Raw genomic sequence first — 114,403 nt, forward strand, 5'->3', positions numbered from 1 at the left:
TCCTGGGTGGTATTTACTCAGGAATGTTCACCCCGACCGAGGCGGCGGCAGTGGCGGCGGTCTATTCCGCATTCATTGCACTGTTCGTCTACAAGGACATGACGTTCCGTGAGACGCCGAAAGTGCTGCTGGAATCTGCCAAGCTGAGCATCATGCTGATGTTCATCATCGCCAATGCCATGCTGTTCGCTCATGTGTTGACCACCGAGCAAATTCCGCAACAGATCACCGCCTGGGTCATCGGCGCGGGGCTGACGCCGGTGACTTTCCTGCTGGTGGTGAACATCGTGTTACTGGTGGCGGGAGCGTTCATGGAGCCCTCGGCAATCATCCTGATCCTGGCGCCGATCCTGTTTCCGATTGCCGTGCAGTTGGGGATCGACCCGATCCACCTGGGCATCATCATGGTGGTGAACCTGGAGATCGGGCTGATTACCCCGCCCGTGGGGCTGAACCTGTTCGTCACGTCGGCGGTGACAGGTATGTCGCTGGGTGCCACCATCCGTGCCGCGATGCCTTGGCTGATTATCCTGTTACTGTTCCTGATCTTGATAACCTATGTACCGTGGATTTCGCTGGCCCTGCCAAACTGGCTGGGGATGACGTAACCGGGAAGAGTTGTTCCTGGCCACTACTTCGATCACATTTGAACGCTAAGCTTGGCCTATGGATGACTCAGATTACTTACGCCTGCTGACCATCGCGGCCGAGCAGGCCAACGCATTCCTGTCCAATGCCCGCAAATGGGAGCGTGAGCGTTGGGTCTGCCAGCGCCTGCTGCAAGGCCTGAACATTCCTTATCGCGCCGACGAGTTCGCGCCTGCCGGCGAGCCGCCGGACGTGCTGTTTCGCGACGCCAACTTCGAAGTATTCTTCGTCCTCGACGAGGGGCGCAGGCTTAACGACGAATGGCGCGATGAACTGCAACGTCGGCGCAGCGCATTTTCCCTCAGTCAACTGGTGCGCCGCGAAGCCAAGCCGAAGCGGATTCCGGCCAATGAATTCCTCTTGCGCCTCGCCCCGACGCTGCGCAAAAAAGCCCACAACTACAAGGAACGCGGCATGGATCTGGGCGAACTGGACATCATCGCGTTCGCCAGCCTCAAGCGCGAAGTGCTGGACCTCAACAGCCACTTTCCACCGCCAACCGAATATCTGCGTCAGGGCTGGCGCTCGCTATCCCTCGTCGGCCCGACGTTCGCCCGCGTGCTGTTTGCGCACCCCGATGCACCGGACTTTCTGCGCAGTAACCTGGGGCGCAGCATCGTCTTCGATGTAGGGATCAGCCTGTGACGCCGCTGCAGCAATTGATCGCCGATGTCCCGCAAACCGGCACGGTGCGCTGGATCGGCGTGCGCCCCGAATCCCGTGGACCGATGCTCGAACTTGATGCCGTTGAGGCACGCCTTGAAGCCGGACTGACCGGCGACCACGCCCGCCCCGGGGTGCGCAATGCGCGGCAAGTGACGCTGATTCAGTGGGAACATCTGGCGGTGATCAGCGCATTGATGGGGCGACCACACGATCAACCGGTAAAACCTGAAGATCTGCGGCGCAATCTCGTTATAAGCGGGATCAACCTGTTCAGCCTCAAGGGCCGGCGCTTTCGTATCGGTCAGGCGATTTTTGAAACAACCGGCTGGTGCCAACCCTGCGCACGCCTGCAGAACAACCTCGGCCCCGGCACCTTTCAAGCGGTGCGCGGGCATGGCGGAATCACCGCGCGGGTGTTACAAAGCGGGATCATTCGCCTCGACGATAGCCTGTCTGTCGAACCGGTACCGGACAGCGGCTATGCTGCGTTCAACCCCGGTTGAAAACCGCTGTAGCTTCTGCACATTCAGCAACGTCTACCTGACGAGGCCTTTATGACCAGCCGCCTGAAACCCGAAGACCAAAAGCATGTCGAAGAGTACCTGCAACTGTCCCAACACCGTGTCGAGCGCCGGCCTTTCAGGCCGTGGATGCTCCTGGTGCTGGTGCTGGCAGTGACCATTGGTCTTGGCCTGTTGAGCCGATTTATCAGTTACCTGACGCTATGAGCAGCATCGCGCTCGCTCGGGTAACCGCACCGATTTCCTTTAAAAACCTTGCGAGTTATCCCCATGTCCCATCGTATTGTTATTGTCGGCGGCGGCGCCGGCGGTCTGGAGTTGGCTACCCGTCTGGGTAAGACTCTGGGCAAGCGCGGCACGGCCAGCGTGATGCTGGTCGACGCGAACCTGACGCACATCTGGAAACCGCTGTTGCACGAAGTGGCGGCTGGATCGCTGAACTCTTCCGAAGACGAACTCAACTATGTTGCCCAGGCCAAATGGAACCACTTCGAGTTCCAGCTGGGGCGCATGAGCGGGCTTGATCGCGCCGCGAAGAAAATCCAGCTGGCCGCCACCTACGACGAAAACGGCGTCGAACTGGTGCCCGCCCGCGAAGTGGCGTATGACTCGCTGGTGATCGCAGTCGGCAGTACCACCAACGATTTCGGCACTCAGGGCGCGGCGCAGCACTGCCTGTTCCTCGACACCCGCAAACAGGCCGAGCGTTTCCACCAGCAACTGCTCAACCACTACCTGCGCGCGCATGCCGGGCAAACCGATGTGGTCCAGCAGATCAGCGTGGCCATCGTCGGCGCTGGCGCTACCGGCGTCGAACTGGCGGCAGAATTGCACAACGCGGCGCATGAACTGGCGGCTTACGGCCTCGACCGCATCAAACCGGAAAACATGCACATAACCCTGATCGAAGCCGGGCCACGGGTGCTGCCTGCCCTGCCGGAGCGCATCAGCGGGCCGGTGCACAAGACTCTGGAGAAACTAGGGGTCAACGTGATGACCAATGCGTCGGTCAGCGAAGTGACGGCCGACAGCCTGATTACCGCCGATGGCAATGAGATCAAGGCCAGCCTGAAAGTCTGGGCGGCGGGCATTCGTGCACCGGGTTTCCTCAAGGATATCGATGGCCTGGAAACCAACCGCATCAATCAACTGCAAGTGCTGCCAACTTTGCAGACCACCCGCGACGAAAACATCTTCGCGTTCGGCGATTGCGCCGCATGCCCGCAGCCTGGCTCCGACCGCAACGTGCCGCCGCGTGCGCAAGCCGCGCACCAACAGGCGTCGCTGCTGGCCAAGTCGCTGAAGCTGCGTATCGAAGGCAAGACCCTGCCGGAATACAAATACACCGACTACGGCTCGCTGATTTCGCTGTCGCGTTTTTCGGCTGTGGGTAACTTGATGGGTAACCTGACTGGCAGCGTGATGCTTGAAGGCTGGCTGGCGCGGATGTTTTACGTGTCGCTGTATCGCATGCACCAGGTGGCGCTGTACGGGCCGTTTCGCACGGCAATGCTGATGCTGGGCAGCAAGATTGGTCGCGGGACCGAGCCGCGCCTGAAGCTGCATTGATGCAGTACCTGTAGGAGCTGCGGCACGCTGCGATCTTTTGATCTGGCTTTTAAAGATCAGGATCAAAAGATCGCAGCCTCGTTTTACTCGAATGCTCCTACAGGGTTTGAGGGTGATCTGGAGAGATGTGTCTGACTGTATCCTCCCCCGCCATCCCCACCTTCGCTTACAAACTCCCCGCTCCACGACACAGACGCGATACACCGCCACCGCCTAATGGCCCCACCCGAGCATACCTGCTCCGGCGGATCGTCCTTAACGTGTGGTTGCGCTGTGCAACCGTAGGAGAATGCAATGTCCCATCACTCGACTCTCGGCAAAAAATCCATTGGCCTGTTCGGCGCAGCGCTGGCAGGAGGTCTGATGCTGTCCGGCTCGGTATTCGCCGCGCAGCCACTGGCTCAGGGCTACATGGTCGCTTCAGCAGAAACCTCGGTAAAAACCCCGGAAGGCAAATGCGGTGAAGGCAAATGCGGCGATGCCTCGATGGCCAAGACTGACAGCGATGGCGACGGCAAAGTCTCACGCGCTGAATTCATCAAAGTCGCGCCGAAGTCAGATTTCGACAAGATCGACACCAACCATGACGGCTTCATCGATGAGCAAGAGGCCTACAACAACGTGAAAGCCAACTTCGAAGCCAACGGCAAGAAAATGCCCAAGGGCCTGTTCGAACACCTGAAAGATCAAGACGGCGCCTGAGTCGGCCTTGGACAAAGCCGCGAATTCCTTTGGAAACGCGGCTTTTTTACGCCTCAAACAACCACTGTTGCTGTTGCGCTTATAAATTGCGGACAAAAAAAATCCCCGTATCTTTCGATACGAGGATTTTTAATATGGTCGGGGTAAGGGGATTCGAACTCCTGACATCCTGCTCCCAAAGCAGGCGCGCTACCGGACTGCGCTATACCCCGGTAAAAAAAAGGCGACCTTTCAGTCGCCTTCTTCGATCAGCGCTTTTGGCCTCTGATCTTAAGATTCGATTCCAGCGTTAACTGGTTTCAAAAATGGTGGGTCGTGTGGGATTCGAACCTACGACCAATTGGTTAAAAGCCAACTGCTCTACCAACTGAGCTAACGACCCAAAAATGGTCGGGGTAAGGGGATTCGAACTCCTGACATCCTGCTCCCAAAGCAGGCGCGCTACCGGACTGCGCTATACCCCGGTTTGAAATTGGCTCCGTGACCAGGACTCGAACCTGGGACCCAATGATTAACAGTCATTTGCTCTACCGACTGAGCTATCACGGAACTACATATTTCAATTTACAACGGTGAAACTTGAAGCTTTCAGACTCCGTTCGCATCGCTGCGTTCGTGTGTCTGAGGCGCGCTATTCTACAACCTAGAACACCTCTGTCAACCCCCTAAATCGCTTTCAAGTTAATGATTTGCAACTTATTTCAGATTTCCGCTCAGTGAGCTGAAACCCTTGTGGGTGACTGACTGCGGGGCGCACTTTACAAGCCTTTTCCTTTCAGTTCAACAGCCTGGCGAAAAAAAGGCCTCGCAATGCGAGGCCTTCCTTATTTCATTGGCGCTGCGGATCAGTTGAAAACGATTTCATCGTTCTCCACTGCGCCTGTTGCTGTCGCGCCAGGCAGGAAATGCCCCGACAGGATCAGTTGCGCCAACGGGTTTTCGATCCAGCGCTGGATCGCCCGCTTCAGAGGACGTGCGCCATAGACCGGGTCGTAGCCGACGGCTATCAGCTTGTCCATCGCTTCCGGGCTCAGCTCCAGCTTCAGCTCGCGCTCGGCCAGACGGCTGCGCAGGCGGCCCAACTGGATCTCGGTAATACCCGCGATCTGATCCCGCGCCAAAGGCTCGAAGATCACCACCTCGTCGACCCGGTTGATGAACTCCGGACGGAAGTGGGAAGTCAGCGCATCCATGACTGCCGCACGTTGTGCCTCACGATCACCGACCAGCTCCTGGATCTGCGACGAGCCGAGGTTAGAGGTCATGACAATCACGGTATTGCGGAAATCGACCGTACGGCCATGACTGTCGGTCAGGCGCCCATCCTCAAGCACTTGCAGCAGAATGTTGAACACATCCGGATGCGCCTTCTCGACTTCGTCCAAGAGGATCACCGAGTAAGGCTTGCGCCGCACCGCTTCGGTCAGGTAACCGCCCTCTTCGTAACCCACGTATCCCGGTGGCGCACCGATCAGCCGTGCCACGGAATGTTTCTCCATGAACTCGGACATGTCGATCCGCACCATCGCCTCTTCAGTATCAAAGAGGAACTCGGCGAGTGCCTTGCACAGCTCGGTTTTACCGACACCGGTCGGGCCGAGGAACATGAACGAGCCGCTCGGACGATTCGGGTCGGACAACCCGGCGCGCGAACGGCGCACCGCATTGGAAACCGCCACGACCGCTTCTTCCTGACCGATCACGCGCTTGTGCAACAGGCTTTCCATCTTCATCAGCTTGTCGCGCTCGCCTTCGAGCATTTTCGAGACAGGGATGCCGGTCCACTTCGACACGACTTCCGCGATCTCTTCCTCAGTCACCTTGCTGCGCAGCAACTGGTTTTCGCTCTTGCCGTGCTGGTCGACCATTTGCAGGCTGCGTTCCAGATCCGGGATGACCCCGTACTGCAATTCCGCCATGCGGTTCAGATCGCCTTTGCGGCGCGCGGCTTCCAGTTCCTGACGGGACTGTTCGATCTTCTGCTGAATCTGTGCAGAACCCTGCACCTCGGCTTTTTCCGAGTTCCAGATTTCTTCCAGGTCCGAGTATTCGCGCTCGAGACGAACGATTTCTTCCTGAAGTTTTTCCAGGCGCTTCATCGCCGCTTCATCGCTTTCTTTCTTCAGTGCCTGAGATTCAACTTTCAGCTGAATCAAACGGCGCTCCAGACGATCCAGCACTTCAGGCTTGGAATCGATCTCCATGCGGATGCGGCTGGCGGCCTCGTCGATCAGGTCGATGGCCTTGTCCGGCAACTGCCGATCCGTGATGTAACGGTGGCTAAGCTTGGCCGCCGCAATGATCGCGCCGTCGGTGATCGCGACTTTGTGGTGAACCTCGTAACGCTCTTTGAGGCCACGCAGGATCGCGATGGTGTCTTCTTCGCTCGGCTCTTCCACCAGCACTTTCTGGAAGCGTCGTTCGAGGGCCGCGTCCTTCTCTATATATTGGCGGTACTCGTTGAGCGTGGTTGCGCCAACACAATGCAACTCGCCGCGAGCCAGCGCTGGCTTGAGCATGTTGCCCGCGTCCATGGAACCTTCGCCCTTACCGGCACCGACCATGGTGTGCAGTTCGTCAATGAACAGAATGATCTGCCCTTCCTGCTTCGACAGCTCATTGAGCAGCGATTTCAGGCGCTCTTCGAACTCACCGCGATACTTGGCACCGGCAATCAGCGCGCCCATATCGAGGGACAGCAGACGCTTGCCCTTGAGGCCATCCGGCACTTCGCCATTGATGATGCGCTGGGCCAGACCTTCGGCAATCGCGGTTTTACCCACGCCAGGCTCACCGATCAGCACGGGGTTGTTCTTGGTGCGACGCTGCAGAACCTGAATGGTGCGACGGATTTCGTCGTCACGGCCGATCACCGGATCGAGCTTGCCGTCTTCGGCGCGCTTGGTGAGGTCGACGGTGTATTTATCCAGCGCCTGACGCGACTCTTCGTGGTTGGCGTCGTTAACGGCTTCGCCACCGCGCAGGTTGTTGATCGCGTTTTCCAGGGCTTTCTTGCTCACGCCCTGGCCGAGCAACAGCTTGCCGAGCTTGCTGTTTTCGTCCATCGCAGCGAGCAACACCAGTTCGCTGGAAATGAACTGATCGCCCTTCTGCTGGGCCAGACGATCAGCCTGATTGAGCAGGCGCGCCAGATCCTGCGACATATTCACGTCGCCAGTCGGGTTCTGGATTTTTGGTAATTGATCGAGCTCTTTGGTCAGCTCTTTTCGCAGGCTGTTGACGTCGAAGCCTACTTGCATCAGCAGAGGTTTGATCGAACCACCCTGCTGTTCAAGCATGGCCTGCATCAAGTGCGCCGGCTCGATGGCCGGATGATCGTGGCCGACAGCCAACGACTGGGCGTCGGACAATGCCAACTGTAATTTGCTGGTTAAACGGTCTATACGCATGGGTCACCTTCCTTTTGAGCAGGCCGGACCTAAAAACCATCCTGAATAAAGAAACCTGCCAGATACCACTGTAGATGCGGTCGATTCTGCGAGATTCAAGCGGCGGAGAGTTGATGCAGGTCAGGCAAGTCTAGCGGGTGAGCCAGATAAGGGAGGCGAACCGACCAGTGCGAGATGCACGGCGGTAAGAAAAGAAGCGCGGGTCGGTCACGGTGCAGAAACCTCCACCATAAACAGCAGTGACACCACGGGCTGCCAGACGCAGGCGCGCCAGCATGTAGATGTCAGCCACGAACTTGCCTGCATTGTCGCTCGGTACGAACGCTTCTGCTGCTTCAGGCAGTTGATTGATGAAGACTTCCCGAACTTCCGGGCCGACTTCAAAGGCTTTCGGGCCAATGGCTGGACCGAGCCAGACCAGCACCTCTGCAGCCGGAACATCGAGGCTGTCGAGAGTTGCCTCAAGCACGCCCGCCACCAGACCACGCCAACCGGCATGAGCGGCCGCGACACGCGTGCCGGCACGATCGCAGAACAATGCCGGCAAACAATCTGCGGTCATTGCGGTGCAGGCAATACCGGGCGTTGCAGTCCAGCAGGCATCGGCAGTCGCAACAATGCCTGGGTCAGCCTGTGCCACGGCAATCCCGTGAACTTGCTGCAACCAGGCAGGCTTTATAGAGAAGTGATCGGTCAGACGCCGACGATTCTCGGCAACCGCCTCGGGACGATCATCAACATGATCGCCCAGATTGAGGCTGTCGAACGGCGCCTCGCTGACACCTCCCTCGCGGGTGGTGACACAGGCCCTGACGCTGGCCGGCGCAGGCCAGTCCGGCGTCAGCCAGTTCATCCGATGAAGGCCTCGCGATCCTGTTTGAGCAGGGTCAGCAGCCAGACGAAATCTTCCGGCAACGGCGATTCCCAGCTCATGCGCTGACCGGTCGTCGGATGATCCAGCTCAAGGAAACGCGCGTGCAGTGCCTGACGCGGGAATTGCTTGAGGGTTTCGACCATGTTCACGTTTGCAGCTGGCGGAATGCGGAAGCGACCGCCGTACGCCGGATCGCCGACCAACGGGAAGTTGATGTGCGCCATGTGCACGCGAATCTGGTGAGTACGACCGGTTTCCAGTTTTACCCGCACGTGAGTGTGGGAACGGAAACGCTCCAGCACGCGATAGTGGCTGACGGCAGGCTTGCCGCCCTCCATCACCGCCATGCGCTGGCGCTGCTGGCCGTGACGACCGATCGGGGCGTTGATCTTGCCCCCGGCGGTGACCACACCAATCACGATGCACTCGTAGATCCGGCTGACGCTGCGACTCTGCAATTGAGTAACAAGCTTTGTCTGCGCCTGAATGGTCTTGGCCACCACCATCAAACCGGTGGTGTCCTTGTCCAGACGATGCACGATACCGGCGCGCGGGACATTGATGATGTCCGGCACGTGGTGCAGCAAGGCGTTGAGCAGCGTGCCATCGGCGTGACCGGCGGCCGGGTGCACCACCAGGCCCGCAGGCTTGTTGATCACCAGGATGTCGTCATCTTCGTAGACGATATCGAGTTCGATGTCCTGGGCGATCCACTCACCCTGAGCTTCCTGCTCGGCAGTCAGTTCAAGGATGGCACCGCCATGAACGATGTCGCGCGGGCGGATGACCGCCCCGTCCACAGTCAGGCGACCTTCTTTGATCCAGGCGGAAAGGCGCGAGCGAGAGTGCTCAGCGAAGAGTTGGGCAGCGACTTGATCGAGGCGTTGGCCGCCCAATTCGGACGGCACCTCTGCGCGAAGTTCAATTTTATCGGACATGCTCTGACTGTGCGTCGGCACAGCTTTTGGTTTCGGCTGCGCGCTTGTGGTTAAATACGGCGTCTTTTGCCCCGAGGCTTTTCAACGGGGCGCTCATCATAACAGGACGGCCCCGCCCAAGACAGCGGCCGTCATAGGGACGCAAGCCGCCATGCAAGTGAAACACCTGCTGCTGATCGCCATCCTCGCATTGACCGCTGCTTGCTCATCGAAGGAAGTCGTAGACGAAAACCTGAGTGAAGCCGAGCTGTATCAGCAGGCTCAGCAGGACCTGGACAACAATAGCTACACCAGCGCCACAGCCAAGCTGAAGGCTCTGGAGTCGCGTTATCCATTCGGTCGCTACGCCGATCAGGCACAACTCGAACTGATCTATGCGAACTACAAGAACGCCGAGCCGGAAGCTGCAAAGTCTGCCGCCGAGCGTTTCATTCGTTTGCACCCGCAGCACCCGAACGTGGATTACGCGTATTACCTCAAGGGTCTGACTTCCTTTGACCAGGACGTCGGCCTGCTGGCGCGCTTCCTGCCGCTGGACATGACCAAGCGTGACCCGGGCGCTGCCCGCGACTCCTACAACGAGTTCGCCCAGCTGACCAGCCGCTACCCGAACAGCCGCTACGCGCCGGACGCCAAGCAGCGCATGATCTACCTGCGCAACCTGCTGGCCGCCTACGAAATCCACGTAGCCGACTATTACCTGACCCGTCAGGCCTACGTCGCCGCCGCCAACCGTGGCCGTTATGTAGTGGAAAACTTCCAGGAAACCCCATCGGTCGGCGACGGCCTGGCGGTGATGACCGAGGCTTATCAGCGTCTGCACCTGGACGAACTGGCCAACACCAGCCTGGAAACCCTGAAGCTCAACTACCCGGATCACCCGACCCTGCAAGACGGCCAGTTCGTGCCAAGGGTTGCAGAAGCCGACAACCGTTCGTTCCTGAGCAAGGCGACCCTCGGTCTGATCGAGTCGCGTCCGCCGCTGCCGCCGGGAGAGACCCGCGCCAACCAGGACGTGCAGAAGCAGTATCAGGACGCGAAAGATTCGATCCCGAACGAGCTCAAGCCTAAAGACGAGAACGGCGACGTGATCGAAGAGCCGGAGCCGGAATCTACCGACACCGACCGCTCGTGGTTCAGCTACATGACTTTCGGCGTGTTCGACTGATCACACCGGATGTACAGAAAAGGGAGATCTTCGGATCTCCCTTTTTCATTACCGCGCTTTAATAGCGCTGTGCGCTTGTCAGGACCTTGGCTAAACTGCCGAATCATCCGTCGAAAAGCCGCTCATCATGCTTCGTTTATTGTTCTGGATTGCCCTGATATTTGCCGCGATATGGCTGTGGCGCAAGTTCAAGGCCCCTGCTTCGTCCGCCCAATCCCCTCGCGAGCAAGATGCTGCGCCGATGGTGCGCTGCGCCCATTGCGGCGTGCATCTGCCCCGCGACCGCGCGCTGAGCCTTCAACAACAGTGGTATTGCAGCCAGGCTCACCTCGAGCAAGGCCCAGGCTCCAGTGATCGCTGAGGCCGCCCACGCCGACAGCAAACAGGCTCAGCGACTGCTGCGCCTTTATCATCTTTACCGTTTAAGTGTCGGCATCACCTTGGTGCTGCTGATCTCCAGCAATATGGACAACCGCCTGCTGACGTCGGCCAACGACGATCTGCTGCGCAACGGCAGTTGGCTGTATCTGGTGCTCAACATTTTGCTGGTGGTGTTCCTGGAGAACATCCGACGCCCGGCGCAATTATTCAGCCTGGCGCTGGTCGACGTACTGCTGCTGTGCGGCTTGTTCTACGCGGCTGGCGGCGTGGCCAGTGCGCTCGGCAACTTGCTGATCGTTTCAGTGGCGATCAGCAACACCTTGCTACGCCGACGCATTGGTCTGCTGATCGCTGCCATCGGCGCCCTCGGCATTGTCGGTTTAAGCTTTCTGCTGAGTTTCAGCCATCCTCTGAGCGCCAACGAATACCTGCAGGCCGGCACCCTCGGCGCGCTGTGTTTTGCCGCATCGTTGCTGGTGCAAGGGCTGGTCCGGCGGCTGGAGGTCAGCGAAACCCTGGCCGAGCAAACCGCCAGCAAAGTGGTCGGCCTGGAGGCTCTCAATGCGCTGATCCTGCAACGCATGCGCACCGGGATCCTGGTGCTCGACGAACAACGCCGGGTACAACTGGCCAATCACAGCGCGCAGACCCTGCTAGCGCAATCGCACCTTCAGGGCCATTTGATCGACGATTACTCGACCGCGCTGGTCGAACGCCTGCAACTGTGGCTGAACAACCCGACACTGCGTCCACAGAGCCTGAAAATCCCCGGCAACGGTCTGGAATTGCAGCCAAGCTTCATCGCCCTCGAACAAAGCCCCAATCAACAAACCCTGGTGTTCCTCGAAGACCTCGCGCAGATCGCTCAACAAGCCCAGCAACTGAAACTTGCCGCGCTCGGGCGTTTGACCGCCGGCATTTCCCACGAGATTCGCAATCCGTTGGGTGCCATCAGTCATGCGGCGCAGTTGTTGGGCGAGTCCGAGGAACTCGATAGCGCGGATCGGCGTCTGACGCAGATTATTCAAGACCACTCCCAGCGCATGAACCGAGTTATCGAAAACGTCCTGCAACTGTCCCGCCGTCAACAGAGCGCTCCACAACGGCTGGACCTCAAGCCGTGGCTGGAAAACTTCGTCACTGAGAGCCGCATGCAGGCTACCGAGCGGCAGAAGATTCATCTGCGGATCAACTCGGGCGACTTTGCGACCCTGATGGATCCCGACCAGCTCACACAAATTCTCGACAATCTTTTACGCAACGGCTGGCGTCACAGCGCCTTGCTGCATGATCAGGCCGAGGTCTGGCTGGCCCTGTTCATCGACCCCGACAGCCAACTGGCGGTGCTCGAAGTGCAAGACAACGGCCCCGGCGTGCCGCTTGATCAGCAGCCGCATCTGTTCGAACCGTTCTTCACCACCAGCAGCCAAGGCACTGGCCTGGGGCTTTATCTGTCCCGTGAGCTGTGCGAAAGCAACCAAGCGCGCCTAGACTTCAATCCACGCCAAGGCGGCGGCTGCTTTCGCATCACCTTTGCTCACGGACGGAAACAAAGTTGAACACGAGCCCACGGCAAAAAATCCTCATCGTCGACGACGAACCGGATATCCGCGAACTCCTGGAAATCACCCTGGGACGGATGAAACTCAACAGCTACAGCGCACGCAATCTGGCTGAGGCCCAGGCGCTGTTACAGCGCGAGACCTTCGACCTGTGCCTGACCGACATGCGCCTGCCCGATGGCACGGGGCTGGAACTGGTGCAGCACATTCAGCAACGTTATCCACAACTGCCGGTGGCGATGATTACCGCGTACGGCAGCCTGGAAACGGCAATCAATGCGTTGAAGGCCGGGGCTTTCGACTTTCTGACCAAACCGGTAGATCTCACCCGACTGCGGGAATTGGTCGCCACAGCACTGCGCATGCCCGCCGTTGGCGACGCTAGCACCTCAATTGATCGACGCTTGCTGGGTGATTCGCCGCCGATGCGCAACCTGCGCAAACAAATCGACAAACTCGCTCGCAGCCAGGCACCGGTGTACATCAGCGGTGAATCCGGCAGCGGCAAAGAGCTGGTCGCACGACTGATCCACGAACAAGGGCCCCGCGCCGGCAAGCCGTTCGTGCCGGTGAACTGCGGGGCAATACCCTCGGAACTGATGGAGAGCGAGTTTTTCGGCCATCGCAAAGGCAGTTTTACCGGCGCAGTCGAGGACAAACCGGGCCTGTTCCAGGCTGCACAGGGCGGGACATTGTTTCTCGATGAAGTGGCGGACTTGCCACTGTCGATGCAGGTAAAGCTGTTGCGGGCGATTCAGGAAAAAGCCGTACGCAGTGTCGGCGGTCAGCAGGAAACCGTGGTCGATGTGCGCATTCTCTGCGCGACGCACAAGGACCTCGACGCAGAAGTCGCCGCCGAGCGCTTTCGTCAGGATCTTTATTACCGGCTAAACGTGATCGAATTGCGTGTGCCGCCCCTGCGCGAGCGACGGGATGACATTGAGGTGTTAGCGGCGCACATGCTCGCGCGCTTGGCCAAGGACACTTTGCAACCGGCGGCGGCCCTGCATCCGCAGGCCTTGGAAGCGCTGAAGAACTACCGGTTTCCGGGGAATGTGCGGGAACTGGAGAACGTGCTCGAACGCGCGCATACCTTGTGCGAGAACCGTACGATTGAGGCTGAAGATTTGCGCTTGAGCGAGGGCAACTGTGCGGCGGATAGCGGGATTGCCGATCTGACGCAGATCGACAATCTGGAAGATTATCTGGAGAACGTCGAACGTAAACTGATTTTGCAGGCGCTGGAGGAGACCCGCTGGAACAGGACTGCGGCGGCGCAGCGGTTGAGTCTCTCATTCAGGTCGATGCGTTATCGCCTGAAGAAACTCGGTCTGGACTGATCCTTTACAAGATCGCAGCCTTCGGCAGCTCCTACATTGGAATGCGTTTCCTGTAGGAGCTGCCGAAGGCTGCGATCTTTTGACCCTGGTTTTAAATCCGCCCGGCCGGTGCATACGGCGCTGGATCAATAATCGGCGCTCGCCCCAGCATCACATCGGCAAACAACTGACACGACGCCGGCGCCAACACCAACCCGTTGCGGTAATGCCCGCAATTGAGCCACAAACCTTCAAACCCTGGCACCCGGCCAATGTAGGGAATCCCCTCCGGCGAACCCGGACGCAACCCTGCCCAATGCCCCACCACTTCGGCATCGGCCAGTGCCGGCAACAATTCAACTGCCGAGGCCTTGAGGCTTTGCAGCGCCACATCGGTCGGGGTCTTGTCGAAGCCTTCATGTTCCAGCGTGCTGCCAATCAGTGTGTGCCCGTCGCGACGCGGAATCGCATAGCGCCCCTTCGCGAGCACCATGCTCGGCAGAAAGTCAGCCGCACACTTGTAGAGGATCATCTGGCCTTTGACCGGCTCTACGGGCAGCGTCAGATCCAGCGTCTTGAGCAGATCACCGCTCCACGCGCCAGCCGTTAGCACGACCTGATCGCCAGTGATCACGCCAGTGGAAGTCTGCACGCCAACAACCCGCTCGCCCTCGCGAACAAAACCGCTGACTTCGCACTGCTCGTGAATCGTCACGTTCGGCAGCGCCAGCAAGGCTGCTTTCAGGGATTTCACCAGGCGAGGATTTCTTACGTTGGCCACATCGGCCATGTAGATAGCCCGCGAGAATCCAGCACCGAGCACCGGCACTGCATCGTGCGCAGCCGAGATATCCACGGCCCGCAACGGACGGTTTTCCCGTTCCGCCCACGCCAGCGCGTCGGCTTCGTCGTCCAGATCCAGCCAGTACAAACCCGTGGTATGGACTTCAGGATCAACGCCGGTGTCGGCAAACAAACGCTCGCCGAGCTGTGGATAAAAATCCTGCGACCAATGCGCCAGGGCGGTGACTGCCGGGCTATAGCGCCACGGATACAGCGGAGAAACGATACCGCCGCCCGCCCAGGACGATTCCTGGCCGACATTCGAGCGGTCCAGCAGCACCACGCTGCGCACTTCGGAGGCGAGATTGTAGGCCGTCAGCAGGCCAATCACCCCGCCACCGACAATCACCACTTGCTGTTGCCTGGTCATGTTTGATCCAACCGTAAAAAAGACAGTGGGCGCAAAAGGCGCCCGAAGATAAGCGCCTCAGCGGCCCCAGCAATCCTTGGTGGTCAGCCCGGTGGTCGCGTTGTTCATGCTTCTGACGCCGGTGTTGGTCAGGGTGAAATCCCCGCACTTGTCGGTGGCCATGGCCGTGCCCGTTTTACGGGCGGCAGTCAGCAGGAAGGTCTGATCAGTGATCGTCGGCGTGAGGGTGTAGAAATCATTACCCGCGCTCAGGCCGGTGATGCCGGTATAGACATTGTTCTTGGTGTAGAAGCGTTCGAGGCTCTGTGCCTGTTCCGAGAGCAGCGACACCACTTCGGCGCGGCGGCCTTTCTTCACGTATTCGTTGTAACTTGGAATGCTGATGGTGAGCACAATCCCGATGATCGCAATCACGATCATGATTTCGATCAGGGTGAAACCTCGGTTGGATCTGCGCATGCCTCAAACTCTCACTTACTGTATTTGTCGCCACATGATACGACGACTACCGCCGCCGCCCTTTTCTACAATGATGGTGATAGTGCCGCTGGTGTCGGTCATGCCTTTGCGTTTGCCGTCACTGGAGATGAAGTTCAGCGTCGGAATGCCGCCAGTGAATATCACGCCACTGGAGATCGTGTCATTGCTGTCGACCAGGCTGTCGGAATTGGTGTCGAGCACGGCATAGTTGAGCATCTTACCGCTGAACGCATCGAGTTCGACCAGTTTGCCGGTACCGAAACTCGCACAGGGATCGGTGGTGTCGACGCTGGCCGTGGTGAAGACGATGCGGCCCAGCACGATACTCGCTTGATTGATCACCCGCTCGCCGGTCAGCACGTTGTTATACACCAGCGGCAAGTACCAGCCCTTCTCCCCCGGATACGTCGTGTCATTTTGCGATGTGGTCAGGAATTGCCCGGTGCTACCGGAGAATGAGCCAGTAATTGCCTGCGGCTGCAAACTGCTGACGGTCAACTGCCCGGCCCCGCCATCGGCATCCCACACTGAATAGAACGCCTGCAAATCCTTGTTGGTCTTGTCGGCGGTTTCGTTGAATTTACCGGTACCGACGAAGATCTGTTTGCCGCCCGCTGCGTTGTCCGCCAGCAAAGGTTGCGCCGTGATCGGCTGCGTCGCCCCGCCCGCCGTGGTGAACAGCGGCTTGCCGGAAAACGCCACGCCCCAGCTGTCGGGTGCTGTGGCGCTGAGGTCGAATTTCCACAACCGCCCCTTCAAGTCACCGCCATAGGCAGCCTGCACCACGTTTTGCGAGTTGACCTTGAGCTTCACCGAGGACAAACCGTTGCTGGTGTCCGTACTGTCGACAACTATCTTTTTGATCAGCGAACCGTCGCGTACATCCAGCACATACAGCGCTGCCAGCCCCGAATTGCTGCCATAACCGTTAGAGATAAACGCCGCCCAGCGACCATCGGCCAAGCGTGCCACTTCCGGTCGCGCATAGGCATAACCCAGATCATTAAAAACGTTGCCGGTGTTGGCGATGGCCGGTGCGCTGACTTCCCACAACGCACGCATGACGTTGCCTGCGGAGGCATCGAACAGTTGCAGCGCATAGAAGGTTTTGCCACCCGCACCGGTGCCGCCAATGGCCAGGGTTTTCCAGGCGTTGTTGAGTTGCGCGTCATACACGCCGACCTGGCCGTCGACCAGAAACTTGTGGCTGACGCCATTGATGTAATTCGGGTCGGCGATCAAGCGTAACGACGGCAACACACTGGACGGCATGTAGGCGTAACGCCGGGTACCATTGGCCGAGTTGATGACGTTGACGAAACCATCGTTGGCATTCACCACCAGGCTGGCGCTCATGTTCGCCGCTTTGGTCGTCAGGTAAGTGCTGTAAGTGGTGTCGTTCGACAGGTCGGAGGCGGTTTTGTCCGTGGGCGCGGCCAGCACCAGTGGCGAATTGATGATGTCGCCGAGCAATACACTGCGAGCCCTGAGTCCGCTCTTGTTGGTGCCCTTGCTCCACTCCACCAGATCAATACCGGTAATGCCGGTAGGCAGACCTCCACTTAGCGTCGTCTGTTGCGCCGCGGAAAAATTACCGTAGGCCAGGGTGACGGCAGCGTTGCTTGAGGTGTTCCAGGATTGGTAGGTCGGCGCGGTGGCCCCCGGGACAATTGTGGTGTCGGTGTTCCAGAGTGCCGTCGATGTATTAACGGTTCCGGCCGATGTGAAGCCGAATGCCTTGATCGTGCCGCGCCAGTCCTTGGGGTCATAGGTGGTCTGATAGAAACTGCTGCTACTGCTGAGGGTGGTCCCGCTGACAACACCGGCACCACCGGAACCGGCCTTGGAGGTGATGTCGCTCAGCGCCGATGACAACGCCGCATTGAGGCCAGCGCTGTCGGTCGCCTGATAGTAACGACCCTGCCCGTAACTCGCCGCGTCGGAGAGCATGTCGTTGTCAGCGGCGAAGCCCACGGTGTAGGTGTTCATGTTCTGCTTGGGGAAATCCACTGCGTTCCAGCTCTTGCCTGCTGCGTCGGTGCCGGTGGAGCGCATGTCGATGTCGTAGGCAAATTTGGCGATGTCATCCAGATACAACGTGTCACCCTCACCGTCGCCGTTAAGGTTGTCGCCGTCATTGTTGACGCCGTCCCAGTTCGGCAAACGGTTCGTGCCCAACGGATCATTGGTCGGGAAGGTACGGTCGAACGTCGGCAAGCCGTCAGTGATCACCACGCCGTAATTTTTCTGGCAGCGGTACTGGATCGGGCTGGTGTAGGTGCTCGGTGTACTGTTGTAGAACGGCGCCATGCCGCGCATGTAGCGAGTGACTTCGTAATAGGTTTCCGCCAATGGCGTGTTGGCCACGGCGCTCAAGTTGTTGATCGAGGAGATCAGCACGTTGTAATTGGAGTCAGCCTGGGCCTGGGTCACGCTGCCGGCGACCGCTGACAGATCAGCAATTGAGCGGGCAATGTAGCCACCATTGCCAGAGTTGGTGCTGGTCGCCGGGTTGAACGTCGACAGCCCCATGCGCAAAGTCCGGTTGCTGCTGACCAGTGCCGTGGAAACGTTGCGTGCGACGTTGATTCGGTAATCGTTGGGGATCGCCCCGGTGGTGAAGTCGCGGGTGCCATTGTTGATCGCAAGACTGACCACGTAAGAAATGTAATCCCCTGAATAGCGTGTATTACCGCCACCCACCGGGTCCGGCAGCTTCAGGCAAAGCGGCGCAAGGCTGTTGTTGTAAAACGCATAGGCACCGCCAGAGCAACCTGAGGTCGGCAGACTCGACAAGAACACGGTATCGCCCGTAATCGCTGGCGCATTCAGGCCTGAGCACAACCCCAGGAACGCATTGCACTCCCGGGCGGGCGTGCGGTTGAGCGTCGGATCGAATCCCGCCGCATAGATGATGCTGTTCATGCTCCCCGAATCGTCGATCAGCAACATAACGTTCGGTGGCACCGCCGCCGCACTCAGCAATGGCGAGTCAGACGGCGTGAACGCATAAGCCGGTGCGGCCAGATAGAAAGTCAGCAGCATGCCGGTCAGCAGAGATGCGCAGCGTTCAAAACTTCGCATAGACACTCTCCACAACGCTACGCGAAGTACCGGCGATGCCGACAGCGGTCACCCGATAAAGGGTCGCCGACGTGTTGCTCGGTACATTCACGGCGGTCAGCGTCGTACCGATGTTCTGTACGCCATAGAAGCCGTTGCCTGCGGCGATCCAGAGTACCCCCGAGGTCGAATTGAGCCCCGCCGCACTCACCACCGACGACTCGGCTGGCGGCGCACATTGCGTGGTGCCGCTGCACACTGCCAAAGCAAAACTGTCCAGTTGCACCGCGCTCTCGCCCACACGCAACGCCGCTTCGGCGGTCTGAAATGATTGATTGCGCAGGCCTACGCTGCCGGCCATTTTTTCCTGCAGGTTGGCACTCTGCATCGATGAAAGGCCGATCATCGTCATCAGCAACAGAAACACCAGGCTGACCAGCAGCACCATGCCCTTCTGTGCCTGACGCTGATGGAGAGAAATCCTCATCACCCTGCCCCTCACTGCAAGCGGTTGCGCAAAGCGGCAACCACGTTGAAGGTTTGATTGCGCACCCGGTTGTTGGGGTCGGCGAGGGTCAGGCTCAGGCGCACGCTGCGAATACGTGCCGGATCGCCCGGATTGGTGCTGTAGGTCGAGGCTGCGACATCCGTCGCGGAACTCGCCAGACCGAATGTCACGTTGAAAGCACTGACGTTGTTCACCAGCACCTGTTGCGCCGGGTTGCCGCTGCCAGTACCCATCAGTATCTGGTTGTTGCTGAAGCTGTAGATCAGACGTCGTATCGGGAAGGCGATCTGCCCGGTTGCCGGGCTTCGCAACCCGGTGTAAGCCGTCGCGCTGTTGCGGCAATCAGACAGCACTGTCCAGGTGGGTGTGCCGCCGCTACCACCAATATCCGCCGTGACCAGCGTCAGCTTGAGATTGGCGTTATCCCAATTGATCGGCGTGATCTGCGCCGCATTGAAGTCCCCGGCATTGCTTGAATCGGTGATGACGCCAAGGCAGCCGAACATTCCGACCATGCGGATTTCCTGGATCATTTTGCTCAATACGAAGCGCGCGTCTTCCTGCATGGCAGCAGCGCTGTTCTGGCTGACGTAGGTGTTTTTTGCGGCAATGAAAATCTGCACCACGCCCAACACTACGATCAGCCCCAGCGCCAAAGCGATCAGTAATTCGATAAGACCGAAACCGTGGTTTTGGCGCTTCATGGCGTGACCACCGGATCAACGGCGGCTCGACTGCTCAGGACAAAACTGCGTTGAGCATTGGCCGTGTTGGCCGCGCGCGCGTCACTCCAGGTGATGGTGATGGTGTAAACCCGCTGGTTGAGGGTGATGCTGCCAGTCGCAGTCGGCCCGCCGAAGTTGACGATACTGGTGGTGAAATCGTAGAGATCCTGATCGCGGGCGTTGCCCAGGTTGGCCGAGATCGGTGGCGTAATGGTGTAATTCGCGCCGGAGTTGGCGCGGATGCGGTCCATCATGTCGTAGGCGATGAAACTGGCCTGACTGGTCATGCGTGAACTGTCGGTGTATTTCAGTGCATTCAGTTGCACCGCCGCCGCACCGAGCAGCCCGACCGTCAGAATCAGCAACGCAACCAGCACTTCGATCAGCGTCATACCCTGCTGTACGCCTTTGCTCCCTGCCCTCATCCGCAACTTCCACCCAGTTGAATTCGTCCGTTCAAACACACGTTAAGCGTCCTGCTCTGCGTTCCCAGCGTGTAACTGATGACCACTGCCGTTGAGGGTGCGGCCAGACCGCCGAGGTTGTTGAAATCCAGCGCGGTCACTCCTGAGGTTAGCGTCAGAGTGGCGCCGCTGCTCATCGCCGGAACAACCCGCAACACATTGGCCGCAGTGCCAGTACTGTCGTAGACAGCCAATTCACCGGTCCAGACGCTGCCCCCGGCGGTCGGACGCAGGCGCAGCGTCGTGCCGCGGTCAATCGCTTCGAGCCTGGCGAAATTGATCGCCCGCTGCAGATCGCCCATTTCGGTATCGGCCTTGCTGCTTTGTATCGATCGGGTGAAAGCGGGCACCGCCAGTGTGATCAGGACCAAAAAAATCGCGATGGCGACCAGCAACTCGATCAGCGTGAAACCTTTTGTACGATGATCCATCGATGCCCTCCGTTGCCGTCGGCTATACCTGCTTCTACACGCTAGAACATTCAATCAATACATGTCGGTTGATTTACTCGCAGCGGCGCACGGAACGCGTCGCTGATCACACTCCAAGGAGGGCGTTTTCATGTCGCAACAAGGCTTCAGCCTGATCGAACTGCTTATGGGACTGGCGATTGGCGCAATTGTTCTGCTGCTGGTCAGTCCGGCGTTTGCCACGCTCACCGAATCGAACCAGCGCGACCAGGCTGCACAGTCATTGATCGAGGGCATCCGTAACGCTCGCACAACGGCCATCACGCGTAATCAGACTACGATGATTCACGGCATCAACGGCGATTGGAGTCAGGGTTGGCGGATCATTCTGGATATCAGCGGCAAGGGGCCGGAGGACAGCAGCAACCCGCTGCTGCTGGAGCATGCGAGTGACGCGAAGGTACCGATCGTCGGCAATTGGCTGGTGAATCGTTATGTGCGGTTCAGCAGTCTGGGGCAACCGCTGATGCCCGGGCGCAAGTTTCAGGCGGGGACGTTACATATCTGCTCGACTCGCGAGCCGGTCAGCCAGCGCCAGATAGTGCTGGCGGCGACCGGTCGCGTGCGCCTGAGCAGCGAAAAGACTGAACAGGCGCTGTGTCAAAAAGCAAAAAGCGTTAGATCGAACGGACGCGCAGCTCTTTCGGCATCGAAAACGTGATGTTCTCTTCGCGCCCGGCCAGCTCATCGGCACCCGTAGCGCCCCACGCGTGCAACTGCTGAATAACGCCGCGCACCAGCACTTCCGGCGCCGAAGCACCGGCAGTGATGCCGATACGCTCGACGCCATCGAACCAGCTCTGTTGCAGGTCTTCGGCGCCGTCGATCAGGTAGGCCGGCGTGGCCATGCGTTCGGCCAGTTCACGCAAGCGGTTGGAGTTAGAGCTGTTCGGGCTACCGACCACCAACACCACGTCGCACTCGTCGGCCAGTTGCTTGACGGCGTCCTGGCGGTTTTGTGTGGCGTAGCAGATGTCGTCCTTGCGCGGGCCACCAATGGCCGGGAAACGCGTACGCAGCGCATCGATGACACGGCTGGTGTCGTCCATCGACAGCGTGGTCTGGGTGACGAAGGCCAGTTTCTCCGGGTTGTGCACCTGCAGTTCGGCGACGTCTTTCTCGTCTTCGACGAGGTAGATCGCGCCGCCATTACTGGCGTCGTACTGACCCATGGTGCCTTCGACTTCAGGGTGACCGGAATGGCCGATCAGGATGCATTCACGACCGTCGCGGCTGTATTTCGCGACTTCGATGTGCACCTTGGTGACCAGCGGGCAAGTAGCGTCGAACACCTTCAGGCCACGACCAGCGGCTTCGGTACGCACGGCTTGCGATACGCCGTGAGCACTGAAGATCACGATGACGTCGTCCGGCACCTGATCCAGTTCTTCGACGAAAATCGCCCCGCGACTGCGCAGGTCTTCGACGACGAACTTGTTGTGCACCACTTCATGACGCACGTAGATCGGTGGCCCGAAGACTTCCAGGGCGCGGTTGACGATTTCGATCGCCCGGTCCACACCGGCGCAGAAGCCACGGGGATTGGCGAGTTTGATTTGCATGCTGTGCCTCGTGTCTTGCGCGCGAAAACAGTTAAAAACACTGTGGGAACTTGCTATCTGTGGTGAGGGGATTTATCCCCGATCGATTGCGCAGCAATCGCAAAACAGTCGGTGCTTTCTCATTCGAAATCGCAGTGACCAGACTTGGGGGCGCTTCGCACCCCATCGGGGATAAATCCCCTCGCCACAGAGGCTCCTTGTACTTTTTACAACGCTTTGACGGAGAAAATTTCCACGTCAAAGGTCAGCGTCTTGCCAGCCAGCGGGTGGTTGAAGTCGATGGTCACTTGCGCATCATCGAACTCTTTTACCACGCCCGGCAGCTCAGTATTGGCCGCGTCGTTGAAGATCACCAGCAAACCGGGTGACAGTTCCATGTCGGCAAACTGCGAGCGCGGGATGATCTGCACGTTCTGCGGGTTCGGTTGACCGAAAGCGTTTTCCGGCTCGACGGTCAGCGTGCGCTTGTCGCCGGCCTTGAAGCCGAACAGCGCCGCTTCAAAACCCGGCAGCAGGTTGCCGTCGCCGACCTTGAAGGTCGCCGGGGCCTTGTCGAACGTGCTGTCGACGGTGTCGCCGTTCTCCAGGCGCAATGCAAAGTGCAAAGTGACTTCCGTGTTCTGGCCAATGCGTTGCTCAGCCAATACTTGTTCAGTCATGAGCGGCCTCTTCGGTTTTCTTGGATTTGAACATATCCAGTGCCAGCATTACCGCGCCAACGCTGATAGCGCTGTCGGCGATGTTGAACGCCGGGAAGTACCAGCGATTCTGCCAGTGCACCAGAATGAAATCGATCACATGGCCCAGGGCCACGCGGTCATACAGATTGCCCAACGCACCACCCAGCACCAGCGCCAAGGCGATGGCCAGCCAGGTTTCGTTGCGACCCAGACGCTTGAGCCAGACCACCAGCACCGCGCTGACCACAATCGCGATCAGGGCGAATAGCCAGCGCTGCCAGCCGGAACTGTCAGCCAGAAAGCTGAAAGCAGCGCCGGTGTTGTAAGCCAGGGTCCAGCTGAACAAATCGGGGATCACCACGATCTGCTGGAACATTTCGAGCTTGTTTTCAAAGTAGAACTTGCTGGCCTGGTCGATGACCAGCACCAGCAAGCTCAACCAGAGCCAGCCCAACCGTCCGAAACGGCCAATGGCGTTAGGCATAGTGACGAACCTCGCCAGCGCCGCTGATGTTGTCGACGCAACGACCGCAGATTTCCGGATGCTCCGGGTTCACGCCGACGTCTTCGCGGCAGTGCCAGCAGCGAGCGCATTTCGGGAAAGCCGATTTGACGATCTTCAGCTTCAGGCCGCTGACTTCGGTAGCCACCGCGTCGGCCGGAGCCTGCACGAATGGCGCAACGCTGGCGGTCGAAGTGATCAATACAAAGCGCAGTTCGTTGCTCAGCTTGGCCAGGTCGGCAGTCAGAGCCTCTTCGGCAAACAGCGTCACTTCGGCTTGCAGGTTGCCACCGACAGCCTTGGCTGCGCGCTGGATTTCCATCTCTTTGTTGACCGCGACTTTCACTTCCATGATGCGATCCCAGTACTCACGGCCCAGCTCGAAGCCTTCCGGCAGTTCGGTCAGACCTTCGTACCAGGTGTTGAGCATGACGGATTCGTTACGCTCGCCCGGCAGGTATTGCCACAGTTCGTCGGCAGTGAAGGCGAGGATCGGCGCGATCCAGCGCACCAGCGCTTCAGAGATGTGGAACAGCGCAGTCTGGCACGAGCGACGTGCCTTGCTGTCGGCGCCGGTGGTGTACTGGCGATCCTTGATGATGTCGAGGTAGAAACCACCCAGCTCCTGCACGCAGAAGTTGTGGATCTTGGAGTAGACGTTCCAGAAACGGTATTCACCGTAGTTCTCTTGCAGCTCGCGTTGCAGCAGCAAGGTGCGATCCACCGCCCAACGATCCAGCGCGAGCATTTCTTCAGCCGGCAGGATGTCGGTAGCCGGGTTGAAACCGGTCAGGTTGGAAAGCAGGAAGCGCGCGGTATTACGGATCCGGCGGTAGGCATCGGCACTGCGAGCCAGGATCTGCTCGGACACGGCGATTTCGCCGGAGTAGTCGGTCGAAGCCACCCACAGACGCATGATGTCGGCGCCCAGGGTGTCGTTGACTTTCTGCGGCGCGATCACGTTGCCCAGGGATTTGGACATCTTGCGGCCGGACTCATCGACGGTGAAGCCGTGGGTCAGCAGTTCGCGGTACGGCGCGTGGTTGTCGATGGCGCAACCGGTCAGCAAGGAGGAGTGGAACCAGCCACGGTGTTGGTCGGAACCTTCCAGGTACAGATCGGCACGCGGACCGGTCTCGTGGCCCATCGGGTGCGAACCGCGCAGGACGTGCCAGTGCGTGGTGCCCGAATCGAACCAGACGTCGAGGGTGTCGCTGATCTTGTCGTACTGCGGCGCTTCATCGCCCAGCAGTTCGGCGGCGTCCATCTTGAACCAGGCTTCGATGCCTTCGACTTCAACGCGCTTGGCGACTTCTTCCATCAGCTCAACGGTGCGTGGGTGCAGCTCGCCGCTTTCCTTGTTGAGGAAGAACGGGATCGGCACGCCCCAGTTGCGCTGACGCGAGATGCACCAGTCGGGACGGTTAGCGATCATCGAATGCAGGCGCGCCTGGCCCCAGGCCGGAACGAACTTGGTTTCTTCGATGGCTTTGAGCGAGCGTATACGCAGGGTGTCGCCGCTGACCGGCTCTTTGTCCATGCCAATGAACCACTGCGCGGTGGCGCGGTAGATCAGCGGAGTCTTGTGACGCCAGCAGTGCATGTAGCTGTGTTCGATGACGGTGGTGTGCATCAGCGCACCCACTTCGGTCAGTTTTTCAACGATGGCCGGGTTGGCCTTCCAGATGAACTGGCCGCCGAAGAATTCCAGCGTCGGCACGTAAACACCGTTGCTCTGAACTGGATTGAGGATGTCATCGTTGACCATGCCGTACTTCTTGCAGGTCACGAAGTCGTCTACGCCATAAGCCGGGGCGGAGTGAACCACACCGGTGCCGGCGCCCAGTTCGACGTAGTCGGCCAGGTACACCGGCGACAGACGGTCATAGAACGGGTGACGGAAGTTGATCAGCTCCAGTTCTTTACCAGTGGTGGTCGCAACCACCGAGCCTTCCAGGCTGTAGCGAGCCAGACAGGCTTCGACCAGCTCTTCAGCCAGCACCAGCAACTTGTCGCCGACATCAACCAGCGCGTAGTTGAATTCCGGGTGAACGTTCAGCGCCTGGTTGGCCGGGATGGTCCACGGGGTGGTGGTCCAGATCACGATCGAGGCAGGCTTGGCCAGCGACGGCAAGCCGAACGCGGCAGCCAGTTTGGCTTCGTCAGCGATCGGGAATGCCACGTCGATGGTCGACGACTTCTTGTTTTCGTACTCGACTTCCGCCTCGGCCAAAGCCGAACCGCAATCAAAGCACCAGTTCACAGGCTTGAGGCCCTTGAACACGAAACCGCCCTTGACGATTTCAGCGAGAGCGCGGATTTCACCGGCCTCGTTCTGGAAATTCATGGTCTTGTACGGGTTGGCGAAGTCGCCCAGCACGCCGAGGCGGATGAATTCGGACTTCTGCCCTTCGATCTGCTCGGTGGCGTAGGCGCGGCACAGTTCGCGGGTCTTGTCCGCGCCCAGGTTCTTGCCGTGGGTCACTTCAACCTTGTGCTCAATCGGCAGGCCGTGGCAGTCCCAGCCGGGCACGTACGGCGCGTCGAAACCCGAAAGGGTTTTCGAGCGGATGATCATGTCCTTGAGAATCTTGTTCAGAGCGTGACCGATGTGGATCGTGCCGTTGGCGTACGGAGGGCCGTCGTGCAGGACGAACTTCGGACGATCCTTGCCAATCTCGCGCAACTTTCCGTACAGGCCAATACTGTCCCAGCGCTGCAGAATCTGCGGTTCGCGCTGTGGCAGGCCGGCCTTCATTGGGAAGGCGGTGTCCGGAAGGTTTAGCGTGGCTTTATAGTCGGTCATTTAAGGCTCTTCATTAGCGATGGGCGCTAGGTGCGGCTAGTGCACGGGCGGTGGCGACATCCGCATTGATCGCCGTTTTCAGCGCCTCCAGAGAGGCAAATCGCTGCTCTTCACGCAGCTTCTGGTGGAAAACCACCGTCAAACGCCGGTCATACAGATCGCCGGCAAAATCTAAAAGATGGACTTCAAGGTGGGCCTTGCCATCACCTTGCACCGTGGGCCGTACGCCAATATTGGCGACGCCGGGCCAGGTCTTGCCGTCGATGTCGACATCCACCAGATACACCCCGGTGAACGGCACACGACGACGCTTGAGTTGAATATTGGCAGTGGGCGTACCCAATTGCCGGGCCAGCTTCTGGCCATGCAGCACACGACCGGCGATGCGGTATGGGCGACCGAGCAAACGTTCGGCCAAGGCAAAATCGGCCGCGGCCAAGGCGTTACGCACTTGGGTGCTGCTGACACGAATGCCATCCAGCTCGACGGTTTGCGCGGCTTCGACGGTAAAACCGTGAACCTGCCCGGCCTGCAACAGGAAATCAAAATCGCCGAGGCGGTCGCAGCCAAAACGGAAATCGTCACCGACCTCCAGATGCTGCACGCCGAGCCCGTCCACCAGAATGGTGTCGACGAACTCACTGGCGCTGAGTTTGCTCAGACGCTGGTTGAAGGCCAGGCACAAGACCCGGTCGACACCTTCGGCGGCCAGCAGCTGCAGCTTGTCGCGTAACCGGGCCAAACGCGCCGGGGCGGAGTCGGGGGCGAAAAACTCCCGCGGCTGCGGCTCGAAAATCACCACGCAGCTGGGTACGCCCAACTCGAGCGCACGCTCACGCAGTCGGGCCAGGATAGCCTGGTGACCACGGTGAACACCGTCAAAGTTGCCAATAGTGGCGACGCAGCCCCGATGCTGGGGGCGCAAGTTGTGGAGGCCTCGAACCAGCTGCATAACGCGCTTCTTGCTCATAAAGTGGTCGATTATAACCACACCCGACGGTCGACGACAGGCAACACCGTAACGCAAAGTGATCGAGCCGACAAAACTGTCGGCCCGCGCCCATTCATAAAGGGTAAAACCTCAGCTCAAGGCCTTGCGATTGAAGTCGCGCAGACGGAAACCGAGCAGCAGCAACATACCGAAATACGCAACCACGCCCGCCGCCACCAATGCGCCCAGACGCAGGAAGCGCTCAAGCATGTGGCCTTGATCCCACGCCGGCATGAAATGCATGCCGATCAGCAACACAACCGACATCACCGCCACTGCCACGATCAGTTTGAAACCGAACTTAGCCCAACCCGGTTGCGGCTGGTACATCTGCTGTTTGCGCAACTGATAGAACAGCAGCCCGGCGTTGAGGCACGCACCGGCACTGATCGCCAAGGCCAGCCCGGCGTGGGCCAGCGGCCCAATCAATACCAGGTTGAACAACTGAGTGCAGACCAGCGTGAAGATTGCGATTTTTACCGGCGTACGGATGTTCTGTTGCGCATAAAAGCCCGGCGCGAGCACTTTGATCACGATAATCCCGAGCAGACCGACAGAATAGGCAACCAATGCGCGCTGAGTCATTTCAGCATCAAAGCCACTGAATTGACCGTACTGGAACAGCGAGACGGTCAACGGTTCGGCGAGGATCCCTAGCGCCAGCGAGCACGGCAGCACCAGCACAAAACACAGACGCAGGCCCCAGTCGAGAATCCGCGAGTATTCGTGACGATCCTTGCTGGCGTAGGTTTTGGCCAACGTCGGCAGCAGAATCGTGCCCAATGCCACACCCAGCACACCGGATGGCAACTCCATCAAACGGTCGGCGTAATACATCCAGGACACTGAGCCGGCGACCAGAAACGAGGCGAATATGGTGTTGATGATCAGCGAAATCTGGCTGACCGATACGCCAAGGATCGCCGGCAGCATCTGTTTCATCACCCGCCACACGCCGGTATCACGCAGATTCAGGCGCGGCAGCACCAGCATGCCAATCTTTTTCAGGTGCGGCAGTTGAAACAGCAACTGCGCCAGACCACCGACCAATACCGCCCAGCCGAGCGCCATGACCGGCGGATCGAAGTAGGGCGTGAGGAACAGCGAAAACACGATCATGCTGACGTTGAGCAAGGTCGGCACGAACGCAGGCACCGAGAAGCGGTTCCAGGTATTGAGGATCGCACCGGCCAGCGAGGACAGCGAGATCAGCAATATATAGGGGAACGTCACCCGCAAGAGGTCAGAGGTGAGCTGGAATTTTTCCGGGGTATCGGTGAACCCCGGGGCGGTGGCCCAGATGACCCAAGGCGCGGCGATCATGCCCAGCGCCGTAACCAGCGCCAGCACCAGCGTCAGCAAACCCGACACATAGGCGATAAAGGTGCGGGTCGCTTCTTCGCCCTGCTGGCTTTTATATTCCGCAAGAATGGGCACGAACGCTTGGGAAAAAGCCCCTTCGGCGAAGATCCGCCGCAGCAGATTGGGCAATTTGAAGGCGATAAAGAAGGCATCTGTCGCCATTCCGGCGCCGAATATTCGAGCAATCAGCGTATCGCGAACAAACCCGAGAACCCGGGAAATCATCGTGATAGAGCTGACGGCGGCCAACGATTTGAGCAGATTCATTGAAGGAGTTTGTGCCTGTCGATAAACAGCAGGCGAATAAAGCGCCCACTTGTGCGATACTCCGCGCCGCAGCAGCACAGAGCCAAAGCTCGCGAGTTTACAGGTCAAGCGCCGGAAATAAATATCCCGCCTCTTTATACCTACCACTTAGCGGAACGATTCAAGTGCCCTTGACAAGACTTCTCTTCATCGGCATGATTCGCGGCCTATTTTGTTTGCTATTTCCTAAAAAGTCTTTCGAGGAGCTCGACGGTGGCCAACTCACCTTCCGCCAAAAAACGTGCAAAACAGGCTGAGAAGCGTCGCAGCCACAACGCCAGCCTGCGTTCCATGGTTCGTACCTACATCAAGAATGTAGTTAAGGCCATCGACGCAAAAGACGCTGAAAAAGCTCAAGCTGCATACGTTCTGGCTGTGCCAGTTATCGACCGTATGGCCGATAAAGGCATCATCCACAAGAACAAGGCTGCTCGTCATAAGAGCCGTCTGAATGGCCACGTCAAGGCACTGAAAGAAGCTGCCTAAGCGACGTAGTCATTAAAAAACCGACCCTCGGGTCGGTTTTTTATTGCCTGCGATTTAGCGCTCCTTCCATCACAACCCCAAACAGGCACGCACCCGGTCAAGGGTACGCACCCGACTCACCGGGCTTACTCACCAAAATTGAACATGACCGGCTTCGGTGGAGGACACCCCTCTGGCGGCGGAAAGTTCTGCACGCCCGACTCATCGTACCCGGTGTAACAGCCTACCAGCTCGCCGCCCTTGAAGTTGAAGCGACGCTCAACGACGCCAGTCGAGTAGTAGCAGACCATTTCACCTTCACGCTTCGCATACGAATAGTCTTTGTATTCCCGACCTTCAACGGTGATCAGACGATACCCCTGCATGGGCTCGGAGCACTTCAATTGCCCATTGGGGTAGTAATCGTTGTGCACCACACGATCATCCGCACCCAGTAGCACTTCCTCGACCTTTCGCCCCTCGTAAGACTCGTGACGCACACTTTGCCTGACTCCGAACAGGTAATCGGCCTCGAAGTAGGCAACCCCATCGCCGCGAAAGCTACGCTGCAGGCCACACGGCTTGATTCTTGTGTACTTGCCATCGACCACATGGCAGTAATTTCTTTCTGAAACCAACGCCCCAGCCTCATTAAATGACTGATCGTTGCCGATGGGCTCATCCGCCTCATAAATGGCCACTCGGTCTAACCGACCATTTGAGTGATAGGTACGAAAGGGTCCCTCTCTATTTCCATGAAGCCAGGTGATGTCAGACAGCAGTACCGAACCATCATCGGTATAGGTCAGCGCACGCCCCTTGATCTGCCCCGCCACGTAGGTCGCCGAATAGGTCAGCTTGCCGTTCGCAGCGTAAGTTTCTCTCAAGCCATCAAGCGCACCGGCCCGGTAGTGCTCAAGCAATCGCAACACCCCCGCCCCATCAACCTCGCGCAACTCTCCTTCCTTTTTACCCGCGACAAATGACAAGGTTTGAACACGGTCGCCGTCCAGCCTCAGAGTCCAGGCGCCCTCCCTGACACCTGAGACATAAGCACCCTCTCCTTCGCCACTGACCCAACGACCATTCTGCCGACCATTCAGATACTCGCCACGAGAGATAATCTCACTCCCCCTGACTCGCTCTGCCGGGCCATCCAGAACATCTTGCTTGTACGTGTCGAAACCAGAAATATCTTCATCTTTACCGTACGCAGTGATCGTCCAGCGCCCCTCACGCAAACCGTCGACGAACAAACCTTCTGAAACACTATGGCGCTCATCGATCACCCAGGCGCCCTGCCTCAAACCATTCGCATAAGCTCCCGAGGCCTCGGAGACCGCTGCATCAAACTCGATCCAGTCACCCGTCTTCCTGCCCTGAACCATCACGCCTCGCTCCAGCACACGATCACCCCACAACTTAACGAGAGGTCCGTCCTCCGAGCCCACATAACGTTTCGGGTCAGACTCCCACGCCATTTGCGTTACACGAAAGGCCGGAGCGAGCTCACCCTCCGCCATCGGCGTGCGTTCGTAGGTCAGCGTCAACCAACGCCCTTCACGCTGCAGAAAGGTTTTCTTGTAGGCGTCATAGACACCATCTTCTGATGGCTCGCCGCCCTCCGAGGCCGGAACGCCACCAACACCGAATTCGCCCACCAGCGTGCCAGCCGTGGGATCGAGCGCATCGAATTCAGGGATGCCGGTTGTCGCCACCTCATAACCGTAGTCATAGGGCAGCAACTTGTTCAGCTCGCTCACTACCCGTGCGGCATTGAGCTTCTTCTGATTGCTCGCAATGCGATCAAGAACCGGCTGCAGACTGTTCAGCTTGCGATATTTGCCAGATCGCTCACTGAATCGATAGCCATGGAGCCCATTTCGCCCACCCGCTCGGGACAGGACAATCAAGGTCTGCATATCGCTATCGAGACTGGCGTAGAACACTGACTCAATGCTCGAATCACCGAAATTGTCGAGCATCTGCGGCACGGCTGTCGGCGCATCACACATGCACGCATACCCCACAACACCCGCCGGCTCGCGAATAAACGCCAACGTCGCGCCACTCTCCTGAGACTGAATCACCGGGTGCGCCAATGACTTGCCGGCATAAAACGGTTCGGCCTGCACTTGCATGGACAGCGAGCAACACACCATCAGCGACATAAAAAAAAACGCATACGAATCCCTTCGCGCCTGAAGCACATCAATTCAACAATGAGAAACAAAAAGGCGAGCCGAACGGCTCGCCCTCAATCACACAACCCATGGGCCTGGAAAAACAACTCGACCCTGTAATGGTTTTCAGCCTTATGGCTGAACCGGCACCCACGGCAAAATCGGAATGGCCGTCACCGCATTCTGTGGACTGCCCTCGATCACGCGATCGCTATAGACCAGATACACCAGCGTATTGCGTTTCTTGTCGAGGAAACGCACCACCTGCATGGTCTTGAACACCAACGATGTGCGCTCCTTGAACACCTCATCGCCATCCTTCAGCTCGCCCTTGAACTTGATCGGACCGACCTGACGGCAGGCAATCGAGGCTTCGGCGCGATCTTCCGCCAGACCCAGACTGCCCTTTACGCCGCCCGTTTTGGCGCGCGACAGGTAGCAGGTCACACCTTCGACTTTGGGGTCGTCGAACGCCTCGACCACGATCCGGTCGTTTGGACCGACAAATTTGAACACCGTCGACACCTGACCGATTTCCTCGGCCGAGGCCAGCAATGGCAGCGCCATCAACAGACCCAACAATCCTTTTGCTACGCGCATCTAATTTTCCTTAAACCAGAATCAGGTTGTCACGGTGAACCAGTTCCGGTTCAGCCATGTAACCCAGCAAACCGACAATCGCATCCGACGACTGACCGATGATTTTTTGAGCTTCCAGCGCACTGTAGTTGGCCAGGCCACGAGCGATCTCACGACCATCCGGCGCAACGCAAACCACCATTTCACCGCGACGAAAACTGCCCTGCACCAGCTTGACGCCCACCGGCAGCAGGCTCTTGTTACCTTGAGACAGCGCCGACACGGCACCATCATCCAGCACCAAGGTGCCGCGAGTCTGCAGATGCCCGGCCAGCCATTGCTTGCGCGCCGCCAGCATGCCGCGCTCAGGCGACAGCAAGGTGCCGATGCGCTCGCCCGCTTTCAGGCGATCCAGCACACGCTCAAGCCGACCACCCACAATGATGGTGTGCGCACCGGAACGCGCCGCCAACCGTGCTGCGCGCAGTTTGGTCTGCATGCCGCCGCGCCCCAGCGCCCCACCGGTGCCACCCGCCACCGCATCCAGGCTCGGATCATCGGCGCGCGCTTCATAGATCAGCTGGGCTTCTGGATTGTTGCGCGGATCAGCATCGAACATGCCGTCGCGATCCGTCAGGATCACCAGCAGATCAGCCTCAACCAGATTGGCCACCAACGCCGCCAGCGTGTCGTTGTCGCCGAAACGGATTTCGTCGGTCACCACCGTGTCGTTTTCGTTGATCACCGGGATGACTTTCAGCTCGACCAGCGCACGCAGGGTGCTGCGGGCGTTCAGGTAGCGTTTGCGATCGGACAGGTCATCGTGAGTCAGAAGAATCTGCGCGGTGTGCCGGCCATGCTCGGCGAAGCTTGATTCCCAAGCTTGCACCAGACCCATCTGACCAATTGCAGCGGCCGCCTGGAGCTCGTGCATCGCACTGGGTCGTGCGGTCCAGCCCAAGCGGCTCATGCCGGCCGCTACCGCCCCGGAGGACACCAGCACCAACTCGACGCCAGCCTCATGCAAGGCCACCATCTGCTCGACCCAGACACTCATTGCCGCGCGATCCAGCCCTTTGCCATCAGCTGTCAGCAAAGCGCTGCCGATCTTCACGACCCAACGCTGCGCACCTGTCACCTTGCTCCGCATCATCTTCAACCTTAGCTTGAGGGCAGCGCGACCCAGCGCCGCCCATGACGTTATTTGTGACTTGCGATTTCCAGATACTAAAACGCCGCTCGATTGAGCGGCGTTCAAGTTTATCGCAACGGATCAGTCACGCACGTAAATGATTTCCGGACCGTCTTCGTCATCCACATCTTCTTCGTCCCAATCATCGTCGCCGATGTCGTGGACCGACTTCACGCCACTGCGACGCAGGGCACGCTTGTCATCCAGCGCCTGCAGTTGCGCGCGCGCTTCGTCTTCGATGCGCTGATCGAGATCAGCCAGCTCTTCCTTGTAGACAGGGTCATTGGCCAGGCGATCGGCACGATCTTCCATGTAACGCATGATGTCGTGGCACAGACGCTCGGTACCCAGCTTGGAAATGGCCGAGATCACGTAGACCGGACCAGTCCATTCCAGGCGATCAACGATCTCCTTGACGCGCTCTTCATGATCTTCTTCAAGGATCTGGTCGCACTTGTTCAGCACCAGCCAACGATCACGCTCAGCCAGGGACGGGCTGAACTTGATGAGTTCATTGGTGATCACTTCTGCAGCATCCGGAGCGCTGGCATCATCCAGCGGCGCCATGTCGACGAGGTGCAGCAGCAGACGCGTACGCGCCAAGTGCTTGAGGAAGCGGATACCCAGGCCGGCGCCATCGGAAGCACCTTCGATCAGGCCTGGAATATCGGCAACGACGAAGCTCTTCCAGCGATCGACGCTGACCACCCCCAGGTTTGGCACCAGCGTGGTGAACGGGTAATCGGCAACTTTCGGCTTGGCTGCCGAGACCGAACGGATAAAGGTACTTTTACCGGCGTTCGGCAAGCCCAGCAGACCTACGTCGGCGAGCACTTTCATTTCCAGTTTCAGGTCACGCTGCTCACCCGGTTTACCTGGAGTGGTCTGGCGCGGCGCACGGTTGGTACTGGATTTGAAACGAGTGTTACCCAGACCGTGCCAGCCGCCCTGCACCACCATCAGTTTCTGACCAGCCTTGGTCAGGTCACCGATGACTTCCTGAGTAGCGGAGTCGATCACGGTGGTGCCGACCGGAACGCGCAGGATCAGGTCTTCACCTTTTTTACCGGTGCAGTCGGTGCTGCCGCCGTTGGAACCACGCTCGGCATCGAAGTGCCGGGTGTAACGGTAATCAACCAGGGTGTTGAGGTTTTCGTCGGCCATCATGTAGATGGAACCGCCGTCACCGCCATCACCACCGTTCGGGCCACCGTTCTCGATGAATTTTTCCCGACGGAAACTCATGGCGCCATTGCCGCCATCACCAGCCTTTACTCGAATCGATACTTCATCAACAAACTTCATAACCAACGCCTCTCGCCATACGGACGAGCCGAAAAACAATCAAGACATAAGACTCTTGCAAAAATGAGCGCAGCGACCCCAAAACACGACCTGTATCGCACGCCGACAGCCCATACAAACAGTTTTGCAAGAGACTCACCCCACAAACGAAAAAGCCCCGTCGCAAGACAGGGCTCTTCCAGCGATCTCGCGATTAAGCCGCGACAACGCTCACGTAACGGCGGTTGAACGCGCCTTTTACTTCAAACTTGATCACGCCTTCGATTTTCGCGAAGAGGGTGTGATCTTTACCCATGCCAACGCCGTAACCAGCGTGGAATTGGGTGCCGCGCTGACGCACGATGATGTTGCCCGGAATGATCTTCTGGCCGCCATACATCTTCACGCCAAGGCGTTTGGCTTCTGAGTCGCGACCGTTACGGGTACTACCACCAGCTTTTTTGTGTGCCATGAGTTCAATTCTCCTAGTGAGGAATTAGGCTGAAATTAAGCCTGAATACCGGTGATTTTGATCTCGGTGTACCACTGGCGGTGGCCCATACGCTTCATGTGGTGCTTACGACGACGGAACTTGATGATGCGGATTTTATCGTGACGACCTTGGGAGATCACTTCAGCCACAACAGTAGCGCCAGCAACAACTGGGGCGCCGATGTTTACGTCGTCGCCATTGGCAACCAACAGAACGCGATCAAAGGTAACGGATTCGCCGGTAGCGATTTCCAGTTTTTCGATCTTCAGGTATTCACCTGGGGCGACTTTGTACTGCTTGCCGCCAGTAACGATTACTGCATAAGACATGGTGTTTCTCCGATAATCCTGCTCACCCAGCTCTTTATAAGAAGAGGTATTGGCTGGCATGGCTGCATGGGGCTGGAAGGCCCGCTAGCAATTGCGTAAGGCAGGTGCTGCCCAGGAAGTTCAGGGTGCGCGATTGTACGCAAGCTATCGCAGGCTTGCAAGTAGCCGTCCATCGCGCCTTGACAGGTCTGGACGGGGGTCCTAGCATGCCGCGCAACCCTTCTGGAGCGACTCTCGCTGATGCAACCCCAAGCTTTCTACCGCGCGGTGGCGGACGATTTTAGCGCCGTCGACGGCATCATCAAGAAGCAGCTGACTTCCCGAGTGCCGCTGGTATCGAAAATCGGCGATTACATCACCTCGGCCGGCGGCAAACGCCTGCGTCCTTTATTAGTGTTGCTGTGTGGCAAGGCCTTGGGTCGCGAAGGTGATGACATGCGCCTGCTCGCTGCCACCATCGAATTCCTGCACACCGCGACTTTGCTGCATGACGACGTAGTCGACATGTCCGGCATGCGCCGTGGTCGTTCGACCGCCAACGCCATGTGGGGCAACGCGCCAAGTGTGCTGGTGGGCGATTTCCTGTACTCGCGCTCGTTCGAAATGATGGTCGAACTGGGCTCGATGCCGGTGATGAAGATCCTCTCGCAGGCCACGCGCATCATCGCTGAAGGCGAAGTGCTGCAACTGTCCAAGGTCCGCGACGCCAGCACCACCGAAGAAACCTACATGGAAGTCATCCGCGGCAAGACCGCGATGCTTTTCGAAGCCTCGACCCACAGCGCCGCCGCGCTGGCCGGTGCGACCGCCGAGCAGAGCGAAGCCCTGCGCACCTTTGGCGATCACCTGGGCGTGGCATTCCAGTTGGTCGACGATCTGCTCGACTACAAGGGCGACGCAGAAACCCTGGGCAAGAACGTCGGTGACGATCTGGCCGAAGGCAAGCCGACCCTGCCGCTGATCTACACCATGCGCGAAGGCACGCCTGAACAGGCTGCACTGGTGCGCCAGGCGATCCAGAAAGGCGGGATCGAAGACCTTGAAAGCATCCGCATCGCCGTGGAAGCTTCCGGTTCGCTTGAGTACACCGCGCAACTGGCCCGCGATTACGTGGCCCGCGCGATCAAGTGCCTCGAAGCGCTGCCGGCCAGCGAATACCGTGATGCACTGGTTGAATTGAGTGAGTTTGCGGTCGCCCGTACACACTGAAATCGCTGAAAACAGATCGAAAGATCGCAGCCTTCGGCAGCTCCTACAGAGCTGTTGAGGCTGCGATTTTTTGCTTTTGGCGCCAGCAGCCGAGAAACCCTATACAATGTGCGACTTTTAGCGATCCCCTCTCAAGGAGCCCTAGTGAGCACGTTGCCACCCTGCCCGAAATGCAATTCCGAATACAGCTACGAAGACGGCACTCAACTGGTGTGCCCGGAGTGCGCCCACGAGTGGTCTGCCAATGGCGAAGCCGAAGCAGCCTCCGATGACGCCGTGAAGAAAGATTCGGTCGGCAACGTCCTGCAGGACGGCGACACCATCACCGTGATCAAGGACCTCAAGGTCAAAGGCACGTCGCTGGTAGTCAAGGTCGGCACCAAGGTCAAGAACATCCGCTTGTGCGATGGCGACCACGACATCGACTGCAAGATCGACGGCATCGGCCCGATGAAGCTCAAATCCGAGTTCGTCAGAAAAGTCTGATTCTGCTGTCATCCATCCCGCGCCCGCCGTGGGATGGAGCTCCGCCCTCCCCTGTTTCCCTCAGCACATCCACGCGATAGCCAAGCGCCAGCCGTTTTGACCTTACGCAATCTTTACCCTGAAAAATCTGCAATCCGCCAATAGGCGCTTGCTATTTGATGAATAAGAATTATTCTCATTGAAACCCTTTCAATGGAGATGAGAACCATGACTTATTTGATCGACGCCTGGCTGGATCGCCCACACCCGTACCTCAGAATCCTGCATCGGGAAACCGGGGAAGTCTGTGCGGTGCTTGAAGAAGAAGCCTTGCATGAGCTGCAGGATCAGGGTGATCTGGATGTCAGCAGCCTGAATTCCAGCGAGCCGCTGGTGCTCAAGGAGCTGGTGCGCAATCTGTTCCTGTTCTGCTACGCCCGGGCCTTGCGCCCGACCAATGAACTGCATCACAAGATAGAACTATGAGAGTCACGGAAAAAACTGTGGGAGCCAGTCTGCTGGCGATGGCATCAACGCGGTCTTGAACAAAAACCGGTGTCGACCCTATCGCCAGCAGGCTGGCTCCCACATTAGCCTGTCATGCAGACAGGCCAGGTCTTACAGAACGTCCAGCAGCTCGACGTCGAATACCAGAACGCTGTGCGGCGGGATGCTGCCAACGCCTTGAGCGCCGTAAGCCAGTTCGCTCGGCACGTACAAACGCCATTTGCTGCCGGCATTCATCAGTTGCAGGGCTTCGGTCCAGCCGGCGATGACGCCGCCAACCGGGAATTCTGCTGGCTGGCCACGCTCGTAGGAGCTGTCGAACACAGTGCCGTCGATCAGGGTGCCGTGGTAGTGAGTACGCACTTGATCTTCACGGCTTGGCTTGGCGCCTTCGCCCTGAGTCAGCACTTCGAATTGCAGGCCGGAAGCCAGAGTGGTGATGCCGTCACGCTTGGCGTTTTCAGCCAGGAATGCCAGGCCTTCGCCTGCTGCAGCTTCAGCCTTCGCAGCCGCTTCGGCTTGCATGATCTCGCGGATCACTTTGAAGCTGGCGGACATTTCTTCCTGACCTACACGGCTTTCCTTACCGGCGAAAGCGTCGGTCAGACCGGCCAGAATAGCGTCAAGGCTGACACCCGGTGGCGGGTTGTCGCGCAGCTGGTCACCCAGCTGACGGCCGATACCGTAGCTGACGCGAGTTTCGTCGGTGGACAGATTTACTTCGGACATGACACTGCTCCGCTGTGCGGACGGCCAACAGACGTGCCGTGCGTACACAGCGCGTCCCGGCGCGCCCGGAACCAAAAGGGCGAGCAGACTAGCACAGATGCCCTGCCGTTTGGGGCGACGGGGCTACAGCGCGGAACGCCAGGCGAGCGGCACTTTCAGACTTTCCTCGCCACTGGCGCCGAGGCCACACATTTCATCATGTACCGAGGTGTGTACGAGGTTGAACGGCAATACCGGAAAGGTATGCAACACATCACGGGCATGTTCGACCGAGCGTAGCGTCAACATCTGCCCTTGAGGGTTGCTGAGCGGATAGGCCGCCCCACGCATACGCGCTTCGAGCAGGTAAATGCCGCCTTCCATGGAGATCAGGTTCAGCTCATCGACCTTGCCGGCGATGGCGTACGCGTTCAACTCTTGCAGGTTCATGAACACACCTCACGCAGTGGCGAGCCAGTAGGTCTACAGGGATATGCCTGCGGGCAAAAAAGCACAAGCCAAAAACGACACCGCCCGTCTGTTTCGCAACAGACGGGCGGGTTTGCAGCGATCAAAGAATGATCAGTGCTTGGTGAGCTTATCCAGGTAACCCATGGCAAATGCCGAAATCACAAACGTCATGTGGATGATCACGTACCACATCAGGTGCTCGGGATCGACGTTCTTGGCGTCCATGAAAATGCGCAGCAAGTGGATCGAGGAAATCGCCACGATCGAAGCCGCCACTTTCATCTTCAGCGACGAGGAGTCCATGGTGCCCAGCCAGCTGAGCTTCTCTTTGCCCTCGTCGATGTCCAGCTGCGAGACGAAATTCTCGTAACCGGAAATCATCACCATCACCAGCAGGCCGCCGACCAGCGCCATGTCGATCAGCGACAGCAGGACCAGAATCAGGTCCGACTCGGCCATCGAGAAGACGTTGGGGAGGATGTGGAAAACTTCCTGGAAAAATTTCAGTGCCAACGCCAGGAGCCCGAGGGACAGCCCGATGTAGATCGGCGCCAGCAGCCAGCGCGTGGCATACATTGCATTTTCGATAAAGCGTTCCATTGAATCTCACACAAGGGGGGTTGTAATGGGGGGCGAGTATACCAGCCCGCTGTGACAGCCAGAAACCGCCTGAAAATCCGCTACCGGCGCACGTGTGCGGCATTTTTTTCTGCTAGTGTCCAAACCATTGACGGCCCAGCGAAAGCGGACAGGAAAAGTGGAAATGGATGTGCGATTGCCGATAACGATTGCCGGAATTTGCTTCACCCTGCTCCTTGGCGGTTGCTCGCAAGGTGACGAAAAGCACACGGTCAGCCTTGAAGAAAAAACCGCAAAATTCGAACAGTCACTGGACGCCATCACCGATCCGAAGCTCAAGGACGCCGTCACCGAACTCGGCGGTTCGCTGCTGTTACTCGAACGCGCGCAGCTCAAGCTCGACAGCAATCCGGCAAAAACCGAATATGGCGAAGACGCCCTTGGCGTGCTCAAGCACTACCCTACCCCGCAGGCGCTGGTCGATACCTTCATCAATGGTCTGTTTGTGCTGCACAAAGATTCCAGCTCCGATTACCTCATCGACTTGCAACCGGTTTTCCCGTTTAACCTGAACATTCCCGGCGGCTTCCTGTTCCCGCATGGCGTGGAGTGGCAATCGGTGACGCTAAGTAACAAGCGCGTCATTGCTTATCAGCCGGAATGGTCGGAAACCGATCCGGGCATTCAGCTCAGCCCATCCAGCTCCAACGTCACCAACCCCGATGACCTGACCGTGACCTACCCGTTCATCGATGGCCTGGACGTCGACAAGAAAAACCTGCCGCAACCGGTGAGCCTGCAAGGCCAGGTCGAAGTCATCGCGCCGCGCCGCCTATACAGTTTCGACCTGACGCAGAAAGATGTCGGCCAGACCCGTACCAACGACAATCTCAGCGTCAAACTGCTCAAGCTTGAAAAGAACTACGCCGAAGTCGAATTCAGCAACAACCTGCCGCTGGCCCCGGAAGTCGCTGACGCCCAGCTCAATCCGCTGATTGTTCAGGCGCGCGACGGCAGTGGTCAATACCTGGTGCGTGCCGGTTCGATCAACGAAAGTCCGGAGCAGGTTACTTTCTACGAAAAACAACTGACGCATCTGCAACAGCAGAAAACCTGGAGCGACGCGCTGGAAAAGCAGCTCAGTGACGACCAACTGGCGTTCGAGCAACAACACCCGCGCCGCTACAACAAGGTCTACTTCAACGGCCCGATCGAGACACTGGAAGTCAGCCTGCTGGATTTTTCCTCGGCAACCGTGACACGCAAGGCACTGGATCTGCCGATTCGCACCTTCAACCCGCACACCGTGGAAAAAACTGTCCAGCCATTGGACTTGCCGATTGTGGTGTATGACGATCTGGCCGCGAACTGGCTCAAAGGCGCGAGCCTGACCGAGGATCAGTTGAAGGCCGGTATCCGTATTCAACAATCGGTGGAGGACTCGAGCGCTGCGCGCATCGAGTTTTCTCACCGCCGCACCTTCAACGACGAACTGCTCGGTGACGACTTCAACCCCGGGGTCAGCCCGGTGACGTTCTTCACCGAAAAGCGCAGCGGCAAACTCGATGAACCGATCGAGCTACCGCCCGAGGCTTATCAGGTCGATCCACTGAACGCGACGATCACCTACGATTTGAACCTGTTTCCGGATACGCCGGCGATTGCCGTCGGCTCAATGCCGCTGTTTCTCGCATCGGTCGAGAAAAAAACCTATGACGCCAAGTCTTTGCCCAAAGGTCTGGAGATCAGGAACAACACGCTGGTGGTCGACTTGAAGCTGTTCCGAGCCGATGAATGGCGATTCTTCGTCAAGGACGACAGCGGCAAATACCTCAAGCAGATTCTCTCGGTCAGCCACGATGCGAGCGCAGAAGGCCCGGCGCTGTCTGGCGTGCACTACTTCTATGGCCGTCCAACCCACGTGGAAACCTATCAGCGAACCAACCTCGCCACCGTGCAATATGGTTTTGAGGTCAAACTCGACAAGGCGCAAGTAGCTGAGACTGCTCCTTGAAAAGCAAAGTCAAAAGATCGCAGCCTGCGGCAGCTCCTACAGGGGCGCGTGTCAGTTGAGGCTGCGGCCACGCCCGCCGTTGATCTGCCGAAGCTGGGCTTGCAGGTGCAGGCTCCAGATCTGCGGGTCGTCGGCCAGCTCATAGCCGTGCAACGTCAGACTTTCAACGATGGTGTCGAGAATCGACTCAGCGGCAATCGGGCCGTGGAACGGACCCTGGGCTTTGATGGCGGAAGGTTGTTCGCCGGCCATGCCGGCAGCGAAGAGCAGTGTCCACATGCCGTTATCGCCGGCCAACGGTTTGATGGCGCATTCGATACGGGTCACGAGACCCAGACATTGACGGGTGAGGCAGAGGTTGCGCGACATGGCGGCGACCCTCGGTAAAGCCGGTATTCAGCCCTCTCGGGAGGACTGGCTCGATCCAGTGATACTGTCGATATCCTTGAGCTGAGAATAGAAGAAAAGTCCGCCGGGCAAGCTTTATGAAACCAGAATGCGCCGAATGGTCATTGTGTGAATATTGGCGTCAGAGTTGTGGCGATTTCCCTGAAGATCGACACAAAACAAATGTAGGAGTGAGCCTGCTCGCGATGGCGGTGTGTCAGGCAACATTTTTGTCGACTGACACACCGCTATCGCGAGCAGGCTCACTCCTACAGTTTGACCGCGTTGGGCGTTAAGCCGGTTTGGCTTCTACCAACGCCTCCTGCGCCAACTCCTTCTCGGCTTCTTTCAGATCTTCTTCGCTGATCATCTCGGCAATATCGCGCAGGCGTTCAACCACTCGCGCATTGATGCTGCCCTCCGGGAATTCACCATCGGCATTCGGCTCACCGGCCGGCTCACCGGCCAGCAGGCTCAGCGCTTCGTCGGCCTGACGCACCGCGTACACGTGGAATTGCCCCGCGCGCACTGCCGCCAGCACTTTCTCATCAAGCATCAACGTCGCGACGTTGGCCTGCGGGATGATCGCGCCTTGCTCGCCGGTCAGGCCGCGTGCTTCGCAGAGGCGGAAGAAGCCTTCGATCTTCTCGTTGACCCCGCCCACCGCCTGCACTTCACCGAACTGGTTGATCGAACCGGTGATCGCGAAGCATTGCTTGAGCGGGGTTTTCGACAACGCCGAAATCAGCGTGCACGCCTCGCCCAGCGACGCACTGTCGCCGTCGACGTAACCGTAGGATTGCTCCAGTGCGATGCTCGCGGAAATCGCCAGCGGGAATTCCTGGGCGTAACGGCTGCCCAGATACCCGGTGAGGATCATCACGCCTTTGGAGTGGATCGGCTGGCCAAGATTGACCTCACGCTCGATGTCGACGATACCGCTGCCGCCCGGGTACACCGTGGCGGAAATCCGCGCCGGCACACCGAACGCCGAGTCACCGACTTCAAGCACGGTCAGCCCGTTGCACTTGCCGACCGCCGCGCCATCGGTGTCGATCAGGATGATCCCGGCGAGCATGTCATCGAGAATCCGCGCCGACACACGTCCGGTGCGAGTGGCCTTGGCTTTCAGGGCACGCTCGATGTGACCGGCATCGGTCATCTCATCACCGGCCAGATGCCGGATGAAATCCGCCTCGCTGACCAGTTGGAACAGATCACCGATGCGCGCCGACAAACGTCCTTGGTGTTCGGCCAGACGTGCGCTGTAAGTCGCCAGACGCGCGACCGCATCGGCCGTCAGCGGTGCCATGCCCTCTTCCGAAGTCCGGGTTTTCAGGAGCTGGGCGAATTGCTCCAGGCTCTCGTCGACCATCGGGATGTCTTCATCGAAGTCGACCAGAACGCGGAACATCTCCTGGAAGTCCGGATCGAGGTCCTGCAACGTGTAATACAACGACCGCGCGCCGATGATGATGACTTTGACCTGCAACGGAATGTGCTGCGGGTTGAGGGTCACGGTGGCGAAGCGGCCCATCTCGCCCAGCGGCGATTCCATTTTCAGCTTGCGCGATTGCAGGGCACGCTTGAGCGCATCCCACACGAACGGCTCGCTGAGCATTTTTTCCGCTTCAAGAATCAGGAAACCACCGTTGGCGCGGTGCAAGGCACCCGGACGCAACTGGCGATAGGTGGTGTACAGCGCGCCTTGATCAGTGGTGTATTCGATGCGGCCGAACAGGTTTTCATACGTCGGGTGCGGCTCGAAAACCACGGGCGCGCCACCGCTGGACGGATGACCGACCACCAGACTCGGCGCGTATTGTTCTTCCAGCAGCTTGCGGGCGACGGCGTCGGTCTTGCTGTCGTCGACCAGTTGCTCGACCACGGTTTTCAGCAGGTACACCTGCATCGCTTGCAGGTAACCGCAGACCGCTGCGTTCTCCGCGTACTTCTCGGACAACGGCGACAGCAATGGCTGCAAGGCCAGGGTGATGGTTTCTTCATTGAGCGAACGCAACTGATTGTTCGACTCGCGCTTCCACTGCGGCAGGCTGGCGAGTTCTTCGTTCAGGCGTTCTTCGAGACCGGAAATGTCTTCGTGAAAACGCTCGCGATCGGCTTCCGGCAACTGGGCGAATTCAGCTTCATCCAGCGCCTTGCCGTCGAGCATCGGCGTGAACGCGATGTTGCTGCTGTCGCGATACAGGGCAACGTCTTTTTCCAGGGCCAGACGCTCGATGATGTCGAGGGCCTTGTCGTAGCGCTGGTTGAAGGCGCGGTCGATGGCGCTTTTCTTTTGCTGGTAGGACGGGTGTTCGAAGACCGCCGGAAAAGTCGCCAGCAGGTTGTCGATCAAGCCGTTGATGTCACCGATGAACGCGCCGGCCGTGCCCGATGGCAGTTCCAGTGCGCGCGGTTCGCGCGGCTCATCGAAATTATTCACGTAGACCCAGTCTGCCGGGGTCTGCAGGCGTTTGCCTTCGGCTTTCAGGTAGCGTTTGACGAACGAGAAGCGACCGGTGCCGGGCTCGCCCATGACAAAAACGTTGTAACCGGGGCGTGGCATGGCCACACCGAACTGCAAGGCTTCGACCGCACGTTCCTGGCCGAGCACACCGCGAAAGGGCTCCAGATCATTGGTGGTAGTGAAGCTGAACTGTTCAGCGGAAAACGGACGGGTCAGCGCTTCGGGCGCTAGACGCAAGCTGGCAGCAACAGGATCAGGCATCGGGCTTCCTTAACAATCAGGCGGGGCAGATAGCGGCATTCTGGCGCTGCCCGTACCCCACTGGCAAGGCGCGCCATGTGACAAAGCATAGACAAACGCCCGGCCCGTGACCCGCGCCCTTGAAACCGGGGTTTATTCCAAATATTTTGCAAAAACTCACGGAACCCCAGGAACGTGCCTAAACTCCAAACTGCGCGGCTGGAACTAATACCGGCCCACTGGCACCGTAAGGCGCCAGAACCCTGTCCATTGGTATGCACATAAAGAGATAAAAGCTATGAAACGGATTCTTCTCGGTACTCTCTTCACCGCTGTATCCATCAACGCAATGGCGCAAGCTCCAGGCGGCCCGGATTGCGGTTGGGGCAACATGCTGTTCGAAGGTCAGCGTGGCACCCCGGCTCACTTCCTGGCATCCACCACCAACGGCACTTCCGGTAACGCCACGTTTGGTATGACCTCCGGCACCAACGGTTGCTCGACCAACGCGTCGCTGACCTATGGCGGCAAATCCTGGTTTGCCATGAATGGCATGATGAACGAGCTGTCTGAAGACATGGCCAAGGGCAACGGCGAAGCGCTGACGACCTACGCCGTGGTACTGGGCGTGGCGCCGGAAGACCGTGCGCACTTCGCTGCTGTGACTCACGAGCACTTCCAGCAGATCTTCAGCAAGGCTGACGTGACCGCTGAAGACGTGCATACCAACACCCTGTCCGTGCTGAAATCAGACGCACGTCTGGCCAAGTACGCAACGCAGGCTTAAGCTCGACCCCGCCCGCTTCCTTCGGGGAGCGGGTTTTCTTTTGAATGCTGTCAGTCAATTGTGACGCTGAACCTGTGGTGAGGGGATTTATCCCCGTTCGGCTGCGAAGCAGTCGTGAAACCTGTGCATGCGGTGTATCTGATGCATTGGGGATACAGGTTCTGGGGCCGCTTCGCAGCCCAACGGGGATAAATCCCCTCGCCACAGGGTGAGTGATCACACCCCGATCCGGGTTTTATTTTCTTTCGACTTAAGTTGCCACTTATGCTCAAACGCCTTGCCTGGCTGGCGCTCTGTGTCTGCGCCCCGCTGTCCGCCGCGCCAAACATCGATCCTCAACGTTTGCAGCAACTGGCCAACGACCGCTTCTGGATTTCCCTCGGTCATTACGAAACCGCCAAACTCGGTGGCTGGCGCAGCTATGTCAGCGACAGGAAATTCTTTCTCGCGCCCGATGGCAATGAACACCCCGACCGTGAGCTGGCCGCCACCGTGCAGGCGTTGTACGCCCCGGCCAGTCTTGGTGAGGAGCACGCGCAATGCGTTTATCCGGCCCGCACCCGTTGGTTGAAAACGCAGCTCAACCTGACCGATCTGCCGACGCCGGCGTGCGCCGAATACAAAAAGTGGTTCAAGGACGTTTCGCCGCACAGCGCGGTGATGATCTTCCCGGCGGCGTATCTCAACAGCCCGTCGTCGATGTTCGGCCACACCTTGCTGCGCATCGATCAGGCGGACGTGCAAAGCGACAAGACCTCGCTGCTCAGTTACGCGATCAACTTCGGCGCCTATATCGAAGGTTCGGACAACAGCATTCTCTACGCCTGGAAAGGTTTGATGGGCGGCTATCCGGGGCTGTTTGCGCTGGTGCCCTATCAAGAAAAACTCTCCGAATACCGCAGCCTGGAAAACCGCGATCTGTGGGAGTACCGGCTCAACCTGACGCAAGAAGAAACCGCGCGCATGGTCGAGCATGTGTGGGAGTTGAAGCAGATCCAGTTCGACTACTTCTTCTTCGACGAAAACTGCTCCTACCGTCTGCTCGAACTGCTGCAAGTGGCCCGGCCGAGTCTGCGCCTGACCGAACAATTCCCGCTGACTGCAATCCCTACCGACACGGTCAAAGCCGTTAAAGAAGCGGGTCTGGTGGAAAGCATCGAATACCGCCCGTCCCGTGAACGCGAATTGCTCAGCCGCGCCGAACCGTTGACTGACGAAGAACAGCAATGGGTGCTGCAAGTCAGCGCCGATCAACAGGTGTTGCAAGCGCCCACTTTCAAGGCCCTGCCCCGCGCCCGGCAAGCGCTGATCATCGACGCCGCGTATCGGCTGGAGCGCTACCGCGCCAACGGCCAGGAACGTGATCCGCAACGGGCGCAGCGCAGCTTTGAACTGCTGCGGGCGATCAACAAAAACCCGGCGCCGGAGCTGGAGATCCCTCGTCCTGGCTTGCCGGAGGATGGCCACGAATCGCGCACCTGGCAGGCCGGGCTCGGTACTCGCGGCGACCGTGCGTTCGCCGAGTACGGCTTGCGCATGGCGTATCACGACCTCAACGACAACGCCGAGAGCTTCCCGCTCGGTGCGCAAATCGAAATCCTGCAGATGAAGCTGCGCCAGTACGAAGGCAATCACTGGCAGTTCCAGCAACTGGATCTGGCGACCATTCGCTCGCTGACACCGCGTAACGAGTTGCTGCAGCCATTGTCGTGGCAAGTGACTGGCGGGCTTGAGCGCGTGCCGGGCAAGCACGATGACGAAACCCTGGTCAGCCACGTCAATGGCGGCGGTGGCGGTACGTGGCAATTGGGTGAAGACGTGCTTGGTTTTGCCCTCGGCACGGTGCGTGTCGAACACAACAATGACTTCGCCGAGTTCGTTTCTCCTGCTGGCGGTTTCAATACCGGCGTGCTGTGGAAAAACCCGCTGGGCAATCTCAGCCTCGAAGCCAAGGGTGATTATTTCTTCAATGGCGAAGTGCGCCGTAGCCTGAGCCTGAATCAGCAGTGGGAGTTGTCACGCAATCTCGGTCTGCGCCTGAGTGCGCAGCGGGAGTTCAGTCATGTGGCGACGCCTGAAACTGAAGTGATGCTTGAGGTGAAGTGGTATCACTACTGAAAAGATCGCAGCCTTCGGCAGCTCCTACACTTGGAATGCGTTTCCCCTGTAGGAGCTGCCGCAGGCTGCGATCTTTTGATCTTTCTTTCACACCCCATCAACGAATCCCCTTCTAGACTTTCCCCATAAGCCGTGTGACGGCTCGGGAGAGTGCGATGTGGCGGTGTGCGGTTACGCTGGGTGTTTTGCTATTGCTGAGCGGTTGCCAGACCACTCACGAAGATCTGATCGCCAAGGGTTATCCACCGGCCTTTGCCGACGGTTTTGATGACGGTTGTGTCAGCGGCCGACAAGCCGCCGGCTCGATCAGCGGCGAGTTTCGCAAGAATGTGCCGCGCTATCTCAAGGACAAGCAATACGCCGAGGGCTGGACCGACGGCTTTCGCCAGTGTCAGGCGATGCTGGAAAACAAGGATCGCAACGACTATCGCAACGAGCACTGGGACGAGCGCGAGCGTGCCTGGCAGCAGCAGAAGGATCAGGGCGCCGCGCGGGCCTATCGCTCGCAATAGGTCGTTGGCAGACATCCGATGAAACCAAATGCCTGCGAGCATGGCCCAACCCATTAACGGGGAGGACACCATGAGCCGTGCTTTCGTCAACGAAGACAACGCCGCCGCGCAAGCCGATCAGCCAGTCGAACGGCAGGTCAGCGCGCAGCCCAATTACGTCACACAGCAAGGTCTGCAACAGTTGCAGGCGAAAGTCGCCGAGCTACAAGCCTTGCACGCCGAGCAAACGGCAAAAGGTGAACAGGCTGACAAGCAACGCCAGGCCGATCTCGAACGAGATTTGCGTTACTTCAATCAGCGCCTCGGCAGCGCACAAGTCGCCGTCGCCGCGACGTCTACCGACAAAGTGCAAATCGGCAGTTGGGTAACCTACGCCGACGAACACGACACCGAACGCCGCGTGCAACTGGTCGGTGAAGATCAGGCCGACGCAGCCAAAGGCCTGATCAATTGGGGCTCACCGCTGGGCCGGGCCCTGCTTGGAGCCCGGCTCAACGACGAGGTGCTATGGCAGCGCCCCGCCGGCGATCAAATGATTGAAGTGATTCGCATCGAACCGAATCAGACCACACCCTGAGCCAGCATCGCATCCGCGACTTTGACGAAGCCGGCGATGTTCGCGCCTTTGACGTAGTTGATCTGCCCGTTCTCTTCGCCGTAATGCACACAGGCGTGGTGGATCGACTGCATGATCGCGTGCAACTTGCTGTCCACCTCGCCCGCCGTCCACAACAGGCGCATGGCGTTCTGCGACATTTCCAGACCGCTAACGGCCACGCCGCCCGCATTGGATGCCTTGCCCGGCGCGAACAGAATCCCCGCCTCGATGAAGATATCCACAGCCTCCAGTGTGGTCGGCATGTTTGCGCCTTCGGCCACGCACACGCAGCCGTTGCGCAGCAGCAGGCGGGCGGATTCGGCGTCGAGTTCGTTTTGCGTGGCGCACGGTAGCGCTATGTCGCAGGCCAGCGACCACGGCAACTGATCGGCGCGGAACTCCAGGTTGTAGGCTGCCGCCAATTCGCTGATCCGTCCGCGTTTGACGTTTTTCAGTTCCAGCAGCGCCAGCCACTGTTCTTCGCTCAACCCGGTTTCGCAATACAACGTGCCTTCGGAGTCGGACAGGGAAATCACCTTGCCGCCCAGATCCATGACCTTGCGCGCGGCGTATTGCGCAACGTTGCCGGAACCGGAGATCGCCACGCGTTTGCCTTCAACGGTCTGCTCGCGACGCTTGAGCATCTCTTCAGCGAAATACACGCAGCCAAAACCGGTGGCTTCCGGGCGAATCAGGCTGCCGCCGTACGTCATGCCCTTACCGGTCAGCACGCTGGTGAACTGGTTGCTCAGGCGCTTGTACTGACCGAACAGGAATCCGATCTCCCGCGCACCGACGCCGATGTCGCCGGCCGGCACGTCAACGTCGGCGCCGATATGGCGATACAACTCGCTCATGAACGCCTGGCAGAACCGCATGACTTCGGCGTCGCTCTTGCCCTTCGGATCGAAGTCCGAACCGCCCTTGCCGCCGCCCATTGGCAACGAGGTGAGCGAGTTTTTGAAAGTCTGCTCGAAGGCGAGGAATTTCAGCACGCCCATGTTCACCGAAGGATGGAAGCGCAAGCCGCCCTTGTAGGGGCCGATCGCGCTGTTCATCTGGATGCGGAAACCACGATTGACCTGGACCTTGCCCTGATCGTCGACCCACGACACGCGAAACACCACCGCCCGCTCCGGCTCACAGATGCGCTCCAGAATCCCCGAGGTCAGGTAATGCGGATTGGCCTCAAGAAACGGCCACAGACTGCGCAGGACTTCTTCGACAGCCTGGTGGAATTCGGGTTGATCCGGGTCGCGTTGTTTCAGGCGTGCGAGGAAGGATTCGACGGATTCGATCATGGGAAAAGTCTCGGCAAATTTATTGTCGTTGGAAGAGATTGGGCCGGACTGTAGCAAACGAATTGCGCACAGGAACAGCGCAAAATGTCGCAGATATGAAATTAAATGGTGCACAGGATATAAATCAGACTGTTTTTTGGCCTGTTACGCACCCGAATGGTGAGATCAGGTTCAAGTTATGCACCAACAGTTATACCCGCCATCGCTGGCAAGCCAGCTCCCACAGTTTCAGCGGTGTTCACCTATTCCGGGCACATCACAAATCCTGTGGGAGCTGGCTTGCCAGCGATGAATCCACCTCGGTACCCCGAAAAAACGCTGGCAAAAAAAACGGAGCCCGAAGGCTCCGCTTTTTCATGCAACCAACCCGAATCAGGCCAGTTTTTTGTGGCGTACCCGGTGTGGCTGGGCCGCCGCTTCGCCGAGGCGCTTTTTGCGGTCGGCTTCGTACTCGGTGTAGTTACCTTCGAAGAAGATCGCTTGCGAGTCGTCTTCGTACGCCAGGATGTGGGTCGCGACGCGGTCAAGGAACCACCGATCGTGAGAGATCACAATGGCGGCGCCCGGGAAGTCCAGCAGGGCTTCTTCCAGAGAACGCAGGGTTTCAACGTCGAGGTCGTTGGACGGTTCGTCGAGCAGCAGGACGTTGCCGCCCTCTTTCAGAGTCAGCGCCAGGTGCAAGCGACCGCGCTCACCACCGGACAGGTCCTTGACGAACTTCTGCTGATCGCCGCCCTTGAAGTTGAAGCGACCGACGTAGGTACGCGACGGGATCTCGTAGTTGCCGATGCGGATCTGGTCGGAACCGTCGGAGATCTGCTGGAACACGGTCTTGCTGCCGTCGAGGTCTTCGCGGCTCTGATCGACGCACGCCAGTTGCACGGTTTCGCCGATTTCGATGCTGCCCGAATCCGGTGTTTCCTTGCCCATCAGCATGCGGAACAGGGTCGATTTACCGGCACCGTTACCGCCGATTACGCCGACAATGGCGCCCTTCGGCATCGAGAACGACAGGTTATCGATCAACACGCGATCGCCGTAGCCCTTGGAAACGTTCTTGAATTCGATGACCTTGTCGCCCAGACGCGGACCGGCCGGGATGTAGATTTCGTTGGTTTCCGAACGCTTCTGGAATTCCTGCGATTGCATTTCTTCGAAGCGTTGCAGACGAGCCTTGGATTTCGACTGGCGGGCCTTGGCGCCTTTGCGCACCCACTCCAGTTCTTCTTTCATGGCTTTTTCGTGAGCCGACTGCTGCTTGGATTCGGCAGCCAGACGATCGGACTTGGCTTCAAGCCAACCCGAATAGTTGCCTTCGTATGGAATGCCCGCGCCGCGGTCGAGTTCCAGAATCCAGCCAGCAACGTTGTCCAGGAAGTAACGGTCGTGCGTGATCGCAACCACGGTACCCGGGAAGTCGTGCAGGAAGTGCTCCAGCCACGCCACGGAGTCAGCGTCCAGGTGGTTGGTTGGTTCGTCGAGCAGCAGCATGTCCGGAGCGGACAGCAGCAGACGGCACAGGGCCACACGACGCTTTTCACCACCGGAGAGGAATTCGACCTTGGCATCCCAGGCCGGCAGACGCAGCGCGTCGGCGGCGACTTCCAGTTGACGGTCCAGGTTGTGGCCGTCGCTGGCTTGCAGGATCGCTTCGAGCTTGGCCTGTTCGGCAGCCAGTTTGTCGAAGTCGGCATCTTCTTCAGCATAAGCCGCGTAGACCTCGTCCAGGCGCGCCTGGGCGTTCTTGATCACGCTGACCGCTTCCTCGACCACTTCACGCACGGTCTTGGTCGGATCAAGTTGCGGCTCTTGCGGCAGATAACCGATGTTCAGGTCCGGCATCGGACGGGCTTCGCCCTCGAACTCGGTGTCGACGCCAGCCATGATTTTCAGCAGCGTGGACTTACCCGAACCGTTGAGGCCGAGCACGCCGATCTTGGCGCCGGGGAAGAAGGACAGCGAAATGTTTTTGAGGATTTCCCGCTTCGGCGGAACAACCTTGCCCAGCCGATGCATGGTGAAGACGTATTGAGCCATGGAGAACCTTGGGTCAGTGACAGATGAATGATTGGAGCGCAGGCGATGCCCGGCCAGACCGATGCGCGTCGTTCACTTGATAGTCATCAATGCGTGCGCGCAGAAAAAGTCTGATTGTAGGAGCTGGAACGCTCCCGCGTAACCGGCAAAGCTACCTTAATGATAGAAGGCAGTCCAGCCGCGCGGGGCTGGCACTTCGCCACGACTCAAGGCATGCTAGCCCCCCTCTGGGCGTCCGGCTTATAGTGCACGTCGCGCCAGTCCAGCCAGACCGCAGGATTTCAGCTTGTCCAATGTCACTCCGCCAGCCTCTGTGAGCAGCACCCAACCGGCGCCAGGCTCGCCCCTGCGTGGAACATTAAAGGGTGCGCTGGCGACACTCGTGCTTTTGCTGTTGGCGTTGCTGTTCTGGCAACTGCTCGACCAATTGCGCGAAACCCAAAAAAACCAGCGCCAGTACACCATCGATTACACCGCCGACCTCGCTTCGCAGGTCAGCCTGAACATGGCGCTGAATGCGCAGATCGCGCTCAATCTGCTACCGATCGTCGAACAGCCGCAGTCAGCCGACGAACAGCAGGCGTTGCTGCGCAAGCTCCAGCAATCGTTGCCCGATCTGCGCAGCATGGCGCTGCTCAGCCCTTCCGGCAGAATTATCAATGACAGCGCAGCGGACAGTTCCGACGCCGTCTACTTGACTGAACTGGTGCGCCGAAGCCGCTCCCAGGCGCATTACTTCAGCAACGCGGACGACGGGTCTCTGGTGCATTTGCTGCTGCATCAGGCCAGCGGCAACACGCGCGGCTACTGGGTCTTGCGCCTGACGCCGACCTTCTTCGACTCGCTGACCAAACAAAGTGAAACCGGCCTGCGTCCACTGTGGCTGGTGGAAAACCGTCTCAACCATCAGATCATCAGCCGCGATGAAGCACTGTCGTCGGCCAAGCCCGGCGTACTGAGCCCGGATGATCTGGCCAACACCGTGCTTACGGTGCCGCTGAGCAGCAGCGACTGGCAGTTGCGCGGCCTGTTCGACCGTCAACGTGTGCTTGAAGAGTTGCTGCCGGCGTTCATCGGCAAATGCCTGCTGGGCCTGGCCTTCTCGATGCTGCCGGTGATTGCTCTGCTGAACATGCGCCGCCGTCAGCGCCAGCTGCATGAGGGTCGCCGTCGTTATCAGGATATTTTCGAGGGCACCGGCGTGGCCCTCTGCGTACTCGACCTGTCCGGTCTCAAGCAATTTTTCGACAAGGTGCAGATCCAGACCAGCGATCAACTCAAGGCCTGGCTCGATCAACCGCAACAGCGCCAGCAATTGCTCCAGGAATTGCGCGTCACCGAGGTCAATCAGGTGGCGCTGCAACTGCTCAACGTCAATTCCTGTGACGACGCCTGGCAACTGCTGATCGATGGCCATCCGCACCGTCACTGCGCGATCGGCAATCAGATTCTGGATGCCGTGCTGCAACAGCAAAAACAGCTGGAACTGGAAATCAAACTGCCCGACATCAATGGTCGCGACCAGCATCTGTGGATGGTGCTGCGCCTGCCGACCGAGCAGCATGACTACAAAGCGGTGATCCTCAGCATCAACGACATCACCAGCCGCAAACTGATCGAGCTGTCACTGCTGGAACGTGAAGGTTTCTGGTCGGACGTGGTGCGTACCGTGCCGGATCATCTGTACGTGCAGGACGTAATCAGCCAGCGGATGATTTTCAGCAACCACCACCTCGGCCAGACACTCGGTTACAACCGCAGCGAACTGCATCAGATGGGCGAGTACTTCTGGGAAATCCTGCTGCACCCGGAAGATGCCGACTACTACCATCGCTCGCGCCAGATGCAGCGCCACGCCGGTTACAGCCAGTTGTTGCAATGTCAGTTGCGCTTCCGCCATCGCGACGGCGAGTGGCGGCGCTTCGATATTCGCGAACAGGCACTGGCCCGCGACAAGCACGATCAGGTCACGCGGATCATCGGCGTCGCCAAGGACATCACCGAGCAGATCGAGGCCAGCGAATCCCTGCGCGACAGCGAGCAGCGCTACCGCATGCTCGCCGAAAGCATCAGCGACGTGATCTTCTCCACCGACAGCAAGCTGTCGCTGAACTACGTCAGCCCCTCGGTGCAGGCGGTGCTGGGCTACGACGTCGATTGGATTTTTCAGAACGGCTGGCAATCGACCATTGCCAACCCGCAGCAACTGAATGGCATCCATGCCCTGATGGATCGGGTCAGCAAGGCTTTGGACAACCCCGAGCAACTGGCGCTGTTGCGCAACCAGGTGCAGACCCAGCTGTTCCTGTTCGATTGCCTGCGCGCCGACGGCCGCAAGATCCCGATCGAGTTGCGCCTGGTGCTGGTGTGGGACGAACACGGTGCGTTCGAAGGCGTGCTTGGCGTGGGGCGCGATATCAGCCAGCAGCGCCGCGCCGAAAAAGACTTGCGCATGGCCGCCACGGTTTTCGAACATTCGACTTCGGCGATCCTGATCACCGACCCGGCCGGTTATATCGTCCAGGCCAACGAAGCCTTCAGCCGGGTCAGCGGTTACGCGGTGGCCGAAGTCCTCGACCAGTTGCCGAACATGCTCACCGTCGACGAACAACAGGACGCACACCTGCGTTACGTGCTCAAGCAATTGCATCAGCACAGCACGTGGGAAGGCGAAGTCTGGCTCAAGCGCCGTAACGGCGAGCATTACCCGGCGTGGGTCGGCATCACGGCGGTGCTCGATGACGAGGGCGATCTGGCCAGTTACGTGTGCTTCTTCAGTGACATCAGCGAGCGCAAGGCCAGCGAACAGCGGATTCACCGCCTCGCCTACTACGACGCCCTGACTCATCTGCCGAACCGCACGCTGTTCCAGGATCGTCTGCACACCGCGCTGCAATCGGCCGAGCGGCAGAAGTCGTGGGTGGTGCTGATGTTCCTCGACCTTGACCGTTTCAAACCGATCAACGACTCCCTCGGCCACGCGGCCGGCGACCGCATGTTGAAAGACATGGCCACACGCCTGCTGGCCTGCGTCGACGATGACGACACCGTGGCGCGCATGGGCGGCGATGAATTCACCCTGTTGCTGCAACATCGCTCCAACCGTGAACTGGCGCTGAACCGGGCGATTCATGTCGCCGAGCAGATTCTCGCCAGTCTGGTGCGGCCGTTCGTGCTCGAAGGTCGCGAGTTCTTTGTGACGGCAAGTATCGGCATCGCCCTCAGCCCGCAGGACGGCAACGAACTGAGCCAGCTGATGAAGAACGCCGACACCGCGATGTACCACGCCAAGGAGCGCGGCAAAAACAACTTCCAGTTCTATCAGGCCGACATGAACGCCAGTGCGCTGGAGCGTCTGGAGCTGGAAAGCGACCTGCGCCATGCCTTGGAACAAGACGAATTTGTCCTGTATTACCAACCGCAATTCAGCGGCGACGGCAAACGCCTGACCGGCGCCGAAGCCCTGCTGCGCTGGCGTCATCCGCGTCGCGGACTGGTGCCGCCGGGAGATTTCATTCCGGTACTGGAAGAGCTCGGGCTGGTGGTCGATGTCGGCGACTGGGTAATCAGCGAGGCATGCCGCCAGCTCAAGACCTGGCACCAGAACCGTGTGCGCGTGCCGAAGGTGTCGGTAAACATCTCGGCGCGGCAGTTCTCCGACGGCCAGCTCGGTACGCGGATCGCCACGATCCTGCGCGAAACCGGTCTGCCGCCGGCATGTCTGGAGCTGGAACTGACCGAAAGCATCCTGATGCGTGAAGTCAGCGAGGCGATGCAGATCCTCGCCGGCCTGAAAAACCTCGGCCTGAGCATCGCGGTCGATGACTTCGGCACCGGTTACTCATCGCTGAACTACCTCAAGCAGTTCCCGATCGACGTGCTGAAAATCGACCGTACGTTCGTTGATGGCCTGCCGTCCGGCGAGCAGGACGCGCAGATCGCCAGGGCGATCATCGCCATGGCCCACAGCTTGAATCTGGCGGTGATCGCCGAGGGCGTGGAAACCCATGAACAACTGGACTTCCTGCGTGAGCATGGCTGCGATGAGGTTCAGGGGTATCTGTTCGGGCGGCCGATGCCGGCGGGGCGGTTTGAGGCGCAGTTCAGCAATGATGCGCTGTTCATGTTCGACTGAGAATTTTTGGTGTTGCAAAAAAGATCGCAGCCTGCGGCAGCTCCTACAGGGATTGATGTCGATCACAGTATTCGGGATTGGCTCCGATTACTGTAGGAGCTGCCGAAGGCTGCGATCTTTTGAGGCCGGCACAATTACCATCGATCTGCGCATGAACGCCACTTGTCTGCGACATGATGTCGTTTCATATGCCATCCAAAACCCATTGGGTTAGAATGCCCCCCTTTTCTGCCCCCGATCCTTGAGGACCGCCATGTTCAGCCGTGATTTGACTATTGCCAAGTACGACGCCGATCTCTTTGCCGCCATGGAGCAAGAAGCCGTGCGCCAGGAAGAGCACATTGAGCTGATCGCTTCGGAAAACTACACCAGCCCAGCGGTGATGGAAGCTCAAGGCTCGGTATTGACCAACAAATACGCCGAAGGTTATCCGGGCAAGCGCTACTACGGTGGTTGCGAGTACGTCGATATCGTTGAGCAACTGGCCATCGACCGCGCCAAAGAACTGTTCGGTGCCGACTACGCCAACGTTCAGCCGCACGCCGGTTCGCAAGCCAACAGCGCCGTTTACCTGGCATTGCTGTCGGCCGGTGACACCATTCTGGGCATGAGCCTGGCCCACGGTGGTCACCTGACCCACGGCGCCAGCGTTTCCTCCTCGGGCAAGCTGTACAACGCCATCCAGTACGGCATCGACGCCAACGGCCTGATCGACTACGACGAAGTCGAGCGTCTGGCGGTTGAGCACAAGCCGAAAATGATCGTGGCCGGTTTCTCTGCCTACTCGCAGATCCTGGACTTCCCGCGTTTCCGCGAAATCGCTGACAAGGTTGGCGCTTACCTGTTCGTCGACATGGCTCACGTGGCCGGTCTGGTTGCCGCTGGCGTTTACCCGAACCCGGTGCCTTTCGCTGACGTCGTGACCACCACCACGCACAAGACCCTGCGCGGTCCACGTGGCGGCCTGATCCTGGCTCGCGCCAACGCCGACATCGAGAAGAAGCTCAACTCCGCCGTATTCCCGGGTGCCCAGGGTGGCCCGCTGGAGCACGTGATCGCCGCCAAAGCGATCTGCTTCAAGGAAGCGCTGCAGCCTGAGTTCAAGACTTACCAGCAACAAGTGGTGAAAAACGCCCAGGCCATGGCCAGCGTGTTCATCGAGCGCGGTTTCGACGTGGTTTCCGGCGGTACTGAAAACCACCTGTTCCTGCTGTCGCTGATCAAGCAGGAAATCTCCGGTAAAGACGCCGACGCTGCTCTGGGCAAAGCGTTCATCACCGTGAACAAGAACTCCGTGCCTAACGATCCACGCTCGCCGTTCGTGACTTCCGGCCTGCGCTTCGGTACTCCGGCTGTGACCACTCGTGGCTTCAAGGAAGCAGAGTGCAAAGAGCTGGCCGGCTGGATCTGCGACATCCTGGCTGACCTGAATAACGAGGCGGTGATCGATGCCGTTCGTGAGAAAGTCAAAGCCATCTGCAAGAAACTGCCGGTATACGGCGCTTAATTGCGACGCTAAAACCGCAGCATGAAAAACCGGCCAAGTGATTGGCCGGTTTTTTTTCGCCTGAAGAAAGATCAAAAGATCGCAGCCTTCGGCAGCTCCTACATTGGGATTCACGTTTCCGTGTAGGAGCTGCCGAAGGCTGCGATCTTTTGATCTTTGGCCACTGGTCAGACCGGTCATGCCAATTTCACTATTTTCACTTGTCATTCCAAAAAAACCGAGCGTAGACTGCACCCGCACTGGACATACCGGTAAGACCACAATAATTAAGTCCTGAATCTGATACGCCCCGCGTACGGCAGCCAGGACACCGACCAGGATTCCTCCCATGCTCAGATGGTGCTCGCGTTCAATCTTCCTCCAAGTGGTTCTCGGACTGGTGCTCGGCATCGTCTGCGGGCTGACCCTTCCGGAATACTCCGCCCAGCTCAAACCGCTCGGCGACGGCTTCATCAAACTGATCAAGATGCTTATCGGCCTGATCGTGTTCTGCGTGGTAGTCAGCGGCATCAGTGGCGCGGGCGATCTGAAGAAGGTCGGCCGGATAGGCCTCAAGTCGGTTATCTATTTTGAAGTGCTTACCACCATTGCCCTGGTGATCGGCCTGGTATTCGCCTTCAGCACTGGCATCGGCAGTGGCGCGAATATCCACTTGGAGCAATTGTCCACGGCCGACATGGGCGATCTGGCCGAGCGCGGCCAGCACATGCACACCACCACGCAGTTCCTGATGGACCTGATCCCGACGTCGGTGATCGGCGCCTTTGCCGAGAACAACATTCTGCAAGTGCTGCTGTTCTCGGTACTGTTCGGCAGCGCGTTGAACCTGGTTGGCGAAGCGGCATCCGGGATCTCGCGGCTGATCAACGAACTGAGCCATGTGATCTTCCGGATCATGGGCATGATCGTGCGTCTGGCGCCAATTGGAGTGTTCGGCGCCATCGCCTTCACCACCAGCAAATACGGCATCGATTCGCTGCAACATCTGGGCAGTCTGGTCGGCTTGTTCTACCTGACCTGCATCGCGTTCGTCAGCGTGATTCTGGGCCTGGTGATGCGTGCGTCCGGCCTGCGTATGTGGCCGCTGCTCAAGTACCTGCGCGAAGAACTGCTGATCGTCATGGGCACGGCATCGTCCGATGCGGTGTTGCCGCAGATCATGCGCAAACTGGAACACCTCGGCATTGGCAGCTCGACCGTCGGGCTGGTGATTCCCACCGGCTATTCGTTCAACCTCGACGGTTTCTCGATCTACCTGACGCTGGCCATCGTCTTCATCGCCAACGCTACCGGCACGCCTTTGGCCATGACTGATTTGCTGACGATTCTGCTGGTGTCGTTGATCACCTCGAAAGGCGCCCACGGTATCCCCGGTTCGGCCTTGGTGATTCTCGCGGCGACATTGACGGCAATTCCGGCGATCCCGGTGGTCGGTCTGGTGTTGGTGCTGGCGGTGGACTGGTTCATGGGCATCGGCCGCGCGCTCACTAACCTGATCGGCAACTGCGTCGCCACCGTGGCCATCGCCCGCTGGGAAAAAGACATCGATGTACAACGCGCGAACAAAGTACTTAGCGGTCAGCAGGGCTACACCTTTCAGCCGCGTAAAACAGCAACTCCGGCGCACCAGCAGGAGTTCTGATTTCAACCCTGCCGGGATTGCCGCTGGGCTGCGATCTTTCGATCTGGCCTGCGGCAGATCCCGCAGGCACATGGAGCAAGACAAGTGATTACCACATCAACCGTCGTCAACTCAGTCGTAGAAAAACTCCGCGCCGCACTGGCCCGGGGTCAGTGGCGCACCGGCGACATGTTGCCGGGCCAGCGCGAACTGGCCGAACAACTGGGCATCAGCCGCCCAAGCCTGCGCGAAGCGGTGATCGTCCTGGAAACCCTCGGCCTCGTCCGCTCGATGCCGGGCAAAGGCGTGGTAGTGCTCGACGCGCAACTCAGCGACAGCCAGAGCCACGACAGCGCGGTGGCCGGTGCCAGTCTCGAAGACGTGCTGCAACTGCGCTACACCCTTGAACCGTTCATTGTCGGCCTGGTGGCGCAGTCGATCAGCAGCAAGGAAGTCGGCCAGTTGCGTCTGACCCTGATGGACATGCGCGAAGCGCTTGAAGCCGGCGACAGTGAAGCCGGGGTCAGCGCCTACATCGCGTTCCACGAAGAGCTGTTCACCCTGACCTCGAATCCGATCTTTCAAAGTGTGGTGCAACAGACCAGCAACGCCCTCAAGCAAAGCGCCGAAGTGCTGCGCAACTCCCCGGAACATCTGGCCGAACGGCTGGAAGAAAACGAAGCCGTGGTCCGTGCGATTCGCAGCAAGAACAGCGCCCAGGCCAGCGCTGAAATGCGCCGGCACATTCTGCGTGAGGCACAGCGGATGGGCATCGAGATGAACATTCCGGACGACCACTTGAGTAACTGAAATATTTCACACTGGAGACCGGCCATGAACAGCCTTGCCACGCCGTCGCACCCTCGCCAGATGTCAGCCGCCCTGCCCTTCTCCCGCCTGCGCGCGCCGGTGGATGATCTGTACCCGCGCCTGTTCGACGCGATTCTGGAGCAGCGCATCGACCCGAGCAGCCGCTTCACCGAAGACAGTCTCAAGCAGATGTTCGGCGCCAGCCGCGCGGACGTGCGCCGGGCGCTGACGCAGCTTGGCAACGAGCACGTCATCGTGTTGCGCGCCAATCATCGGCCACGGGTGGCCGCGCCGGATGCAGAGCAAACGCGGCAGACTTTGCATGCACGACGGCTGACGGAAAGCACACTGGTGCGCCTGGCGTGTCAGCGCCCACAGGCTGACGGTTTGAAACGTCTGCGAGCCTTGATAGAGCGTGAACGGCAGGCCGTGGAACAGGATCGACGGGGTGCGGCGATTCGCTTGTCCGGGGAGTTTCATCTGCAATTGGCGCGCATGGCGGGTAATGCACCGCTGGCGCATTTTCTGGGCAGTCTGGTACCGCTAACTTCATTGGCAATTGCGCGGTGTGCTGGATCGACCCGCAGTTGTTGCGCGTGGCGGGAGCATTTGGCGATTGTTGAGGCGGTTGAGTGTGGGGATGGTGGCAGGGCTGAGTTGCTGATGAATCGGCATCTGGATCATCTGGAGGAGACCCTTCTGTATTCCGTCAACGACCGCTGCGTCGTCGGTTAGATCGCCATCGCGGGCAAGCCCGCTCCCACAGTGGTTGAGGTGACCACAAAATTTATGACCGACGCTTAACCTGTGGGAGCGGGCTTGCCCGCGATAGCGTCATCACTGACGCTGAAGATCCATCAGCTCGCCACCACCTTGGCAAACCCCGCCCGGATCTTCTCTTCCGGCAAATCATCGGCAATAAACACAATCACACTCTCGCGTTTCTCACCCTCGGCCCATTCGGTGTCCCAGTCGAAACCGTAAAGTTTCAACACGCCCTGAAACACCAACCGCCGATCTTCCCCGGCAATGTTCAGCACGCCTTTGTAACGCAGCAATTGCTTGCCGTGCTCTTCCAGCAGCTCATTCATGAACTCGCTGAGCTGATCGATATCCAGCGGCTGATCGGTGCGCAGTACCAGACTTGAGATGCGGTCGATCGAGGGGGCTTTGCTCACCGGGCGCAGGCTCAGGCCGCCGCCGAGATCGGCATTCAGGTTGAAGCCGCGCACATCCAGCAGTTCGGCCAGATCGATGTTGCCATGCTCGACCACGCGGATCGGCGCACGGCGGTTGATTCGGGTCAGACGTTCGCTCAGCGCGGTGAACGTTGCTTCGTCCACCAGATCGGTCTTGCTCACAAGCAAACGGTCGGCGAAACCGATCTGCGCCTGAGCGATGGTCTGGGTCAGGTGCACGTCGGCGTGAGCTGCGTCGACCAGAGTGATGATGCCGTCGAGCAGGTAACGCTCGCGCAGTTCTTCGTCGATGAAAAAGGTCTGCGCGACCGGTGCCGGATCGGCCAGACCGGTGCACTCGATGACCAGACGATCGAAGGCGATCTCGCCGCTGTCCAGACGCTCAAGGAGCAGGTACAGGGCTTTGGTCAGATCCGTGTGAATGGTGCAGCAGACGCAGCCGTTGGCCAGGGTCATGACCTGCACCGGCTCGTCGCCCAGCAACTGGGTGTCGATACCGGCATCGCTGAATTCGTTCTCGATGACGGCGATTTTCAGGCCGTGCTCGGCTTTCAGGATATGGCGCAGCAACGTGGTCTTGCCGGCGCCGAGGAAACCGCTGAGCACTGTTACGGGTATTGGAGAAGACAAATCGATCCCCTTCACAAAATGAATGAACAACACAAAACAAATGTGGGAGCCAGCCTGCTGGCGATTGCGGTGTGTCATTCGACATGGATGTCGACTGACACGCCCTCATCGCCAGCAGGCTAGCTCCCACAGGGGGGATTGCATCAACCTCAGGCTGTCAGATCAACAGCACTTCGGCCCACCCTTGCCACCGTAACGGGCCTCCTGACGTTCGCGAAAGAACATCTCGTAGCTCATCACCGGTTTGTCCGGGTGTTTGTTTTGCATGTGCTCGACGTAGGTGTCGTAGTCGGGCATGCCGACCATCAGGCGCGCCGCCTGACCGAGGTATTTACCGAGGCGACTCAGGTCATTGAACATGCTGCAATCCTCTGGTTACGCATCCGGCAGAGCCTGGAATGGCGATTCTTTATCCGTACGCTCTTTTTTGCCCCAGGCAGCGATGCCGACCTTGAGCGCATAGAACAGGATGCTGAATACCACGAACAGGAACAGCACCGTCAGCGTGGCGTTGGTGTAAGCGTTGAAGATCACGTGCTGCATCTGCTCGACGCTTTTCGCGGGAGCAATCACCTGACCATTGGCCAGCGCATCGCTGTACTTCTTGGCCAACGACAGGAAGCCGATCGCCGGGTTGGCGTCGAACAGCTTGATGAAGCCTGCGGTCGTGGTGCAGATCAACAGCCAGGTTGCCGGCAGCAGCGTGACCCAGATGTAGCGCTGGCGCTTCATCTTGATCAGGACCACGGTGCCGAGCATCAGCGCGATACCGGCCAGCATCTGGTTGGAGATACCGAACAGCGGCCACAAGGTGTTGATGCCGCCCAGTGGATCGATCACGCCCTGGTACAGCAACCAGCCCCACATCGCCACACAACCGGCGGTGGCGATCAGGTTGGCGGTCCAGGATTCAGTACGCTTGAGCGCCGGAACGAAGGAGCCGAGCAGATCCTGCAGCATGAAACGTCCGGCACGAGTACCGGCGTCGACTGCGGTCAGGATGAACAGCGCTTCAAACAGGATCGCGAAGTGGTACCAGAACGCCATGGTGTTCTCACCCGGCAGGACACTGTGCAGGATCTGCGCAATACCCACCGCCAGGGTCGGTGCACCGCCGGCACGGGCGAGGATGGTGGTTTCGCCGATGTCATTCGCCACGGCTTGCAGCGCCTCAGGCGTAATCGCAAAACCCCAACTGGTGACCACTTGCGCAACCGACACCACGTCACTGCCGACGACAGCCGCCGGGCTGTTCATGGCGAAATACACGCCAGGCTCGATCACCGATGCAGCGACCATGGCCATGATCGCCACGAATGACTCCATCAGCATGCCGCCGTAACCGATGTAACGGGCGTTGGTTTCGTTATCCAGCAGCTTGGGCGTGGTGCCCGAAGAAATCAGCGCGTGGAAACCGGAGACCGCACCGCAAGCAATGGTGATGAACAGGAACGGGAACAGACCGCCCTTCCACACCGGGCCGGTGCCGTCGACGAACTGGGTCAGCGCCGGCATTTTCAGCTCGGGCATGGTCACCAGAATGCCAATCGCCAATGCGACGATGGTACCGATCTTGAGGAACGTGGAGAGGTAGTCACGCGGCGCCAGAATCAGCCAGACCGGTAGCGAAGCAGCGACAAAACCGTAGCCGACCAGCATCCAGGTAATCTGCACACCCGTGAAGGTGAACGCCTTGGCCCACACCGGATCGGCGGCAATCTGCCCACCGAGCCAGATCGAACCCAGCAGCAGCAAAACGCCGACCACGGAGATTTCACCAATGCGGCCCGGGCGGATGTAGCGCATGTAAATGCCCATGAACATCGCGATCGGGATAGTCGCCATCACGGTGAAAATGCCCCACGGGCTTTCGGCCAGTGCTTTCACCACGATCAGCGCCAGCACCGCGAGGATGATGATCATGATCAGGAAGCAGCCGAACAGTGCAATGGTGCCGGGAACACGGCCCATTTCTTCACGCACCATGTCGCCCAGGGAACGGCCGTTGCGACGGGTCGACATGAACAGAACCATGAAGTCCTGCACCGCGCCCGCCAGCACCACACCGGCAATCAGCCACAGCGTGCCGGGCAGATACCCCATCTGCGCCGCCAGAACCGGACCGACCAGAGGCCCCGCGCCAGCAATCGCCGCGAAGTGGTGACCGAAAAGAATGTGTTTGTTGGTTGGAACGTAGTCCAGACCGTCGTTGTTGAGCACGGCGGGGGTGGCCCGACGCGGATCGAGTTGCATCACATGGGTTGCGATGAACAGGCTGTAGTAACGGTACGCAACCAGATAAATGGCCACGGCAGCGACCACAATCCACAAGGCGTTAATCGCCTCGCCTCGGCGCAATGCCACTACGCCCAGGGCGCACGCTCCTACGATTGCCAGCACTAGCCAGGGTAAGTGGCGTAGCAGGCTATTATTGTTTTTCATTTTATTATTCCAGCCAGGGTGGACAAGAAAGACAGCCACCCCGAGTTTAGCGCTTACGGCGACAAAGGCCATACCCCGACATAGGTCTAGACGCCCTGATCGTTGGCTGCACCCGGTTGGTCGGGTCTATAGTCAGCAAACCTTCGAGAGGATTGCGCCATGAGCGAGCACCCAGCAGAGCGTCGCCGATTCAAACGTATCGCGTTCGATGCCAGAACTGAATTGAGTCAGGGCGAGTACATCTGGCCGGTCAAGTTGATCGATCTGTCGCTCAAGGGACTGTTGATCGAAAAACCCGAGCCGTGGCTGGGCAATCCGCAGTGGCACTTTCTGGTCGATATTCATCTCAATGATGAGGTCGGCATCAAGATGGATGTGCAACTGACCCACGATGACCACGGCCAGCTGGGCTTTGTCTGCAAGCACATCAGCCTGGAGTCGATCGAACGCCTGCGGCGCTTGATCGAGTTCAACCTCGGTGATCCGCAGGAGCTGGAGCGGGAATTGGGTGCGCTGATCGAAATCTGATCACAACCGGCCCCCTGTAGGAGCTGCCGAAGGCTGCGATCTTTTGATCTTGCTTTTTAAAAGATCAGGATCAAAAGATCGCAGCCTTCGGCAGCTCCTACAGGGGATTGTGGTTATTCGAAGAGGGCGTCGAGGGCCTGTTCCAGGCGGGTCACGGCGATGATCTGCAAGCCCGGCGGCGACTCTTTTGGCGCATTGCCCTTCGGCACAATGGCGCGTTTGAAGCCATGCTTGGCCGCTTCCTTCAAGCGCTCCTGACCGCTGGGCACCGGACGCACTTCGCCGGACAACCCGACTTCGCCAAACACCAGCAGGTCATGGGGCAACGGCCGATTGCGCAGGCTCGACATCACGGCCGCCATCAGCGCCAGGTCAGATGCGGTTTCCAGCACCTTCACCCCACCCACCACGTTCAGGAACACATCCTGATCGTGAGTCGGTATGCCGCCATGGCGATGCAAAACCGCCAGTAACATCGCCAATCGGTTCTGATCCAGACCCAGCGTCACACGGCGCGGGTTGGCCAGATGACTGTCATCGACCAGCGCCTGCACTTCCACCAGCATCGGCCGGGTGCCTTCCCACGTCGCCATCACCACGCTGCCCGGGACTTCTTCCTGGGCACGGGTGAGAAAAATCGCCGAAGGGTTGGAGACTTCTTTCAAACCCTTGTCGGTCATGCCGAACACGCCCAACTCGTTGACGGCGCCGAAGCGGTTTTTCACCGCCCGCAGCAAACGCAAACGGCCATCGGATTCGCCTTCGAAATACAGCACGGTGTCGACCATGTGCTCAAGCACGCGCGGGCCGGCAAGCGCGCCTTCCTTGGTCACGTGGCCGACGAGGAAAATCGCCGTGCCGCTCTGCTTGGCATAGCGCACCAGCAACGCCGCACTCTCGCGTACCTGAGATACGCCACCGGGCGCCGATTGCAGTTGTTCGGTGAAGATCGTCTGAATGGAGTCGATCACCATCACCTTGGGCTTTTCCTGACGTGCCGTGGCGATGATGGTCTCGATGCAGGTTTCGGTCATCACCCGTAGCTGATCCTGAGGCAAACCGAGGCGGCGGGCGCGCATGGCCACTTGCTGTTGGGATTCCTCGCCGGTGACGTACAGCGCCGGCATGCTCTTGGCGAGGTTGCACAGGGTCTGCAACAGAATCGTCGACTTGCCGATACCCGGGTCGCCGCCGATCAACACCACCGAGCCATCGACCAGGCCGCCGCCCAGCACACGATCGAGCTCACTGGAGGCAGTGGAAAACCGTGGAATCTCTTCGACGCTGACTTCGGCCAGGGTTTTGATCTGCGCCTGCTGCCCGGTCCAGCCGGTGCGTCCGGAGGGGGCTGTCGCGCCGCCGCTCTCGATCATGGTTTCGGTCAGCGTATTCCAGGCACCGCACTCGCCACACTGGCCGGCCCACTTGGGAAAGGTTGCGCCGCACTCGGTGCAGCCGTACATGCGCTTGGCCTTGGCCATCAGAACCCCCGACAAAAACCGCGATGATAACGCACGCGCCGCCGATCAGCGCGGCGCTGCGGTACGGATCTCGCCGCTGGCCAGACGCGCGGCACTGTTACCCAGCGGATCCTCAGCATTCAGGTCGGCGCCTTTGGCTTGCAGCGCGTCGAGCAATTCAAGGCGCTTGAACAAACCCGCGTACATCGCCGCCGTCTGACCGGCACCGTTGCGTTGATCGGGGCTGCAATCGGTGGCCATCAGTCGGCGGGCAATCTGTAACTCACCCTTGAAAATCGCGCCCATCAGCGCCGTATTACCGCGCTGGTCCTGAGCACAGGCATCCGCACCGGCGGCGAGCAGGCGCTCCACTGCGGGTGCCTGACCGTGATAAGCCGCCAGAATCAGCGCGGTGTAGCCCTTGTCGTCGCGCGTATCGAGTGAATAACCGGACTCGATAAAGGTATCGAGCATCGGCACATCACCGCGCCGGGCGGCGTCGAAATAGTAATCCTGTAGCTGTGCCTTGATCGCGTCAGGGCTTTGCACGGCCGGTGCTGCCAGCGCACCACAGGACATGACCCCGAACAACAGCAAAAGATAAACACGCATCAGCAATCTCCCTCAGCGAAACGGGGCCTGACTCAGGCCCCGCGTTACGTTGCGTGGAATCAGTCGACCAGTTTGGCTGCCAGGGCCTTGACCCGGTTCAGATCACCCTTGGCCACCTCAGTAACACCGGTGCCGTACTCGGGATCAGCCTTATAAAGGAAGGACAGGATGATGTGCTTGCTCTCGTCATCGGTGGTGGCCAGCGAGCCGCCAAAGCTGTCGATCAGATCGCGACGCTCTTTCTTGCTGAACGAGCGGTACAGATCGCCTGCCTGCTTGAAGTTCTGCTCACGCTGGATCTTCGCCTGCTGCGTGCTGCCCGACAGCGCCATCTGGCTGTAACGTGCGGTTTGCGTTTCTTCACGCGGTTGCAGACGGCTCGGTTGATAGTTCACGCCGGAAGCGCTGGCACCGAAGTTCATCGCACCATCCTGATTGCCATTGTTCACCGCAACTTTCGGTGCGTTGATCGGCAATTGCAGGGCATTGGCACCGAGGCGGTACATTTGTGTATCGGCATAAGAAAACACTCGACCTTGCAATAAACGGTCTTCCGAAGGCTCGATACCAGGAACTACGTTAGCCGGCGCCATGGCAACTTGTTCGGTTTCCTGAAACACATTTGCCGGATTACGGTTTAGAACCATTTGTCCAACTTTTCGCTCCGGGATACCCGGCCAGATCTTTGTTGCATCCAATGGATCGAAATCAAACTTGGACAAATCTTGTGGTTTTAGCACCTGGATGTACAAGTCCCACTTCGGGAAGTTGCCCTTGTTTATATTAGTAACCAAATCGTTAGTCATGTGACTGTAGTCTTGACCCTGGACTTTGCCGACTTGCTTGGGCGTCAGATTGTTGATGCCCTGCAAACTCTTCCAGTGAAACTTGACGTAATGCACTTCGCCTTTGGCATTGATCAATTTATAGGCATGCACACCATTGCCATCCATCTCTCGATAACTGGCCGGAGTACCCGAGTTGGAATACAACTCGGTCAGCGTGCGCGTAGCCTCGGGCACATGGGAGAAGAAATCGAACCGGCGCGAATCGTCATCAAGGTTGGTACGTGGGTCAGGCTTGAACGCGTGCACCATGTCCGGGAATTTGATTGCATCGCGAATGAAGAAGGTCGGGAAGTTGTTGCCGACCAGGTCCCAGTTACCGTCGGCCGTGTAGAACTTGGTGGCGAAACCGCGCGGATCACGCAGGGTTTCCGGGGAGTGGTTACCGTGAACCACGGCGGAGAAACGCACGAATACCGGAGTGCTCTGGCCGGCGGCGAACACCTTGGCCTTGCTCAAGTCGCTAAGGTCGTTGGTTACCGTGAAATTGCCGTGGGCACCGGTGCCGCGAGCATGTACCACGCGCTCGGGAATGCGCTCGCGGTCAAAGCGCTGCAGCTTCTGGATCAGTTGCACGTCCTGCAACAGCACCGGGCCATTGGCCCCTGCCGTCTGCGAGTTCTGGTTGTCACCCACCGCCGCACCATTGTCGCGGGTCAAGGGAGCGGCATGCACGGAAAAGCTCAACAGGCTGGCGGTGATTACCCCAAGCGTGCGGCGATGGGGAAAAGCCCCCAGTCCAATAGCGGAATTCATATCAGGATCCTCTGTTTTTTTTGGGCGCATCCAGGTGCGCCAACCCAAGGCTAGAGGCCTGCGGCGTTGAACATAAATAGAAAGAACGTAACGCAATGATTGAAAAAAATGCCTTCCAAGTCATGTGCTTATGGCGTAATCCGCGCGCGATTAGTGGCACTTTGCAAACTAATCGCCTGATCATGTGTCGATAAAAACGTGCATTGTAAGAAGGTGTTTCGCGCAGGACGCGTTTTGCTGATTTACACTGCGCACACCAAAACTCATCTGTAACAAGGAAATAACCTATGGGCGTGCTTAACGAGTTCAAGGCCTTCGCGGTCAAAGGCAATGTGGTCGACATGGCCGTCGGTATCATCATCGGTGCCGCCTTCGGCAAAATCGTTTCATCCTTTGTCGGTGACGTGATCATGCCGCCAATCGGCCTGTTGATTGGTGGAGTGGACTTCAGTGATCTGGCCATTACGCTAAAAGCCGCTCAGGGCGATGCACCTGCGGTGATGCTCGCGTACGGCAAGTTCCTCCAGACCGTTTTGGACTTCGTGATCGTCGCTTTCGCGATTTTCATGGGTGTCAAAGCCATCAACCGTCTGAAGCGCGAAGAAGCCGTGGCGCCTACCCTGCCGCCGGTTCCGACCAAAGAAGAGGAATTGCTGGGCGAGATCCGCGATTTGCTCAAGGCTCAGAACAATCAGCCCTGAATCCGCTACACCATAAACAACGGCGCCTGCGAGGCGCCGTTTGTTTACCAGTAGTTTTCAACCGCCACCTGGCCAGGCCGCCGAGTAAGGCTCAGGCTCATGTGCCTCTGTTTGAGCAAGGCGCGCGTGTCGTCGATCATCTGCGGATTGCCACACAGCATGACGCGCGAGTGTTCGGCAGACAGTTCCACACCGGCGGCTCGCTCAAGCTCACCGTTCTCGATCAGTGTCGTGATCCGCCCGTTCAGCGCGCCGGGGTGCGTCTGGCGAGTGACAGTCGCAATGTACTGCAGCTTGTGGATGTGCTCCGCCAGATAATCACGCTGTGCCAGTTCAGCGATCAACGACTGATAAGCCAGTTCGCGCGCTTCCCTGACGCTGTATACGAGGATGATCCGTTCGAATTTTTCCCAGACTTCGAAATCCTGCAGGATAGAAAGGAAAGGCGCGACTCCCGTACCCGTGGACAACAACCACAAATCCCGCCCGTCGACGAAACGATCAAGGGTCAGATAGCCATAGGCCTGACGTTCAACCATCAAGGTATCGCCGACCTCCAGTCGACTCAGTTCACTGGTGAACTCGCCTCCGGGTACTACGATAGAAAAAAACTCAAGAAACTCGTCAAACGGTGAGGACACCATGGAGTAGGCGCGCCACACCGTGCTGCCATCGGCCTTGATCACGCCGAGTCGGGCGAACTGACCGGCTCGGAAGCGAAACCCGGGATCCCGGGTGGTACGCAAGGTGAACAGGCTGGGCGTCAACGGCTGCACGTCGAGCAAGGTCTGATGGGTGAATTTTTCTGTGCTGGCAGTCATTGGGCACTCCATTCAACGGTTGACCAACAGTCTCGCGCAAAGTCGTGCGCTTAAAAACCACTGATTTGTAGTGATATCAGGATGTCTGTCCTTTGGATAAGGTGAGTGCACTTTTCCATTTCTTGTTCACAAGTAAAATTCTGTAACAATGATAAGTCACATATAAAACACTCTGTACTTAATAACCAGTCATTCAAATAATCACTTGATCCAAGAGCAAAATAATCAGAACGCCAAGTGGGAAACGTCCTACACTCGTTTTCGTGCGGATCGGATTGGATCCAAGAGGCACCCCAGAAATTGCACGGAGCATTTTTTAATGGAAACGTGGAAGGAGTCGCAGTTGAAGCAGCTGACTTTCGCCAAGGGCATCGATACTGCGTATCCGATATTGCTCAGATTTGCCGAAAATCTTGGTTTCAACTTTTGTGCCGTAACTGTTGCGTTGCCGAAACAAGTTACATCGCCAAACACCTTGCAAATCAATAACTACCCCGAAGAATGGAACACACAGTATGAACAAAAAAAATTCAGTTCAATAGACCCGGTAATAGCACACTGCAATCACTCGATGATGCCGATTGTCTGGAATGAAACGCTGTATGCGAAGGCTCCGCAGGTGTGGCAAGCCTTGCAGCAACAAGGCCTGCAACATGGCTGGTCGCAATCCTTCCATCACAAGGAAAGCGGCTTGTGCAGTATCCTCAGCCTGGCGCGCAAGCACTGCCCGATCAGCCCACTCGAACTGTATGAACATTTTGGCTACATCTTCTATGCAGCCAGTCATTTGAGCGAATTGTTTGCTCGTACGTTGCCAAAGCAGTCGACCAAGCCCGACCAGCCGCACCTTTCGCCACGAGAACTAGAGGTTCTGCAATTGTCCGCCGGCGGAAAGACAGCGTATGAGATTTCAAAAATTCTCAGCCTGAGCGAGCGTACCGTCAACTATCACGTACAAAACGTGATTGAGAAACTCAACGTCTGCAACAAGATTTCTGCGGTTATCGCCGCGGCCAGAGCTGGCATTATCTGAACCTGCCGCTTGGCGCCCTTCAAAACTTACGGGTATTCCACTGGAAAAAAACGTACCATTTGTGCCCTTCCCGAGTGATGACGCCAACTGCCAGCGTCGCAGTCCACTTGGTCGGGTTCCGCCGCAAGAGACCCGGCCGCGGAACACACCTTGATCACCCTGAGTCCCCGCCCCATGCCCTTGCTTGACACGCCCTTTGCCCAACTCGACCTGATCCGCCAGCCCGAACAGCAAAATGAACCGCTGCAAGCTTTCGACGCAGCCGATGAATACCTGCTCAATCATCTGGCGGCGCAGCAACCGGTGGCCAGCACACGGGTATTGGTCCTAAACGATAGTTTCGGCGCGTTGGCCGCCAGTCTATTGGGCAAGGTTGAAGTCAGCAGCAGCGGCGACTCATTTCTCGGCTTTCAGGGCCTGGAAAAAAACCTGCTGCGCAACGGCCAGGCCTTCGATGCGATCCAGGGGATCCCGGCGAGCGAGCCTTTGGTCGGTCCGTTCGACCGAGTACTGATCCGCGTACCGAAGACCCTGGCCTTGCTGGAAGAACAACTGATTCGCCTGCAAGGGCAACTGGCGCCCGGCGCAGAAGTGGTCGCCGCCGCCATGGTTAAACACCTGCCGCGCGCTGCTGGCGATTTGCTGGAACGCTACATCGGCCCGGTGCAGGCTTCACTGGCAGTGAAAAAGGCACGACTGTTGGTTGCCACCCCTGAAGCGAAAGAAGCGGCGGTGTCACCCTACCCTTCGCGTTATCGTCTCGACACTCCGGCCATCGAACTGCTCAACCACGCCAACGTGTTCTGCCGAGAAGCCCTGGACATCGGCACCCGTGCCTTTCTCCCGCATCTGCCGAAGAACCTTGGCACTGCACGGGTCGCCGACCTTGGCTGCGGCAACGGTGTGCTGGCAATTGCCAGCGCCCTGCAAAACCCCGACGCGCACTACACGCTGGTCGACGAATCGTTCATGGCGGTGCAGTCGGCTGCCGAGAACTGGCGCGCAGCGCTCGGTGATCGCGACGTGATCGTGCGTGCCGGCGACGGTCTGGCCGGTCAGGAAGCGCAATCGCTTGACGTGGTGCTGTGCAATCCGCCGTTCCATCAGCAGCAAGTGGTCGGTGATTTCCTGGCCTGGCGCATGTTCCAGCAAGCGCGCGAAGCGTTGGTGGTGGGTGGTGCGTTGTACATCGTCGGCAACCGCCATCTGGGCTATCACAGCAAACTGGCGCGGCTGTTCCGCGGCGTCGAGCAAGTGGCAAACACACCGAAATTCGTGATTCTCAAAGCCCGCAAGTAAAACGGCAGGCAAAAAAAACCCTCCGTTCGGAGGGTTTCAAATCCACGCCTCGAAGGCGACCAGACGTTTCAATGAGTGGTCAGACCTGCAGCGTTCATGAACATGCGCATCAGGCTCGCAACGATAAACAGTGCGCCGACGCTACCGACCCAGATCATGGCCAACCAGCCGAGCCGCTGCCACAGCGGCTTTTTTTCGGCTTCTTTAATGTCGTGCAGGGAATGTTTGCCAGTCATTGCATCGATCCTCAGTTAGAACGATGGCGCCGCAGCCGACGCCATCGCCGGAACACCGCCCGGAACTAGTCCGCTCCCACAGCTTTAGTGATAACCGTCTTCATGGGTAACCTTGCCGCGGAACACGTAGTAGCTCCAGAAGGTGTAACCCAGGATGAACGGGATGATAAACAGCGTGCCGACCAGCATGAAGCCCTGACTTTGCGGCGGTGCGGCGGCGTCCCAGATCGAGATCGACGGCGGCACGATATTCGGCCACAGGCTGATGCCCAGACCACTGTAGCCGAGGAAGATCAGCACCAGCGTCAGCAGGAACGGCATGTAGTTGGCGTTACGCGCCACGGCGCGGATCAAGCCATACATCGTCACCAGCACCAGAATCGGCACCGGCATGAACCAGAACAGGTTAGGCATGCTGAACCAGCGCGTCGCGATGTCCGGGTGGGCCAGCGGCGTCCAGATACTGACAATACCGATCACCGCCAACAGCACGAAGGCCAGTGGTCGAGCGAGGTTATGCATCTGCTCTTGCAGCTTGCCTTCGGTCTTCATGATCAGCCATGTACAGCCGAGCAACGCGTAAGCCACCACCAGTGCCGCGCCGCAGAACATCGTGAACGGTGTCAGCCAATCCAGCGATCCGCCGGCAAATTGCCGATTGACCACCGGCAACCCATCGATGAACGCCCCGAGCGCGACCCCCTGAAAGAACGTCGCGGCCACCGAGCCACCGATGAACGCCTTGTCCCACAGGTGGCGCTTGTCGTCTTTGGCCTTGAAACGAAACTCGAACGCCACGCCGCGGAAAATCAAGCCGATCAGCATGAAGATCAGCGGCAGGTACAACGCCGATAACACCACCGAGTACGCCAGAGGGAAAGCGCCAAACAGCGCCGCGCCGCCGAGCACCAGCCAGGTTTCGTTGCCGTCCCAGACCGGGGCGACGGTGTTCATCATTACGTCACGGTCGACCTTGCCCGGAATGAACGGGAAGAGGATCCCGATCCCGAGGTCGAAGCCGTCCATGACCACGTACATCATGATGCCGAAGATGATGATCACGGCCCAGATCAGCGGAAGATCAATACCCATGAGTCAAATCTCCTTGTTCAGGGTGACGTCGTCGCCGTGGTCGGCATCGGACGAATCGTCGGCTGCGGACAACGGACGGGCCGGTGTGCGTTTCTTGCCAGGCCCACCTTCCGGTGTTGCTTCGCCCTCGCTGATCTTCGGCCCCTTGCGCACCAGGCGCATCATGTAGCCGAGACCGGCACCGAACAGCGCGAAATACACCACCACAAACATGATCAGCGTGATGCTCATCTGCGCGAAGCTGTGATTGGAAGACGCATCAGCCGTGCGCATCAGCCCGTAAACCACCCACGGCTGGCGGCCGATTTCAGTGGTAAACCAGCCTGCGAGGATCGCAATCAGACCAGACGGCCCCATCCACAGCGCCAGATAAAGAAACGGACGCGAGGTGTAGAGCGTGTCGCGCTTGCGCAGCCACAGGCTCCACAGGCCGGTGAAAATCATCAGCATTCCAAGGCCGACCATGATCCGGAACGACCAGAACACGATGGTCGAATTCGGCCGGTCTTCGGGCGGGAAGTCCTTGAGCGCAGGTACTTGCTTATCCAGCGAGTGCGTGAGGATCAGGCTGCCGAGATACGGAATCTCCACGGCAAATTTGGTTCTCTCTTCCTTCATGTCCGGCCAGCCGAACAGGATCAGTGGTGTCGCTTCGTCACCCTTGTTTTCCCAGTGGCCTTCGATCGCGGCGATTTTTGCCGGTTGATGCTTGAGGGTATTGAGACCGTGGAAATCACCGATGACTGCCTGGATCGGCGCAACAATCAGTGCCATCCACATCGCCATCGACAGCATGGTGCGGATCGCCGGGTTGTCCTTGCCGCGCAGCAAGTGCCAGGCCGCTGACGAGCCGACGAAAAATGCCGTCGCAACAAACGCCGCAGTCGCCATGTGCATCAGGCGGTAAGGGAAAGACGGGTTGAAGATGATTGCAAACCAGTCGGTTGGGATCACCTGACCGTTGATGATTTCGAAGCCTTGCGGCGTCTGCATCCAGCTGTTGGAGGCCAGAATCCAGAAGGTCGAGATCAACGTACCGATCGCCACCATCACCGTGGAGAAGAAGTGCAAGCCGCGGCCGACCTTGTTCCAGCCGAACAGCATCACGCCAAGGAAACCGGCTTCAAGGAAGAATGCCGTGAGCACTTCATACGTCAGCAAAGGCCCGGTGACGGCACCGGCGAAGTCCGAAAAACGGCTCCAGTTGGTGCCGAACTGATAGGCCATGACCAGCCCGGAAACCACGCCCATGCCGAAGTTGACGGCAAAGATCTTCGACCAGAAATGGTAGAGGTCACGGTAGGTGTCGTTATGAGTTTTCAGCCACAGGCCTTCGAGCACCGCGAGGTAACTCGCCAGACCGATGGTGATGGCCGGGAACAGGATGTGGAACGAGATGGTGAACGCGAATTGAATTCGGGCGAGATCGAGTGCCTCTAAACCGAACATATGGCTTCCTCTGTCAGGTAATACCGGCTGCGGACCCGGAGGCCTGCACCCACTGCCCCCACGGATATGGAGTGCGGCGAATTCTGATTCGTTCTTTTTAAACACATCGCGACGCAGGGAGTCTGGCCAACTGGCCACCGGATCAATTCCGTTTGAGGTCTTGATCTGGATCAAGCAACGTTGAAAGAGTAGTCCCATTTGCGACGAACAACCGCGTGGCCGTTTGCCGCGTGACAAGTTGCCTCATTGCCTGATCGAACACCTGAACCGGTTTTTTTGATGAGTGCAGTTCCCTGTGGCGAGGGGATTTATCCCCGTTGGGCTGCGAAGCGGCCCCGAATCCATTCAACGCGTCCTTCAATCGAATCGCGTCGCCGAATTTGCGACTGCTGCGCAGCCGAACGGGGCGGTGCGACGTTTCGCTAAATCCCCTCGCCACAGGGTTGATTCGCGCTCATAGGAAAATCGATGTCTGCCTAACTAATTTTTTTGTCATAGCAACTTCCTGTTACAGACTGGTGATAATCTCGCAATTCCCTCCGAGCCAGACCTGCCTTCAGATGCCCAGCCAAGAGCCCCTGCTGTTACGTCATCATCGCCCCTTCCTTGCGTTCTGGTTTGCACGGATTTTCACGGCCAGCGGCTTTCAGATGCTCACCGTGGCCATCGGCTGGAACCTCTATCAACTGACCGGCAACGTCCTCGATCTGGGACTGGTCGGGCTGGTCGAATTCGCCCCGCGCCTGCTGTTCATGCTGCACACCGGGCACGTCGCCGACCGCTACGACCGGCGCAAGGTCGCTGCCATCTGCCAGTCCTTGCAGGCGTTGATCGCTCTGGCGCTGGCCATTGGCAGCGCCACCGATCACGTAACCCGGGAGATGATCTTCATCCTCGCCTTCCTGCTCGGCGCAGCGCGCTCGTTCGAGATGCCGACCACTCAGGCGCTGTTGCCGAGCATCGTGCCCAGTGCGCTGTTCCCGCGGGCCGTCGCGGCGGCGCAATCGGCGCAACAATCGGCAACCATCGTTGCCCCGGCGCTCGGCGGTCTGCTCTATGCGTTCGGCAGCGTCTGGGTCTATGGCCCGACCGTGCTGCTGTATGTGATTGCCTGCACGTTGATGCTCAACCTGCCGGCCCGTCAGACACCGTTGAACAAAGGCAAAGCCACGCTGGACTCACTGCTGGCAGGGATTCGCTTCATCCGCAGCCGCCCGGACATTCTCGGGGCGATTTCGCTGGATCTGTTCGCGGTGCTGCTCGGTGGCGCCACTGCGCTGCTGCCGGTATTCGCCAAGGATATTTTGCTGACCGGGCCGTGGGGTCTTGGTTTGCTGCGCTCGGCGCCGGCAGTCGGCGCGCTGGGGATGTCGCTGTTCCTCGCGCGCTTTGCCGTAGAGCGTAACGTCGGCCGGGTGATGTTCACCGCTGTCGGTATCTTCGGTGTCGCGACCATTGCCTTCGGCCTGTCGACTTCGTTCTGGTTCTCGCTGGCGGTGCTGGTGGTGCTCGGCGCGGCAGACATGATCAGCATGGTCATCCGCGCCTCATTCGTGCAACTGGAAACCCCGGACGAAATGCGCGGGCGGGTCAGCGCGGTCAACGGCCTGTTCATTGGCGCCTCGAACCAGTTGGGCGAATTCGAATCCGGCGTCACCGCCCATTGGTTCGGCACCGTGCCGGCGGTGGTCATGGGCGGGATTGGCACGCTGGTGGTGACGGGGACGTGGATCAAACTGTTCCCGACGCTGGCTAACCGCGACCGGATGCATGTGCCGGTGGAAGAGGTGAAGGTTTGAAGCTATTCAAACCACCAACTCCCCCGCCACTTTCACCCGTAGCGCCTTGCCGCCCAGTTGCTCGACCAGCGTCAGTGCAAACTCCAGCGCGGCGCCGGAGCCCTGGGCGGTGATGCAGTTGCCGTCGACGACAACGGGTTGATCAACAAACGTACAACCCGACAATTGATGGCTGGCGCTCGGCAGGCAGGTCATGCGTCGCTGGCGTAAAACACCGAAGGCTTGCAGGGCGACGGCCGGGGATTCGGCGATGGCGGCGAACAGGCGTCCGGCGCTGGCCTGATCCTTGAGCAGTTGTTGCAGCGGTTGATGCGCCGCCAGGTGTTGCGAACCGACGGCACCGCCGGGCAGGACGATCAGGTCAAAGGTCTGCGCCAGCACATCGACCAACATGCCGTCAGCGGTCAGGCGTGTGCCGCGGGCGCAGGTCAACATGCGCCGGCCTTCGATGCTGGCCGCCAGCACTTCGATGCCGGCGCGGCGCAGTACGTCGATCAGGGTCACGCTGTGCAGATCATCGATGCCCTCGGCGAGGGTAATCAGGGCTCTAAAGGTCATGGGCGCTTTCCGCTGGGTGATCTTCAAAGCGTAGTCAGCTTCGCCCGGATCGCGCAGCAACAGCCGTTACTTGATGTAAAGCTGCGTCGACATCGTGTTGCGCGGAGGGTTGATCGAGGTGTTGCTGAAGGTGAAGGTGCCTTCCTGCTTGCCCGCCAGATCGAAGGTATAAAGAGAGCCGACGGTTTTGCTGCCGGGCGTGCATTCGGTCAGATTGCCGGTATCAAAGGCACAGACAGGGGACCGGGTGCCATTCACTTCAAAACCGTCGAGCGTGGCCTGCGGCTGGTTCTGGCCATAACCGACTTCCAGCACGTAGACCTTGATGCTCGCGCCGTTGTGATTGCACTGGGTTTGCGCCTGACCATCGGCAATGTCTTCAAGGCCGCAGGCCGAAGATTGCACCTTGATCACTTTGACTTGCGACAAGGGCGGCGCCGAGGCGGCCCACACTGCCGACGTCCCGGCCATCAGGCCTGCGATCAATCCAAACGCTTTAAACCGGCACTTGCTCATGCTTCCCCCATCACCAAAAAACTGCGCGCAGTATGGCCCAGTTGACCACAGCGCAAAACTTCGCCGACGATCGACACCAACATCCGCCATATTCCTCACGCTGCTGGTATGATGCGCGGCTTTTTCCGGCCCACCATAATTTCCCAGGCGCTTGCTACGGTCTGTGCTTTGCTGTTGAGGTCGATACATTCACGGCGCCACGCGCGCCACGGGGAGCGGACATGCTGGAAAGGCTGTTTCAACTCAAGGCACACAACACCAACGTGCGGACCGAGATTCTGGCGGGCATCACGACTTTCCTGGCCATGGCCTACATTCTGTTCGTCAACCCGAGCATTCTCGGCGAGACCGGCATGGACAAGGGCGCGGTGTTCGTCGCCACGTGCCTGGCCGCGGCCATTGGCTCGACGGTCATGGGCCTGATCGCCAACTACCCGATCGCCCTCGCACCGGGCATGGGTCTGAACGCCTTCTTCACCTATACCGTCGTCCTGCACATGGGCCACACCTGGCAAGTGGCGCTGGGTGCGGTGTTCATTTCCGCGGTCCTGTTCTTCCTGTTGTCGATCTTCCGCATTCGCGAATGGATCATCAACAGCATCCCGCTGCCCCTGCGTTCAGCAATTGCTGCCGGTATCGGCCTGTTCCTGGCGCTGATCGCCTTGCACAACGCCGGCATCGTGGTCAGCAACCCGGCGACCATGGTCGGCCTCGGTGACCTGAAACAACCTGCACCAATCCTCGCCACCCTCGGCTTCGCCCTGATTGTTGCTCTCGAAGCGCTGAAAGTGCGCGGCGCGGTGCTGATCGGCATTCTGGCAGTGACCATTACCTCGATCGCCATGGGCTTCACCCCGTTCGGCGGCGTGACCTCGTTGCCACCTTCGCTGGCGCCGACCTTCCTGCAACTGGACATCAAAGGCGCGTTGGACATCGGTCTGGTCAGCGTGATCTTCGCTTTCCTGTTCGTCGACCTGTTCGACAACTCCGGCACCCTGATCGGCGTTGCCAAGCGTGCCGGCCTGATGGGCAAGGACGGCCACATGCCGAAAATGGGGCGCGCACTGATCGCCGACAGCACCGCGGCCATGGCCGGTTCGCTGCTGGGCACGTCGACCACCACCAGTTACATCGAATCCGCTGCTGGCGTAAGTGCTGGCGGCCGTACCGGCCTGACGGCCATCGTCGTGGCGATTCTGTTCCTGCTGGCGTTGTTCTTCTCGCCACTGGCGTCCAGCGTTCCGGCTTTCGCCACTGCACCGGCGCTGCTGTTCGTCGCCGTGTTGATGACTTCTGGCCTGGCGGAAATAGACTGGGATGACATCACCGTCGCCGCGCCTGTCGTTGTGACTGCGCTGGCCATGCCATTCACTTACTCGATCGCCAACGGCATCGCGTTTGGCTTCATCTCCTGGACCGCGATCAAGCTGCTGTCGGGCCGCGCTCGTGAGCTGAACCCGGCGCTGGTGATTCTGTCGATTCTGTTCGTGATCAAGTTGGGTTGGTTCAACGCATGACTTTCGATTCCAAAGCTTACGCCGAACAACTGGAAGCCAAGGTCACGCGCCTGCGTGATCTGCTGGCGCCGTTCGATGCACCCGAGCCGACCGTGTTCGACTCGCCGCTTGCGAACTTCCGCCTGCGTGCCGAATTCCGTCTGTGGCGCGAGGGCGGTGAGCGGCATTACGCAATGTTCTCCCAGGACGACAAGCGCACGCCGATCCTCATTGAAGAATTCCCGATTGCCAGCCTGCGCATCAACCAGTTGATGCCGCAATTGAAGGCTGCGTGGCAGGCCAGTTCGGCGTTGAGTCACAAGCTGTTCCAGGTGGAGTTCCTGACCACACTGGCCGGCGACGCAATGATCACCCTGTGCTACCACCGTCCGCTGGACGAGCATTGGCACGCGGCGGCGACCCGGTTGTCGGCGGATCTGGGCGTCAGCATCATTGGTCGCTCCAAGGGCAAACGCGAAGTCATCGGCCAGGATTATGTGGTCGAGCAACTTGAAGTCGGCGGCCGCACCTTCAGCTACCGCCAGCCGGAAGGCGCGTTCACCCAGCCTAACGGCACGGTGAACCAGAAGATGTTGAACTGGGCTTACGAAGCGCTGGGCGATCGCCCTGACGATCTGCTGGAGCTGTATTGCGGCAACGGCAACTTCACCCTGCCGCTGGCGACCCGCGTGCGTAAAGTACTGGCCACCGAAATCAGCAAGACGTCGGTCAACGCCGCGTTGAGCAACCTCAGCGAAAACGCTGTGGATAACGTCACGCTGGTACGTTTGTCCGCCGAAGAGCTGACCGAAGCGCTCAACGAAGTCCGTCCGTTCCGTCGCCTGCACGGTATCGACCTGAAAAGCTACGAGTTCGGTAGCGTATTCGTCGATCCACCGCGCGCCGGCATGGACCCGGACACTTGCGAACTGACCCGGCGTTTCGACAACATCCTGTACATCTCCTGCAACCCGGAAACCCTGGCGGCCAACATCGCCCAGTTGCACGACACGCACCGCATCACCCAGTGCGCGTTGTTCGACCAGTTCCCGTGGACGCATCACATGGAATCGGGTGTGCTGCTGACCCGGCGCTGATTGCAGATGCTGGATACAAGAAAGCCGTCGTGATGACGGCTTTTTTGTGGGTGCCTTAAAAGATCGCAGCCTGCGGCAGCTCCTACAGGGGGAGTGCGTTCAAAATGTAGGAGCTGCCGCAGGCTGCGATCTTTTGATCTGTGCGATCACCGAACAAAAAACCCAAAGCAACCAAGCGTTCAATTGACCCATGTAACCATCTAGTACATTTTATCTCCACAGGCCGAAACCCTCGGCCAAAGCCAAAAACAATAAGTGGAGTTTCCTCTCATGCCCCCTATCGTTCTGGTGCTTAACGGCCCGAACCTGAATCTGCTCGGCACCCGTGAGCCAGCAACTTACGGCCACGAAACCCTCGCTGACATCTCTGCCCTGTGCGGTCGTGCCGGTGAGGAGTTCGGCCTGACCGTGGAGTTTCGCCAGACCAATCACGAAGGCGAATTGCTCGACTGGATTCACGCCGCCCGTGGCCGTTGCGCCGGGATCGTGATCAATCCGGCGGCCTGGACGCACACCTCAGTGGCGATTCGTGATGCATTGGTGGCCAGCGAATTGCCAGTGATCGAAGTGCACCTGTCCAACGTCCACGCACGCGAGGCGTTCCGTCACCACTCCTTCGTTTCCGCCATCGCCACGGCAGTGATGTGCGGGTTTGGCAGCCATGGCTATCGTCTGGCCCTGGAACATTTCAGCCAGCGGCTGAAGGGATGCGCGGCATGATTCGCAAAAACGTAATACTGGCCGGGCTGATCGGCGCCGGCATTCAGGCCTCGCGTACGCCTGCGCTGCATGAACACGAAGGCGACGCACAGGGTCTGCGTTATCTGTACCGGTTGATCGACCTCGACCAACTGCACATGGATAGCAGCGCCCTGCCCGACTTGTTACTGGCTGCCGAGCGGATGAACTACACCGGTTTGAACATCACCTTCCCGTGCAAGCAAGCGATCATCCCGCTGCTCGACGAACTGTCTGACGAAGCGCGCGGCATCGGCGCGGTGAATACCGTGGTGCTCAAGGATGGCAAACGTGTCGGCCACAACACCGATTGCCTCGGGTTTGCCGAGGGTTTTCGCCGTGGTTTGAAGGACGCTGCCCGCGAGCGCGTCGTTCAGATGGGTGCCGGTGGCGCTGGCGCGGCAGTGGCCCACGCGCTGTTGAGCGAAGGCGTACAGCAACTGAGTATTTTCGACGTAGATCGTGACCGTGCCGAGAGTCTGGCAAATAACCTGAATCAGCATTTTGGTCCGGGTCGCGCGGTAGCTGGTCACGACTTGCCAAGCACACTGAATCAGGCTGACGGCCTGGTGAATACCACGCCAATGGGCATGGCCAAACTGCCGGGTATGCCGGTGCCGGTCGAGCTGTTGCGCAAGGAATTGTGGGTGGCGGAAATCGTCTATTTCCCGCTGGAAACCGAATTGTTGCGTAATGCCCGCGCATTGGGCTGCCGGACACTGGATGGCGGCAATATGGCGGTGTTTCAAGCGGTGAAGGCGTTTGAGTTGTTCAGCGGCGTGGTGCCGGATGCGCAGCGGATGCTGGCGCATTTTCAAAGCATGGACATTTAAAGATCAAAAGATCGCAGCCTTCGGCAGCTCCTACAAAACCTGTAGGAGTTGCCGAAGGCTGCGATCTTTTGATTTGTCAGGCCTGCAGATAGCGCAACACCGAATCGCAAATCATCTCGCGATGACGCTGCTTGATGCTTTCGTCCGGCAGATCAATCTGAAAAATCTCACTGAACGTGTGGCGGTTCGACACGCGATAAAAGCAGAACGAACTGATCAACAAATGCACATCCAGCGCATCGAGCTCGGCGCGGAATACACCCTCCTCGGCACCCCGGCGCAGAATCTCGCCGAGTGAATCGAGGATGGTGTTGTTCATCGCCTTGATCGCGTCGGATCGCTTCACGAACTCGGCGTTGTGGATGTTTTCGATGCACACGATGCGCACGAAATCGACGTTGCGGTCGTGATGATCGAAGGTGAACTCGACCAGCCGCCGAATCGCCACCACTGGCGGCAATTCAGCCAGGTGCAGACGGTTTTCCGTGTTACGGATATCGCCGTAAAGTTTTTCCAGCACCTCGACGTACAACTGCTCCTTGCTGCCGAAGTAGTAGTAGATCATGCGTTTGGAGGTGTGGATGCGCTCGGCAATCGCGTCGACGCGGGCACCGGACAATCCCTGCTGGACGAACTCGACGATCGCCTCCTGCAAGATGTTCTCACGGGTCTTTTCCGGGTTGTTCTTGCGACTTTTGCGCGGCTCTGCGGCGGACTCGACGGGGGCTGCGGAAAGTTCTGAATTTATTGTCATTGCGGGCTCACGGCCATCACTGCACAGGCTGGCGATTATGGGCCGAGCCGCACAGTGAAGGAAGCCGCGCGACCCGTGTTTAATCCCGCGTTTACGAATTACCTACAACTTCGCCTGACGCACCGCGCCACTGCGTGATTTGGCCATCGCGGCCAAACGCACCGCAACGTTCGCCGCACCATACCCGGCATAGCCATTTTTGCGCTGGATGATCTCGAAGAAGAAGCGCCCCTCAAACGGCTCGGTGTAGACGTGAAACAGCTCGCCACCCTGCGCATCGCGGTCATACAGCACGTTGTAATACGCCAGCTCACTGAGGAATTCGTCGTCGAAATCAAAACGCGCGGCGAGATCGTCGTAATAGTTGAGCGGGATATCCAGCAACGGCACCCCCGCCTCCTTGGCGCGACTGACTTCGGCGAAGATGTCATCACAATCGAAGGCGATGTGATGCACACCGGAACCGCGATAGCTCGACAGTGCGTGGGAAATCGCCGTGTTGCGGTTCTCGGAAATATTCAGCGGCAATCGGATCGAGCTGTCGCGACTGCGCAACGCGCGGCTCTTCACCAGACCATACGGGTCGGGCAGGACCACTTCGTCGTCGGCCTCGAAATCCAGCAGGCTTTTATAGAACAGCACCCAACTGTCGAGGCTGTCCGCCGGCAGTGCCATGGCCATGTGATCGATGCGCTTGAGGCCGCCACGTCCCGGTGTGTCGGGCAGCAGATTGAAGTCGGTGCCGTAGACATCCGCCTGTTCATCCACCAGATAAATCAGGCTGCCGTCCGGCGCGCGTACCGCCGCCAATTCCAGCTCGTTCGGCCCGACCAACCCGCGATAGGGCTGACCTTTATAAGCAACGGCACGGGCCAGTGCACTGGCGCTGTCCTTGACCCGCACGGCGGTGGCGCACAGCGATGGACCGTGGGCCTCGAAAAAACTGTGCGCAAACGAGTACGGCTCAGAATTGAGGATCAGGTTGATATCACCTTGACGCAGCAGGCTCACGCTTTTGGAGCGGTGCTGCCCGGCCTTGACGAAACCCAGGCGTTCCAGCCAGTTCGAGAGCTTGGCGCCGAGGCTTTCGTCGACGGCGAACTCAAGAAACTCGACGCCGTTGTACTCGCTGGCCTTGGGCGTTTCGAAGAGAATTTCGCGATTGGCAACGGGGGTCGCGTCCTGCTCCAGGCGCAGCCGAGTCTTCTCCTCCAGGTACAGCAATGAACGCAAACCGTCGGCCGCGTTAGCCCGTGGCGGCGCGGCACGGAAACCATCGTTGAAGATTTCCAGCGACAGCGGCCCGGTGTAACCGCTCTGAATAATCGGCGCAAGGAAGCCCGGCAGATCGAATTCACCCTGCCCCGGAAAACAGCGGAAATGTCGGCTCCACTCCAGCACATCCATTGCCAGGATCGGCGCATCAGCCATTTGCACGAAAAAGATCTTATCGCCGGGTATGTTGGCGATGGCAGACGGATCGCCTTTCAGCGACAAGGTATGGAAGCTGTCGAGCAACACGCCAAGGCTTGGGTGGTCGGCCTGACGCACGATATCCCAGACCTGTTGATAAGTGTTTACGTGTCGGCCCCACGCCAGCGCTTCATAACCGATGCGTAAACCGCGTGCCCCAGCGCGCTCCGCCAGAAGCCGCAGGTCATCTATCAGAATCTGCTGATCGCCAACGCTGTCGGCCGAGGCGTTACTGCACACCAGCACCAGGTCGGTACCCAGTTCCTGCATCAGATCGAACTTGCGTTCCGCCCGCTCCAGATTGCGCGCCAGCCGATCACGGCGGCAGCCTTCGAAATCCCGGAACGGCTGGAACAGGGTGATGGCGATGCCGAGATCGGCGCACATCTGTTTAATTTCCCGCGGGCTGCCGTCGTAGTACAGGAGGTCGTTTTCGAAAATCTCCACCCCGTCAAACCCGGCGGCGGCGATGGCCTCGAGTTTTTCCGGCAGGGTGCCGCTCAAGGAAACCGTGGCAATGGAACGCTGCATGTTTCTACTCCCGGACTGCGCCGCTTTATCCTTACTGTAGGGGCTGCCGAAGGCTGCGATCGTTTGATCTTGATTCCCAAAACAGCAAAATCAAAAGATCGCAGCCTTCGGCAGCTCCTACACGAGATGGTTTTTTATCGTGGGGAAATTATTGGCTGCATCACCTCGCGCAGCAATTTAAAGTGTACTACCCGGTTAGTTTTGCGGGCGATTATCGAACACAATGGCGGTTTGACGAATTGACGATTTTTCGTCCACTGCCCAACATCGACTGCACATTGAGTCCGGACATGAACCACCGGTCGCAGTGTTCGACAACAAAAGAACACCAAATAACAAATCCAAAAACGGGTGGAACACATGATTCCTTCACAGACTTCCCGCATGGCCCCGGCCATGAGCACTGCCAACGGTGGCATCGGCGACAAGATCCGCGGCGCCATGGCGGTCGGCAAAACCCGTTGGGGCATGCTGGCGCTGGTGTTTTTCGCCACCACCCTGAACTACATCGACCGCGCCGCCCTCGGCGTCATGCAACCGATCCTCGCCAAGGAAATGAGCTGGACGGCGATGGATTACGCCAACATCAACTTCTGGTTTCAGGTCGGCTACGCCATCGGTTTTGTCCTGCAAGGGCGGCTGATCGACCGGGTCGGCGTCAAGCGCGTGTTCTTCTGCGCCGTGCTGCTCTGGAGCCTGGCCACCGGCGCACACGGCCTGGCCACTTCGGCGGTGGGTTTCATGGTCTGCCGGTTTATTCTCGGTCTGACCGAGGCGGCGAATTACCCGGCCTGCGTGAAAACCACGCGCCTGTGGTTCCCCGCTGGTGAACGCGCCGTCGCCACCGGCATCTTCAACGCCGGCACCAATGTCGGCGCCATGTTCACGCCGATGTTGTTACCACTGGTTCTGCATGTGTGGGGCTGGCAGGCAGCGTTTCTGTGCATGGCGGCACTGGGCGGCATCTGGCTGGTGTTCTGGGGCTTGAAGTACTTCAACCCGGAAGACCACCCGAGCGTGAAACAGTCCGAACTGGATTACATCCAGCAGGAAGTCGAACCGGAACAGGCCCGCGTGCCGTTCTCGAAGATCCTGCGCATGCGTGGCACCTGGGCCTTCGCCCTCGCCTACTCGCTGACCGCGCCGGTTTTCTGGTTTTACCTGTACTGGCTGCCGCCGTTTCTCAATCAGCAATACAATCTGGGCATCAACGTGACCCAGATGGGTATTCCGTTGATCATCATCTACGTCACGGCCGACTTCGGCAGTGTCGGTGGCGGCATTCTGTCCTCGTTCCTGATCGGTCGCGGCATGAACTCGATCAAGGCGCGGTTGCTGTCGATGTTCCTGTTCGCCTGCTGCATCATCGGTGTGGTCATGGCCGCCGGTTCCGCCAATCTGTGGGTTGCTGTGGCTGCCATCTCCCTGGCGATCGGCGCGCATCAGGCCTGGACCGCGAACATCTGGAGCCTGGTGATGGACTACACGCCCAAGCACATGATGAGTACGGTGTTCGGCTTCGGCGGCATGTGCGCGGCGATCGGCGGGATGTTCATGACCCAGATCGTCGGCCACATCCTGACCGTGACGAATAACAACTACACCGTGCTGTTCACCCTGATTCCGGCGATGTATTTCCTCGCGCTGATCTGGATGTACTTCATGGCGCCGCGCAAGATTCCAACCATCACCGAGTGATCCAACCCCTGTAGGAGCTGCGGCACGCTGCGATCTTTTGATCTTTAACAACAAGATCAAAAGATCGCAGCGTGCCGCAGCTCCTACAGGGGTTTTGTGTCGCTACTTTCAGCGGCGGCTCTGCTGCCACGCTGCCGCCAAACCGCTGCAACAGATCACTGCAATACCGATCACCGTCAACCCACTCGGCGTGTGATTGAACAGCAGCCAGCCCAACAGCCCCGCAAACACAATCTGGCAATACCCGAACGGCGCCAGCAACGCCGGCGCGGCATGGCGGAATGCCTGGGTCAGGAACAGGTGCGCGGTCATCCCGCAACTGCCCAGCGCCAGCATCAGCCCGGCATGGGTCAACGTCGGCACCTGCCAGAAGAACGGCACCAGCGCACTCATCACCAACGTGTTGCACAACCCGGCGAAGAAGTTGCTGGTGGTCGGGCTGTCGACTTCGGCGAGCTTGCGAGTGAGCAACTGGTAGAAGCAAAAAAACAGTGCCGAGCACAGCGGCAGCAAAACAGCCGGTGTAAACAGTTCGCCACCGGGATGGACGATGATCAGTACGCCGATAAAACCGCAAATCACCGCGATCCATTGACTACGGGTCACTCGCTCCTTGAGCAGTGGCACCGACAACGCTGTCACCAGCACCGGCGCCAGAAAGTTCACCGCCGTGGCTTCTGCCAGCGGGATGTACATCAGCGCCGTGGTGAAGAACAGACTGGTGCCGAGCAGGCAAAGTGCGCGGATCAACTGCCACAAAGGCTTCTTGGTGCGCAGGACGCGCAACCCGGATTGCGGCAGAAAAATTCCCGCCATCAGCAGGGTGTGCACCACATAGCGCGCCCACACCACCATCACGATAGGATAAAACCCGGAGAGGTACTTCGACAGCGCGTCATGACTGGAGAACAGGAAGGTCGCCACGACGATCAGCATGATCCCTTTGAAGGGTTGGTTGACGCCGGATAACGGTGTACTGACGGTCATGAGCACTCCTTGTAAATACTGCGAAACAATCTAGAGCCGGGCGTCAGACTCTCACAGACAACATTCGAAATAGTGGGCGAACAGCGCACGGCATCGCCGGGAAACCTTAGAACACGAGCGCAAAACCGGTGCTGCCTGCTAGCCGAGTCTTTTATGACATAGGCAACTTCGACAAGTTAATACGGAAAAAAAGCACTTTGGTCTTTTTGGCTGGAATCGTCTTACGCGCTTTTACAGATTTGCCCTGCAAGCAATTGACCACCGCGGTTATTCATGGGCCTGGCGATTTCCGCCTGATCAACCTATGAGAGATACGCACAATGTTATGGAATAAACCAAAACCCAGCCAAAACGTGGACGACCAAAGGAAGGACAACCGGGTCCATAGCAAAACGGGGGCTCTGCTGACTGCAGGCCTGCTCGCCTCCATTGGAGCCGGCTCTGGCGTTTACTGGATGGGGGAGTCGGCAAAAGACCCAGCACCGGTCGCCTCGACGAAGGGCGAGATTGATGCGGTGTTCTTACCTTATGCCAAAGACGATCCGCATCGCTCTTTCGTGGAGGCGGTGCTGGGAAGTACCGAAGAGATATGGAGTGAGCTTTTGGCAAATCACGGGAAACTATATTCGCCGCCAACTCTGGTTCTGTATGACGTAGATACTTCGACGACCTGCGGTGTATTGCGCACAGGTGTGGACGGCCCGATGTATTGCCCACCCGATCAAAAAATCTTTATCAACCTCGACTCCCTCGCACGACAGGCGGCCATCTCTTCGACCGTCAGCGATTTCGCCCAGGCGTACGTCATCGCCCATGAGGTCGCGCACCACGTCCAGAGCCTATCAGGACACTTGAAGAAAATTCAGGACGCCGATGACAGAGGTGAATCCATCGCCGGAGAAAACGGTCTCAGTGTCCGCGCGGAGTTGCAGGCAGACTGCCTGGCGGGGGCCTGGGCTCGCGCTGCACAAGAGAAGTTCAACTGGCTGGAACCGGGAGATATCGAGGAAGCCCTGACGGTTGCGCGCGCGTTAGGTGACGACAGACACGGAGTTGCCCCGAAGCACTACACCCATGGCACATCCGAACAGCGAGTCAAATGGTTTAAAACCGGCTTTGACAGGAATGGAGAATGCGCAACTATTGATAGCGCGACGTTATAGTGCCAATTCCGTACATGAGTCCGGATTTACACGACGATAGAACCGCCGGGCCAACCCGGGTGTCTGACGACCGGACTGGCGCCATACTCACGCACCAGCAACACTCATCATCACGTTCAATAGAGGATTCCCACATGCTATGGAAAAAAGGCCGACGCAGTGACAACGTCGTCGATGCCCGTGGTGATGATGCCGGCGGTGGCGGTGGCATGCGCTTTGGCGGCGGCAAGGGCCTGAGCATCGGGGCGATTCTGCTGATCGTCGGCATCGGCTGGATCACCGGGCAAGACCCGCTGCAGATCCTCGGCCAGCTCACCGGGCAAATGTCCGAACAACCGGCAGCCACTTCGCAGACCCGCCAGGCACCGCCGGCCAACGATGAACAGGCAGAGTTCGTGCGCTCGATCCTCGGTGACACCGAAGACACCTGGGGCACGATTTTCCAGCAGGCTGGCCGGCAATATAAGGATCCGACTCTGGTGCTGTTCAGCAACCGGGTCAACTCCGCGTGCGGCCTGGCCACCTCGGCCACCGGCCCGTTCTACTGCCCGGCCGACCAGAAAGTCTATCTGGACATGGCGTTCTTCCAGGAAATGTCGCAACGCTTCAAGGCCGCCGGCGACTTCGCCCAGGCCTACGTGATCGCTCACGAAGTCGGACATCACGTGCAGACGCTTCTCGGTGTCTCGGCGAAAATTCAGACAGCCCGTCAGCAAGGTCGGCAGATGGAAGGTGACGGTGGCTTGCTGGTGCGTCAGGAACTGCAGGCCGATTGTCTGGCCGGCGTCTGGGCCTACAGCGCGCAGAAGCGCCTGAACTGGCTGGAACCGGGTGACATTGAAGAAGCCATGAACGCGGCCAACGCCATCGGTGATGATCGCTTGCAACAACAGGGTCAGGGCCGTGTGGTGCCGGACTCGTTCACTCACGGTACGTCGGCGCAAAGGGTGCGCTGGTTCAAAACCGGATTCGCGCAGGGCCAGGTCAGCCAGTGCGACACCTTTGCGGCGAAAAACCTGTAAATGCATAAATGGCTTTTGGCTTTACTGATCGTCGGCAGCACCGCGCAAGCGGCTGCCGTCGACGCGATCAGCCCCGGGCGATTGCAACTCAAGGCCGGGGAAATGGCGGTGGGTATCGGCCCTGCGCCGGAGAAAATCGAGCGTGTGCTGATCGTCATTCACGGTCGCCTGCGCAACGCCGAGACCTATCGCAAGAGCGCCGAAAGCGCAGCTGAACTGGCGGGGCAAACCGCGCACACGCTGGTGATCGCCCCGCAGTTTCTCAATGAAAGTGACGTGCCCTTGTACTCTTTGCCCGCGACGGTGTTGCGCTGGAAAGGCAACGAGTGGATGGGCGGCGGTTTATCCACAGGTCCGAATCCGTTGAGCTCCTATGCGGCGCTGGACGAAATCGTCGCCCGCATCACCGATCGCAAACAGTTTCCGGACGTCAAGCAGATCGTGATTTTTGGCCATTCCGGCGGAGGCCAGGTGGTGCAGCGTTATGCCCTGCTCGCCAAGGATCAGCCTGCGCTCAAGGCCAACGGCATTCGCCTGCGTTACGTGGTGGCGAATCCTTCTTCTTACGCCTATTTCAATGAACAGCGGCCCGTGGCATTCGATCACGCGCAATGTCCGGGCTTCAATCGCTGGAAGTACGGTCTGTCAGACATGCCGGTGTATGCCGGTGGGCAAACGCCGCTGCAGCTTGAAAGCAGTTACATCAAACGTGAGGTGATTTATCTGCTCGGCCAGCAGGACATCGACCCACAGCATCCGGCGCTGGACAAGAGTTGCTCGGCAAAAGCGCAGGGGGCGTATCGCCTGCAGCGGGGCAAGCTGTTTTTCGGTTACTTGCTGCGCCGCCATCCGGAAGGGGTGAATCAGCGCCTGGTTGAGGTGCCGGGGGTGGGGCATAACGGCGATGAGATGCTGACGTCGCCGGAGGGGCAGAAAGCGTTGTTCGAGTAAGTCCTGTATTGAATGATCTGGCGCCATCGCTGGCAAGCCAGCTCCCACAGTGGGTTGTGTCGGACACACATTTTGCATCCGCTGAAAATCCCTGTGGGAGCTGGCTTGCCAGCGATGAGGCCAGATCAAACAACCGGGATATCAGGTGAGCAACATCCGCCGCAACTCGACACAATCCTGCGCATGCCAATCCGTCAGTTCCGGCCACGGGTTATCCGGCAGATTGACCAGCACCGTGCGTGCGCCCGCCGCACGGCCGCAATCCAGATCAAAGCGGTAGTCGCCGACCATCACCATCTCACTGGCCGGCACATTCCACGCCTCGGCCAGTTTCAGCAAACCACCCGGGTGCGGCTTCGGTGGTGCTTCATCACGGCCCAGCACATCGTCGACGGCAAAGCAGTCAGCCAGGCCGATTGCCTCCAGCGTCACATGCGCCAGTTCGCGTGCATTGCGGGTCAGAATGCCGAGGCGATAACCGCGCGAATGCAGATCACGCACCAGCTCCACTGCCCCCGTCGCCGGGGTTGAACCCAATGCCAGATCGCGCTCGTGCTCGAGCAGCCACGCATGCTTTGCCGCCGCTTCATCGGCCGGCAATGCGGCGAGATGGGTGAGGATGTCGTCTTCGGGCGGAATCGCCAGCGCCACGCGAATCGCCGCGAAGTCATGCACCGCGACGGTCAGGGTGCCGTCCATGTCGAACACCCAATGACGGACTTCGGCCAGGCTCATGCCCAATCCTTGCGATGCCGAATCAGGCCTTCCTGGGTGACCGAAGCAACCAGTTGCCCGGCACGGTTGAACACGCTGCCACGGGAGAATCCGCGCGAGTTGCCGGCCCACGGACTGTCCATCGCATAGAGCAACCAGTCATCGGCACGCAGGTCATTGTGGAACCACAGCGCGTGATCAAGGCTGGCGACCTGCATGTCTTTCTGCCAGACCGATTTGCCGTGAGGCAGCATCGAGGTGGTCAGCAGACCGAAGTCCGAGGCATAGGCCAGCAGGTATTTGTGCAGCGCCGGAATGTCGGCCAACGCACCGTCGGCGCGAAACCACACGTATTTCACCGGATCCGCCGGCTGCGGGTTATACGGGTCTTTTTCGGTGACCGGGCGCACTTCGATCGGTTTCGGACACAAGAGTTTTTCGCGCATGTGCTCGGGGATCAGGTGCGCACGTTGCTGAGTCAGCTCCAGCTCCGACGGCAAGTTTTCCGGGCCGACCACGACTGGCATCTGGGTCTGGTGCTCGAAGCCTTCTTCGTCGTACTGAAACGAAGCGCTGCACGTGAAGATCGGATGGCCCTTCTGGATTGCCGTCACACGACGAGTACTGAAGCTGCCGCCATCGCGCACGCGATCAACCGAATAGACCACCGGCAACTTGGCATCGCCCGGACGCAGAAAATAGCCGTGCATCGAATGCACATGGCGGGTTTCTTCAACGGTCTGACTGGCCGCCGACAGCGACTGGCCGAGCACCTGACCACCGAACAACTGACGGAAACCCAAGTCCTGGCTGCGGCCACGGAAGAGGTTTTCTTCGATCGGTTCCAGGGTCAGCAAATCGACCAGATCTTCCAACACTTGGCTCATTCAGGCTCTCCTCACACAAAGCTATACCGCGCAGTCTTGGCTACGGCGGTCGATTCAGATTCTGGCGCAGGCCAATGATTTGGCGGCCATTGTAAACGTCCGTGTCGGCTTATCCATGCAAGGTTTGCAGCCATTGTTCCCGGGTGATGCGATACAGCACATGCCTTCTTAACGGGTGATCGGCAGCGAGTTTCGGATGATCAAAGTCATCGGCCGGCGCGTGATGCATGCCTATCGCCTGCATGACTTTCTCCGAAGGGAGATTGCTTTGTGCGGTGAAAGACACGATCTCTTTCAAGGCCAATCGATCAAAGCCGCAGCGCAGAGCGGTCCACGCCGCTTCACTGGCGTAACCCAGGCCCCAATGTTCCTTGGCCAGACGCCAGCCGATTTCCACTGCCGGCGTGAATGACGCGTCGAAACCGACGACACCCAGCCCGGTGAAACCGATGAACTCGCCGCTGTCCTTGCGCTCCAGCGCCCACAAACCGTAGCCATGCTCGGCAAAATGTCCGCGTACCCGGCCGATCAGCGCGGCACTTTCCAGTCGGCTCAAGGGTGCCGGAAAGTAGCGCATGACCTGAGGATCGGCACACATCGCCGCAAATGCCGGCAAATCCTCGTCCTGCCACTGACGCATCAGCAGGCGTGCGCTTTCCAGTTGCAGTATCGGCTCCATCGTGCCCCTCCGTTTCCATGCCGCAAGTCTACATCGCTGGTAGGATCCTTCACTCTTTCCAACGTTCCCACGCGAAAAAGCCATGCCATTGCCGCTGATCTACCACGAAGACTACAGCCCCGAGTTCCCAGCGGATCACCGCTTTCCCATGGACAAGTTTCGTCTGTTGCGCGATCACCTGGTCGACAGCGGCCTGACCCGTGACGCCGATCTGTTGCGCCCCGAGATCTGTCCCAACGACATCCTCGCGCTGGCGCATGACCGTAGCTATATCGAACGCTACATGAGCGGCGAGTTGTCTCGCGAGGACCAGCGGCGCCTCGGCCTGCCGTGGAACGAAGCACTGGCGCGGCGCACGGTGCGGGCGGTCGGCGGTTCGATTCTGGCGGCGGAAAAAGCCCTGGAACATGGCTTGGCTTGTCATCTGGCGGGTGGCACCCATCACGCGCATTACGACTACCCGGCCGGGTTCTGCATCTTCAATGACCTGGCGATCATCAGCCAATACCTGCTGCAAAGCGGCCGGGTCAATCGCGTGCTGATCTTCGATTGCGATGTGCATCAGGGCGACGGCACCGCGCGCATCCTGCACGACACACCGGAGGCGATTACCGTTTCCCTGCACTGCGAGAAGAATTTTCCTGCACGCAAAGCCGAAAGTGACTGGGACATTCCGCTGCCCAAAGGCATGGGCGATGCCGATTATTTGAAAGTAGTCGACGACACGCTCAACTATTTGCTGCCGCTGTATCAACCGGATCTGGTGTTGTATGACGCCGGCGTCGACGTGCACAAGGACGACGCCCTGGGCTATCTGCAACTGACCGACGAAGGTGTCGCCGCCCGCGATGAAAGCGTGATGCGCCATTGTCTGGGCCGCGACATCCCGGTGGTCGGCGTGATCGGCGGCGGCTACAGCAAGGATCGCCACGCCCTCGCCCGCCGCCACGGCATTCTTCATCACAGCGCGCAGCGGGTCTGGACGTCACACGGTTGTCATTGAGCTGTGCTGCGTTACCCACAATCGCTGTGGAACTGCCTGTGGATAACCTGAGTGAAAGGGACTACAGGCCACAGCGAACATAGCGTACAGCGCACTGATCACTTTTCAACCAGAACCCTGTAGGAGCTGCCGAAGGCTGCGATCTTTTGCACTTGGCCCTAAAAATCAACAGCAAAAGATCGCAGCCTTCGGCAGCTCCTACAAAGATCCCGGCTGTTAGAATGCGCGCCTTATCCCGCCATACCGCAGCGCACGCCATGACTCAGAACACCGCCTCCTCCCCCGCTCACGTTGCCATCATCGGCGGTGGACCTGCCGGCCTGATGGCCGCCGAAGTGCTGAGCCAGGCCGGAGTACGCGTCGATTTGTACGACGGCATGCCCTCGGTGGGCCGCAAGTTCCTGCTGGCCGGGGTCGGCGGCATGAACATCACCCATTCCGAAGCCTACCCGGCGTTCCTTTCGCGCTACGCCGAACGTGCGCCGCAAATCGCCCCATTGCTGCGCAGCTTCGATGCCGATGCGTTGTGCCGCTGGATTCACGATCTGGGCATCGAAACCTTCATCGGCAGCTCCGGCCGTGTATTCCCCACCGACATGAAAGCCGCCCCGTTGCTGCGCGCCTGGCTCAAGCGTCTGCGCGACAGCGGCGTAGTTATCCACACCCGCCATCGCTGGCTCGGCTGGGATGAACACGGCGCGTTGCGCATCGACAGCCCGGAAGGCGAGAAAACCCTCAAACCCGACGCCACCCTGCTCGCCCTCGGCGGCGGCAGTTGGTCGCGCCTCGGTTCCGACGGTGCCTGGATGCTGGCGCTGGAACAGCGCGGTGTAGGACTGGCGCCATTGCAGCCAAGTAACTGCGGCTTCGAGGTGCAGGCATGGAGCGAATTGCTTGTAAGCAAATTCGCCGGCGCGCCGCTGAAAAATATCGCCATCGGCTTGAACGACGACATTCCCCGCTTGGGCGAATGCGTGATCACCGCGACCGGCATTGAAGGAAGTTTGATCTACGCGTTGTCGGCACCGATGCGTGAGGCGATCAACGCGCACGGCTCAGCGACCATTCACATTGACCTGCTGCCGGGCCGGCCTGTGGATAAAATCCAGGCTGCGTTGAGCAAACCGCGTGGCTCGCGCTCGATGGCCAAGCACTTGCACAGTCAGGTCGGGATTGATGGGGTGAAAGCGGCGCTGCTGCGTGAATTGACTGACGCTGCAGCATTCGCCGATCCGGCGTTGTTGGCCCGGGCGATCAAGGCATTGCCACTGACCGTGGTGAAAACCCGTCCGTTGGATGAAGCGATCAGCAGTGCGGGTGGCGTGACGTTCGAGGCGATGGATGAGCGACTGATGCTCAAGGCATTGCCGGGAGTTTTCTGCGCGGGCGAGATGCTGGATTGGGAAGCGCCGACGGGCGGGTATTTGCTGACGGGGTGTTTTGCCAGTGGACGGGCTGCGGGGTTGGGGATGGTGGAGTGGTTGCAGCGTCAGGACTGAAGACAGCACAAAACCTTTAGCAGCTGTCGAGTGAAACGAGGCTGCGATCTTTTGATCTTTCTTGAAGCAAGATCAAAAGATCGCAGCGTGCCGCAGCTCCTACGGGGGTATCGCGCTGCGTCGAAGTGATTGGGCCTGCCTGACAGGCTCCGCGACTTTTAAGGCTTACGCTTACGCGGCCCAGTGTTAAACACCGGCACCTTGCGCACAGGCTTGATCGAAGGCTCCGGCGCCTGAGTCTCGCCGCTATCGACCCACTTACCGAGATTGCGCTTGCCGCCACCGCCGGAGGTTTTCGGCTTTTTCGGTTTCTTCGGCTTCTTGATCACCTGACCGCTGGCATCGGTATCCGGCACACGGTGCTCAGGCTCGAAATCCGGCTCGTTCTGACGCTTCAACGTCTGACGCGTGAGCATTTCAATCGCCGACAGCATGTTCACTTCGTCCGCGCACACCAGCGAAATCGCCTCGCCGGTCGCACCCGCACGGCCAGTACGGCCGATCCGGTGAATGTAATCCTCGGCGACAATCGGCAGGTCGAAGTTGATCACCAGCGGCAGATCTTCGATATCCAGACCACGGGCCGCGACATCGGTGGCCACCAGAATCTGCACTTCGCTGAGTTTGAAACGATCCAGCGCACGCTGACGGGTCGCTTGCGGTTTATCACCGTGGATACCGTCCGCGTTGACGCCCAGCCCTTGGAGTTTTTCCACCAGTGCATCGACGCCGTTGCGGGTCTTGGCGAATACCAGCACTTGCTTCCACTTGTTCTTGCGCATCAAGTGCACGAACAGTTCAGCCTTGCGCTTCTTGTCGACCGTTACCACCCACTGCTTGACGGTGTTGGCCGCAACGTTGCGCGGGCTGACTTCAACGCTCAGCGGATCGTTGAGCATCTGCCCGGCCAGCAGGCGGATGTCATCAGAGAAGGTCGCGGAGAACAGCAGGGTCTGGCGCTTTTTCGGCAGCATGCGGTAAATGTTCGCCAGTTCTTCGGAGAAGCCCAGGTCGAGCATACGATCGGCTTCATCCAGCACCAGAGTCTGCAACTGATCGAGTTTCAGCGCGTTCTGGCGGAACAGGTCGATCAGACGACCGGGCGTGGCGACCAGCACATCGACGCCGCCGCGCAGCTTCATCATTTGCGGATTGATGCTGACACCGCCGTACACCGCGTAAGTGCGCAATGGCAGGTTCTCGGCGTACTGACGCACGGCTTCGTGAACCTGCTCGGCCAGCTCGCGGGTCGGCACCAGAATCAGCGCACGCGCCGAGTTGGCCGCGACTTTCGGCCCTTCCATGGCCAGCAACTGCAGCAGCGGCAAGGCGAAACCGGCAGTCTTGCCGGTGCCGGTCTGGGCGGCAGCCATCAGGTCACGACCGGCCAGCACGGCCGGAATGGCTTGCGCCTGAACCGGCGTCGGGGTCTGGTAGCCGAGCGTCTCGAGGGAGCGCAGCAAGGGTTCGATCAGGCCAAGAGAGGCGAAAGTCATGGGAGTACCGTAGGAAAATTCAGCGCAATTGTGCGACACGAGTGTGCAATGCCGCGCAGTTTACCCTAATTCGTACGCTGTTCCGCGGGAACGGCTGTCGGCGCTGCGACTGGCGGCAGTACTGGCCGGCGCCACTGCGGCAAGCCAATCAACACCACAGCGCTGATGATCACCAGCATCGCCAGCGCCTCTTCGATACCAATAGTCTCGCCAACAAACACGATCCCGAGCAACACCGCTACCGCCGGGTTGACGTAGGCATAACTGGTCGCCGCCGCCGGGCGCACGTGCTTGAGCAGGTACATGTAGGAATTGAAGGCGATGATCGAGCCGAAGAAAATCAGATACGCCAGCGCCAGCCATCCTTCAATCGGCGGCAGCGCTTGCAGGCGTTCGCCGCTCAGCGCACTGCCGATCAGCAGCACCACACCGCCAACCAGCATTTCCACGGCACTGGCCATCGCCCCCTGCGGCAGCGGCAGATGCCGGCTCCACACCGAACCGAAAGCCCAGGCCGCCGCAGCAAAAATCAGCAACGCGGCACCCAGCGGACTCGATTGCAGATTGGACCCCATGTTGAGCATGGCGATGCCGACAATGCCTAAACCCACCCCGGCCCACTCGAGACGAGTATTACGTGCGCCCCAGAAATAGCCGAAGAGCAAGGTGAACAACGGCACCGTCGCCACCGCCAACGCGGCCACGCCCGAGGCCACCCCCGAGTGCTCGGCCACACTCACCGCACCGTTACCGAAGCTGAGCAGCAAAATCCCGATGATCCCCGCCGCTTTCCACTGCGCCCACGTCGGCGCCGGTGCCCCGCGCCAGCGCAGGAACCCGTACATCAACGCGCCGGCAATCACAAAACGCACGCCGCCGAGCATCAGCGGCGGCCAGTATTCGACGCCAATGCGGATCACCAGATAGGTCGATCCCCAAATCACATACAACGCAAAAAACGCGGCGATCAGCGGCAAGGAAAAACGGCGCAGGGCAGACATGAGCAACTCGACAGTCAGAGTCAGGAGACTGGATATTCTAGAAAGGCCAGCAGGCAAAAATAAGCTACAAAACCTGTTTATCGCGCCGGTACACTTTGGAAATCACGGAGATCGACCGCGATTCGACAGTGGCGAAGTTCTGGGTTAGCGAGACATCGATTGTGTTGTCGAGCGCCATCGAAAAGCGCGTGCCGTTGGGGCACATCGAAGGCAACGGCAAGTAGAGTTCTCCTGTAGGAGCTGCCGCAGGCTGCGATCTTTTGATCTTGCTTTTAAAAACAAGATCAAAAGATCGCAGCCTCGTTTCACTCGACAGCTCCTACAGGGAAGCTTCAGTGATTTTGGGATCAGCGATAGCGCTGCAGATGTTCGCTGACTTTGGCGGCCGGGATTTTCTGCAGTTTGCACAGCAGGTCATGGGATAACACACGCACGCCGTGCTTGCTGCGCAATTCATCTGCAAGGTGCGCCATCAAGTTCGCCGCCATCTCCGCATCCGCCATCGCCCGGTGAGCCTGACCGGTGTGCGGCAGACGCGCAAACGTGGTGAGCGTGCCGAGCTTGTGATTCGGCGCGGCCGGCATCAAGCGGCGAGCCAACAGTAGCGAACAGGCGAAGTTTTGCAGGCGCGTGCGCTTGATCCGCCCCAACTCAAAGTCCCAGAACTTCTGGTCGAACGAAGCGTTGTGCGCGACCAGTGGCGTGCAGCCGACAAACTCGTTGACCTCGTTCATCACCTGCTCTGCCGGTGGCGCGGTGCGCAGCATGGCGTTGCTGATGCCGGTCAGTTGTTCGATGAACGCGGGGACGCGCACACCGGCGTTCATCAGGCTCTGGTAACGCTCGACGATGCGGCCGTTTTCCAGCATGACCACGGCGATTTCCGTGGCGCGACAGCTGCTGTTTGGCGAGAGGCCAGTGGTTTCAAAGTCGATGACTGCAATGCGTTCCAAACCGGGTTCAACTCCGTACAAATCAATTCTTCAGTAACCGCTCAATTCTTCAGTAGCAGTGCGCCTTCGATCGGCACGTAACGGCTGGCGGCGCGGATCAGCGAGTTGGCGGTGAGGCCGGGAACACCGTAAGCGACAGCTTGCACCCCGTGCTTGCTGATGATGCGTTCCAGCAGCATGTCGAAATCGCCATCACCGGACGCCAGCACAACTTCGTCGACGTGGTCGGCGGCGTCCATGATGTCGAGGGTGATGCCCACGTCCCAGTCGCCCTTGGCCGAGCCGTCGCTGCGCTGGATGTACGGCTTGAGCTTCACGATGAAGCCGAGGTTGCGCAGGATCTGCTGGAACTGCTGCTGCTTGCTGTCGCCACGGTCGATCGCGTAGGCGTAGGCCTCGACGATCTGCCCGTCCTTGCTGATGTCTGCCCACAGCGCCGCGTAGTTGAAGTGGCAACCATAGGCCTGACGCACGGTGTAGTAGAGGTTCTGCACGTCGGCGAACACTGCGATTTTTTTCACCGGAGTTCCTGTGAGCGCACAAGCGCACGAAGCGGGATCAGGCGCCAGGCCCGAAAATGGCGCTCAGTATGCCAGCCAACAGGAAGGTTCAGCGAATAATCACCGGCAGGCGCCAAGGTAGCACTGACGAGTGGTGACCTGTGGCGAGGGGATTTATCCCCGTTGGGGCGCGCAGCGGCCCCCTGAAAAACGGGGCTGCTTCGCAGCCCAACGGGGATAAATCCCCTCGCCACAGGGTCGGTGTCACATTCGAAAGGATGGATTAGACAAAGGAATCGTCGTCATCGAAGAACGATGAGTTGTCATCGCTGTAGTCGGCATCGGTAACGCCACTCTGGTCGTTACCGGCCATACGCTGGTCATCGCCCCAACCGCTGTTGCTCTGATCTGCAACCTGCGCCGGCTCTTCCTTGATCACTTCAACAATTTCTTCCGGCTGCTGATTGTGATGAAACAGGCTGCTGATGCCCTGCGCCAGCATCACACCACCGGCCACGCCAGCGGCGGTTTTCAATGCGCCGCCGAGAAAGCTGTTGCCTGCCGCCGGAGCCGCCTGTTGCGCGTAGTTAGGCGACTGTGCGCCGAAGCTTTGCTGTGGCGCGGGCGCATTGAAGTTCTGCTGCGGTGCCGGTTCACGCCAGCCACCCGTGGATGCCGGGGTGCTCTGAGCCGGTGCCGGACGCGAATTGCCGCCGCCAAAGATGCTCGATAGAAAACCACCGCCACCGCTCGGCGTCGGCGCCGCACCTTGGGCCTTGGCCGATTGCAGTTCGGCCTGCAACTGCTGGACTTGCCGAGTCAGTTGCTTGTTCTGTTCGTCGAGGCTCTTGAGCGCTGCCTCTTGCACCAGAATCGCCTGGGTCATGAAATAGCCTGCCGCCGGTTGGCGTGTCAGGTGTTCCTTGATCCGCGTCTCGGCCTGGGCATCGCGCGGGGCTGCTTCCGTTTCGGCCTGTTGCAGCCGGGAAAACAATCCATCGATCAGGGTTTGCTCTTCGCTGTTCATGGCGACCTCGTAGATTGCCGGGGAAAACATTGCCCTCGTCCACACTGGACGGGGTGCTCACCTGTAATGGCGACGGTGACAGGATGTTTCAACGACCTTTACCGAATGTTTACGTTTGTGCCGCGCCGCACATCATCGGTTAAAGTGAGCCACTGTTTTCGACCTGCGATACCGACTGATGAATGCCTTCGAAGTGCTGCGCGACTCTCTGTATTTTTTCAAACGCCATTTGGTCAGCATCGTGCAGCTGTGCCTGCCGCTGGTGATCGTCGAAGCCTTTTTGCAACAGGTGGTCGATCGCGCCACCGGGCCCGAAAGCTTTGCGGCGAGCAGCATCATCGTCGGCCTGGTGATTTATCCGTTGTATACCGCCGCGCTGATTCTGTTTCTCGACGCCCGCAGCCGTGGCGAGTCGCCGCGCAACCGCGACCTGCTGGCGATGGCAGCCACCCTGTGGCCACGCTTCGCCTTGCTGACGGCGCTGAATACCTTGCTGATCCTGTTGGGCATTTCGCTGTACTTCCTGCCGGGCCTGATCCTCATGGTGATGCTGGCGTTCGGCGAATACCTGCTGGTCCTGCGCGGCCTCAATCCATTGCACGCCATGAAAGAAAGCCTGCGCCTGACCCGTGGGCATTTCTGGCGAATCCTGCTGTGCATTCTCTGTGTGATGACACCGCTGTGGCTGCTCAAAGGGGCGAGCCTGGCGGTTTATCCAGAGCCGCAAAACCCGGTGATCGCCGTCCTGATCGACAGTGCCCACAGCTTCCTGCAACTGTTCACCAGCGTGGTGCTGTTTCGCCTGTTCATGCTGATCAGCGAATCGCCTGACAAACGTAGCGGCGCGGTCTGACTGCTTTGGCCTTGGGCGACGGGCGCGCACTCGGGTATGCTCGGGGCCACTTTCTGTAACGCTATAAGCCGAGCCATGACCCGTCTGCTGCGCTACACCCTGTTGCTTGTTGTGCTCGCCATCGCGCTGATCGGCGTGCTGTTGTTCAGCCTGACCTGGCGCCCCGACACCCGGGAAAACCTGCCGATCAGTTGCACCGGCACCCCGCCGACACTGGTGCCCGGGCAAGCGCTGAAAGTCATGACCTGGAACGTGCAGTACCTGGCCGGCAAGCGTTACGTATTCTGGAATGATCTGGCCCAGGGCAACGACGAAGCGCCGACCCTGGAAGACATGGCCTTCAGTCTCGATGAAGTGGCGCGGGTGATCCGCGACGAGCAACCCGATGTGGTGCTGTTGCAGGAACTGGATGACGGCGCCAAGGCCAGCGACTATCAGGATCAGCTCAAGCTGTTGCAGGAGCGGGTCGCCGATCTGTATCCGTGCAGCGTCAGCACTTTCGACTGGAAAGCCGACTTCGTCCCCGAACCCCACATCTTTGGCAGCGTCGGCCGGCAACTGGCGACCCTGAGCCGCTACCGCATCGAACATGCCGAACGCCTGCAATTGCCGGTGGCTTCGAGCAATTTCATCAGCCGCCAGTTTCAGCCCAAAAACGCCCTGCTTGCGACCCGTCTGCCGCTCAGCGATGGCGGGCAACTGACCGTATTCAATACGCATCTGGAACGACCCGGCCAACCGAATGACACCTTGCAGGCGCAGGTGACGGCCGTGGCCAAGGTACTCGACAAGTATGAAAGCCAAGGCTTGCCGTGGCTGATCGGCGGCGACTTCAACCTGCTGCCCCTCGGCCAATATCGCCGTTTGCCCGCCGAGCAGCGCACGCCCTACGCCGCCGACAGCGAGTTACATCTGCTGTGGGACAAATACCCGATGATCCCGAACAACAACGAAGCCAGCGGCATCAATCGCGCCCAGTGGCTGACGCACTACCCCAACGATCCCGGCCTCAACGGCCCGGATCGCACGGTCGACTATCTGTTCTACAGCCCGAAGATCAAACGGGTCGAAGCGATGGTGCGCCAGGACGATACCTTGCGCATTTCCGATCACTTGCCAGTGATCGCCCGCTTCCTGCTCCCGTCCACCCCATAGCAACGGCATTGCTCCAGCGGCCCTCGAATTTACAACATGGAAGACGCATGAAAATCTTGTTGATGTGCAAGGACATCGGCGGTTATGCCCGCAAATTGGCTGACCATCTGAGGAAGGATAACGACGTGTGCTTCATTGATACGTCGGCGATGGCCAACACGTTCGATCGAGCCCCCAAGATCATCCGTCGTCCGCTCAAGCGTTGGGCCCAGTTGCGCCAGGTCAAACGCGCCATAGGTGCAGGCGGTCGATTCGACGTTGCCCTCATCATCAACCCGGCGCAAATCGATCCGAAGCAGTTAGCGGCGGGATCCAGTGCCAGCGACCGCAAGATTGCCTACCTTTACGACAGCTTCAGCCGCTGGCCGATGACTCGCGAAGAGCTGGCCAGTTACGACGAGGTGTTTTCATTCGACCCGGAGAATGCCAAGAGTCACGGTCTGAAAAAACTGCACAATTTCATTTACGACGATTATGTTGCTGACGGTGCGCCCGGGGATTATTCGGCGTTTGTGGTGATGGCCGGCAAGGACCGGGTGCCGGCACTTGAAGGTCTGGCGAAGGCGTTCGATCGCCTCGGCATTACCGATTACAGGTTTCTGGTGCAGTGCAAACCGATCCCGGGGGCTCATCCGGGCATTACGTTTTTCGAGCAGCGAATGTCGCTGGAATCTGTGGGCGAGTTGGTAAAACGCTCGCGGATCATTCTGGACATTTCCAAGCCGGGTCAGACCGGATTGAGCTTTCGCTTTTTCGAAGCCATGGCCTCGCGAAAAAAGGTCATCACGACCAACAAAAGCGTTGTCGATTACGACTTCTACAATCCGGCGAACATTCTGGTCATCGACGAAAACAGCCCGGTGATTCCGGAGCATTTCATCACAACCCCGTACGTGGACATCCCTGCACCCATCTATGAGAAATACACGCTGCAGGGTTGGGTGAAGACGGTTTTCTCGCAGCAATGAATGTGTGGCCGCCCCACATCCTGTAGGAGCTGCCGCAGGCTGCGATCTTTTGATCTTAAAAGACAACATCAAAAGATCGCAGCCTGCGGCAGCTCCTACACGGACAGGGTACAGCGCTGTTCGAGCGATGAATTACGGGCTGCGATCTTTTGATCTTCAGGTGCCACGAGGTTTGGCCCGGGCAGTGGCCTCGGCCACCAACGGATCATCCGGCCAATAATGCTTGGGATACCGTCCCTTCAAATCCTTCTTCACCTCGGCATAAGTGCTGCGCCAGAAGTTGGCCAGATCCTGCGTCACCTGCACCGGCCGCCGCGCGGGTGACAGCAGATGCAGCTTGACCACTTGCCTGCCGCCAGCAATTCGCGGGGTTTCGGCCAGCCCGAACAACTCCTGCAAACGCACCGCCAGAATCGGCGGAAACTCGCTGTAATCCAGACGAATCGACGAACCCGACGGCACGCTCAGATGATGTGGCGCCAGCTCATCCAGCCGTTGCGGCAGCGGCCACGGCAGCAGATTGCGGACGATGCTCGACAGATCCAGATTGGCGAAATGACTGAGCCGCGAAACTTTGCCCAGATACGGCATCAGCCAGTGTTCAAGGGACTTCATCAGCGCAGCATCGCTGACGTCCGGCCATTGGCTTGCGTCTTGGGTCTGCAGATCCAGCTGCCGCAACAGGGCGACACGCGCCTGCCACTGGCGCAGTTCCGGAGTCCACGGCAGCAACTCAAGACCCTTGCGCCGCACCAGATTGACCAGTGCCTGACTGCGCACGCTTTCATCGAGACCGGTCAACGGTTCGCGGCTGAGGATCAGCTCACCGACCTTGCGCTGACGCTCGGCGCGCAACACACCTTCGCGCTCGTCCCAGTCCAGTTGATCGACGCACTGCACCTGCTCGGCCAGCACCGAATCAAACAGCGTCGGATCAAAATCCGCCGCCAGATAAATCCGTTCTTCGCGCTGGCCCTGACGGCTGCCGAGGTCGGCAATCACAATCCACGGCTCTTTCATCAAGCTGTCGGCTTCGGCGAACAGCGCGGCGCGACCATTGGCCAAGCGATATTCGGCGCCACCAGCGCGGCGCTGTTGGGCGACACGGTCTGGATAGGCCAGCGCCAGCAAAGCGCCAAGCCAGCGCGGATGATCCGGATCGTCGACCGGTTCACTCGCCTTACCGCGCAGGTAACCGCGATATTGCCGCGCCAGTTGCCGCGCACGCTGCACGCCGCCCTGCGCCCCACGGGTTGCGCGCTCTTCGCCCGAAAGCAGAACCAGTCGGCTGTGCAGGTCGGCCCCGGCGCCGCGCAAGATATCGCGCTCGCCCAGCAGCGCGGCGACATCGCAAGCCATCGTCGCCAGCCCCAACGCCTGACCGCGCAGCAATAAGTGGCCGATACGCGGATGCGCCGGCAATTCGGCCATGGCCTGACCGTGCGCAGTCAGCGCCTCGCCGTCCAGCGCACCCAGACGCTGCAACAAATCCTGCGCCTGTGCATAAGCCGCTGCCGGCGGCACGTCGAGCCAGACCAGTTCGCCCGGCGTCACGCCCCAGCGCCCCAGTTGCAACGCAAGGCTGGCCAGATCTGCCGAGAGAATTTCCGCACTGCCGTATGCCGCCAGTTGCTCGTGTTGATCCTGCGACCACAAGCGATAACAAACGCCCGGCTCCAGTCGCCCTGCCCGGCCTGCGCGTTGGGTGGCGCTGGCCTTGGAAATGCGTTGAGTGTCGAGGCGGGTCATGCCGCTGCCCGGATCAAAACGCGGTACCCGCGCCAGCCCGGCATCGATCACCACCCGCACGCCGTTGATGGTCAAACTGGTTTCGGCGATGTTGGTCGCCAGCACCACTTTGCGCTGACCGGGCGGAGCCGGATCGATGGCGGCACGTTGCGCGTTCAGATCAAGCTCACCGTGTAACGGACAGAGCAACACGTCGCTGCGCGCGCCGATGGCATCGCTCAGTTGCTGATGGACTCGACGGATTTCCGCCTGCCCCGGCAGAAACACCAACACGCTGCCGGTTTCATCATTGATTGCTTCGAGCACCGTCTGCGTCACGCGTTGATCAATGTATTCGCCGGGCTGAAACGGCCGGCCCCAGCGCATTGTCACCGGGTACATGCGGCCTTCGCTGCGCAGGATCGGCGCGTCGTCGAGCAAACCGGCCAGGCGCTCGCCTTCCAGCGTTGCGGACATCAGCAAAATCTTCAGCGGCTGTTCAGCGCGAAACAGCTCGCGACCGTTCAGACTTAATGCCAGCGCCAGATCGGCGTCGAGGCTGCGTTCGTGGAATTCGTCGAAGATCAGCAGACCCACGCCTTCCAGCGCCGGGTCGTCCTGCAAGCGGCGGGTGAGAATGCCTTCGGTGACCACTTCGATGCGGGTATTGGGGCCAACCTTGCTGTCGAGGCGGATGCGATAACCGACGGTTTCGCCGACCTTCTCGCCCAACTCGCTGGCCAGTCGCTCCGCTGCGGCACGCGCCGCCAGACGACGCGGCTCAAGCATGAGGATGGTTTGGCCATTGAGCCAGGCCTCATTGAGCAGCGCCAAGGGCACGCGGGTGGTTTTACCGGCGCCGGGCGGTGCTTCGAGCACGGCTTCGTGGCGTGTCGCCAACGCTTCACGCAGGGCGGGTAAAACTTCATCGATCGGCAAAGAAATCATGCTGGCTCCCCAGGGCGTGCCCACAGTAAATGGCGAGTCACGTTAAAGATGTGAGCGTGCCAGGCAAGGCGCGGGACGCAGGTAAGGGTCGTTTCCTTGCCAAGTCCCGCAACGCAGCATGGCGCGCTCACAGCTTTAGCCCGGAGGGCCGAACCCCGACAGGACTCATCAGCCTTCACGCGGTGTCGATCTGGAGAAAACAACTTCAATCCTCAACATATTTCGGTAGGGGTGAGACGAGGCCGCAATTTACTGTGGGCACGCCCTGCCAGCGGCGAGTATAACGGCGAACTGCTTGGCGTTCGTCAGGGTCTTAACTTCACACGACGACGCTTCGTTATTAGATGACTCAGGAGATATTTCCCATGCGTTTACCTTTTCGCCTGATCGGCGGCGTGCTGGTCGCCACCCTGCTCACTCAAATCACCGCGTGCGGCTCGATTTTCTATCCGGATCGTCGCGGCCAGATCGACGGCAAGATTGACCCGGCGATTGCCGTGCTCGATGCGGTCGGGCTGCTGTTCTACGTGATCCCCGGGCTGATCGCATTTGCTGTCGACTTCGCCACTGGCGCGATCTATTTCGAACCGGGGCACACCGCACAGATCGATCCGGCCAAGCTCAAGCAAGCCGTCGGCCCGGACGGTCAGGTCGATAACCACAAATTGCAGGCTATTCTCGAAACTGAGCTGGGGCGCAACTTCCCGCTGGACGATCCACGCCTGATCCAGCACAAGGGCAGCACTCAGCAACTGGCGATGTTCGGCCTGCAACCTGCCGCATAAGGAATCACCCTGCCCATGACCTCCAGCCCCGAACACGCCCGCCTGCTGCGGCTGGCCACCCGCGCCTCGGTGGCGGTGGCCTGTACGCTGATCGTCGCCAAAGCCATCGCCTGGTGGCTGAGCGGGTCGGTGAGCATGCTCGCCGGTCTCACCGACTCGACGCTGGATGGCATCACTTCGTTGCTCAATCTGCTTGCGGTGCATTACGCGTTGCGACCAGCGGATGACGATCACCGCTATGGCCACGGCAAGGCTGAGTCGCTGGCCGGCATGGCGCAGGCGCTGTTCATTGGCGGCAGTGCGGTGTTGATCGCATTTCAGGCTTATGAGCGGTTGACCAATCCGCAGCCGCTTGGCGCGCCATGGCTGAGCATCGGCGTGATCGTGTTTTCCCTGCTGCTGACGCTGGCGTTGCTGGTGTTGCAACATCGGGTGATCAAGGCGACCGGCTCCAACGCCGTGCGCGCCGACTCGCTGCACTACCGCTCGGACATGCTGCTAAACGGCAGCATTCTGATTGCGCTGGTGCTGGCCGGGTTTGGTTTTGATCAACTGGATGCGTGGTTCGGTCTGGGGATTGCTGCCTACATCCTGTGGAGCGCGGTGCAGATCGCCCGGGAAAGTTTCTCAGTGTTGATGGACGAGGAACTGCCGACGGACGTCAGCCAGCACATGCTCGAACTGGCGTGCAGTGTGCCGGGAGTGCTGGGCGCGCATGACTTGCGCACGCGGATCTCGGGCAACCACTGGTTTGTGCAGTTGCATCTGGAATTGCCGGGGGAGCTGACGCTATCTGTCGCGCACGGCATCAGCGATCAGGCCGCCGATGCCATTCACAAAGCCTACCCGCGAGCCGAAGTGCTGGTGCACGCCGACCCGCAGGAAGTAGTGCTGGCCGCCAGGGCTCAGTAGCTGACCTGATAACCGCGACTGCTCAGGCAATTGCCCTGAGCCTGACGGTAGGCCTGAACCACCTCGGACGCCGGTTGATACGTCGCGGTGCGCGGATCGAAACCGCTTTGCTGCACCGCGTACTGATAACACTGGTATCCGTCCTGCTGCACCTGTTGCGGTGACTGTCCATTGGCCGGATAGGCCTCGACGTCGTAGCCCTGGGATTGCGGCTGTTGCTGCTCCACGGGCGGCGCGACCACGATGTAATCCTGCGTGGCCTCCTGATACGCGTAGTACGAACCGGCAGCGAGAAACAGCAGCGACCCACCGATCCACACTTCACGGGCGTAATCCGGCAAGTACTGCGTGCGAATCCCGCGCGGCGGTTGCACGACGATGTAGCGCGGGCCTTGCGGGCGATACCAGTAGCCGCCGGAATAGAAGTAGTCCTGACCGCGATACGGCACGCGATAGTCACGATCCGGGAAGCGATCGATCACATGCCCCGGCCGATATTGCGGGCCGGGACCCCAACCATTGCCGTGACCGTCCGGACGTCCCGGCCAGCGATGGTCGTCGGGCCGATTGCCGGTCTGCCAATGCTGGTTGTTGTAGCCGTTTTGCGGACGCTCATCGCGGTAGTAACCCTGACGCGGTTCCTGAGTCTGGCGCACGGCGTCGGGGCGCGGCTGGATCGGCAGGCTGTTGGCCGGTAACTGCGGCGGTGGAGGAGGCTGGCGCACCGGGTTGGGGTTGTAGGCCGGGCGGTTCTGGCCGTTGTTTTGCTGACTGTTGTGCTCGAACTGGCGGCTGTTGTCGCCTCGAATGATCTCGTTGTTCTGCGGGCGCGGCTGATTCTGCTGCTGCGGATTGTTCTGCCCACGCGGCTGATGGTCGCCGCCATGGCCCTGATTATTGCCCTGATGCTCCGGCCCACGACCGCCGCCATCCGGGCCACGATTTTGCGGCTCATCGGCCAGTGCCTGCGCACTGATATTCATACACAGCAAACCAACACCGGCCAGCTGCCAGATGCGCGACTTCATGAAATTCCTCACTGCGGCTCAGAGCCCTGAATTGGAGTGGCCTGTAGCTAAGACCGGGGAAATACACACCGGGTTCTGCAACAGGTTATCAGTCGCGCAACTTATTTATTGAGCGGCGCAGCAGCAAATCGCGCGCAAGAAAAAAGGGAGACCCGTCGGCCTCCCTTTAGAGAACTTCGTCCTGGCTCGACGCTTTTGACGTCGGCTCACCTCACGCCGTCTTGTGGACAGTGCGTAGCTCGGGGGCCGGCCCAACCCCGGTGGGGGTGGCGGCCGCGGCAGGCCGGATTGGGCGGGCCGCGTGGACTGTGTTACCGAGCAGTGATTCTGGTAATAAGAATAGGCTTGAGGCCGCGACAGAGGATTGCGAAGATTGCTCAAATAAACACCACTTGCGCAATTTTTAACCCTGGATAGATAATCCGCCGCAATAGTTACAAACAAGGACAGATTGATGAGCAAACTCGACCGTTACGACCTGAGCATTTTGGCGGAATTGCAACGCGACGCCCGCATCTCCAACCAGGAGTTGGCCGAGCGCATCGGTCTGTCACCCTCCCCTTGCTCGCGCCGGGTCAAGCAACTGGAAGACGACGGCTATATCTCGCGTCAGGTGGCGCTACTGGACCGCAAGATGCTCGGCCTGAGCCTGACGGCGTACGTGCTGATCGGCATGGACCGGCACACGCCAGAGCGTTTCGAGAATTTCGAAGCGGCGATTCGCACATTGCCGCAGGTGCTGGAGTGCAGCCTGGTGACGGGGGTGGATGCTGATTACCAGTTGAAGGTGGTGGTGCCGGATATGGATCACTATCAAAAGCTGTTGCTCGGTCACCTCACCCGCATTGATGGCGTAACGAGCGTTCGCTCAAGCTTTGTGCTGAATCAGGTGTTGAACAGCACCGAGTTGCCGCTGACTCATCTGCGTAGCTGAAATCTCTCCCTGTAGGAGCTGCCGAAGGTTCGGGCCGCGTTCGGACGATCTTTTGATTCTGTTTTTAAGATCAAGATCAAAAGATCGCAGCCTTCGGCAGCTCCTACAGGGGGAGCGGTGGTTGAAGAGGTGTGGCACACAGACGCAGGTCAATACTTCACCAATCGCCCATGGCGTATAATCGCCGCCGCCCTTTAGCCCCGCCCCGCGCCGGAGATGTCCGATGGATCCTGCACTACTCGAAGAGTGGATGATGACCGGTCTGGTCAGCATCCTGATCATTTTCATGGGTTTCATCGTCTGGGATCTGGCGAAGAAGTCCAAGGCCGGTCGCTTCGGCTCGCTCATTCTGTTCTTCGTACTGGGCCTGGGTGTGGCCGCGTTCATCATCAAGAGTGTGGTGATCGGCCTGATCGAATCCGGCGCTTTATAAGCGCGCCGGCACCTCCGTCCACTGGCCCTGATCGAGACCGTCGATCGTCCAGTCACCAATCCTGACCCGCACCAACCGCAGCGTCGGCAGCCCAACCGCGGCAGTCATGCGCCGTACCTGACGGTTGCGCCCCTCGCGAATCACCAATTCCAGCCAACTCGTCGGCACGCTTTTACGAAAGCGCACGGGCGGGTTGCGTGGCCACAGCTCAGGCTCGTCCAATTGCCGCGCCTCGGCGGGCAAGGTCATGCCGTCATTCAACTCGACGCCATCACGCAGACGCTGCAACTGCTCGTCCGTCGGCTCGCCTTCGACCTGCACCCAATAGGTTTTCGCCAGTTTGTGTTTCGGGTCTGCGATCCGCGCCTGTAACTGGCCGTCGTTGGTCAGCAGCAGCAAACCTTCGCTGTCACGGTCCAGACGCCCGGCCGGGTAGATGCCCGGCACGTCGATGTAATCCTTGAGCGTCGCCCGCCCTTCACCGTCGCTGAATTGCGTCAGCACATCGAACGGTTTGTTGAACAGGATCAGCTTCGGCTCGGCCGGCGGCGCCTTGGCGACACGGCGAGGAGCAGAAGACGGAGGCTTCACGCCGGGACGGCGGGAAGGTGGACGCGGGGGACGGGACATAGCGAAATGAACATCTAACGGTCAGGGCTGCCAATGCTAGTAGCCTGACCGTTAAATGACCATCAACAAATCAGCGGAATGGCGGTTCGTCGAAGCTGCGCAGTTTGCGCGAGTGCAGCGAATTGAGTTCGGTGCGCAGCAGATCGACCGCTTCGATGCCGATCTTCAAGTGCTGGCTGACCGCGCGTTCGTAGAAGGCGTTGGCCGAACCCGGCAGCTTGATTTCACTGTGCAGCGGTTTGTCCGAAACGCACAGCAACGTGCCGTACGGCACTCGCAAGCGATAACCCTGCGCGGCAATCGTGCCGCTTTCCATGTCCACCGCCACGGCGCGGGACAGGTTAATCAACGGTCGCTCCTGAGCCCAGCGCAGTTCCCAGTTACGGTCGTCGTAAGTCAATACGGTACCGGTGCGCAGGCGTTTTTTCAGATCATCGCCCTTCTCGCCCGTGACATTGGCTGCCGCTTGTTGCAGCGCCATTTGCACTTCGGCCAGTGCCGGGATCGGGATGTTCGGCGGCACCACACGATCGAGAATACCGTCGCGACGCATATAGGCGTGGGCCAGCACGTAATCGCCGATGGTCTGCGACTGACGCAGGCCGCCGCAGTGACCGATCATCAGCCAGCAATGCGGACGCAGCACCGCCAAATGGTCAGTGATGTTCTTGGCGTTGGACGGGCCGACACCGATATTGACCAGGGTCACGCCGTGGCCATCGCTGGCGATCAGGTGATAGGCCGGCATCTGGTAGCGATGCCAGACCACACCGGCAGCAATTGCCGAGGCTTCGCCGTGATCCATGCTCTTTTCGATAATCACGTTGCCCGGCAGCACCATGCGCACGAAACGCGGGTCGCTGCGCAATTGCTCCAGACCATGAACGATGAACTGGTCGACGTAACGGTGATAGTTGGTCAGCAGGATCCACGGCTGTACATGACGCCAGTCGCTGCCGGTGTAATGCACCAGACGGCGCAGCGAGAAATCCACACGCGCCGCATCGAACAGCGCCAATGGCAGCGGATCGGTGTTTTCCCAATCGTAGAGGCCGTCGGCGATGCCATCGGTGGCGGCAGACAAATCGGTACTCGGGAACACGCGCGCCAGCACCGCTGCCGTCACGCCGGAGCCGGCCAGTTCGTCGCCCTGCTCGACCACGTACGGATACGGAATGTTTTGCTGGCTGATGCCGACTTCCACGGTCACGGTGAAGTCATGCATCAACGGCACAAGTTGTTCGAGCAGGTATTTGCGAAAGGCCGCCGGGTGGGTGACGGTGACGCTGTAGGTGCCCGGCAGTTGCACCTTGGCGTAGGCGCGGGTGGTCTGCGGGACTTCGCCCTGGCAGTGATAGGTCAGACGCAGTTCGGGATAACGAAACTGGGCACGCTGCTCGGCGTCGGGCTCGACGCGATCCTTGAGGTACCGCTTGAGCGCCGAATTCAGCGCAGAGGTGGCCCGCTCATGCAGCTCGGCCAGACGATCCACGGCTTGTTCGGCGGTTTGAACGACAATAAACGCTTCGGTCACGATCAGCTTCCTGTGTTCTGACTTGCAGAGCTTCATCTTGCCTGCATCGTGGCGCGACGGGAACAGTGGCATGTTGGCAACCGCACAATATGTGCGACTCCCACGCCCCCTGTAGGAGCTGCCGAAGGCTGCGATCTTTTGATCTTGCTGTTTATAAGATCAAAAGATCGCAGCCTCCGGCAGCTCCTACAGGAGATTTATGTGATTAGAAAATCCGGGGGGTCGAGCGGGCGACGATGGCTTCGACGTCCAGCCCACGCGGCAGCGCGCCGTAAACTCGCCCACCACCACTCAGACGACTGGCAATAAATGCATCACTGACCGTCGAATTCCCCGCCTCCAGCAACAGTTTGGCCTGAAGCCCCAGCGCAATATCCTCAGTCAACTGCCGCGCCCGGTATTGAATGTCGCTCGTGTCCTTGAACTGCGCCTGCAACTGCTGAATATGCACGGCCAGACGTTTATCGCCATGGCCGTCACCGAGTTCGCTGAACAACACATCCAGCACGCCCGGCTCTTTCGACAAGGCACGCAACACGTCGAGGCACTGGACGTTGCCCGAACCTTCCCACGTCGAGTTGACCGGCGCCTCGCGATACAGCCGCGGCAGGATGCTGTCTTCGACATAACCCGCACCGCCCATGCATTCGGCGGCTTCGTTGATCATGGCCGGCGCACGTTTGCAGATCCAGTATTTGCCAACCGCCGTCACCAACCGGGCGAATTGCGCTTCGTGGCGATCATCCAGATGATCGAGCGCTTTGCCCATGCGCAGGCTCAGGGCCAGCGCGGCTTCGCTTTCCAGCGCCAGATCGGCCAGCACGTTCTGCATCAACGGCTGTTCGCTGAGCAGTTTGCCGCCGACCATGCGGTGCGCGCAGTGATGGCTGGCCTGGGTCAGCGCCTGACGCATCAGCGCGCTGGAGCCGACCATGCAATCGAAACGGGTCATGGCCACCATTTCGATGATGGTCGGCACGCCGCGCCCCTCTTCGCCGACCATCCACGCCAGCGCCCCGCGAAATTCCACTTCGCTGGAGGCATTGGACTGGTTGCCGAGTTTGTTTTTCAGGCGCTGGATGTAGAACTGATTGCGCGTGTCATCGGGACGATGGCGCGGCAGCAGAAAACAAGTCAGGCCTTTGTCGGTCTGCGCCAGCGTGAGGAATGCATCACACATCGGCGCCGAGCAGAACCACTTGTGCCCGACCAGTTCATAGGCCTCGCCCGGCCCGCTGGCACCGACCGGATAGGCTTTGGTGGTATTGGCGCGCACGTCGGTGCCGCCCTGTTTCTCGGTCATCGCCATGCCGATGGTGACCCCGGCCTTATGCGCCATGCCGACATTGCGCGGGTCGTATTCGGTGGCGAGGATTTTCGGCAGCCATTGCTCGGCCAGGTTCGGCTGCAAACGCAGGGCCGGAACGCTGGCGAACGTCATGGTCAACGGGCAGCCACTGCCGGCCTCGGCCTGGCTGTGCAGGTAACTCATGGAGGCCCGGGCAACGTGAGCGCCGTCCTGCGGGTGCGCCCATGGCAAGGACGTCAGGCCATGCTCGATGGCCGTGCGCATCAGCTCGTGATAAGCGGGATGGAATTCCACCAGATCGATGCGATGACCGTAGCGGTCATGGCTGGCGAATACCGGTTTGTTTTGATTGGCGAGGAACCCGGCTTCCATCAGCGGCCCGCCCGCGAGAGCACCGTAGGCGTCGATCCGCGATTCGGCCCAACCGGCGCCAAACCGGCGCGACCACTCCTGCAACGGCAGATCAATGCGGTACAGGTTGCTGCCGTCCAGCGACGGCGGCTGGTTGGTGACTTCGTGGGTTTCGGCGAACTGATGCAGGTTCATGACGGGTTCCTTCTTCAGCGAGAAGGTCAGTTAAGCACCGCCCCCACGCCGAACAAAGTGTCATATCCGCCGTTTTTGCGGCGCTTTTACCCTATCAACAGCAGAGCACGCGCCGCTCCAGCGCCGCCTGCAAATCTTCGAATTTCACTGGTTTGTTCAGGTAATCAATCACCGCGCCAGAGCTGCACATCTCGCGGTCGGCACTCAGCGCCAGCATGAACACCGGCAAATGCGCGCAACCCGGCAACGCGTGGATCTGGCAGCACAATGC

Annotated in this window: 105 protein-coding genes, 4 tRNA genes and 1 pseudogene (2 of these 110 cut by a window edge); 48 read left to right on the forward strand and 62 right to left on the reverse strand. The window is 59.2% G+C overall.

Annotation, left to right across the window (positions count from 1 at the left end):
- From dctM to ACA061_RS22805, 6 genes are all read left to right on the forward strand, one after another.
- Positions 1 to 608 carry the 3' portion of a C4-dicarboxylate TRAP transporter large permease protein DctM gene (dctM, locus tag ACA061_RS22780; RefSeq protein ID WP_150602214.1) on the forward strand. 676 nt of this gene lie to the left of the window's left edge, so the window shows 608 of its 1,284 coding nt (coding positions 677-1,284); the start codon falls outside the window, past its left edge; it ends in the stop codon at positions 606 to 608.
- Positions 609 to 666: 58 nt separating this feature from the next.
- Complete coding sequence (locus ACA061_RS22785; protein WP_007909887.1) at positions 667 to 1,293, forward strand: DUF1780 domain-containing protein; 627 nt, start codon at positions 667 to 669, stop codon at positions 1,291 to 1,293.
- Positions 1,290 to 1,817: an MOSC domain-containing protein gene (locus ACA061_RS22790; protein ID WP_210554907.1), complete on the forward strand. Its 528-nt coding sequence runs from the start codon at positions 1,290 to 1,292 to the stop codon at positions 1,815 to 1,817. Before ACA061_RS22785 ends, ACA061_RS22790 begins: the two co-directional genes overlap by 4 nt.
- A 51-nt stretch (positions 1,818 to 1,868) precedes the next feature.
- Positions 1,869 to 2,042 carry a DUF3094 family protein gene (locus ACA061_RS22795; RefSeq protein WP_042561123.1) on the forward strand — a complete coding sequence of 58 codons (174 nt, stop codon included), beginning with the start codon at positions 1,869 to 1,871 and terminating at the stop codon, positions 2,040 to 2,042.
- A 63-nt stretch (positions 2,043 to 2,105) separates the two neighbouring features.
- On the forward strand, positions 2,106 to 3,404 hold the full coding sequence (locus tag ACA061_RS22800) for an NAD(P)/FAD-dependent oxidoreductase (RefSeq protein WP_150617371.1): 1,299 nt from the start codon (positions 2,106 to 2,108) through the stop codon (positions 3,402 to 3,404).
- Between the two features lie 294 nt (positions 3,405 to 3,698).
- Positions 3,699 to 4,106, forward strand: coding sequence for an HvfA family oxazolone/thioamide-modified RiPP metallophore (locus ACA061_RS22805; protein WP_150595326.1), 408 nt, complete (start codon positions 3,699 to 3,701; stop codon positions 4,104 to 4,106).
- Positions 4,107 to 4,241: 135 nt separating this feature from the next.
- Here ACA061_RS22805 and ACA061_RS22810 read toward each other — a convergent pair.
- The 7 genes from ACA061_RS22810 to rluD all read right to left on the reverse strand — a co-directional run bounded on the left by ACA061_RS22810 (position 4,242) and on the right by rluD (position 9,328).
- Positions 4,242 to 4,318: transfer RNA gene (locus tag ACA061_RS22810), tRNA-Pro, on the reverse strand.
- A 94-nt stretch (positions 4,319 to 4,412) separates the two neighbouring features.
- A tRNA-Lys gene (locus ACA061_RS22815) sits at positions 4,413 to 4,488 on the reverse strand.
- A gap of 5 nt (positions 4,489 to 4,493) precedes the next feature.
- Positions 4,494 to 4,570 (reverse strand) — tRNA-Pro (locus ACA061_RS22820).
- 9 nt (positions 4,571 to 4,579) lie between these two features.
- Positions 4,580 to 4,655, reverse strand: a tRNA-Asn gene (locus ACA061_RS22825).
- Positions 4,656 to 4,951: 296 nt separating this feature from the next.
- The gene (gene clpB, locus ACA061_RS22830; RefSeq protein ID WP_150602211.1) at positions 4,952 to 7,516 is read right to left on the reverse strand and encodes an ATP-dependent chaperone ClpB; all 2,565 of its coding nucleotides are present in this window, start codon (positions 7,514 to 7,516) and stop codon (positions 4,952 to 4,954) included.
- Between the two features lie 130 nt (positions 7,517 to 7,646).
- Positions 7,647 to 8,369, reverse strand: a complete 723-nt coding sequence (gene pgeF / locus ACA061_RS22835; RefSeq protein WP_497300086.1) for a peptidoglycan editing factor PgeF — start codon at positions 8,367 to 8,369, stop codon at positions 7,647 to 7,649.
- Positions 8,366 to 9,328, reverse strand: a complete 963-nt coding sequence (gene rluD / locus ACA061_RS22840) for a 23S rRNA pseudouridine(1911/1915/1917) synthase RluD (protein WP_042561128.1) — start codon at positions 9,326 to 9,328, stop codon at positions 8,366 to 8,368. The genes pgeF and rluD overlap by 4 nt, the downstream gene beginning before the upstream one ends.
- A 151-nt stretch (positions 9,329 to 9,479) precedes the next feature.
- Here rluD and ACA061_RS22845 point away from each other — a divergent pair, with 151 nt between their 5' ends.
- The 4 genes from ACA061_RS22845 to ACA061_RS22860 all read left to right on the forward strand — a co-directional run bounded on the left by ACA061_RS22845 (position 9,480) and on the right by ACA061_RS22860 (position 13,779).
- Positions 9,480 to 10,496, forward strand: coding sequence for an outer membrane protein assembly factor BamD (locus ACA061_RS22845; RefSeq protein WP_150617369.1), 1,017 nt, complete (start codon positions 9,480 to 9,482; stop codon positions 10,494 to 10,496).
- A 127-nt stretch (positions 10,497 to 10,623) separates the two neighbouring features.
- Complete coding sequence (locus tag ACA061_RS22850; protein ID WP_042561130.1) at positions 10,624 to 10,857, forward strand: PP0621 family protein; 234 nt, start codon at positions 10,624 to 10,626, stop codon at positions 10,855 to 10,857.
- Positions 10,847 to 12,436, forward strand: a complete 1,590-nt coding sequence (locus ACA061_RS22855; protein WP_150602208.1) for a sensor histidine kinase — start codon at positions 10,847 to 10,849, stop codon at positions 12,434 to 12,436. Before ACA061_RS22850 ends, ACA061_RS22855 begins: the two co-directional genes overlap by 11 nt.
- Positions 12,433 to 13,779, forward strand: a complete 1,347-nt coding sequence (locus ACA061_RS22860; RefSeq protein ID WP_497300087.1) for a sigma-54-dependent transcriptional regulator — start codon at positions 12,433 to 12,435, stop codon at positions 13,777 to 13,779. The genes ACA061_RS22855 and ACA061_RS22860 overlap by 4 nt, the downstream gene beginning before the upstream one ends.
- Positions 13,780 to 13,870: 91 nt before the next feature.
- On the opposite strand, the gene thiO is transcribed toward ACA061_RS22860, so the two are convergent.
- The 7 genes from thiO to ACA061_RS22895 are packed head-to-tail and all read right to left on the reverse strand — an operon-like array spanning position 13,871 to position 20,642.
- Positions 13,871 to 14,971, reverse strand: a complete 1,101-nt coding sequence (thiO, locus tag ACA061_RS22865) for a glycine oxidase ThiO (RefSeq protein WP_210554903.1) — start codon at positions 14,969 to 14,971, stop codon at positions 13,871 to 13,873.
- Positions 14,972 to 15,028: 57 nt separating this feature from the next.
- Positions 15,029 to 15,430: a type IV pilin protein gene (locus ACA061_RS22870; protein WP_047303296.1), complete on the reverse strand. Its 402-nt coding sequence runs from the start codon at positions 15,428 to 15,430 to the stop codon at positions 15,029 to 15,031.
- Between the two features lie 15 nt (positions 15,431 to 15,445).
- Positions 15,446 to 18,535: a pilus assembly protein gene (locus ACA061_RS22875; protein ID WP_497300088.1), complete on the reverse strand. Its 3,090-nt coding sequence runs from the start codon at positions 18,533 to 18,535 to the stop codon at positions 15,446 to 15,448.
- Positions 18,522 to 19,001 carry a pilus assembly PilX family protein gene (locus ACA061_RS22880; protein ID WP_150617365.1) on the reverse strand — a complete coding sequence of 160 codons (480 nt, stop codon included), beginning with the start codon at positions 18,999 to 19,001 and terminating at the stop codon, positions 18,522 to 18,524. Before ACA061_RS22880 ends, ACA061_RS22875 begins: the two co-directional genes overlap by 14 nt.
- Positions 19,002 to 19,012: 11 nt before the next feature.
- Positions 19,013 to 19,726: a PilW family protein gene (locus tag ACA061_RS22885; RefSeq protein WP_150602203.1), complete on the reverse strand. Its 714-nt coding sequence runs from the start codon at positions 19,724 to 19,726 to the stop codon at positions 19,013 to 19,015.
- Complete coding sequence (pilV, locus tag ACA061_RS22890; RefSeq protein ID WP_210554901.1) at positions 19,723 to 20,172, reverse strand: type IV pilus modification protein PilV; 450 nt, start codon at positions 20,170 to 20,172, stop codon at positions 19,723 to 19,725. The genes ACA061_RS22885 and pilV overlap by 4 nt, the downstream gene beginning before the upstream one ends.
- The gene (locus ACA061_RS22895; protein WP_150617362.1) at positions 20,169 to 20,642 is read right to left on the reverse strand and encodes a GspH/FimT family pseudopilin; all 474 of its coding nucleotides are present in this window, start codon (positions 20,640 to 20,642) and stop codon (positions 20,169 to 20,171) included. Before ACA061_RS22895 ends, pilV begins: the two co-directional genes overlap by 4 nt.
- A 130-nt stretch (positions 20,643 to 20,772) precedes the next feature.
- Here ACA061_RS22895 and ACA061_RS22900 point away from each other — a divergent pair, with 130 nt between their 5' ends.
- Positions 20,773 to 21,342: a GspH/FimT family pseudopilin gene (locus ACA061_RS22900; RefSeq protein WP_210554900.1), complete on the forward strand. Its 570-nt coding sequence runs from the start codon at positions 20,773 to 20,775 to the stop codon at positions 21,340 to 21,342.
- Here the strand turns inward: ACA061_RS22900 and ispH are convergent.
- From ispH to murJ, 6 genes are all read right to left on the reverse strand, one after another.
- Entirely contained in the window at positions 21,299 to 22,243 is a 945-nt protein-coding gene (gene ispH, locus ACA061_RS22905) for a 4-hydroxy-3-methylbut-2-enyl diphosphate reductase (protein WP_210554899.1), read from the reverse strand. The genes ACA061_RS22900 and ispH overlap by 44 nt on opposite strands.
- Before the next feature lie 206 nt (positions 22,244 to 22,449).
- A complete protein-coding gene (gene fkpB, locus ACA061_RS22910; protein WP_191624081.1) occupies positions 22,450 to 22,887 on the reverse strand; it encodes an FKBP-type peptidyl-prolyl cis-trans isomerase in 438 nt (145 codons plus the stop codon).
- Between the two features lie 7 nt (positions 22,888 to 22,894).
- Positions 22,895 to 23,407: a signal peptidase II gene (gene lspA / locus ACA061_RS22915; RefSeq protein ID WP_150617359.1), complete on the reverse strand. Its 513-nt coding sequence runs from the start codon at positions 23,405 to 23,407 to the stop codon at positions 22,895 to 22,897.
- A complete protein-coding gene (gene ileS, locus ACA061_RS22920; RefSeq protein ID WP_210554898.1) occupies positions 23,400 to 26,231 on the reverse strand; it encodes an isoleucine--tRNA ligase in 2,832 nt (943 codons plus the stop codon). Before ileS ends, lspA begins: the two co-directional genes overlap by 8 nt.
- Positions 26,232 to 26,244: 13 nt before the next feature.
- Positions 26,245 to 27,183, reverse strand: a complete 939-nt coding sequence (ribF, locus tag ACA061_RS22925; RefSeq protein ID WP_497300089.1) for a bifunctional riboflavin kinase/FAD synthetase — start codon at positions 27,181 to 27,183, stop codon at positions 26,245 to 26,247.
- A gap of 129 nt (positions 27,184 to 27,312) precedes the next feature.
- Positions 27,313 to 28,851: a murein biosynthesis integral membrane protein MurJ gene (gene murJ, locus ACA061_RS22930; protein ID WP_150602196.1), complete on the reverse strand. Its 1,539-nt coding sequence runs from the start codon at positions 28,849 to 28,851 to the stop codon at positions 27,313 to 27,315.
- Between the two features lie 252 nt (positions 28,852 to 29,103).
- On the opposite strand from murJ, the gene rpsT reads away from it, so the two are divergent.
- Positions 29,104 to 29,376: a 30S ribosomal protein S20 gene (gene rpsT, locus ACA061_RS22935; RefSeq protein WP_003228351.1), complete on the forward strand. Its 273-nt coding sequence runs from the start codon at positions 29,104 to 29,106 to the stop codon at positions 29,374 to 29,376.
- A 125-nt stretch (positions 29,377 to 29,501) separates the two neighbouring features.
- On the opposite strand, the gene ACA061_RS22940 is transcribed toward rpsT, so the two are convergent.
- The 6 genes from ACA061_RS22940 to rplU all read right to left on the reverse strand — a co-directional run bounded on the left by ACA061_RS22940 (position 29,502) and on the right by rplU (position 35,415).
- Positions 29,502 to 31,526 (reverse strand): toxin-antitoxin system YwqK family antitoxin, encoded by a 2,025-nt coding sequence (locus ACA061_RS22940; RefSeq protein WP_210554896.1) that lies wholly within the window; start codon positions 31,524 to 31,526, stop codon positions 29,502 to 29,504.
- Positions 31,527 to 31,670: 144 nt separating this feature from the next.
- Entirely contained in the window at positions 31,671 to 32,138 is a 468-nt protein-coding gene (locus ACA061_RS22945) for a CreA family protein (RefSeq protein ID WP_210554895.1), read from the reverse strand.
- Between the two features lie 10 nt (positions 32,139 to 32,148).
- Positions 32,149 to 33,267 (reverse strand): glutamate 5-kinase, encoded by a 1,119-nt coding sequence (proB, locus tag ACA061_RS22950; RefSeq protein WP_042561149.1) that lies wholly within the window; start codon positions 33,265 to 33,267, stop codon positions 32,149 to 32,151.
- A gap of 123 nt (positions 33,268 to 33,390) precedes the next feature.
- Positions 33,391 to 34,614 (reverse strand): Obg family GTPase CgtA, encoded by a 1,224-nt coding sequence (gene cgtA / locus ACA061_RS22955; protein ID WP_150602194.1) that lies wholly within the window; start codon positions 34,612 to 34,614, stop codon positions 33,391 to 33,393.
- A 193-nt stretch (positions 34,615 to 34,807) separates the two neighbouring features.
- Entirely contained in the window at positions 34,808 to 35,065 is a 258-nt protein-coding gene (gene rpmA / locus ACA061_RS22960; RefSeq protein WP_003176049.1) for a 50S ribosomal protein L27, read from the reverse strand.
- A gap of 35 nt (positions 35,066 to 35,100) precedes the next feature.
- Positions 35,101 to 35,415: a 50S ribosomal protein L21 gene (rplU, locus tag ACA061_RS22965; RefSeq protein WP_003230856.1), complete on the reverse strand. Its 315-nt coding sequence runs from the start codon at positions 35,413 to 35,415 to the stop codon at positions 35,101 to 35,103.
- A 240-nt stretch (positions 35,416 to 35,655) separates the two neighbouring features.
- Here rplU and ACA061_RS22970 point away from each other — a divergent pair, with 240 nt between their 5' ends.
- The 3 genes from ACA061_RS22970 (at position 35,656) to ACA061_RS22980 (ending at position 37,575) form a co-directional block, all read left to right on the forward strand.
- On the forward strand, positions 35,656 to 36,624 hold the full coding sequence (locus ACA061_RS22970; RefSeq protein ID WP_007909817.1) for a polyprenyl synthetase family protein: 969 nt from the start codon (positions 35,656 to 35,658) through the stop codon (positions 36,622 to 36,624).
- Between the two features lie 144 nt (positions 36,625 to 36,768).
- Complete coding sequence (locus ACA061_RS22975; protein WP_042561151.1) at positions 36,769 to 37,110, forward strand: zinc ribbon domain-containing protein YjdM; 342 nt, start codon at positions 36,769 to 36,771, stop codon at positions 37,108 to 37,110.
- A gap of 207 nt (positions 37,111 to 37,317) precedes the next feature.
- On the forward strand, positions 37,318 to 37,575 hold the full coding sequence (locus ACA061_RS22980) for a PA4570 family protein (RefSeq protein ID WP_150602192.1): 258 nt from the start codon (positions 37,318 to 37,320) through the stop codon (positions 37,573 to 37,575).
- Positions 37,576 to 37,707: 132 nt separating this feature from the next.
- Here the strand turns inward: ACA061_RS22980 and bamJ are convergent, their stop codons facing one another.
- From bamJ to ACA061_RS22995, 3 genes are all read right to left on the reverse strand, one after another.
- Positions 37,708 to 38,325: a BamJ family beta-barrel-assembly machinery protein gene (bamJ, locus tag ACA061_RS22985; protein ID WP_042561153.1), complete on the reverse strand. Its 618-nt coding sequence runs from the start codon at positions 38,323 to 38,325 to the stop codon at positions 37,708 to 37,710.
- Positions 38,326 to 38,448: 123 nt separating this feature from the next.
- Entirely contained in the window at positions 38,449 to 38,754 is a 306-nt protein-coding gene (locus ACA061_RS22990) for a DUF6482 family protein (RefSeq protein ID WP_150617356.1), read from the reverse strand.
- Between the two features lie 132 nt (positions 38,755 to 38,886).
- A complete protein-coding gene (locus ACA061_RS22995; protein ID WP_042561155.1) occupies positions 38,887 to 39,375 on the reverse strand; it encodes a TIGR00645 family protein in 489 nt (162 codons plus the stop codon).
- Between the two features lie 163 nt (positions 39,376 to 39,538).
- Here ACA061_RS22995 and ACA061_RS23000 point away from each other — a divergent pair, with 163 nt between their 5' ends.
- Positions 39,539 to 41,368, forward strand: coding sequence for a hypothetical protein (locus tag ACA061_RS23000; protein ID WP_210701846.1), 1,830 nt, complete (start codon positions 39,539 to 39,541; stop codon positions 41,366 to 41,368).
- 51 nt (positions 41,369 to 41,419) lie between these two features.
- On the opposite strand, the gene ACA061_RS23005 is transcribed toward ACA061_RS23000, so the two are convergent.
- Both ACA061_RS23005 and ACA061_RS23010 read right to left on the reverse strand, forming a co-directional pair.
- Positions 41,420 to 41,737, reverse strand: coding sequence for a PA4575 family protein (locus tag ACA061_RS23005; RefSeq protein WP_150602189.1), 318 nt, complete (start codon positions 41,735 to 41,737; stop codon positions 41,420 to 41,422).
- A 310-nt stretch (positions 41,738 to 42,047) separates the two neighbouring features.
- Positions 42,048 to 44,486 (reverse strand): Lon protease family protein, encoded by a 2,439-nt coding sequence (locus tag ACA061_RS23010; RefSeq protein ID WP_150602188.1) that lies wholly within the window; start codon positions 44,484 to 44,486, stop codon positions 42,048 to 42,050.
- Positions 44,487 to 44,763: 277 nt separating this feature from the next.
- On the opposite strand from ACA061_RS23010, the gene ACA061_RS23015 reads away from it, so the two are divergent.
- The 4 genes from ACA061_RS23015 (at position 44,764) to ACA061_RS23030 (ending at position 48,459) form a co-directional block, all read left to right on the forward strand.
- Positions 44,764 to 45,252: a DUF3015 domain-containing protein gene (locus ACA061_RS23015; RefSeq protein ID WP_150595302.1), complete on the forward strand. Its 489-nt coding sequence runs from the start codon at positions 44,764 to 44,766 to the stop codon at positions 45,250 to 45,252.
- Positions 45,253 to 45,516: 264 nt separating this feature from the next.
- The gene (locus ACA061_RS23020; RefSeq protein ID WP_497300090.1) at positions 45,517 to 47,370 is read left to right on the forward strand and encodes an Lnb N-terminal periplasmic domain-containing protein; all 1,854 of its coding nucleotides are present in this window, start codon (positions 45,517 to 45,519) and stop codon (positions 47,368 to 47,370) included.
- A 155-nt stretch (positions 47,371 to 47,525) separates the two neighbouring features.
- Entirely contained in the window at positions 47,526 to 47,882 is a 357-nt protein-coding gene (locus ACA061_RS23025) for a hypothetical protein (RefSeq protein WP_497300091.1), read from the forward strand.
- A 70-nt stretch (positions 47,883 to 47,952) separates the two neighbouring features.
- Complete coding sequence (locus ACA061_RS23030; protein ID WP_047303327.1) at positions 47,953 to 48,459, forward strand: GreA/GreB family elongation factor; 507 nt, start codon at positions 47,953 to 47,955, stop codon at positions 48,457 to 48,459.
- Here the strand turns inward: ACA061_RS23030 and gdhA are convergent.
- Both gdhA and ettA read right to left on the reverse strand, forming a co-directional pair.
- Complete coding sequence (gene gdhA, locus ACA061_RS23035) at positions 48,444 to 49,781, reverse strand: NADP-specific glutamate dehydrogenase (protein ID WP_497300092.1); 1,338 nt, start codon at positions 49,779 to 49,781, stop codon at positions 48,444 to 48,446. The two genes, ACA061_RS23030 and gdhA, sit on opposite strands and share 16 nt — an antisense overlap.
- Before the next feature lie 372 nt (positions 49,782 to 50,153).
- A complete protein-coding gene (ettA, locus tag ACA061_RS23040; RefSeq protein ID WP_497300093.1) occupies positions 50,154 to 51,818 on the reverse strand; it encodes an energy-dependent translational throttle protein EttA in 1,665 nt (554 codons plus the stop codon).
- Between the two features lie 286 nt (positions 51,819 to 52,104).
- On the opposite strand from ettA, the gene morA reads away from it, so the two are divergent.
- The 5 genes from morA (at position 52,105) to ACA061_RS23065 (ending at position 60,626) form a co-directional block, all read left to right on the forward strand.
- Entirely contained in the window at positions 52,105 to 55,953 is a 3,849-nt protein-coding gene (gene morA / locus ACA061_RS23045; protein ID WP_150602184.1) for a cyclic di-GMP receptor MorA, read from the forward strand.
- Between the two features lie 253 nt (positions 55,954 to 56,206).
- Complete coding sequence (glyA, locus tag ACA061_RS23050; RefSeq protein WP_150597084.1) at positions 56,207 to 57,460, forward strand: serine hydroxymethyltransferase; 1,254 nt, start codon at positions 56,207 to 56,209, stop codon at positions 57,458 to 57,460.
- A 328-nt stretch (positions 57,461 to 57,788) separates the two neighbouring features.
- Complete coding sequence (locus ACA061_RS23055; protein WP_150602183.1) at positions 57,789 to 59,102, forward strand: C4-dicarboxylate transporter DctA; 1,314 nt, start codon at positions 57,789 to 57,791, stop codon at positions 59,100 to 59,102.
- Positions 59,103 to 59,186: 84 nt separating this feature from the next.
- A complete protein-coding gene (locus tag ACA061_RS23060) occupies positions 59,187 to 59,891 on the forward strand; it encodes a FadR/GntR family transcriptional regulator (RefSeq protein ID WP_150602182.1) in 705 nt (234 codons plus the stop codon).
- Between the two features lie 24 nt (positions 59,892 to 59,915).
- Positions 59,916 to 60,626, forward strand: a complete 711-nt coding sequence (locus ACA061_RS23065; RefSeq protein WP_497300094.1) for a GntR family transcriptional regulator — start codon at positions 59,916 to 59,918, stop codon at positions 60,624 to 60,626.
- A 122-nt stretch (positions 60,627 to 60,748) separates the two neighbouring features.
- Here the strand turns inward: ACA061_RS23065 and yjiA are convergent, their stop codons facing one another.
- The 3 genes from yjiA to ACA061_RS23080 all read right to left on the reverse strand — a co-directional run bounded on the left by yjiA (position 60,749) and on the right by ACA061_RS23080 (position 64,162).
- Complete coding sequence (gene yjiA / locus ACA061_RS23070; protein ID WP_497300095.1) at positions 60,749 to 61,720, reverse strand: GTPase; 972 nt, start codon at positions 61,718 to 61,720, stop codon at positions 60,749 to 60,751.
- Between the two features lie 162 nt (positions 61,721 to 61,882).
- Entirely contained in the window at positions 61,883 to 62,080 is a 198-nt protein-coding gene (locus ACA061_RS23075) for a YbdD/YjiX family protein (protein ID WP_042561171.1), read from the reverse strand.
- A 15-nt stretch (positions 62,081 to 62,095) separates the two neighbouring features.
- Positions 62,096 to 64,162 (reverse strand): carbon starvation CstA family protein, encoded by a 2,067-nt coding sequence (locus ACA061_RS23080; protein ID WP_150602179.1) that lies wholly within the window; start codon positions 64,160 to 64,162, stop codon positions 62,096 to 62,098.
- A gap of 159 nt (positions 64,163 to 64,321) precedes the next feature.
- Here ACA061_RS23080 and ACA061_RS23085 point away from each other — a divergent pair, with 159 nt between their 5' ends.
- The gene (locus ACA061_RS23085) at positions 64,322 to 64,690 is read left to right on the forward strand and encodes a PilZ domain-containing protein (RefSeq protein WP_210554885.1); all 369 of its coding nucleotides are present in this window, start codon (positions 64,322 to 64,324) and stop codon (positions 64,688 to 64,690) included.
- A gap of 113 nt (positions 64,691 to 64,803) precedes the next feature.
- On the opposite strand, the gene radA is transcribed toward ACA061_RS23085, so the two are convergent.
- The 3 genes from radA to ACA061_RS23100 are packed head-to-tail and all read right to left on the reverse strand — an operon-like array spanning position 64,804 to position 68,363.
- Complete coding sequence (gene radA, locus ACA061_RS23090; RefSeq protein WP_008084632.1) at positions 64,804 to 66,171, reverse strand: DNA repair protein RadA; 1,368 nt, start codon at positions 66,169 to 66,171, stop codon at positions 64,804 to 64,806.
- A 45-nt stretch (positions 66,172 to 66,216) separates the two neighbouring features.
- Positions 66,217 to 66,762 (reverse strand): ankyrin repeat domain-containing protein, encoded by a 546-nt coding sequence (locus ACA061_RS23095; protein ID WP_210701840.1) that lies wholly within the window; start codon positions 66,760 to 66,762, stop codon positions 66,217 to 66,219.
- Positions 66,763 to 66,821: 59 nt separating this feature from the next.
- Complete coding sequence (locus ACA061_RS23100) at positions 66,822 to 68,363, reverse strand: catalase (RefSeq protein WP_497300096.1); 1,542 nt, start codon at positions 68,361 to 68,363, stop codon at positions 66,822 to 66,824.
- A 287-nt stretch (positions 68,364 to 68,650) separates the two neighbouring features.
- On the opposite strand from ACA061_RS23100, the gene mscL reads away from it, so the two are divergent.
- Positions 68,651 to 69,064, forward strand: a complete 414-nt coding sequence (mscL, locus tag ACA061_RS23105; protein WP_150602175.1) for a large-conductance mechanosensitive channel protein MscL — start codon at positions 68,651 to 68,653, stop codon at positions 69,062 to 69,064.
- 44 nt (positions 69,065 to 69,108) lie between these two features.
- On the opposite strand, the gene ACA061_RS23110 is transcribed toward mscL, so the two are convergent.
- Positions 69,109 to 69,885 carry a ferredoxin--NADP reductase gene (locus tag ACA061_RS23110; protein WP_497300097.1) on the reverse strand — a complete coding sequence of 259 codons (777 nt, stop codon included), beginning with the start codon at positions 69,883 to 69,885 and terminating at the stop codon, positions 69,109 to 69,111.
- 319 nt (positions 69,886 to 70,204) lie between these two features.
- Here ACA061_RS23110 and ACA061_RS23115 point away from each other — a divergent pair, with 319 nt between their 5' ends.
- Positions 70,205 to 70,918: an autoinducer binding domain-containing protein gene (locus tag ACA061_RS23115; protein ID WP_497300098.1), complete on the forward strand. Its 714-nt coding sequence runs from the start codon at positions 70,205 to 70,207 to the stop codon at positions 70,916 to 70,918.
- A gap of 174 nt (positions 70,919 to 71,092) precedes the next feature.
- Entirely contained in the window at positions 71,093 to 72,217 is a 1,125-nt protein-coding gene (locus ACA061_RS23120) for a methyltransferase (RefSeq protein WP_497300099.1), read from the forward strand.
- Between the two features lie 68 nt (positions 72,218 to 72,285).
- Here the strand turns inward: ACA061_RS23120 and ACA061_RS23125 are convergent, their stop codons facing one another.
- From ACA061_RS23125 to ACA061_RS23135, 3 genes are all read right to left on the reverse strand, one after another.
- Positions 72,286 to 72,453 carry a DUF2474 domain-containing protein gene (locus ACA061_RS23125; protein WP_150595284.1) on the reverse strand — a complete coding sequence of 56 codons (168 nt, stop codon included), beginning with the start codon at positions 72,451 to 72,453 and terminating at the stop codon, positions 72,286 to 72,288.
- A gap of 84 nt (positions 72,454 to 72,537) precedes the next feature.
- Positions 72,538 to 73,545, reverse strand: a complete 1,008-nt coding sequence (gene cydB, locus ACA061_RS23130) for a cytochrome d ubiquinol oxidase subunit II (RefSeq protein ID WP_150602171.1) — start codon at positions 73,543 to 73,545, stop codon at positions 72,538 to 72,540.
- Positions 73,546 to 73,548: 3 nt separating this feature from the next.
- Positions 73,549 to 74,994, reverse strand: coding sequence for a cytochrome ubiquinol oxidase subunit I (locus tag ACA061_RS23135; protein WP_497300100.1), 1,446 nt, complete (start codon positions 74,992 to 74,994; stop codon positions 73,549 to 73,551).
- Between the two features lie 560 nt (positions 74,995 to 75,554).
- On the opposite strand from ACA061_RS23135, the gene ACA061_RS23140 reads away from it, so the two are divergent.
- Positions 75,555 to 76,793, forward strand: coding sequence for an MFS transporter (locus ACA061_RS23140; RefSeq protein WP_150617344.1), 1,239 nt, complete (start codon positions 75,555 to 75,557; stop codon positions 76,791 to 76,793).
- A gap of 6 nt (positions 76,794 to 76,799) precedes the next feature.
- Here ACA061_RS23140 and ACA061_RS23145 read toward each other — a convergent pair whose 3' ends face one another.
- Both ACA061_RS23145 and ACA061_RS23150 read right to left on the reverse strand, forming a co-directional pair.
- On the reverse strand, positions 76,800 to 77,351 hold the full coding sequence (locus tag ACA061_RS23145) for a DJ-1 family glyoxalase III (protein WP_497300101.1): 552 nt from the start codon (positions 77,349 to 77,351) through the stop codon (positions 76,800 to 76,802).
- A gap of 66 nt (positions 77,352 to 77,417) precedes the next feature.
- Positions 77,418 to 77,867: a DUF4879 domain-containing protein gene (locus tag ACA061_RS23150; protein WP_497301989.1), complete on the reverse strand. Its 450-nt coding sequence runs from the start codon at positions 77,865 to 77,867 to the stop codon at positions 77,418 to 77,420.
- A 221-nt stretch (positions 77,868 to 78,088) separates the two neighbouring features.
- Between ACA061_RS23150 and ACA061_RS23155 the strand changes: the two genes are divergently transcribed.
- From ACA061_RS23155 to ACA061_RS23170, 4 genes are all read left to right on the forward strand, one after another.
- Positions 78,089 to 79,384, forward strand: coding sequence for an NCS2 family permease (locus ACA061_RS23155; protein ID WP_497300102.1), 1,296 nt, complete (start codon positions 78,089 to 78,091; stop codon positions 79,382 to 79,384).
- The gene (gene trmA / locus ACA061_RS23160) at positions 79,381 to 80,460 is read left to right on the forward strand and encodes a tRNA (uridine(54)-C5)-methyltransferase TrmA (RefSeq protein ID WP_210554878.1); all 1,080 of its coding nucleotides are present in this window, start codon (positions 79,381 to 79,383) and stop codon (positions 80,458 to 80,460) included. Before ACA061_RS23155 ends, trmA begins: the two co-directional genes overlap by 4 nt.
- Positions 80,461 to 80,730: 270 nt before the next feature.
- Positions 80,731 to 81,180 (forward strand): type II 3-dehydroquinate dehydratase, encoded by a 450-nt coding sequence (aroQ, locus tag ACA061_RS23165; RefSeq protein ID WP_042561186.1) that lies wholly within the window; start codon positions 80,731 to 80,733, stop codon positions 81,178 to 81,180.
- On the forward strand, positions 81,177 to 82,031 hold the full coding sequence (locus ACA061_RS23170) for a shikimate dehydrogenase (RefSeq protein WP_497300103.1): 855 nt from the start codon (positions 81,177 to 81,179) through the stop codon (positions 82,029 to 82,031). The genes aroQ and ACA061_RS23170 overlap by 4 nt, the downstream gene beginning before the upstream one ends.
- 76 nt (positions 82,032 to 82,107) lie before the next feature.
- Here the strand turns inward: ACA061_RS23170 and ACA061_RS23175 are convergent, their stop codons facing one another.
- Entirely contained in the window at positions 82,108 to 82,785 is a 678-nt protein-coding gene (locus ACA061_RS23175) for a TetR/AcrR family transcriptional regulator (RefSeq protein WP_497300104.1), read from the reverse strand.
- Positions 82,786 to 82,887: 102 nt separating this feature from the next.
- Positions 82,888 to 84,789 (reverse strand): 3-dehydroshikimate dehydratase QuiC, encoded by a 1,902-nt coding sequence (gene quiC / locus ACA061_RS23180; protein ID WP_210701834.1) that lies wholly within the window; start codon positions 84,787 to 84,789, stop codon positions 82,888 to 82,890.
- A 360-nt stretch (positions 84,790 to 85,149) separates the two neighbouring features.
- Between quiC and ACA061_RS23185 the strand changes: the two genes are divergently transcribed.
- Positions 85,150 to 86,487, forward strand: a complete 1,338-nt coding sequence (locus ACA061_RS23185; RefSeq protein WP_150602159.1) for an MFS transporter — start codon at positions 85,150 to 85,152, stop codon at positions 86,485 to 86,487.
- A 108-nt stretch (positions 86,488 to 86,595) separates the two neighbouring features.
- Here ACA061_RS23185 and ACA061_RS23190 read toward each other — a convergent pair whose 3' ends face one another.
- Positions 86,596 to 87,474 carry a DMT family transporter gene (locus tag ACA061_RS23190; protein WP_210701833.1) on the reverse strand — a complete coding sequence of 293 codons (879 nt, stop codon included), beginning with the start codon at positions 87,472 to 87,474 and terminating at the stop codon, positions 86,596 to 86,598.
- Between the two features lie 320 nt (positions 87,475 to 87,794).
- Here ACA061_RS23190 and ACA061_RS23195 point away from each other — a divergent pair, with 320 nt between their 5' ends.
- From ACA061_RS23195 to ACA061_RS23205, 3 genes are all read left to right on the forward strand, one after another.
- Entirely contained in the window at positions 87,795 to 88,637 is an 843-nt protein-coding gene (locus tag ACA061_RS23195) for a neutral zinc metallopeptidase (protein WP_497300105.1), read from the forward strand.
- Between the two features lie 134 nt (positions 88,638 to 88,771).
- On the forward strand, positions 88,772 to 89,659 hold the full coding sequence (ypfJ, locus tag ACA061_RS23200; protein ID WP_150602156.1) for a KPN_02809 family neutral zinc metallopeptidase: 888 nt from the start codon (positions 88,772 to 88,774) through the stop codon (positions 89,657 to 89,659).
- Positions 89,660 to 90,610 carry an alpha/beta fold hydrolase gene (locus ACA061_RS23205; protein ID WP_497300106.1) on the forward strand — a complete coding sequence of 317 codons (951 nt, stop codon included), beginning with the start codon at positions 89,660 to 89,662 and terminating at the stop codon, positions 90,608 to 90,610.
- Between the two features lie 141 nt (positions 90,611 to 90,751).
- Here the strand turns inward: ACA061_RS23205 and ACA061_RS23210 are convergent, their stop codons facing one another.
- The 3 genes from ACA061_RS23210 to ACA061_RS23220 all read right to left on the reverse strand — a co-directional run bounded on the left by ACA061_RS23210 (position 90,752) and on the right by ACA061_RS23220 (position 92,890).
- Positions 90,752 to 91,345, reverse strand: coding sequence for an HAD family hydrolase (locus ACA061_RS23210; protein WP_210554871.1), 594 nt, complete (start codon positions 91,343 to 91,345; stop codon positions 90,752 to 90,754).
- The gene (gene tesB, locus ACA061_RS23215; RefSeq protein WP_150602153.1) at positions 91,342 to 92,211 is read right to left on the reverse strand and encodes an acyl-CoA thioesterase II; all 870 of its coding nucleotides are present in this window, start codon (positions 92,209 to 92,211) and stop codon (positions 91,342 to 91,344) included. Before tesB ends, ACA061_RS23210 begins: the two co-directional genes overlap by 4 nt.
- A gap of 109 nt (positions 92,212 to 92,320) precedes the next feature.
- The gene (locus tag ACA061_RS23220; RefSeq protein ID WP_150617331.1) at positions 92,321 to 92,890 is read right to left on the reverse strand and encodes a GNAT family N-acetyltransferase; all 570 of its coding nucleotides are present in this window, start codon (positions 92,888 to 92,890) and stop codon (positions 92,321 to 92,323) included.
- 82 nt (positions 92,891 to 92,972) lie between these two features.
- Between ACA061_RS23220 and ACA061_RS23225 the strand changes: the two genes are divergently transcribed.
- Both ACA061_RS23225 and ACA061_RS23230 read left to right on the forward strand, forming a co-directional pair.
- Positions 92,973 to 93,893 (forward strand): histone deacetylase family protein, encoded by a 921-nt coding sequence (locus ACA061_RS23225; protein ID WP_150617330.1) that lies wholly within the window; start codon positions 92,973 to 92,975, stop codon positions 93,891 to 93,893.
- A 257-nt stretch (positions 93,894 to 94,150) separates the two neighbouring features.
- The gene (locus ACA061_RS23230) at positions 94,151 to 95,392 is read left to right on the forward strand and encodes a TIGR03862 family flavoprotein (protein ID WP_497300107.1); all 1,242 of its coding nucleotides are present in this window, start codon (positions 94,151 to 94,153) and stop codon (positions 95,390 to 95,392) included.
- 158 nt (positions 95,393 to 95,550) lie between these two features.
- Here ACA061_RS23230 and rhlE1 read toward each other — a convergent pair whose 3' ends face one another.
- On the reverse strand, positions 95,551 to 96,888 hold the full coding sequence (gene rhlE1 / locus ACA061_RS23235; RefSeq protein ID WP_150602149.1) for an RNA helicase RhlE1: 1,338 nt from the start codon (positions 96,886 to 96,888) through the stop codon (positions 95,551 to 95,553).
- A gap of 65 nt (positions 96,889 to 96,953) precedes the next feature.
- Positions 96,954 to 97,889, reverse strand: coding sequence for a drug/metabolite exporter YedA (gene yedA, locus ACA061_RS23240; RefSeq protein ID WP_150602148.1), 936 nt, complete (start codon positions 97,887 to 97,889; stop codon positions 96,954 to 96,956).
- Between the two features lie 128 nt (positions 97,890 to 98,017).
- Between yedA and ACA061_RS23245 the strand changes: the two are divergent.
- Positions 98,018 to 98,113 (forward strand): annotated as a pseudogene (locus tag ACA061_RS23245) (Lrp/AsnC family transcriptional regulator); the annotation flags it as partial.
- A 123-nt stretch (positions 98,114 to 98,236) separates the two neighbouring features.
- Here ACA061_RS23245 and ACA061_RS23250 read toward each other — a convergent pair.
- From ACA061_RS23250 to ACA061_RS23260, 3 genes are all read right to left on the reverse strand, one after another.
- Positions 98,237 to 98,842: a 3'-5' exonuclease gene (locus ACA061_RS23250; protein WP_497300108.1), complete on the reverse strand. Its 606-nt coding sequence runs from the start codon at positions 98,840 to 98,842 to the stop codon at positions 98,237 to 98,239.
- Positions 98,843 to 98,883: 41 nt separating this feature from the next.
- Complete coding sequence (locus ACA061_RS23255) at positions 98,884 to 99,363, reverse strand: LabA-like NYN domain-containing protein (protein ID WP_042561201.1); 480 nt, start codon at positions 99,361 to 99,363, stop codon at positions 98,884 to 98,886.
- 262 nt (positions 99,364 to 99,625) lie between these two features.
- Positions 99,626 to 100,369 (reverse strand): DUF2076 domain-containing protein, encoded by a 744-nt coding sequence (locus tag ACA061_RS23260; RefSeq protein WP_497301991.1) that lies wholly within the window; start codon positions 100,367 to 100,369, stop codon positions 99,626 to 99,628.
- Positions 100,370 to 100,547: 178 nt separating this feature from the next.
- Between ACA061_RS23260 and ACA061_RS23265 the strand changes: the two genes are divergently transcribed.
- The 3 genes from ACA061_RS23265 (at position 100,548) to ACA061_RS23275 (ending at position 103,345) form a co-directional block, all read left to right on the forward strand.
- Positions 100,548 to 101,222, forward strand: a complete 675-nt coding sequence (locus tag ACA061_RS23265; RefSeq protein ID WP_150602146.1) for a YciC family protein — start codon at positions 100,548 to 100,550, stop codon at positions 101,220 to 101,222.
- A 75-nt stretch (positions 101,223 to 101,297) separates the two neighbouring features.
- Complete coding sequence (locus ACA061_RS23270) at positions 101,298 to 102,377, forward strand: endonuclease/exonuclease/phosphatase family protein (RefSeq protein ID WP_210554866.1); 1,080 nt, start codon at positions 101,298 to 101,300, stop codon at positions 102,375 to 102,377.
- A gap of 47 nt (positions 102,378 to 102,424) precedes the next feature.
- A complete protein-coding gene (locus ACA061_RS23275; RefSeq protein WP_497300109.1) occupies positions 102,425 to 103,345 on the forward strand; it encodes a WaaS/CpsH family glycosyltransferase in 921 nt (306 codons plus the stop codon).
- 156 nt (positions 103,346 to 103,501) lie between these two features.
- Here the strand turns inward: ACA061_RS23275 and hrpB are convergent, their stop codons facing one another.
- Positions 103,502 to 106,021 carry an ATP-dependent helicase HrpB gene (hrpB, locus tag ACA061_RS23280; RefSeq protein ID WP_497300110.1) on the reverse strand — a complete coding sequence of 840 codons (2,520 nt, stop codon included), beginning with the start codon at positions 106,019 to 106,021 and terminating at the stop codon, positions 103,502 to 103,504.
- Positions 106,022 to 106,386: 365 nt separating this feature from the next.
- On the opposite strand from hrpB, the gene pmcY reads away from it, so the two are divergent.
- Positions 106,387 to 106,806 carry a periplasmic Zn2+ metallochaperone PmcY gene (pmcY, locus tag ACA061_RS23285; protein WP_042561222.1) on the forward strand — a complete coding sequence of 140 codons (420 nt, stop codon included), beginning with the start codon at positions 106,387 to 106,389 and terminating at the stop codon, positions 106,804 to 106,806.
- A gap of 15 nt (positions 106,807 to 106,821) precedes the next feature.
- Complete coding sequence (locus ACA061_RS23290; protein ID WP_497300111.1) at positions 106,822 to 107,718, forward strand: cation diffusion facilitator family transporter; 897 nt, start codon at positions 106,822 to 106,824, stop codon at positions 107,716 to 107,718.
- Here the strand turns inward: ACA061_RS23290 and ACA061_RS23295 are convergent.
- The gene (locus tag ACA061_RS23295; protein ID WP_497300112.1) at positions 107,712 to 108,746 is read right to left on the reverse strand and encodes a DUF6515 family protein; all 1,035 of its coding nucleotides are present in this window, start codon (positions 108,744 to 108,746) and stop codon (positions 107,712 to 107,714) included. The two genes, ACA061_RS23290 and ACA061_RS23295, sit on opposite strands and share 7 nt — an antisense overlap.
- Before the next feature lie 454 nt (positions 108,747 to 109,200).
- Here ACA061_RS23295 and ACA061_RS23300 point away from each other — a divergent pair, with 454 nt between their 5' ends.
- Positions 109,201 to 109,680, forward strand: coding sequence for an Lrp/AsnC family transcriptional regulator (locus ACA061_RS23300; RefSeq protein WP_042561225.1), 480 nt, complete (start codon positions 109,201 to 109,203; stop codon positions 109,678 to 109,680).
- Between the two features lie 223 nt (positions 109,681 to 109,903).
- Complete coding sequence (locus ACA061_RS23305) at positions 109,904 to 110,113, forward strand: DUF2788 domain-containing protein (protein WP_042561226.1); 210 nt, start codon at positions 109,904 to 109,906, stop codon at positions 110,111 to 110,113.
- Here ACA061_RS23305 and ACA061_RS23310 read toward each other — a convergent pair.
- The 4 genes from ACA061_RS23310 to ACA061_RS23325 form a co-directional block, all read right to left on the reverse strand.
- Positions 110,108 to 110,743, reverse strand: coding sequence for a pseudouridine synthase (locus tag ACA061_RS23310; RefSeq protein ID WP_224450916.1), 636 nt, complete (start codon positions 110,741 to 110,743; stop codon positions 110,108 to 110,110). The genes ACA061_RS23305 and ACA061_RS23310 overlap by 6 nt on opposite strands.
- 70 nt (positions 110,744 to 110,813) lie before the next feature.
- Positions 110,814 to 112,313 (reverse strand): AMP nucleosidase, encoded by a 1,500-nt coding sequence (gene amn / locus ACA061_RS23315; RefSeq protein ID WP_191627704.1) that lies wholly within the window; start codon positions 112,311 to 112,313, stop codon positions 110,814 to 110,816.
- A gap of 169 nt (positions 112,314 to 112,482) precedes the next feature.
- Positions 112,483 to 114,132, reverse strand: coding sequence for an acyl-CoA dehydrogenase family protein (locus tag ACA061_RS23320; protein ID WP_497300113.1), 1,650 nt, complete (start codon positions 114,130 to 114,132; stop codon positions 112,483 to 112,485).
- A 94-nt stretch (positions 114,133 to 114,226) separates the two neighbouring features.
- Positions 114,227 to 114,403, reverse strand: partial view of a hybrid sensor histidine kinase/response regulator gene (locus tag ACA061_RS23325; RefSeq protein WP_497300114.1) — the end only. It continues 2,178 nt past the right edge of the window; the window shows 177 of its 2,355 coding nt (coding positions 2,179-2,355); its start codon lies beyond the right edge, outside the window; its stop codon occupies positions 114,227 to 114,229.

This window comes from Pseudomonas sp. LBUM1668 (assembly GCF_059695715.1).

Coding starts and splice junctions, on each gene's coding strand:
- ACA061_RS22785 (WP_007909887.1), top strand. CDS start 667: ATGGATGACTCAGATTACTTACGCCTGCTGACCATCGCGGCCGAGCAG.
- ACA061_RS22795 (WP_042561123.1), top strand. CDS start 1,869: ATGACCAGCCGCCTGAAACCCGAAGACCAAAAGCATGTCGAAGAGTAC.
- ACA061_RS22800 (WP_150617371.1), top strand. CDS start 2,106: ATGTCCCATCGTATTGTTATTGTCGGCGGCGGCGCCGGCGGTCTGGAG.
- ACA061_RS22805 (WP_150595326.1), top strand. CDS start 3,699: ATGTCCCATCACTCGACTCTCGGCAAAAAATCCATTGGCCTGTTCGGC.
- clpB (WP_150602211.1), bottom strand. CDS start 7,516: ATGCGTATAGACCGTTTAACCAGCAAATTACAGTTGGCATTGTCCGAC.
- pgeF (WP_497300086.1), bottom strand. CDS start 8,369: ATGAACTGGCTGACGCCGGACTGGCCTGCGCCGGCCAGCGTCAGGGCC.
- rluD (WP_042561128.1), bottom strand. CDS start 9,328: ATGTCCGATAAAATTGAACTTCGCGCAGAGGTGCCGTCCGAATTGGGC.
- ACA061_RS22845 (WP_150617369.1), top strand. CDS start 9,480: ATGCAAGTGAAACACCTGCTGCTGATCGCCATCCTCGCATTGACCGCT.
- ACA061_RS22850 (WP_042561130.1), top strand. CDS start 10,624: ATGCTTCGTTTATTGTTCTGGATTGCCCTGATATTTGCCGCGATATGG.
- thiO (WP_210554903.1), bottom strand. CDS start 14,971: ATGACCAGGCAACAGCAAGTGGTGATTGTCGGTGGCGGGGTGATTGGC.
- ACA061_RS22870 (WP_047303296.1), bottom strand. CDS start 15,430: ATGCGCAGATCCAACCGAGGTTTCACCCTGATCGAAATCATGATCGTG.
- ACA061_RS22875 (WP_497300088.1), bottom strand. CDS start 18,535: ATGCGAAGTTTTGAACGCTGCGCATCTCTGCTGACCGGCATGCTGCTG.
- ACA061_RS22880 (WP_150617365.1), bottom strand. CDS start 19,001: ATGAGGATTTCTCTCCATCAGCGTCAGGCACAGAAGGGCATGGTGCTG.
- ACA061_RS22885 (WP_150602203.1), bottom strand. CDS start 19,726: ATGAAGCGCCAAAACCACGGTTTCGGTCTTATCGAATTACTGATCGCT.
- pilV (WP_210554901.1), bottom strand. CDS start 20,172: ATGAGGGCAGGGAGCAAAGGCGTACAGCAGGGTATGACGCTGATCGAA.
- ACA061_RS22895 (WP_150617362.1), bottom strand. CDS start 20,642: ATGGATCATCGTACAAAAGGTTTCACGCTGATCGAGTTGCTGGTCGCC.
- ACA061_RS22900 (WP_210554900.1), top strand. CDS start 20,773: ATGTCGCAACAAGGCTTCAGCCTGATCGAACTGCTTATGGGACTGGCG.
- ispH (WP_210554899.1), bottom strand. CDS start 22,243: ATGCAAATCAAACTCGCCAATCCCCGTGGCTTCTGCGCCGGTGTGGAC.
- lspA (WP_150617359.1), bottom strand. CDS start 23,407: ATGCCTAACGCCATTGGCCGTTTCGGACGGTTGGGCTGGCTCTGGTTG.
- ileS (WP_210554898.1), bottom strand. CDS start 26,231: ATGACCGACTATAAAGCCACGCTAAACCTTCCGGACACCGCCTTCCCA.
- ribF (WP_497300089.1), bottom strand. CDS start 27,183: ATGCAGCTGGTTCGAGGCCTCCACAACTTGCGCCCCCAGCATCGGGGC.
- murJ (WP_150602196.1), bottom strand. CDS start 28,851: ATGAATCTGCTCAAATCGTTGGCCGCCGTCAGCTCTATCACGATGATT.
- ACA061_RS22940 (WP_210554896.1), bottom strand. CDS start 31,526: ATGTCGCTGATGGTGTGTTGCTCGCTGTCCATGCAAGTGCAGGCCGAA.
- ACA061_RS22945 (WP_210554895.1), bottom strand. CDS start 32,138: ATGCGCGTAGCAAAAGGATTGTTGGGTCTGTTGATGGCGCTGCCATTG.
- proB (WP_042561149.1), bottom strand. CDS start 33,267: ATGCGGAGCAAGGTGACAGGTGCGCAGCGTTGGGTCGTGAAGATCGGC.
- cgtA (WP_150602194.1), bottom strand. CDS start 34,614: ATGAAGTTTGTTGATGAAGTATCGATTCGAGTAAAGGCTGGTGATGGC.
- rpmA (WP_003176049.1), bottom strand. CDS start 35,065: ATGGCACACAAAAAAGCTGGTGGTAGTACCCGTAACGGTCGCGACTCA.
- rplU (WP_003230856.1), bottom strand. CDS start 35,415: ATGTCTTATGCAGTAATCGTTACTGGCGGCAAGCAGTACAAAGTCGCC.
- ACA061_RS22970 (WP_007909817.1), top strand. CDS start 35,656: ATGCAACCCCAAGCTTTCTACCGCGCGGTGGCGGACGATTTTAGCGCC.
- ACA061_RS22980 (WP_150602192.1), top strand. CDS start 37,318: ATGACTTATTTGATCGACGCCTGGCTGGATCGCCCACACCCGTACCTC.
- bamJ (WP_042561153.1), bottom strand. CDS start 38,325: ATGTCCGAAGTAAATCTGTCCACCGACGAAACTCGCGTCAGCTACGGT.
- ACA061_RS22990 (WP_150617356.1), bottom strand. CDS start 38,754: ATGAACCTGCAAGAGTTGAACGCGTACGCCATCGCCGGCAAGGTCGAT.
- ACA061_RS22995 (WP_042561155.1), bottom strand. CDS start 39,375: ATGGAACGCTTTATCGAAAATGCAATGTATGCCACGCGCTGGCTGCTG.
- ACA061_RS23000 (WP_210701846.1), top strand. CDS start 39,539: ATGGATGTGCGATTGCCGATAACGATTGCCGGAATTTGCTTCACCCTG.
- ACA061_RS23005 (WP_150602189.1), bottom strand. CDS start 41,737: ATGTCGCGCAACCTCTGCCTCACCCGTCAATGTCTGGGTCTCGTGACC.
- ACA061_RS23010 (WP_150602188.1), bottom strand. CDS start 44,486: ATGCCTGATCCTGTTGCTGCCAGCTTGCGTCTAGCGCCCGAAGCGCTG.
- ACA061_RS23015 (WP_150595302.1), top strand. CDS start 44,764: ATGAAACGGATTCTTCTCGGTACTCTCTTCACCGCTGTATCCATCAAC.
- ACA061_RS23020 (WP_497300090.1), top strand. CDS start 45,517: ATGCTCAAACGCCTTGCCTGGCTGGCGCTCTGTGTCTGCGCCCCGCTG.
- ACA061_RS23025 (WP_497300091.1), top strand. CDS start 47,526: ATGTGGCGGTGTGCGGTTACGCTGGGTGTTTTGCTATTGCTGAGCGGT.
- ACA061_RS23030 (WP_047303327.1), top strand. CDS start 47,953: ATGAGCCGTGCTTTCGTCAACGAAGACAACGCCGCCGCGCAAGCCGAT.
- gdhA (WP_497300092.1), bottom strand. CDS start 49,781: ATGATCGAATCCGTCGAATCCTTCCTCGCACGCCTGAAACAACGCGAC.
- ettA (WP_497300093.1), bottom strand. CDS start 51,818: ATGGCTCAATACGTCTTCACCATGCATCGGCTGGGCAAGGTTGTTCCG.
- glyA (WP_150597084.1), top strand. CDS start 56,207: ATGTTCAGCCGTGATTTGACTATTGCCAAGTACGACGCCGATCTCTTT.
- ACA061_RS23055 (WP_150602183.1), top strand. CDS start 57,789: ATGCTCAGATGGTGCTCGCGTTCAATCTTCCTCCAAGTGGTTCTCGGA.
- ACA061_RS23065 (WP_497300094.1), top strand. CDS start 59,916: ATGAACAGCCTTGCCACGCCGTCGCACCCTCGCCAGATGTCAGCCGCC.
- ACA061_RS23075 (WP_042561171.1), bottom strand. CDS start 62,080: ATGTTCAATGACCTGAGTCGCCTCGGTAAATACCTCGGTCAGGCGGCG.
- ACA061_RS23080 (WP_150602179.1), bottom strand. CDS start 64,162: ATGAAAAACAATAATAGCCTGCTACGCCACTTACCCTGGCTAGTGCTG.
- ACA061_RS23085 (WP_210554885.1), top strand. CDS start 64,322: ATGAGCGAGCACCCAGCAGAGCGTCGCCGATTCAAACGTATCGCGTTC.
- radA (WP_008084632.1), bottom strand. CDS start 66,171: ATGGCCAAGGCCAAGCGCATGTACGGCTGCACCGAGTGCGGCGCAACC.
- ACA061_RS23095 (WP_210701840.1), bottom strand. CDS start 66,762: ATGCGTGTTTATCTTTTGCTGTTGTTCGGGGTCATGTCCTGTGGTGCG.
- ACA061_RS23100 (WP_497300096.1), bottom strand. CDS start 68,363: ATGAATTCCGCTATTGGACTGGGGGCTTTTCCCCATCGCCGCACGCTT.
- mscL (WP_150602175.1), top strand. CDS start 68,651: ATGGGCGTGCTTAACGAGTTCAAGGCCTTCGCGGTCAAAGGCAATGTG.
- ACA061_RS23110 (WP_497300097.1), bottom strand. CDS start 69,885: ATGACTGCCAGCACAGAAAAATTCACCCATCAGACCTTGCTCGACGTG.
- ACA061_RS23115 (WP_497300098.1), top strand. CDS start 70,205: ATGGAAACGTGGAAGGAGTCGCAGTTGAAGCAGCTGACTTTCGCCAAG.
- ACA061_RS23120 (WP_497300099.1), top strand. CDS start 71,093: ATGCCCTTGCTTGACACGCCCTTTGCCCAACTCGACCTGATCCGCCAG.
- ACA061_RS23125 (WP_150595284.1), bottom strand. CDS start 72,453: ATGACTGGCAAACATTCCCTGCACGACATTAAAGAAGCCGAAAAAAAG.
- cydB (WP_150602171.1), bottom strand. CDS start 73,545: ATGGGTATTGATCTTCCGCTGATCTGGGCCGTGATCATCATCTTCGGC.
- ACA061_RS23135 (WP_497300100.1), bottom strand. CDS start 74,994: ATGTTCGGTTTAGAGGCACTCGATCTCGCCCGAATTCAATTCGCGTTC.
- ACA061_RS23140 (WP_150617344.1), top strand. CDS start 75,555: ATGCCCAGCCAAGAGCCCCTGCTGTTACGTCATCATCGCCCCTTCCTT.
- ACA061_RS23145 (WP_497300101.1), bottom strand. CDS start 77,351: ATGACCTTTAGAGCCCTGATTACCCTCGCCGAGGGCATCGATGATCTG.
- ACA061_RS23150 (WP_497301989.1), bottom strand. CDS start 77,867: ATGAGCAAGTGCCGGTTTAAAGCGTTTGGATTGATCGCAGGCCTGATG.
- ACA061_RS23155 (WP_497300102.1), top strand. CDS start 78,089: ATGCTGGAAAGGCTGTTTCAACTCAAGGCACACAACACCAACGTGCGG.
- trmA (WP_210554878.1), top strand. CDS start 79,381: ATGACTTTCGATTCCAAAGCTTACGCCGAACAACTGGAAGCCAAGGTC.
- aroQ (WP_042561186.1), top strand. CDS start 80,731: ATGCCCCCTATCGTTCTGGTGCTTAACGGCCCGAACCTGAATCTGCTC.
- ACA061_RS23170 (WP_497300103.1), top strand. CDS start 81,177: ATGATTCGCAAAAACGTAATACTGGCCGGGCTGATCGGCGCCGGCATT.
- ACA061_RS23175 (WP_497300104.1), bottom strand. CDS start 82,785: ATGACAATAAATTCAGAACTTTCCGCAGCCCCCGTCGAGTCCGCCGCA.
- quiC (WP_210701834.1), bottom strand. CDS start 84,789: ATGCAGCGTTCCATTGCCACGGTTTCCTTGAGCGGCACCCTGCCGGAA.
- ACA061_RS23185 (WP_150602159.1), top strand. CDS start 85,150: ATGATTCCTTCACAGACTTCCCGCATGGCCCCGGCCATGAGCACTGCC.
- ACA061_RS23190 (WP_210701833.1), bottom strand. CDS start 87,474: ATGACCGTCAGTACACCGTTATCCGGCGTCAACCAACCCTTCAAAGGG.
- ACA061_RS23195 (WP_497300105.1), top strand. CDS start 87,795: ATGTTATGGAATAAACCAAAACCCAGCCAAAACGTGGACGACCAAAGG.
- ypfJ (WP_150602156.1), top strand. CDS start 88,772: ATGCTATGGAAAAAAGGCCGACGCAGTGACAACGTCGTCGATGCCCGT.
- ACA061_RS23205 (WP_497300106.1), top strand. CDS start 89,660: ATGCATAAATGGCTTTTGGCTTTACTGATCGTCGGCAGCACCGCGCAA.
- ACA061_RS23210 (WP_210554871.1), bottom strand. CDS start 91,345: ATGAGCCTGGCCGAAGTCCGTCATTGGGTGTTCGACATGGACGGCACC.
- tesB (WP_150602153.1), bottom strand. CDS start 92,211: ATGAGCCAAGTGTTGGAAGATCTGGTCGATTTGCTGACCCTGGAACCG.
- ACA061_RS23220 (WP_150617331.1), bottom strand. CDS start 92,890: ATGGAGCCGATACTGCAACTGGAAAGCGCACGCCTGCTGATGCGTCAG.
- ACA061_RS23225 (WP_150617330.1), top strand. CDS start 92,973: ATGCCATTGCCGCTGATCTACCACGAAGACTACAGCCCCGAGTTCCCA.
- ACA061_RS23230 (WP_497300107.1), top strand. CDS start 94,151: ATGACTCAGAACACCGCCTCCTCCCCCGCTCACGTTGCCATCATCGGC.
- rhlE1 (WP_150602149.1), bottom strand. CDS start 96,888: ATGACTTTCGCCTCTCTTGGCCTGATCGAACCCTTGCTGCGCTCCCTC.
- yedA (WP_150602148.1), bottom strand. CDS start 97,889: ATGTCTGCCCTGCGCCGTTTTTCCTTGCCGCTGATCGCCGCGTTTTTT.
- ACA061_RS23260 (WP_497301991.1), bottom strand. CDS start 100,369: ATGAACAGCGAAGAGCAAACCCTGATCGATGGATTGTTTTCCCGGCTG.
- ACA061_RS23265 (WP_150602146.1), top strand. CDS start 100,548: ATGAATGCCTTCGAAGTGCTGCGCGACTCTCTGTATTTTTTCAAACGC.
- ACA061_RS23270 (WP_210554866.1), top strand. CDS start 101,298: ATGACCCGTCTGCTGCGCTACACCCTGTTGCTTGTTGTGCTCGCCATC.
- ACA061_RS23275 (WP_497300109.1), top strand. CDS start 102,425: ATGAAAATCTTGTTGATGTGCAAGGACATCGGCGGTTATGCCCGCAAA.
- hrpB (WP_497300110.1), bottom strand. CDS start 106,021: ATGATTTCTTTGCCGATCGATGAAGTTTTACCCGCCCTGCGTGAAGCG.
- pmcY (WP_042561222.1), top strand. CDS start 106,387: ATGCGTTTACCTTTTCGCCTGATCGGCGGCGTGCTGGTCGCCACCCTG.
- ACA061_RS23290 (WP_497300111.1), top strand. CDS start 106,822: ATGACCTCCAGCCCCGAACACGCCCGCCTGCTGCGGCTGGCCACCCGC.
- ACA061_RS23295 (WP_497300112.1), bottom strand. CDS start 108,746: ATGAAGTCGCGCATCTGGCAGCTGGCCGGTGTTGGTTTGCTGTGTATG.
- ACA061_RS23300 (WP_042561225.1), top strand. CDS start 109,201: ATGAGCAAACTCGACCGTTACGACCTGAGCATTTTGGCGGAATTGCAA.
- ACA061_RS23305 (WP_042561226.1), top strand. CDS start 109,904: ATGGATCCTGCACTACTCGAAGAGTGGATGATGACCGGTCTGGTCAGC.
- ACA061_RS23310 (WP_224450916.1), bottom strand. CDS start 110,743: ATGTCCCGTCCCCCGCGTCCACCTTCCCGCCGTCCCGGCGTGAAGCCT.
- amn (WP_191627704.1), bottom strand. CDS start 112,313: ATGAAGCTCTGCAAGTCAGAACACAGGAAGCTGATCGTGACCGAAGCG.
- ACA061_RS23320 (WP_497300113.1), bottom strand. CDS start 114,132: ATGAACCTGCATCAGTTCGCCGAAACCCACGAAGTCACCAACCAGCCG.